The 109,206-nt window shown below is 70.0% G+C and carries 109 protein-coding genes and 2 tRNA genes (1 of these 111 cut by a window edge); 54 read left to right on the forward strand and 57 right to left on the reverse strand.

Going from position 1 to position 109,206, the window contains the following annotated elements; genetic code table 11:
* The first annotated feature begins 167 nt into the window (after positions 1 to 167).
* The gene (locus H565_RS0110745) at positions 168 to 1,187 is read left to right on the forward strand and encodes an aldo/keto reductase (RefSeq protein WP_027461034.1); all 1,020 of its coding nucleotides are present in this window, start codon (positions 168 to 170) and stop codon (positions 1,185 to 1,187) included.
* A 61-nt stretch (positions 1,188 to 1,248) separates the two neighbouring features.
* On the opposite strand, the gene H565_RS0110750 is transcribed toward H565_RS0110745, so the two are convergent.
* Positions 1,249 to 2,544, reverse strand: a complete 1,296-nt coding sequence (locus tag H565_RS0110750; RefSeq protein ID WP_027461035.1) for a replication-associated recombination protein A — start codon at positions 2,542 to 2,544, stop codon at positions 1,249 to 1,251.
* 56 nt (positions 2,545 to 2,600) lie between these two features.
* On the opposite strand from H565_RS0110750, the gene H565_RS0110755 reads away from it, so the two are divergent.
* A complete protein-coding gene (locus H565_RS0110755; RefSeq protein WP_027461036.1) occupies positions 2,601 to 3,785 on the forward strand; it encodes a hypothetical protein in 1,185 nt (394 codons plus the stop codon).
* Between the two features lies 1 nt (position 3,786).
* Positions 3,787 to 4,053 (forward strand): hypothetical protein, encoded by a 267-nt coding sequence (locus H565_RS0110760; protein ID WP_027461037.1) that lies wholly within the window; start codon positions 3,787 to 3,789, stop codon positions 4,051 to 4,053.
* 13 nt (positions 4,054 to 4,066) lie between these two features.
* Here the strand turns inward: H565_RS0110760 and H565_RS0110765 are convergent, their stop codons facing one another.
* A complete protein-coding gene (locus tag H565_RS0110765) occupies positions 4,067 to 5,500 on the reverse strand; it encodes a phytoene desaturase family protein (protein WP_027461038.1) in 1,434 nt (477 codons plus the stop codon).
* Positions 5,501 to 5,562: 62 nt separating this feature from the next.
* Here H565_RS0110765 and H565_RS15150 point away from each other — a divergent pair, with 62 nt between their 5' ends.
* The gene (locus H565_RS15150; protein WP_051363557.1) at positions 5,563 to 6,921 is read left to right on the forward strand and encodes a lasso peptide biosynthesis B2 protein; all 1,359 of its coding nucleotides are present in this window, start codon (positions 5,563 to 5,565) and stop codon (positions 6,919 to 6,921) included.
* Here H565_RS15150 and H565_RS16465 read toward each other — a convergent pair.
* From H565_RS16465 to H565_RS16630, 13 genes are all read right to left on the reverse strand, one after another.
* Positions 6,821 to 7,753, reverse strand: a complete 933-nt coding sequence (locus tag H565_RS16465) for a hypothetical protein (protein WP_157469000.1) — start codon at positions 7,751 to 7,753, stop codon at positions 6,821 to 6,823. The two genes, H565_RS15150 and H565_RS16465, sit on opposite strands and share 101 nt — an antisense overlap.
* On the reverse strand, positions 7,750 to 8,025 hold the full coding sequence (locus tag H565_RS0110775) for a PqqD family protein (protein ID WP_034409276.1): 276 nt from the start codon (positions 8,023 to 8,025) through the stop codon (positions 7,750 to 7,752). Before H565_RS0110775 ends, H565_RS16465 begins: the two co-directional genes overlap by 4 nt.
* 190 nt (positions 8,026 to 8,215) lie before the next feature.
* Positions 8,216 to 9,496: a DUF4139 domain-containing protein gene (locus H565_RS0110780; RefSeq protein ID WP_027461040.1), complete on the reverse strand. Its 1,281-nt coding sequence runs from the start codon at positions 9,494 to 9,496 to the stop codon at positions 8,216 to 8,218.
* A 129-nt stretch (positions 9,497 to 9,625) separates the two neighbouring features.
* Complete coding sequence (locus H565_RS0110785) at positions 9,626 to 10,681, reverse strand: ABC transporter ATP-binding protein (RefSeq protein ID WP_281170900.1); 1,056 nt, start codon at positions 10,679 to 10,681, stop codon at positions 9,626 to 9,628.
* Positions 10,678 to 11,724 carry an ABC transporter ATP-binding protein gene (locus H565_RS0110790; RefSeq protein ID WP_027461042.1) on the reverse strand — a complete coding sequence of 349 codons (1,047 nt, stop codon included), beginning with the start codon at positions 11,722 to 11,724 and terminating at the stop codon, positions 10,678 to 10,680. Before H565_RS0110790 ends, H565_RS0110785 begins: the two co-directional genes overlap by 4 nt.
* Positions 11,725 to 11,853: 129 nt before the next feature.
* Complete coding sequence (locus H565_RS0110795) at positions 11,854 to 12,990, reverse strand: ABC transporter permease (protein ID WP_027461043.1); 1,137 nt, start codon at positions 12,988 to 12,990, stop codon at positions 11,854 to 11,856.
* Positions 12,991 to 13,005: 15 nt separating this feature from the next.
* Complete coding sequence (locus H565_RS0110800; RefSeq protein ID WP_027461044.1) at positions 13,006 to 13,986, reverse strand: ABC transporter permease; 981 nt, start codon at positions 13,984 to 13,986, stop codon at positions 13,006 to 13,008.
* 80 nt (positions 13,987 to 14,066) lie between these two features.
* Positions 14,067 to 15,833, reverse strand: coding sequence for an ABC transporter substrate-binding protein (locus H565_RS0110805; RefSeq protein WP_027461045.1), 1,767 nt, complete (start codon positions 15,831 to 15,833; stop codon positions 14,067 to 14,069).
* 350 nt (positions 15,834 to 16,183) lie between these two features.
* On the reverse strand, positions 16,184 to 16,408 hold the full coding sequence (gene secG / locus H565_RS0110810) for a preprotein translocase subunit SecG (RefSeq protein WP_027461046.1): 225 nt from the start codon (positions 16,406 to 16,408) through the stop codon (positions 16,184 to 16,186).
* Between the two features lie 44 nt (positions 16,409 to 16,452).
* Positions 16,453 to 16,535: transfer RNA gene (locus tag H565_RS0110815), tRNA-Leu, on the reverse strand.
* A 37-nt stretch (positions 16,536 to 16,572) separates the two neighbouring features.
* Complete coding sequence (gene purD, locus H565_RS0110820; RefSeq protein WP_027461047.1) at positions 16,573 to 17,844, reverse strand: phosphoribosylamine--glycine ligase; 1,272 nt, start codon at positions 17,842 to 17,844, stop codon at positions 16,573 to 16,575.
* Positions 17,844 to 18,794: an MBL fold metallo-hydrolase gene (locus H565_RS0110825; protein ID WP_051363558.1), complete on the reverse strand. Its 951-nt coding sequence runs from the start codon at positions 18,792 to 18,794 to the stop codon at positions 17,844 to 17,846. The genes purD and H565_RS0110825 overlap by 1 nt, the downstream gene beginning before the upstream one ends.
* A complete protein-coding gene (locus tag H565_RS16630; RefSeq protein ID WP_162832508.1) occupies positions 18,791 to 18,964 on the reverse strand; it encodes a hypothetical protein in 174 nt (57 codons plus the stop codon). The genes H565_RS0110825 and H565_RS16630 overlap by 4 nt, the downstream gene beginning before the upstream one ends.
* Positions 18,965 to 19,153: 189 nt before the next feature.
* Between H565_RS16630 and H565_RS0110835 the strand changes: the two genes are divergently transcribed.
* A complete protein-coding gene (locus H565_RS0110835) occupies positions 19,154 to 19,951 on the forward strand; it encodes a substrate-binding periplasmic protein (protein WP_084542963.1) in 798 nt (265 codons plus the stop codon).
* 93 nt (positions 19,952 to 20,044) lie between these two features.
* Here H565_RS0110835 and H565_RS0110840 read toward each other — a convergent pair whose 3' ends face one another.
* From H565_RS0110840 to H565_RS0110855, 4 genes are read right to left on the reverse strand one after another with little or no spacing between them, the layout of a single operon-like run.
* Positions 20,045 to 20,386: an RNHCP domain-containing protein gene (locus H565_RS0110840; RefSeq protein ID WP_027461050.1), complete on the reverse strand. Its 342-nt coding sequence runs from the start codon at positions 20,384 to 20,386 to the stop codon at positions 20,045 to 20,047.
* Positions 20,383 to 20,805 carry a hypothetical protein gene (locus H565_RS0110845; protein WP_051363559.1) on the reverse strand — a complete coding sequence of 141 codons (423 nt, stop codon included), beginning with the start codon at positions 20,803 to 20,805 and terminating at the stop codon, positions 20,383 to 20,385. The genes H565_RS0110840 and H565_RS0110845 overlap by 4 nt, the downstream gene beginning before the upstream one ends.
* Positions 20,806 to 20,850: 45 nt before the next feature.
* On the reverse strand, positions 20,851 to 21,654 hold the full coding sequence (locus tag H565_RS0110850; RefSeq protein WP_027461052.1) for a hypothetical protein: 804 nt from the start codon (positions 21,652 to 21,654) through the stop codon (positions 20,851 to 20,853).
* Positions 21,651 to 22,178 (reverse strand): gamma carbonic anhydrase family protein, encoded by a 528-nt coding sequence (locus H565_RS0110855; RefSeq protein ID WP_027461053.1) that lies wholly within the window; start codon positions 22,176 to 22,178, stop codon positions 21,651 to 21,653. The genes H565_RS0110850 and H565_RS0110855 overlap by 4 nt, the downstream gene beginning before the upstream one ends.
* Positions 22,179 to 22,421: 243 nt before the next feature.
* Between H565_RS0110855 and H565_RS0110860 the strand changes: the two genes are divergently transcribed.
* The 4 genes from H565_RS0110860 to H565_RS0110875 all read left to right on the forward strand — a co-directional run bounded on the left by H565_RS0110860 (position 22,422) and on the right by H565_RS0110875 (position 26,256).
* Positions 22,422 to 22,679 carry a cold-shock protein gene (locus H565_RS0110860; RefSeq protein WP_027461054.1) on the forward strand — a complete coding sequence of 86 codons (258 nt, stop codon included), beginning with the start codon at positions 22,422 to 22,424 and terminating at the stop codon, positions 22,677 to 22,679.
* Positions 22,680 to 22,850: 171 nt separating this feature from the next.
* Positions 22,851 to 23,738 carry an EamA family transporter gene (locus H565_RS0110865; RefSeq protein WP_027461055.1) on the forward strand — a complete coding sequence of 296 codons (888 nt, stop codon included), beginning with the start codon at positions 22,851 to 22,853 and terminating at the stop codon, positions 23,736 to 23,738.
* 30 nt (positions 23,739 to 23,768) lie between these two features.
* On the forward strand, positions 23,769 to 24,560 hold the full coding sequence (locus H565_RS0110870; protein WP_027461056.1) for a histidinol-phosphatase HisJ family protein: 792 nt from the start codon (positions 23,769 to 23,771) through the stop codon (positions 24,558 to 24,560).
* Complete coding sequence (locus tag H565_RS0110875; protein WP_027461057.1) at positions 24,553 to 26,256, forward strand: DNA polymerase/3'-5' exonuclease PolX; 1,704 nt, start codon at positions 24,553 to 24,555, stop codon at positions 26,254 to 26,256. Before H565_RS0110870 ends, H565_RS0110875 begins: the two co-directional genes overlap by 8 nt.
* A gap of 96 nt (positions 26,257 to 26,352) precedes the next feature.
* Here H565_RS0110875 and H565_RS0110880 read toward each other — a convergent pair whose 3' ends face one another.
* The 3 genes from H565_RS0110880 to H565_RS0110890 are packed head-to-tail and all read right to left on the reverse strand — an operon-like array spanning position 26,353 to position 28,393.
* Entirely contained in the window at positions 26,353 to 27,201 is an 849-nt protein-coding gene (locus H565_RS0110880) for a cytochrome c oxidase assembly protein (protein ID WP_245576211.1), read from the reverse strand.
* On the reverse strand, positions 27,198 to 27,863 hold the full coding sequence (locus H565_RS0110885) for an SCO family protein (RefSeq protein ID WP_027461059.1): 666 nt from the start codon (positions 27,861 to 27,863) through the stop codon (positions 27,198 to 27,200). The genes H565_RS0110880 and H565_RS0110885 overlap by 4 nt, the downstream gene beginning before the upstream one ends.
* A 38-nt stretch (positions 27,864 to 27,901) precedes the next feature.
* On the reverse strand, positions 27,902 to 28,393 hold the full coding sequence (locus H565_RS0110890; protein WP_027461060.1) for a copper chaperone PCu(A)C: 492 nt from the start codon (positions 28,391 to 28,393) through the stop codon (positions 27,902 to 27,904).
* A 101-nt stretch (positions 28,394 to 28,494) separates the two neighbouring features.
* On the opposite strand from H565_RS0110890, the gene H565_RS0110895 reads away from it, so the two are divergent.
* Positions 28,495 to 29,490: a LacI family DNA-binding transcriptional regulator gene (locus tag H565_RS0110895; RefSeq protein WP_027461061.1), complete on the forward strand. Its 996-nt coding sequence runs from the start codon at positions 28,495 to 28,497 to the stop codon at positions 29,488 to 29,490.
* Between the two features lie 12 nt (positions 29,491 to 29,502).
* Here H565_RS0110895 and H565_RS15155 read toward each other — a convergent pair whose 3' ends face one another.
* The 10 genes from H565_RS15155 to H565_RS15810 form a co-directional block, all read right to left on the reverse strand.
* Positions 29,503 to 30,348, reverse strand: a complete 846-nt coding sequence (locus H565_RS15155; RefSeq protein ID WP_157469003.1) for a GGDEF domain-containing protein — start codon at positions 30,346 to 30,348, stop codon at positions 29,503 to 29,505.
* Positions 30,349 to 30,744: 396 nt separating this feature from the next.
* The gene (locus H565_RS15160; RefSeq protein WP_051363561.1) at positions 30,745 to 31,404 is read right to left on the reverse strand and encodes a thymidine kinase; all 660 of its coding nucleotides are present in this window, start codon (positions 31,402 to 31,404) and stop codon (positions 30,745 to 30,747) included.
* A 116-nt stretch (positions 31,405 to 31,520) separates the two neighbouring features.
* The gene (rpmE, locus tag H565_RS0110910) at positions 31,521 to 31,739 is read right to left on the reverse strand and encodes a 50S ribosomal protein L31 (protein WP_027461062.1); all 219 of its coding nucleotides are present in this window, start codon (positions 31,737 to 31,739) and stop codon (positions 31,521 to 31,523) included.
* Between the two features lie 56 nt (positions 31,740 to 31,795).
* Positions 31,796 to 32,962 (reverse strand): amidohydrolase family protein, encoded by a 1,167-nt coding sequence (locus tag H565_RS0110915; protein WP_027461063.1) that lies wholly within the window; start codon positions 32,960 to 32,962, stop codon positions 31,796 to 31,798.
* A gap of 29 nt (positions 32,963 to 32,991) precedes the next feature.
* Entirely contained in the window at positions 32,992 to 33,729 is a 738-nt protein-coding gene (locus H565_RS0110920; protein ID WP_027461064.1) for a sporulation protein, read from the reverse strand.
* 39 nt (positions 33,730 to 33,768) lie between these two features.
* On the reverse strand, positions 33,769 to 34,533 hold the full coding sequence (ppgK, locus tag H565_RS0110925) for a polyphosphate--glucose phosphotransferase (RefSeq protein ID WP_027461065.1): 765 nt from the start codon (positions 34,531 to 34,533) through the stop codon (positions 33,769 to 33,771).
* A 263-nt stretch (positions 34,534 to 34,796) separates the two neighbouring features.
* Entirely contained in the window at positions 34,797 to 36,335 is a 1,539-nt protein-coding gene (locus H565_RS0110930; protein ID WP_027461066.1) for a sensor domain-containing diguanylate cyclase, read from the reverse strand.
* Between the two features lie 118 nt (positions 36,336 to 36,453).
* A complete protein-coding gene (gene rplT, locus H565_RS0110935; RefSeq protein ID WP_027461067.1) occupies positions 36,454 to 36,813 on the reverse strand; it encodes a 50S ribosomal protein L20 in 360 nt (119 codons plus the stop codon).
* A gap of 3 nt (positions 36,814 to 36,816) precedes the next feature.
* Complete coding sequence (gene rpmI / locus H565_RS0110940; protein WP_027461068.1) at positions 36,817 to 37,020, reverse strand: 50S ribosomal protein L35; 204 nt, start codon at positions 37,018 to 37,020, stop codon at positions 36,817 to 36,819.
* A 170-nt stretch (positions 37,021 to 37,190) separates the two neighbouring features.
* A complete protein-coding gene (locus H565_RS15810; RefSeq protein WP_051363562.1) occupies positions 37,191 to 37,778 on the reverse strand; it encodes an ISAs1 family transposase in 588 nt (195 codons plus the stop codon).
* A gap of 62 nt (positions 37,779 to 37,840) precedes the next feature.
* Here H565_RS15810 and H565_RS16470 point away from each other — a divergent pair, with 62 nt between their 5' ends.
* From H565_RS16470 to hrpB, 5 genes are all read left to right on the forward strand, one after another.
* Complete coding sequence (locus H565_RS16470) at positions 37,841 to 38,029, forward strand: hypothetical protein (protein ID WP_027461069.1); 189 nt, start codon at positions 37,841 to 37,843, stop codon at positions 38,027 to 38,029.
* Between the two features lie 26 nt (positions 38,030 to 38,055).
* Positions 38,056 to 41,556 carry an ExeM/NucH family extracellular endonuclease gene (locus H565_RS0110955; RefSeq protein ID WP_027461070.1) on the forward strand — a complete coding sequence of 1,167 codons (3,501 nt, stop codon included), beginning with the start codon at positions 38,056 to 38,058 and terminating at the stop codon, positions 41,554 to 41,556.
* Positions 41,557 to 41,656: 100 nt separating this feature from the next.
* Positions 41,657 to 42,349 (forward strand): SDR family oxidoreductase, encoded by a 693-nt coding sequence (locus H565_RS0110960; protein WP_027461071.1) that lies wholly within the window; start codon positions 41,657 to 41,659, stop codon positions 42,347 to 42,349.
* On the forward strand, positions 42,349 to 43,311 hold the full coding sequence (locus tag H565_RS0110965) for an NAD(P)/FAD-dependent oxidoreductase (protein ID WP_027461072.1): 963 nt from the start codon (positions 42,349 to 42,351) through the stop codon (positions 43,309 to 43,311). Before H565_RS0110960 ends, H565_RS0110965 begins: the two co-directional genes overlap by 1 nt.
* Positions 43,308 to 45,785, forward strand: coding sequence for an ATP-dependent helicase HrpB (gene hrpB / locus H565_RS0110970; protein WP_027461073.1), 2,478 nt, complete (start codon positions 43,308 to 43,310; stop codon positions 45,783 to 45,785). Before H565_RS0110965 ends, hrpB begins: the two co-directional genes overlap by 4 nt.
* 95 nt (positions 45,786 to 45,880) lie before the next feature.
* On the opposite strand, the gene H565_RS16475 is transcribed toward hrpB, so the two are convergent.
* From H565_RS16475 to H565_RS0110985, 4 genes are all read right to left on the reverse strand, one after another.
* Positions 45,881 to 46,045: a hypothetical protein gene (locus tag H565_RS16475; protein WP_157469005.1), complete on the reverse strand. Its 165-nt coding sequence runs from the start codon at positions 46,043 to 46,045 to the stop codon at positions 45,881 to 45,883.
* Positions 46,042 to 46,647, reverse strand: coding sequence for a single-stranded DNA-binding protein DdrA (ddrA, locus tag H565_RS0110975; protein ID WP_027461074.1), 606 nt, complete (start codon positions 46,645 to 46,647; stop codon positions 46,042 to 46,044). Before ddrA ends, H565_RS16475 begins: the two co-directional genes overlap by 4 nt.
* 118 nt (positions 46,648 to 46,765) lie before the next feature.
* A complete protein-coding gene (locus H565_RS0110980) occupies positions 46,766 to 48,331 on the reverse strand; it encodes a S8 family peptidase (RefSeq protein WP_027461075.1) in 1,566 nt (521 codons plus the stop codon).
* A gap of 360 nt (positions 48,332 to 48,691) precedes the next feature.
* Entirely contained in the window at positions 48,692 to 49,702 is a 1,011-nt protein-coding gene (locus H565_RS0110985; protein WP_034409283.1) for a peptidylprolyl isomerase, read from the reverse strand.
* A 64-nt stretch (positions 49,703 to 49,766) separates the two neighbouring features.
* On the opposite strand from H565_RS0110985, the gene H565_RS0110990 reads away from it, so the two are divergent.
* The 7 genes from H565_RS0110990 (at position 49,767) to H565_RS0111020 (ending at position 57,110) form a co-directional block, all read left to right on the forward strand.
* The gene (locus H565_RS0110990) at positions 49,767 to 50,834 is read left to right on the forward strand and encodes a lipid II:glycine glycyltransferase FemX (protein WP_027461077.1); all 1,068 of its coding nucleotides are present in this window, start codon (positions 49,767 to 49,769) and stop codon (positions 50,832 to 50,834) included.
* 111 nt (positions 50,835 to 50,945) lie between these two features.
* A complete protein-coding gene (locus tag H565_RS0110995; RefSeq protein ID WP_027461078.1) occupies positions 50,946 to 52,085 on the forward strand; it encodes an acyl-CoA dehydrogenase family protein in 1,140 nt (379 codons plus the stop codon).
* A 374-nt stretch (positions 52,086 to 52,459) separates the two neighbouring features.
* Positions 52,460 to 53,617, forward strand: a complete 1,158-nt coding sequence (locus H565_RS0111000) for an ABC transporter substrate-binding protein (protein ID WP_027461079.1) — start codon at positions 52,460 to 52,462, stop codon at positions 53,615 to 53,617.
* Between the two features lie 83 nt (positions 53,618 to 53,700).
* Positions 53,701 to 54,675 carry a branched-chain amino acid ABC transporter permease gene (locus tag H565_RS0111005; protein WP_027461080.1) on the forward strand — a complete coding sequence of 325 codons (975 nt, stop codon included), beginning with the start codon at positions 53,701 to 53,703 and terminating at the stop codon, positions 54,673 to 54,675.
* Position 54,676: 1 nt separating this feature from the next.
* Entirely contained in the window at positions 54,677 to 55,624 is a 948-nt protein-coding gene (locus H565_RS0111010) for a branched-chain amino acid ABC transporter permease (RefSeq protein WP_027461081.1), read from the forward strand.
* On the forward strand, positions 55,621 to 56,400 hold the full coding sequence (locus H565_RS0111015) for an ABC transporter ATP-binding protein (protein WP_157469008.1): 780 nt from the start codon (positions 55,621 to 55,623) through the stop codon (positions 56,398 to 56,400). The genes H565_RS0111010 and H565_RS0111015 overlap by 4 nt, the downstream gene beginning before the upstream one ends.
* Positions 56,397 to 57,110, forward strand: a complete 714-nt coding sequence (locus H565_RS0111020) for an ABC transporter ATP-binding protein (protein ID WP_027461083.1) — start codon at positions 56,397 to 56,399, stop codon at positions 57,108 to 57,110. The genes H565_RS0111015 and H565_RS0111020 overlap by 4 nt, the downstream gene beginning before the upstream one ends.
* 1 nt (position 57,111) lies before the next feature.
* Here H565_RS0111020 and H565_RS0111025 read toward each other — a convergent pair whose 3' ends face one another.
* Genes H565_RS0111025 through H565_RS15170 form a run of 3 tightly spaced genes read right to left on the reverse strand, consistent with a single transcriptional unit; the run spans position 57,112 to position 59,589 of the window.
* Entirely contained in the window at positions 57,112 to 58,002 is an 891-nt protein-coding gene (locus H565_RS0111025; protein WP_027461084.1) for a D-2-hydroxyacid dehydrogenase, read from the reverse strand.
* Complete coding sequence (locus tag H565_RS0111030) at positions 57,983 to 58,537, reverse strand: GNAT family N-acetyltransferase (RefSeq protein ID WP_027461085.1); 555 nt, start codon at positions 58,535 to 58,537, stop codon at positions 57,983 to 57,985. The genes H565_RS0111025 and H565_RS0111030 overlap by 20 nt, the downstream gene beginning before the upstream one ends.
* Positions 58,538 to 58,557: 20 nt before the next feature.
* Positions 58,558 to 59,589, reverse strand: a complete 1,032-nt coding sequence (locus H565_RS15170) for a 3'(2'),5'-bisphosphate nucleotidase CysQ (protein ID WP_034409287.1) — start codon at positions 59,587 to 59,589, stop codon at positions 58,558 to 58,560.
* A 244-nt stretch (positions 59,590 to 59,833) separates the two neighbouring features.
* Between H565_RS15170 and aspS the strand changes: the two genes are divergently transcribed.
* A complete protein-coding gene (gene aspS, locus H565_RS0111040; protein WP_034409289.1) occupies positions 59,834 to 61,132 on the forward strand; it encodes an aspartate--tRNA(Asn) ligase in 1,299 nt (432 codons plus the stop codon).
* Between the two features lie 43 nt (positions 61,133 to 61,175).
* Positions 61,176 to 62,432, forward strand: coding sequence for a MalY/PatB family protein (locus H565_RS0111045; protein WP_027461087.1), 1,257 nt, complete (start codon positions 61,176 to 61,178; stop codon positions 62,430 to 62,432).
* Between the two features lie 124 nt (positions 62,433 to 62,556).
* On the opposite strand, the gene hisG is transcribed toward H565_RS0111045, so the two are convergent.
* Together hisG and hisZ are read right to left on the reverse strand one after the other, a co-directional pair.
* The gene (hisG, locus tag H565_RS0111050) at positions 62,557 to 63,237 is read right to left on the reverse strand and encodes an ATP phosphoribosyltransferase (protein WP_027461088.1); all 681 of its coding nucleotides are present in this window, start codon (positions 63,235 to 63,237) and stop codon (positions 62,557 to 62,559) included.
* A complete protein-coding gene (gene hisZ, locus H565_RS0111055; RefSeq protein WP_051363578.1) occupies positions 63,234 to 64,376 on the reverse strand; it encodes an ATP phosphoribosyltransferase regulatory subunit in 1,143 nt (380 codons plus the stop codon). Before hisZ ends, hisG begins: the two co-directional genes overlap by 4 nt.
* Before the next feature lie 75 nt (positions 64,377 to 64,451).
* On the opposite strand from hisZ, the gene H565_RS0111060 reads away from it, so the two are divergent.
* A complete protein-coding gene (locus H565_RS0111060) occupies positions 64,452 to 64,856 on the forward strand; it encodes a hypothetical protein (protein ID WP_027461090.1) in 405 nt (134 codons plus the stop codon).
* A 20-nt stretch (positions 64,857 to 64,876) separates the two neighbouring features.
* Here H565_RS0111060 and H565_RS0111065 read toward each other — a convergent pair whose 3' ends face one another.
* The gene (locus H565_RS0111065; RefSeq protein ID WP_245576212.1) at positions 64,877 to 65,290 is read right to left on the reverse strand and encodes a hypothetical protein; all 414 of its coding nucleotides are present in this window, start codon (positions 65,288 to 65,290) and stop codon (positions 64,877 to 64,879) included.
* Between the two features lie 142 nt (positions 65,291 to 65,432).
* On the opposite strand from H565_RS0111065, the gene H565_RS0111070 reads away from it, so the two are divergent.
* The 5 genes from H565_RS0111070 (at position 65,433) to H565_RS0111090 (ending at position 68,191) form a co-directional block, all read left to right on the forward strand.
* Positions 65,433 to 65,975 carry a hypothetical protein gene (locus tag H565_RS0111070; protein ID WP_342663805.1) on the forward strand — a complete coding sequence of 181 codons (543 nt, stop codon included), beginning with the start codon at positions 65,433 to 65,435 and terminating at the stop codon, positions 65,973 to 65,975.
* Entirely contained in the window at positions 65,972 to 66,619 is a 648-nt protein-coding gene (locus H565_RS15175; RefSeq protein WP_034409294.1) for a ComF family protein, read from the forward strand. The genes H565_RS0111070 and H565_RS15175 overlap by 4 nt, the downstream gene beginning before the upstream one ends.
* 148 nt (positions 66,620 to 66,767) lie before the next feature.
* The gene (locus tag H565_RS16635; protein ID WP_169726676.1) at positions 66,768 to 66,935 is read left to right on the forward strand and encodes a hypothetical protein; all 168 of its coding nucleotides are present in this window, start codon (positions 66,768 to 66,770) and stop codon (positions 66,933 to 66,935) included.
* A gap of 49 nt (positions 66,936 to 66,984) precedes the next feature.
* Positions 66,985 to 67,491: a hypothetical protein gene (locus H565_RS0111085; RefSeq protein WP_027461093.1), complete on the forward strand. Its 507-nt coding sequence runs from the start codon at positions 66,985 to 66,987 to the stop codon at positions 67,489 to 67,491.
* 7 nt (positions 67,492 to 67,498) lie between these two features.
* Entirely contained in the window at positions 67,499 to 68,191 is a 693-nt protein-coding gene (locus H565_RS0111090) for a DUF2259 domain-containing protein (protein WP_027461094.1), read from the forward strand.
* Here H565_RS0111090 and H565_RS0111095 read toward each other — a convergent pair.
* The 3 genes from H565_RS0111095 to H565_RS0111105 form a co-directional block, all read right to left on the reverse strand.
* Positions 68,188 to 69,903, reverse strand: a complete 1,716-nt coding sequence (locus tag H565_RS0111095; RefSeq protein ID WP_051363563.1) for a VOC family protein — start codon at positions 69,901 to 69,903, stop codon at positions 68,188 to 68,190. The genes H565_RS0111090 and H565_RS0111095 overlap by 4 nt on opposite strands.
* Before the next feature lie 74 nt (positions 69,904 to 69,977).
* Positions 69,978 to 70,457, reverse strand: coding sequence for a MarR family winged helix-turn-helix transcriptional regulator (locus tag H565_RS0111100; RefSeq protein WP_027461096.1), 480 nt, complete (start codon positions 70,455 to 70,457; stop codon positions 69,978 to 69,980).
* 52 nt (positions 70,458 to 70,509) lie between these two features.
* Entirely contained in the window at positions 70,510 to 71,778 is a 1,269-nt protein-coding gene (locus H565_RS0111105) for an aspartate aminotransferase type Ic (RefSeq protein WP_027461097.1), read from the reverse strand.
* Positions 71,779 to 71,939: 161 nt separating this feature from the next.
* Between H565_RS0111105 and H565_RS0111110 the strand changes: the two genes are divergently transcribed.
* Positions 71,940 to 72,497, forward strand: a complete 558-nt coding sequence (locus H565_RS0111110) for a LabA-like NYN domain-containing protein (protein WP_027461098.1) — start codon at positions 71,940 to 71,942, stop codon at positions 72,495 to 72,497.
* A gap of 1 nt (position 72,498) precedes the next feature.
* Positions 72,499 to 73,572: a tRNA preQ1(34) S-adenosylmethionine ribosyltransferase-isomerase QueA gene (gene queA, locus H565_RS0111115; protein ID WP_027461099.1), complete on the forward strand. Its 1,074-nt coding sequence runs from the start codon at positions 72,499 to 72,501 to the stop codon at positions 73,570 to 73,572.
* 71 nt (positions 73,573 to 73,643) lie between these two features.
* Here queA and H565_RS0111120 read toward each other — a convergent pair whose 3' ends face one another.
* Positions 73,644 to 74,606: a GNAT family N-acetyltransferase gene (locus tag H565_RS0111120; RefSeq protein ID WP_051363564.1), complete on the reverse strand. Its 963-nt coding sequence runs from the start codon at positions 74,604 to 74,606 to the stop codon at positions 73,644 to 73,646.
* 86 nt (positions 74,607 to 74,692) lie between these two features.
* Here H565_RS0111120 and H565_RS0111125 point away from each other — a divergent pair, with 86 nt between their 5' ends.
* The 3 genes from H565_RS0111125 to H565_RS0111135 all read left to right on the forward strand — a co-directional run bounded on the left by H565_RS0111125 (position 74,693) and on the right by H565_RS0111135 (position 81,203).
* A complete protein-coding gene (locus H565_RS0111125; protein WP_027461101.1) occupies positions 74,693 to 76,768 on the forward strand; it encodes a M3 family metallopeptidase in 2,076 nt (691 codons plus the stop codon).
* A gap of 501 nt (positions 76,769 to 77,269) precedes the next feature.
* Positions 77,270 to 80,266 carry an AfsR/SARP family transcriptional regulator gene (locus H565_RS0111130; RefSeq protein ID WP_027461102.1) on the forward strand — a complete coding sequence of 999 codons (2,997 nt, stop codon included), beginning with the start codon at positions 77,270 to 77,272 and terminating at the stop codon, positions 80,264 to 80,266.
* A 169-nt stretch (positions 80,267 to 80,435) separates the two neighbouring features.
* The gene (locus H565_RS0111135) at positions 80,436 to 81,203 is read left to right on the forward strand and encodes a 3-hydroxybutyrate dehydrogenase (RefSeq protein ID WP_027461103.1); all 768 of its coding nucleotides are present in this window, start codon (positions 80,436 to 80,438) and stop codon (positions 81,201 to 81,203) included.
* A gap of 4 nt (positions 81,204 to 81,207) precedes the next feature.
* Here the strand turns inward: H565_RS0111135 and H565_RS0111140 are convergent, their stop codons facing one another.
* Entirely contained in the window at positions 81,208 to 81,693 is a 486-nt protein-coding gene (locus tag H565_RS0111140; protein WP_034409362.1) for a CAP domain-containing protein, read from the reverse strand.
* Between the two features lie 140 nt (positions 81,694 to 81,833).
* On the opposite strand from H565_RS0111140, the gene H565_RS0111145 reads away from it, so the two are divergent.
* The 5 genes from H565_RS0111145 to H565_RS0111165 all read left to right on the forward strand — a co-directional run bounded on the left by H565_RS0111145 (position 81,834) and on the right by H565_RS0111165 (position 86,467).
* The gene (locus H565_RS0111145) at positions 81,834 to 82,841 is read left to right on the forward strand and encodes an ABC transporter ATP-binding protein (protein WP_027461105.1); all 1,008 of its coding nucleotides are present in this window, start codon (positions 81,834 to 81,836) and stop codon (positions 82,839 to 82,841) included.
* Positions 82,834 to 83,637 carry an ABC transporter permease gene (locus tag H565_RS0111150; protein ID WP_027461106.1) on the forward strand — a complete coding sequence of 268 codons (804 nt, stop codon included), beginning with the start codon at positions 82,834 to 82,836 and terminating at the stop codon, positions 83,635 to 83,637. The genes H565_RS0111145 and H565_RS0111150 overlap by 8 nt, the downstream gene beginning before the upstream one ends.
* Positions 83,638 to 83,755: 118 nt before the next feature.
* The gene (locus tag H565_RS0111155; RefSeq protein ID WP_027461107.1) at positions 83,756 to 84,544 is read left to right on the forward strand and encodes an ABC transporter permease; all 789 of its coding nucleotides are present in this window, start codon (positions 83,756 to 83,758) and stop codon (positions 84,542 to 84,544) included.
* Positions 84,545 to 84,664: 120 nt separating this feature from the next.
* Positions 84,665 to 85,363: a hypothetical protein gene (locus tag H565_RS0111160; protein WP_027461108.1), complete on the forward strand. Its 699-nt coding sequence runs from the start codon at positions 84,665 to 84,667 to the stop codon at positions 85,361 to 85,363.
* Positions 85,364 to 85,372: 9 nt separating this feature from the next.
* Positions 85,373 to 86,467: an NADH:flavin oxidoreductase/NADH oxidase gene (locus H565_RS0111165; protein WP_027461109.1), complete on the forward strand. Its 1,095-nt coding sequence runs from the start codon at positions 85,373 to 85,375 to the stop codon at positions 86,465 to 86,467.
* 101 nt (positions 86,468 to 86,568) lie between these two features.
* On the opposite strand, the gene H565_RS0111170 is transcribed toward H565_RS0111165, so the two are convergent.
* Entirely contained in the window at positions 86,569 to 87,240 is a 672-nt protein-coding gene (locus tag H565_RS0111170; protein ID WP_027461110.1) for an ABC transporter ATP-binding protein, read from the reverse strand.
* Positions 87,241 to 87,415: 175 nt separating this feature from the next.
* Here H565_RS0111170 and H565_RS0111175 point away from each other — a divergent pair, with 175 nt between their 5' ends.
* Positions 87,416 to 88,048 carry a Crp/Fnr family transcriptional regulator gene (locus tag H565_RS0111175; protein ID WP_245576213.1) on the forward strand — a complete coding sequence of 211 codons (633 nt, stop codon included), beginning with the start codon at positions 87,416 to 87,418 and terminating at the stop codon, positions 88,046 to 88,048.
* A 9-nt stretch (positions 88,049 to 88,057) separates the two neighbouring features.
* Here H565_RS0111175 and H565_RS0111180 read toward each other — a convergent pair whose 3' ends face one another.
* Positions 88,058 to 89,248 carry a class I SAM-dependent rRNA methyltransferase gene (locus tag H565_RS0111180; protein ID WP_027461112.1) on the reverse strand — a complete coding sequence of 397 codons (1,191 nt, stop codon included), beginning with the start codon at positions 89,246 to 89,248 and terminating at the stop codon, positions 88,058 to 88,060.
* 49 nt (positions 89,249 to 89,297) lie between these two features.
* Between H565_RS0111180 and H565_RS0111185 the strand changes: the two genes are divergently transcribed.
* A complete protein-coding gene (locus H565_RS0111185; protein ID WP_027461113.1) occupies positions 89,298 to 90,053 on the forward strand; it encodes an alpha/beta hydrolase in 756 nt (251 codons plus the stop codon).
* Positions 90,054 to 90,075: 22 nt separating this feature from the next.
* On the opposite strand, the gene H565_RS0111190 is transcribed toward H565_RS0111185, so the two are convergent.
* From H565_RS0111190 to H565_RS0111210, 5 genes are all read right to left on the reverse strand, one after another.
* Positions 90,076 to 90,816 carry an ABC transporter ATP-binding protein gene (locus tag H565_RS0111190; RefSeq protein ID WP_051363565.1) on the reverse strand — a complete coding sequence of 247 codons (741 nt, stop codon included), beginning with the start codon at positions 90,814 to 90,816 and terminating at the stop codon, positions 90,076 to 90,078.
* Between the two features lie 85 nt (positions 90,817 to 90,901).
* On the reverse strand, positions 90,902 to 91,684 hold the full coding sequence (locus H565_RS0111195; RefSeq protein WP_245576214.1) for an ABC transporter ATP-binding protein: 783 nt from the start codon (positions 91,682 to 91,684) through the stop codon (positions 90,902 to 90,904).
* Entirely contained in the window at positions 91,681 to 92,673 is a 993-nt protein-coding gene (locus tag H565_RS0111200) for a branched-chain amino acid ABC transporter permease (protein WP_245576215.1), read from the reverse strand. The genes H565_RS0111195 and H565_RS0111200 overlap by 4 nt, the downstream gene beginning before the upstream one ends.
* Positions 92,670 to 93,530, reverse strand: a complete 861-nt coding sequence (locus tag H565_RS0111205; RefSeq protein WP_027461117.1) for a branched-chain amino acid ABC transporter permease — start codon at positions 93,528 to 93,530, stop codon at positions 92,670 to 92,672. Before H565_RS0111205 ends, H565_RS0111200 begins: the two co-directional genes overlap by 4 nt.
* 128 nt (positions 93,531 to 93,658) lie before the next feature.
* Complete coding sequence (locus H565_RS0111210; RefSeq protein WP_027461118.1) at positions 93,659 to 94,819, reverse strand: ABC transporter substrate-binding protein; 1,161 nt, start codon at positions 94,817 to 94,819, stop codon at positions 93,659 to 93,661.
* Between the two features lie 94 nt (positions 94,820 to 94,913).
* Here H565_RS0111210 and H565_RS0111215 point away from each other — a divergent pair, with 94 nt between their 5' ends.
* The 4 genes from H565_RS0111215 (at position 94,914) to H565_RS15180 (ending at position 98,183) form a co-directional block, all read left to right on the forward strand.
* Complete coding sequence (locus H565_RS0111215) at positions 94,914 to 96,002, forward strand: alpha/beta fold hydrolase (RefSeq protein WP_027461119.1); 1,089 nt, start codon at positions 94,914 to 94,916, stop codon at positions 96,000 to 96,002.
* Positions 95,995 to 96,708 (forward strand): alpha/beta fold hydrolase, encoded by a 714-nt coding sequence (locus tag H565_RS0111220; protein ID WP_027461120.1) that lies wholly within the window; start codon positions 95,995 to 95,997, stop codon positions 96,706 to 96,708. Before H565_RS0111215 ends, H565_RS0111220 begins: the two co-directional genes overlap by 8 nt.
* Positions 96,709 to 96,725: 17 nt before the next feature.
* Positions 96,726 to 97,421 carry a CoA transferase subunit A gene (locus H565_RS0111225; RefSeq protein ID WP_027461121.1) on the forward strand — a complete coding sequence of 232 codons (696 nt, stop codon included), beginning with the start codon at positions 96,726 to 96,728 and terminating at the stop codon, positions 97,419 to 97,421.
* A gap of 99 nt (positions 97,422 to 97,520) precedes the next feature.
* Complete coding sequence (locus H565_RS15180) at positions 97,521 to 98,183, forward strand: CoA transferase subunit B (RefSeq protein ID WP_051363566.1); 663 nt, start codon at positions 97,521 to 97,523, stop codon at positions 98,181 to 98,183.
* On the opposite strand, the gene H565_RS0111235 is transcribed toward H565_RS15180, so the two are convergent.
* Positions 98,167 to 98,589, reverse strand: coding sequence for an EamA family transporter (locus H565_RS0111235; RefSeq protein WP_027461122.1), 423 nt, complete (start codon positions 98,587 to 98,589; stop codon positions 98,167 to 98,169). The genes H565_RS15180 and H565_RS0111235 overlap by 17 nt on opposite strands.
* Positions 98,590 to 98,664: 75 nt before the next feature.
* On the opposite strand from H565_RS0111235, the gene H565_RS0111240 reads away from it, so the two are divergent.
* The 5 genes from H565_RS0111240 (at position 98,665) to H565_RS0111260 (ending at position 104,270) form a co-directional block, all read left to right on the forward strand.
* Positions 98,665 to 100,341, forward strand: coding sequence for an acyl-CoA carboxylase subunit beta (locus H565_RS0111240; RefSeq protein ID WP_027461123.1), 1,677 nt, complete (start codon positions 98,665 to 98,667; stop codon positions 100,339 to 100,341).
* A 155-nt stretch (positions 100,342 to 100,496) separates the two neighbouring features.
* Positions 100,497 to 101,708 (forward strand): acyl-CoA dehydrogenase family protein, encoded by a 1,212-nt coding sequence (locus H565_RS0111245; protein ID WP_027461124.1) that lies wholly within the window; start codon positions 100,497 to 100,499, stop codon positions 101,706 to 101,708.
* A 471-nt stretch (positions 101,709 to 102,179) separates the two neighbouring features.
* Entirely contained in the window at positions 102,180 to 102,743 is a 564-nt protein-coding gene (hpf, locus tag H565_RS0111250) for a ribosome hibernation-promoting factor, HPF/YfiA family (RefSeq protein WP_027461125.1), read from the forward strand.
* Between the two features lie 88 nt (positions 102,744 to 102,831).
* Entirely contained in the window at positions 102,832 to 103,896 is a 1,065-nt protein-coding gene (locus tag H565_RS0111255) for a butyrate kinase (RefSeq protein ID WP_027461126.1), read from the forward strand.
* Complete coding sequence (locus H565_RS0111260; protein ID WP_027461127.1) at positions 103,896 to 104,270, forward strand: hypothetical protein; 375 nt, start codon at positions 103,896 to 103,898, stop codon at positions 104,268 to 104,270. Before H565_RS0111255 ends, H565_RS0111260 begins: the two co-directional genes overlap by 1 nt.
* Positions 104,271 to 104,357: 87 nt before the next feature.
* On the opposite strand, the gene H565_RS0111265 is transcribed toward H565_RS0111260, so the two are convergent.
* A tRNA-Met gene (locus H565_RS0111265) sits at positions 104,358 to 104,434 on the reverse strand.
* Between the two features lie 140 nt (positions 104,435 to 104,574).
* Between H565_RS0111265 and fni the strand changes: the two genes are divergently transcribed.
* Positions 104,575 to 105,597, forward strand: a complete 1,023-nt coding sequence (fni, locus tag H565_RS0111270; protein WP_027461128.1) for a type 2 isopentenyl-diphosphate Delta-isomerase — start codon at positions 104,575 to 104,577, stop codon at positions 105,595 to 105,597.
* 56 nt (positions 105,598 to 105,653) lie between these two features.
* On the opposite strand, the gene alr is transcribed toward fni, so the two are convergent.
* Positions 105,654 to 106,712, reverse strand: coding sequence for an alanine racemase (alr, locus tag H565_RS0111275; protein WP_027461129.1), 1,059 nt, complete (start codon positions 106,710 to 106,712; stop codon positions 105,654 to 105,656).
* Positions 106,713 to 106,827: 115 nt separating this feature from the next.
* Between alr and H565_RS0111280 the strand changes: the two genes are divergently transcribed.
* Both H565_RS0111280 and H565_RS0111285 read left to right on the forward strand, forming a co-directional pair.
* Positions 106,828 to 108,783 (forward strand): hypothetical protein, encoded by a 1,956-nt coding sequence (locus H565_RS0111280; protein WP_027461130.1) that lies wholly within the window; start codon positions 106,828 to 106,830, stop codon positions 108,781 to 108,783.
* 85 nt (positions 108,784 to 108,868) lie between these two features.
* Positions 108,869 to 109,206, forward strand: partial view of a hypothetical protein gene (locus tag H565_RS0111285; RefSeq protein ID WP_027461131.1) — the 5' portion only. It continues 118 nt past the right edge of the window; only the first 338 of its 456 coding nucleotides appear in the window; the start codon lies at positions 108,869 to 108,871; its stop codon lies beyond the right edge, outside the window.

Raw genomic sequence — 109,206 nt, forward strand, 5'->3', positions numbered from 1 at the left:
GCGCTGTCCAGTTTTGGACCCGTGCTCGGTGGGGGTGTTCCGAAAAACAGCGATGGGGAGGCACTTCCAGCTTTGCGCGAACCCCCCCAGGTTTTCATGGTCACGGGGGGTTCGCGCTGACAGGGTGTCAGGGGAGGTGTCCGGGCGGAGGGCGTTAGCCTGTGGCCATGACCACCTACCGCAAGCTCGGTCGCAGCGGCCTGCACCTCTTTCCCCTGGGTCTCGGCTCTATGCAGTTTGGCTGGAGCGCCGACGAGGGCGCGTCCTTTGCGCTGATGGACGCCTACCGGGAGGCGGGCGGCAACTTTATCGACACGGCAGACATCTACAGCAACTGGGTGCCTGGCAATCCCGGCGGGGTGTCCGAGGAAATCGTGGGGCGCTGGCTGAAGTCGCGCGGGGGCCGAGATGACATGGTCATCGCGACCAAGGTGCGCGGGCCGATGGGCGAGGGGGGGCGCGAGGGGCGGGAGAGCATCCACCAGCGCGAGGGCCTCTCTCGCCGCTGGATTCTGCGGGCCTGCGAGGACAGCCTGCGGCGGCTGGGGGTGGACCACATCGACCTCTACCAAGCGCACTGGGTAGACAATCAGACGCCGATTGAGGAAACGCTGGAGGCTTTGACCGAACTGGTGCGGCGCGGGTACGTGCGCTACATCGGGGCCTCGAACTACTCGGCGTGGCGGCTGATGCAGGCGCTGTGGACGAGCGACAAAAAGGGCCTGGAGAGCTTCGTCAGCCTTCAGCCCGAATACAGCCTGCTCTCGCCCACGCGGGCCAACTTCGAGCGCGAGCTTGCGCGGGTGTGTGTGGAGTACGGCCTGGGCGTCTTGCCCTGGAGTCCGCTGGGGGGCGGGATGCTGACCGGGAAATACAAGCGGGGCGGCCCCCTCCCCGACAGCGTGCGGGCCGAGGGCAACGCGCGGGGCCGCTTCAGCGACCGCAACTTCGACATCGTGGAGACGCTGGAGACGGTCGCCGCACGGCACGGGGCCAGGCCCGCGCAGGTGGCCCTCGCGTGGCTGCTCGCCCAGCCCGGCGTGACCGCACCCATCATCGGAGCGAACAGCGTGGCGCAACTGACCGACCTGCTGGGCACGCTCGACCTCACCCTGACCCCCGACGACCTCGCCGAGCTGAGCCGCGTGAGCGACTGGGAGCGGGCGCGGACGGAACTGGAGCGGTAAGGACCCCTCACCCCCTGGCTTCGCCAGGCCCCTCTCCCCAGGAGAGAGGGGTTTTTTGCGTTCAAGCCTCCGCGTCCGGTATCGCTTCTGCCTCCCCATGCGCCTCTCGCAGCTTGCGCCAGCGCTCGGCGACCCGCGCTTCCCAGCCCTCTCCGGTCGGGGCGTAAAGGCCCAGCCGCACGCCGCCGGGCAGGTAGTCCTGGGCGAAGCTGCCCTGGGGGTCGTCGAAGTAGTAGGCGTAGCCCTGGCCGTACCCCTGCCCCCGCATCAGCGCGGTGGGAGCATTGCGCAGGTGCAGGGGCACGGGGAGGTTCTCGCCCTCCCGGACGGCCTTCAGCGCGTTCTTCCAAGCCACATAGACCGAGTTGCTCTTGGGGGCCAGCGCGAGGTACACGACCGCCTGCGCGAGGGCGAGGTCACCTTCGGGGCTGCCCAGGAACTGGGCCGTGTCGCGGGCCGCGACCGCCAGCCGCAGCGCCTGCGGGTCCGCGAGGCCAATGTCCTCGGCGGCCATCCGCACGATGCGCCGGGCGACATACAGGGGGTCCGCCCCGCCCTCCACGAGGCGGGCCAGCCAGTACATGGAGGCGTCCACGTGCGACCCCCGCACCGACTTGTGCAGGGCCGACATCAGGTTGTAGAAGTCCTCGCCGCCCTTGTCCATGGCGGGGAGGTGGCGGCCAAAGGCCTCTGTCACGGCGTCGGGGGTGACCGGGTCGGCCAGGGTCGCGGCGACCTCCAGGGTGCTCAGCGCTCGCCGGGCGTCCCCGTCCGCGAGCCGGGCGAGCAGGTCGAGGGCGTCGGGCTGGGCCGTCACCCCCGGCAGCCCGCGGGGGTCCGCGAGCGCCCGTTCGAGTAGCCCGCGCAGGTCCTCCGGCGAGAGCGGCTCCAGCACCAGCGTCCGCGCCCGCGACCGCAGGGCCGGATTGACCTCGAAGGAGGGGTTTTCGGTGGTGGCCCCCACCAGCGTCAGCAACCCCGACTCGACGTGGGGCAGCAGGGCGTCTTGCTGGGCTTTGTTGAAGCGGTGAATCTCGTCCAGAAAGAGAACCGTGCGCTGGCCCCCGCTCCGCCGCCGCTCGGCCTCCGCGACGGCCCCCCGCACGTCGGCGACCCCCGCCGACACCGCCGAGAGCGGGATGAAGTGCGCCCCCATCTCGCCCGCCAGGAGCCGCGCCAGGGTGGTCTTGCCCACGCCGGGCGGCCCCCACAGCAGCAGCGACCCCAGCCGCCCGGAGGCCAGCAGCCGGGTCAGGGGCTTTCCCGGTCCCAGCAGGTGCGTTTGCCCCACGACCTCCGCGAGCGAGCGCGGGCGCAGGCGCTCGGCCAGGGGCGCGGGGGGGTCAAAGAGGGTCATGCGCCGAGGATAGCGGGGGGGGGGAGGGGGGAAGCCGCCTGCCCTATCCTGCCCCCATGCCCGCCCCCGACCCCGCCGAACGCTATATCCGCCTCGCCCACGCCATCGACGCGCACGCGCCAGGTTTCATCGACGGCTACGGCGGCCCCGCCGAGTGGGCCGACCGCACCTGGCGCGACCCCGCCGAGCTGCACGCAGAAGCGCTGGCCCTGCAAGGCGAGGTGGGGGGGGTGGAGGACGCCGCCCGGCGCGACTTCCTGACCGTGCAGGTGCGGGCGATGGTCACGCTGACCCGGCTGCTGGGGGGCGAAACGCTGCCCTACGCCGAGGAGGTGCGCGGCCTCTACGACATCGACCCCGTGCGGGCGGACGAATCGGAACTGGACGCCGCCCTGCGGAGCCTGGATGCGGCGCTGCCCGGCAGCGGCACCCTGGAGGAGAGGGAAGAAGCCCTGCGCTCGCGGGTGGCCCTGCCCGTGGGGGACATCCTGCGGGTGGCCGAGCCTCTCCTCGCGGCCCTGCGCGAGCGCACCCGCGAGCGCTTCGGGCTGCCGCAGGGCGAGGGCTTCTCGGTCGGGCTGGTGCAGGACAAGCCCTGGAGCGGCTACAACTGGCCGCTGGGCAACCTGCAAAGCCGTATCGACCTCAACACCGACCTCCCCGTGCTTCTGCCCGCCCTGCCTGACCTCCTCGCCCACGAGGGCTACCCCGGCCACCACACCGAGCACGCGACCAAGGAAGCGCGGCTGGTGCGGGAGAAGGGTTGGCGAGAACACTCCATCCAGCTCATCAACGCGCCCGAATGCGTGGTGTCCGAGGGCATCGCGGTGAACGCGCTGCGGGCGCTGATGGACCGGGAGGAGGTCGAAGCCTGGCTGACGGGAGAACTGGCCCCCCTCGCGGGCCTCGACCCCGACGACGTGCGGGCTTTTCTCGCGGCAGGCCGCGCCCGCGAGGGGCTGAAGGGCGTCAGCGGCACGGCGGCGCTGATGCTGCACGCGGACGGACGCCCGCAGGCCGAGGTCCTCGACTTCATCCGCCACTACGCCCCCGCGAGCGAGGCCCGCGCCCGCCAGACCCTGCGCTTCATCTCGCAGCCCCAGTTCCGGGCTTACATCTTCACCTACGGGGTGGGCGGCGACCTGGTGCGGGGATGGATGGAACGGGAAGGCGCGGACGGCTTCGCTCGCCTCTTGCGCGAGCCGCTCACGCCGGGGCACCTGCGGGGGGAGGTGGCCTGAGATGGACTTCGCCGACCTCGTCGCCCGCGAGGGGTTTCCCGCCGGAACCCAGGTGACCGTTCTGGCCGAACCGGGCGGACGCGTTTTGCGGGCCACGCAACCCGGTCGCGGCTTCGAGCTGCTGCTGACCGACGAGGCCGTGCAGATGTACGGCGAGGGACCGACCCTGGCGCTGGTGCTGGGCAGGCTGCGCGAGGTGGCGGAAGCCGGATTGCCCCCGCTGGAGCCGGGGCAGAGCTGCGTGCGGCAGACCTTTGTGGGGGATTGAAAGCGAGAAAGGTTTAGCTGGGCGTCCGTCCGAACACGTCCCCCAACGCCGCCTGCGCCGCCCAATACCCGCTCATCCCGTGGATGCCGCCGCCGGGCGGGGTCGCGCTGGAGCAGAGGTACACGCCGGGCACGGGGGTGCGGTAGGGGGTGGGGGTGGGCACCGGGCGGGCGAGGAGGCCCCAGAGGTCGCCCCGGCCCCCGTTCACGTCCCCACCCCGAAAGACCGGGCTGAGGGCTTCGAGCGCCCGCGCATTCGTCACCCGCCGCCCCAGCACGAGGTCGCGGAAGCCGGGGGCCGCCCGCTCAAGCTGCGCCTCGATGACATCGGCGTAGGTGTCCGGCGTGCCCGGCGGCACGTGCGCGTAGGCCCAGAAGGTGTGGCCCCCGGCGGGTGCCCGCGTGGGGTCAAAGAGGGTGTGCTGGGCGGCCAGCACGTAGGGGCGCTCTGGGGCCACCCCCCGCGCCACCGCTGCTTCCGCCCGCGCCACCGCCTCCAGCCCGCCGCCGAGGTGCACGGTGCCCGCCCGCCCCAGGGCCGGGTCACGCCAGGGGACGGGGCTGCTCAGGGCATAGTCCAGCTTGAGCAGGCCGGGGCCGTAGCGGTAGCGCGTCAGCCAGGCCCGGTAACCCGGCGTCACCCGGCCCTCCAGCAGCCGCAGGAGCACGGCGGGGCTGGAATCCACCAGCACGGCGCGGGCGGGGGGGAGGTCGCGCCACGAACGCACCTCTACGCCCGTCTCGACCTCGCCCCCCAGGAAGCGCAGGTAGCCGACGAGGGCGTTCGTCAGGGCCTGCGCCCCCCCGCGCGGAAAGGGCCAGCTCACCCCATGGGCGAGTGTGCCCAGCACCAGCGCCGCCGCCCCCGTGCCCGGCGCGCCGAGCGGCAGGTTGGCGTGCGCGGCCAGCCCCGCCCAGGCCGCCCGCGCTTCCGGCGTTCGCAGCAGGGCCGCCGCCCACGTCGCCGGGGGCAGCCCCCGCAGCCCGAACCGGGCGAGCAGGAGGGGATGCCGGGGCGGGCGGGGAAGGGGCCGCAACACGTCGCCGAGCAGGGCCTCTAGCCCCCCCACCAGCGGCCCGAAGAGTGCCCGCCACGCCGCCCCGTCCCGCCCGAAGCTCCGCGCCGTGGCCTCCAGGTCGCGCTCCACGACCACGCCCGTGCCGTCTTCCAGCACCTGGGCGTAGGGGGCGTCCGGCTGCGCCCACCGGAGGCCGAAGGCGTGCAGCGGCCACTCCCGAAAGGCGGGCGAGGCAAAACCGAGCGGGTGAATCGCGCTGCCCACATCGTGGAGGAAGCCGGGCAGGGTCAGCTCCGCGCTGCTCAGGCCCCCGCCGGGCGCGGGGCGGCGCTCCAGCACCCGTACCCGCAGCCCGGCGCGGGCGAGGGTGATGGCGGCGCTCAGGCCATTGGGACCAGCGCCGACGACGACGGCATCGAGGGGGGGCACCCGGTTACTGTGACACGGGCGGACGGCCTGGATGCCCGGTCCCCCTGCGCTACCCTGCCGCCATGTCCCTCCCCGACGTGCTGCGCCGCGCCCTCGTCACCGACCCGCCGGAGGTGAGCGCCCCCGACCTGCCCGCGCTGACAGCGGCGGGGCTGGCGGGCGAGGTGCGCTCGCGGCTGCCGGAGGACCACCCCCTGCGCGGGGCACTGCGGGGCGGGCACCTCGCGCTGGGGGCGCGGCACGCGGCGATTCGCGCCGAGCTGCGGCCCCTGCTCGCGGCCTGGGCGCGGGAGGGCCTGGGAGCGGTGCTTTTCAAGGGCTTCGCGCTCGCGGAGTTCGTATACGACACCCCCGGCGAGCGCTTCTACGGGGATGTGGACGTGCTGCTGCCCGAAGACCCGGCGGTGCTGACCCGCGCCGTCCACGTCGCCCTCGCGCTGGGCTGGCGCAGCGACGGCTTTCACGCGCTGCCGGAGCGCTGGACCCATGAGGCCGCGCACCTCTACAGCCCCAGCGGGGCGGTGCGGCTGGACGTGCACCGCCGGGTCGTGGCGGGGGACCCGGCGCTCACTCGTCCCCTGACCCGTGCGGTCTGGGCGGCGAGCCGTCCCCACGACTGGGCGGGGATTCCTGTGCGGCAGCTCGCCCCGGCGGACGCGCTCATCGTGGGCCTCGCCCTCCACCGCCTGTGGGGGGACCTGGGCCGCCTCAAACCCGCCGACTATGCGGACGCGCGGCGGCTGCTGGCCCTGTTCGGGGGGGACGTGGCCGCGCTGGACGCCCGCGCCCGCGAGCTGGGGGTCGCCGCGACCTGGGCGGCGTTCCGGGAGGGCTGCTGGCCGCCGGAGGGTCGCCTGCGGCTGGGGGAGGCCCCCGCCGGGCTGCGGGCCGCCCTGCGCCGGGACGGGCTGCGGCCCCGGCGGGCGCTGTGGCAGGCCCGGCTGACCCTGCTGCGCCGCCGCGCCCGCTGGCTGCCCCGGCTGCTGCCGGACGCGCTCGCGGCCCTGCTCGCGGTCCGCGCCGGGGGCGACCCGCGCCGCCCGCTCGCCCGCTGGACGCCCGCCGCCCCCGCCCCGGTCCGCCTGCCGCTGGGCACCCTGGAGGACGTGGTCGGGGCCGCCGCCTGGCTGACCCGGCTGCTCTACCCCCGGTCGTGGCGGGGGGCGTGCGTGCCCCGCGCGTACGCGACCTACCGGGCGCTGCGGCGGCGGGGGCACCCGGTGGTCTTCATCAGCGGGGTGGCCCGCGGGGGGGGCGGGGTGCACGGTCACGCCTGGGTCGAGGATGACCGGGGGGGGTTTGACGCTTTCGGCGAGCCGCTTAACCGCCTGCGCTTTCAGGAGGTGTTTCGCTTTCCAGCAGGTCCGGAGCCATGGGCGTCAGCACCTCCTGCGCCCGCTCCAGCACGTCCTCCCGCGTGACCCCCCGCACGGGCAGGCGGGGCAGCAGCGCCGCAACCCCCGCCCCTCCCCGCGCCCGCCCCAGGGCGCTGAGGGGCACTCCGGTCGCCTCCCACAGCGCCCGCACCCGCTCTGGGCCGCTCGGCGGGTCGGGGAGGCCGAAGACCAGCAGCCCCGTGAGGGTCACCTCCCGCCCCGGCTGGGGCAGGGGCAGCCGCAGCTTGCCGTGCGCGTCGTGGCCCTCGGCGCGGGCGAGCCACCCCGGAGCAAAGCGCCGCACCCCCGCCTCATGAGCGCGCAGCCAGCGGTCGGCCCCCACCGCCCGCCCCGCCTGCGGCCAGATCCAGACCTGGTCCTCGGCGACCACCGCGCCCCCCGCCGCCGCCCAGCGCAGGGCCGCCGTGCTCTTGCCCGTGCCGCTCGGCCCGCTGAGCGCGACGCCCCGCCCCCCGTCCCCGTCTCCCAGCAGCGCCGCATGCAGCGCCAGCCACCCGCCCGCCCGGTGCGCCTCCGCGAGGGCGAGCGTCCAGGCGGCCTCGCTGGCCGCGCCGCCGTCCCCCCGCACCGTGATGGCCGCGCCCCCCTCCCACACCCGCAGGTAGAGGTGCTCCCCCAGCCAGACCTCGTTGCCCCGGACGCTCACGGCGAGGCCAACCGGCCCGGCGGGGGAGTCCGGGGCACCCCCAGGCGGCGCGGGAAGCGTGCCCCCGCGCAAGGTGAGGCGGCGGCGCACCGGGCCGGGGGCCGTCACCTCCCAGCGTTCGCGCAGCGCCGCCACGACCGCCGGGGCCAGGCCCTCCGCGACGACCGCCGCGTCGAGGCTGACCCAGGTCTCCGGGTCCCCGGCGCTCATCCCGTTCGGCAGTTCCGGACGAGGCCGCGGGCCTCCAGCTCTGCGAGCAGCGTGCGGAGGTCTTCCCTGGCGCGGGCCTCGTCCACGTCGTAAGCGGCGGTGACGGCCCCGGTGAGGTGAGCCAGGTCGCCCGGCAGCGCCCGCCACGCGGCACTTCCCGCGCCCGTCACGCTGTACATCTCGCCCCGCCGGGGGTCGAGCAAGACGAGTTCGTCGCTCAGGTCGGTGACGAGCACGTCGGGGTGCGCTTCCCAGCAATCCTTGAGGGTCATCTCGCTCAGGCTAGCGCGGGCAAGCGGGGGCACCCACGCGGGGGAACGGCTGTTTAAAATCTGACAGAAACCCCCTATCTTTCTCTCACCTTAGCAAAAACAACTTCCAGCTTTGCGCGAACCCCCCCAGGTTTTCATGGTCACGGGGGGTTCGCGCTGACAGGGTGTCAGGACGGGGGGCGCAGGAGGGCTAGCTGTTGTCCACGACCACCGTAAAGCTGCGCGTCGCCTTGCCCCCGGCGGGCACATCCACCCGCAGTTCGGCGCGGGCTTGGTTTTGGCGGGCGGGGGCCGAGTCAATCACGATGCGGCGGCCCCCCACCACCTCGGTGACCTCGGCGCGAACGGGGCGGTCCTTGCTGCTCTCGAAGGTGTAGGTGACTCGGTAGGTGGTCTTGACTGGGTTGCCCTGGGCATTGCGCTCGCTGCTCACGGTCTGCACGGCCCGCATGTAGCGCACATCGGGGTCATTGCCCAGGCTGAACTCGATTTGGGCACCCGCCGCCGTTTCGGGGATGCTCGTCTGCCCCACCAGGCGGCCTTCCTCGCGCACGGTGACCAGGCCGCCGGGCAGCCGCTCGTCGGCCTTCAGGCGGTAGAAGCGGCTCAGGGTACCCGACGTATTCTGCGGGGTGAAGTAGGTGTTCAGGCCTGCGTAGCGCTCGAAGCCCGTCAGCTTGGGCGTCAGGAAGGGCAGGGTCACCACGCTGTTGGCGGGCAGGGTAAAGGGCGCAGAGAGGGCGTAGCGGTACAGGCCGCGCAGCTCACCCTGGGAGTTGATGGTGGGGGCGGCTGCCGTCGTCTCCACATCGGCGGCCTGGTTGCGGAGGGCCGCTCCGGGAAAGGGGACCGGTTGCCCACGCACCTCCACATCCCCCGCATACAGCTCGGCCGTCTTCACATCGTAGGCGAGGTCGGTGCCGTTGCGGATGTCGGCCAGCGCCGAGAGTTGAGCGCCCTGGCTGCTCGCCCGCAGCGTGTAGCGCGGTGCCCAGGTCACCCCCCGCGTCAGGTAGGCCAGCGTGCCTGCGCCCGCCCCCGGCAGCGTAAAGGTCAGCGTCTGCGTGGGCGAGAGGGGGTTGACCGGCGGTGCCACGTCGAAGCTGAGGTCCTCGTAGCGGGCGGTCAGGTAGCGCCCCTGCGCGTCGCGCACCAGCAGGTCGCGCGCCCGGATCAGGGTGACGGGCTGGGTGGCCTCACCTGGCCGTTTGAGAAAGACGGTCTTGCCCTCCAGCGAGGCCAGCCAGTTGGGTTCCTGCCGCTGCACCGCCGAGGTGAAGGGCAGGCCGTCGAGGTCAAGGGTGCCCGGAATCAGGCCTGCCCAGGCCGCTTCGGGCAGCGTGACCGTCAGCGTGCCTCCCGTCGCCCGCACCGGCTCGCGCACCTCCGCGAAGCTGGGGTAGATGCGGAGGTCCGCCGCCGAAGCTGTGCCCAAGGCTGCCACGAGTGCCGCTGTCAGAAGCTGTTTCATGAGAGCAGCTTGGCGGGTGGGGGCTGATGAAGGGTGAGAAAGCGGCCAGCCACCAGCCACCAGCCAAAAAAAGCCCCAGCAGGGGCTGAGGCTTCTAGGGCTGAAAGCTGACGCCTGAGAGCTGACCGCTTACAAAATGTCGTCCCGGATGCACGCCTTGAAGTGCCCCGGTCCCACCTCGCGCAGCTCCGGCACCACTTTGGCGCAGTCGTCGATGGCGTAGCGGCAGCGCGTCCGGAAGACGCAGCCGCTGGGGGGGTTGATGGGGCTGGGGATGTCGCCCTCCAGGATGATGCGCTGGCGCTTGACGGTGGGGTCGGGCACGGGGGCCGCCGAGAGCAGCGCCTCGGTGTAGGGGTGCTTGGGGTTGGTGTTCAGCTCGCGGCTGGGCGCGATTTCCATCACGCGGCCCAGGTACATCACGATGATGCGGTCGCAGATGTACTCCACCACCGCGAGGTCGTGCGCGATGAACAGCACCGTCAGACCCAGTTCTTCCTGGAGGTCTTGCAGCAGGTTGACGACCTGCGCCTGAATGGACACGTCGAGCGCCGACACCGGCTCGTCAGCGACGATGAAGCTGGGGTTGACTGCCAGGGCACGCGCAATGCCGATGCGCTGGCGCTGCCCGCCAGAGAACTCGTGGGGGTAGCGGCGCATGTGTTCGGGGCGCAGACCCACCTTCGAGAGCAGTTCGGCGATGCGCTCCAGCCGCTCCTTGCCAGGGTGCAGGTTGTGAATCTGCATCGCCTCGCCGATGATGTCCGCCACCGTCATGCGTGGGTTGAGCGACGCAAAGGGGTCCTGGAAGATGATTTGCATCTCCCGGCGGTAGTCGCGCATCTGGGCCTTGGAGAGGCGGGTGATGTCGGTGCCGTTGAAGATGACCTGCCCGCCCGTCGGCTCGATGAGGCGCAGGATGGCGCGTCCGGCGGTCGTCTTGCCCGACCCCGACTCGCCCACCAGCCCGACCACCTCGCCGCGCCCCAGCTTAAAGGACACGTCGTTGACGGCTTTAACATTGCCCACCACCCGCGAGAACAACCCGCCGCGGATGGGGAAGTACTTCTGGAGGTTGTTGACCTCCAGCAGCGTCTCAGCGGTCTGGGGGGCAGCGGCCACGGCAGGTGTCTGGGCGGCCACGGACACGTCACCGGGGTCGGTCGTGATTACCGTGCGGGTCATGCGTTCACCTCATGCTGGGCCTGCTCGAACTCCTGCCAGCGGATGCAGCGGGAGACGTGGCCGCCGCCCGTATCAAAGAGGGGCGGCACCGCCTCGCTGCACGCCTCGATGGCAAACTTGCAGCGCGGCTCGAAGGGGCAACCGGGGGGCAGTTGCAGTGGGTTGGGCACGTTGCCCGGAATCGCCTCCAGCCGCTGCTTGGGCTGGCCCGGCACGTGCGCGGCGTCCCCGGCACGCGGAATCGAGTTCAGCAGCCCCATGGTGTAGGGGTGGCGCGGCGCCTTGAAAATCTCGACGACATCCCCTTCCTCGACGACGCGCCCGCCATACATGACGACCACGCGGTCGGCCATCTCCGCAACCACGCCGAGGTTGTGGGTGATAAAGAGGATGCTCATGCCGATTTCCTGCTGGAGCTTGCGCATCAGGTCCAGAATCTGCGCCTGAATGGTCACGTCGAGCGCGGTGGTCGGCTCGTCGGCAATCAGGAGGGCCGGGTTGCACGAGAGGGCCATCGCAATCATGACCCGCTGGCGCATCCCGCCCGACATCTGGTGAGGATACTCATGCACGCGCTTTTCGGGAGCCGGAATGCCCACCAGCCGCAGCATCTCGGTGGCCACCTCCAGCGCCTCGCGCTTGCTCTTGCCCTGGTGCAGCATGACCGCCTCGCCAATCTGGTCCCCGACGGTGTACACCGGGTTGAGGCTGGTCATCGGCTCCTGAAAAATCATCGAGATGTCGTTGCCGCGAATGCGGCGCATTTCGGCTTCCGGCAGGGTGACGAGGTTCTTCTGGACCCCGTCCTTGCCCGTAAACAGGATTTCGCCGCCTTCAATCTTGCCGGGCGGCATCGGAATCAGGCGCATGATGCTGAGGCTGGTCACGCTCTTGCCCGACCCGGATTCCCCCACCACCGCGAGGGTCTCGCCCTTTTTGATGTGGAAGGTCACCCCGTCCACACTCTTCACAACACCGTCGTCGGTGTGGAAGTACGTTTGTAGGCCGTTGACGGCCAGCAGAACCTCACCCTGATGGGTCATTTTTCCTCCATCTCCTGCGCTGCGTTGCGGAACACGCCCCTTATCATACAGGTATCCCCGCCAAAAGTTCGCGCCGTCCCAGCCTCACGGGGGACGGCGCTGTCAGAAGTCTTACAGGGCCGGAAGAGCTTACGACCGCTTGCGCGGGTCAAAGGCGTCGCGCAGCCCGTCACCCAGAAGCTGGAAGGCCATCACCGTAAACACGATGAAAAAGCCCGGAATCAGCACCCAGGGCCGCTGGGTGATGCTGGAAAAGCCGCCCTCCTGCGCCTGGGCGAGCAGGCTGCCCCACGACACGTACGGCTCGACCGCCCCGATGCCCAGGAAGCTCAGGCCCGACTCGCCCAGAATGGCCCCCGGAATGCCCAGGCTCAGGCCCACAATGACGTACGTGGTCATGGTGGGCAGCATGTGGCGCACCATGATGCGGCCACTCCCTGCCCCCAGCGCGTGCGCCGCCGACACGAAGTCCTGCTCACGCACACTCAGCAGTTGCCCACGGGTCACGCGGGCGAGGCCACCCCAACTGATAAAGGCCAGGATGCCCAGAATCATGTACAGCGCAAAGATGGGGTTGATGTCCTGCGGGAACACCGAGCGCAGCAGAATCAGCAGGAACAGCCCCGGAATGGCAGCCAGCACCTCGACCAGACGCATGATGAGGGTATCCACGACGCCCCCAAAGAAGGCCGCCATCGCCCCCATCATCAGCCCGATAACCGTAGAAATCAGCACCGCCCCCACGCCGATGGTCAGCGAAATCTGCGAGGCGTACATGATGCGGGTAAAGAGGTCACGCCCCAGCGCCTCGCCGCCCATCAGGTACACCTTGCACTCAGGGTTCTCTTGCCCAGTGCCGTACAGGTGGATGTTCCCCGGAATCAGCCCCAGAATTCGGTACTCATCGCCGCGCACCCCAAAGTAAATCGGGCAGCGGGTGGTGGTCGGGCGGTACTCGTTGACAAACGTCTCCAGGTTGAGCTGTTGGGTGTACTTGTACACAAAGGGCCGGGTGAAGGCCCCCGTTTCCGGGTCACGGAACTGAATCGGGGTGGGCGGATGGAAGCGGGTGATGTTGGTCGTCGAATAGGTCGACAGCCCGTCTGGGGCCAGGAACGGCGCAAAAATCGCCATCAGATACAGCAGGATGAGGAACGTCCCGCCGATTTGGGCGAGGCGGTTCTTGCGAAACTGGGTCCAGGCCACCGCGAGCTGAGACTGGCCGCGGGCACGGGGAGCCTTGGTCGTAGGAGAAGTCGTGGTCATGACAGAAAGGACTCCTCAGGCCACCTTCACGCGTGGGTCAACCACGGCGAGGAGCAGGTCGCTGATGGCGTTGCCGATAATCAGCAAGACGGTGGTGATGACCGTAAAGCCCGCCACCAGGTACAGGTCCTGGGTGTTCAGGGCTGCCAGCAGCATGGGCGTCACGCCGGGGTAGGCGAACACCACCTCCATGAACCCAGCCCCGCTGATGGCCGCCGGGAGCAGCCCGCCGATGCCCGCCACGATGGGCAGGATTCCATTGCGGAAGGTGTGCTTCCAAATCACACTGCGTTCGCTGACGCCCTTGGCGCGCGCGGTCCGCACATAGTCCGAACGCATCACCTCCAGCATCTGCCCCCGAATCACGCGGGTTAGGCCCGCCGCATCCGAAATCGCCAGCACGGTCGCCGGGATAATCAGGTGCTTGAGGATGTCGAGCACCTTCCCCAGTCCTGATAGCTCCTCGTAGTTGTTGCTCGTCATCCCGCCGATGGGCACGTCCAGCCCGGTCGCGTTGCGAATCTGCAAAATGAAGTAAATCACGATCAGCGCGAGGAAGAAGCTCGGAAAGCCCAGGAGAAAGTACAGCACCACGTTGATGGACTTGTCGCCCAGCGAGTTCTGCCGCACGGCCCCATACACCCCCACCGGAATGGCAATGGCATAAAAGAGCACGGTGCTCAGCAGCACCAGCCACAGCGAGTTCTTTACGCGGGGCCAAATCACATCAAGCACAGGCTGCTGGTACTGAAAGGACAATCCGAAATCGCCCCGCAGCATGTTGCCCATCCAGCGGAAGTACTGTTCCCAGACGGGCCGGTCGAGACCGAAGTTGCGCGAGAGGATTTCGATTTGTTCGGGGCTGATGTTGGGGTTCAGTTTGGCGGGGGTCAGAAAATCGCCGGGGGCGAGCGAAATCACGAAAAAGATCAGCACGCTGGCGATGAGAAGCGTCGGAATGGACTGGACCAGCCGCCGCAGGAGAAATGGAATCATGAAGCGCTCCTGAGAGTTCACGCGAGTGGGGGGCAGCCCGCACCTGCGAGCCACCCCTCCGGAAACGTGCGGGCGGAAGGTTACTTGATGAAGGTCAGGGCGAGAGCACGGTTGCCGTAGTAGGCATCCATCATGTTGCGGGGGTACTCGCCGCCAAGACGCTCGTTGAAGGTCACGTGGTAGTTGCCACCGACGAGGTAAATCACCGGCTGGAGTTCGCCCTCGGCCTTCAGGAGCTGCGCTCCGACGGCGCGGCGCTTGGCGTCATCGAGAGTCGCGTCACCCTGGTAGTACAGCTTGGTCATCAGGCTTTCTTGCGAGGTGAGGCAGGCGCCGTTGGTGGGGTTGTTGTAGGAGTGCAGGTTGCCGCCGCAGGGCACCACGTTGGTGCCGAAGGGCCAGACATTGCTGCCACCCGACAGCCCCAGCAGGATGGCGTCGAAGGGACGGTTCTCGCCCTTGGCGGTGAGCTGGCCGACGAGGTTGTTGAAGTCGATGGGGGTGAAGTTGACCTTCACGCCGACCTTCTTGGCCTCGTCCGCGAAGATGCGGCCCAGCTGCTCGCGGACGGTGTTGCCCGCGTTGGTGGAGAGGTTGAACTCCAGCACCTTGCCGCTGCCGTCGACGAGCCAGCCCTGGGCGTTCTTCTTGGTAAAGCCCATCTGACGCAGCAGGTTGGAAGCCGCCTGGAGGTTGTAGGTGTAGCGGGGCGCCCCCGCCGCGATGCCCGCCGCGAGCTGCTGGCGGAAGATGGGGTACACGCTGAAGTAGGTTTCGGTGCCCAGGCCGCCCAGGGCGAGGTCCACCATCGCCTTGCGGTTGGCGATGTGGCTCATGGCGCGGCGGAAGCGCACGTCACGGAAGAGCTTCTGCTTGAAGGGGTCGCCCGCCTTGTTCCAGTTAAAGACGATCCACTGGCTGGTGGCCTGGGGGCTGACGTTGGGAATCAGCGTGGCCTTGAGGCTGCCGCCGTCGATGGCCCGCTTGATTTGGGCGAGGTCGTCGGCGTTGCGGGGGCCGAAGGTGTCAATCTGCCCGGCGAGGTACGCGGCCAAGCCAGCGTTCTGGTCAGCCACAATGCGGTAGGAGAGGTTGTTCAGGTAGGGCAGCGACTGACCGCGGCTGTCCTTGTTCCACTCGCCCCAGAACTCGTTCTTCTTGAAGACGGCCCGCTCACCGGCGCGGTAGGAGTCCAGGACCCACATGCCGGGCGAGACAATCTGGCTGGCGGGGGTGCCCAGCGTCCACATCTTCTTGATGGCTTCAGCGCCGCCCTCGCGGTACGCCTTGCCGAACACGTGATCAGGCCAGGGCGCGTAGCTCATGATGCCGTAGGCGCTCGCGCTGACCTGCGGGAAGTCAAACTGGAGGGTGTAGTTGTCGATCTTGCGGACCGTGATGGGCTTGCCCGCGAGACGGAAGGAGTCGAAGGAGTTGCTGCCGACCTTGTCGTCGGTGTGGATGCGGTAGGTGCTGATCCAGTCGTCGGCGGTGATGGGCTGGCCGTCGCTGAACTTCATGCCCTGGCGAATCTTGACGACAAAGCGGCGGCCACCGTTGCTGACCACGGGCTTGGACTCCGCCATGTAGGGGATGAACTCGTCGTTGCGGGGGTCCTGGATAAAGAGGCCCGCGCCGTCGTCCATCGTACCGGGGATGCTGGTGGCTTCGGCGGAGGTAAAAGGGTTGAAGGTCTTGAAGTCCGAGATGGTGAAGGTGCGGAACTCGCCGCCGCGCTTGTTGGCGGTGTTCTGCTCGGCGGTCCAGGCGGCGGGCCAGACGAAGGGAGCAGCCGAGGCGGCAGAACCGGCGGTCAGGGCGAGCGCGACAAACAGGGCTTTCTTCATGCGGTGCCTCCTGAAGGGGAGCTACTTCTGGAAATCTGGATATGTGAAACGGTGCCCGGCCTACCACCGGAGCAGCGGTCCAACTAAGCCATTTGAGGGATTCCAGCGCGGCTACTCTACCGACAAGGTTTGCTCAAGGTCAAGCCCCTTATGCCCAACGATGAATGCCTAGTCACAGGCCATTCATGGCCTGGTCAGCGATTGTCACCAAGTGAACGTTCGACCAGGACGTCAAAAAACGCCGCCAGGACAAAAGAGGGAGAGTAATCCACCCAGCAAGCCCCCCGTCACAGGTGAATAAAAAGAGCCGCCTATGCACTCAGGCGACTCATCTACAGGTCAGGGAGGGGTCAGCGCGAGACGACATTAATCAACAGGGCCAGCAGCATAAAGAGGCCCCCCAAGACACTGGTGACCCGCACCAAGCCCCCCTCAACGCCGCGACCCCCCAGCAGCGAGCCACCCGACGCCATGCTCGCCGATAATCCGGCCTGCTTGGGCACCTGGAGCAGCACGAAAAACACCAGCCCCACCGCAACCAGGGCAAACAGGATGATAAACAGAGTCAGAATCATGGGGCGGCCTCGTTGGAAAAGCGGCGAGAAGAACAGAACAACAGTGGTGCCGATGAGGGGACTCGAACCCCTACGGTTGCCCGTCCGATTTTGAGTCGGATGCGTCTACCAATTCCGCCACATCGGCCTAAGGCCCCCAGGGGGGTGGTGGGCCAGCCGGGATGCTAGCGCGTGGCGGCACCGGGGCGCAATCCCACCGGGGTGGCCAGGCCCAGCCGGAACCCCAGGTCGCGCCGCAGTTGGGCACCCGGAAACTCTACCCGGTCGGCGAGGGCGTAGGCGCGGCCCAGGGCAGCCTCCAGGGTGGGGGCCGTGGCCGTGACCGCCAGGACGCGCCCGCCCGCGCTGACCAGCCGCCCGCCCATCAGGGCCGTGCCCGCGTGGTAGACGGCCTCACCGGGGCCGGGGTCGGGCAACGACAGGGGGATGCCGAGCTGCGGCGAGGCCGGGTAACCGGGGGCCGCCAGGATGACCACTGCGCTGGCCCCGTCCCGGAAGTGCACCTGCGCCGGGTCGAGCTGACCCTGCGCCGCGTCGGAGGCGTGCTGGGCGAGGTCGGAGGCCAAAAGGGGCAGCACCGCCTCGGCTTCCGGGTCCCCGAAGCGCACATTGAACTCGACCACCCGCGGCCCCTGCGGGGTGAGCATCAGCCCGGCGTACAGCACCCCGCAAAAGGGCAACCCCTCGGCCCGCAAGCCCGCCAGGGTGCGCTCGATAATCTCGCGGCGAATGAAGGCCAGCTCCGCTTCTCCCAGCGGGAAGGGACACACCACCCCCATGCCGCCCGTCATGGGACCCGTATCCCCCTCGCCAATCGTCTTGTGGTCTTGGCTGGGGGGGGTTAGGGCGTAGCGCTCGCCGTCAGTCAGGGCGAGGACGCTGACCTCCTGCCCGGTCATGAACTCTTCAATGACGGCCTGTGCCCCCGGCTGCGAGAAGATATCCCGCAGGGCCGCTTCCGCTTCCGCATGGCTTTGGGCCACGGTGACCCCCTTGCCCGCCCGCAGGCCCGCATCCTTGACGACGACTGGGAGGGACTGCCCCTGCGCGTAGGCCACGGCCTCACTCAATTTGGAAAAGGCGCGGTAGGCGGCGGTGGGGATGCCGTGGCGAGCCATAAAGGCCTTGCTCCAGGCCTTGTCGCTCTCGAGCCGGGCCGCCGCCCGCGTGGGGCCAAAGGCGAGCACCCCCCGCTCGCGGCAAGCGTCGACCAGCCCCGCGCTGAGGTAGGCTTCTGGCCCCACGAGCACCAGGTCAGCCCCCTCGCGCACGGCGAGGGCCGCGAGCGAACCAGGGTCCTGGGGGCTGTCGAGCTGCCGCGCCAGGGCCGCCATGCCGGGATTGCCGGGGGTACACAGCACCTCGTGGCCGTGCCGAGCGCAGGCCTCTGCGATGGCGTGCTCGCGCCCGCCGCCCCCCACGACGAGGACGCGCATCAGTTCGCCCCCCCCGCCCCCACGCCCCGCAGGGCCACCCGCGACCAGTAGCGGGCCAGGCCCTGCACGCCCATCCAGGGGGGCGACGCGAAGCCGAAGCGCTCTGGCAAGCCGGGAACTTCGGCCTCCAGCTCGGCGAAGAGGGTACCGGTAAAGCCCTCCGTGATGTCCGCGAGGTCTTCGCCCGCCTCCAGTCCCCGGCGCACGAGGTCCGCGTCGCGCTCTAGGGTGGCGAGGAGACCGTCCCAGTGGGCCGCCTCCTGCGGGAAGGTCCCGAAGTGGGCCAGGGCCAGGGTGCGGGCGTCGCGCCCGCGCAACTGCTCTATGCTCTGCCGCCACGCCGGAAGGTCGATGTCGGGGGGTGGGGTGGGGGCGCGGGGGGTCTGGCGGGCGTCGAGGCGAATGCCGCCCACGTCCCCGACAAAGAGGTCGTCGCCAAGGTGATAGGCGAGGTGGTGCACCGCGTGGCCGGGGGTCGCCAGAGCTTCTCCCTCCAGGTGGCCCAGGCGCAACCCCTCGCCGCCGGAGAGGACCGTCAGGCGCTCCGGGTCGACCGGGCGCAGTTCGCCCCACAGCCGCTCCATCTGGTCGCCGTAAATCTGCGCCGCACTCGCCAGCAACCGGGCGGGCCGAACAAGGTGCGCGGCCCCGCGCTCGTGGACATAGGCGCGGGCACGGGGCAAGCGCTCCAGCAGGGCACCCGCCGCGCCCGCGTGGTCGAGGTGGATGTGCGTCAGCAGCAGGTGGCGCACGTCGGAGAGGGCCGCGCCGCGCTCCGAGAGGCCCGCCTCCAGCGCCTCCAGCGTGCTGCCCGGCCCCACGTCCACCAGCGCGAGGCCGTCGCCGGTATCCAGGGCATAGACGGCAATCACGCCGGGCTGGTCCTGAAAGTGCAGGTCCAGCACCCAGCCATGAGCGGGACCGAGGCCCGCCGCCGCTGGGCCGCTCATGCTTGCCCCGTCAGGCGAGCGCCCGCGAGCACCGCCGCCGCGAGGTACTGCACGGCAGCAATCCCCCGAATCACCCGCACGTTGGCCGCCGTTCGCAGCGGCCCCAGCGAAAGCGCCAGGATGAAGGACGCGCTGAGCACGATAAATGCCACCACCAGCCACAAAGCCATGGGGCGAGTGTAATACGGCTTTCCACCCCGCAGCCGAGACCAGGCCGTCAGAGTTCTGAGAGAGGCCTTTCTTTAGGTTGCCTTCACGTGACGTTCCCCTGGCTCCTGCGGGGAGACGAACGCCACCCCCCTGCCCTGACCTTCCCACGAACCGCCCCTGCGCGGTGGTTTCCCCAAAAGGACATGCCCATGCCTCACCTGCCCCTCTTTCTCGCCCGACGTTCCCGACCCGCCCTTCTGGCGGCCCTCTTCCTCGCGGGGGGCGGCCTGAGCGCCGCCGAAGCCCGCACCCTCGCGCAGATTCAGCAAAGCGGCGTGCTGCGGGTCGCCACGCCCGGCGACCTCCCCCCCTTTGCTATGACGGACGGTTCGCGCTTTAGCGGCTACGAGATTGAACTGCTGCAAGCGGTCGCCGCCACGCTGGGACTCAAGGTCGAGGTGCAGCGGGTCGCGGCGGACGGCCTTATCAAGGCCCTGCAAGACGACCGGGCCGATGTCGCCCTCGGTGCCCTGGGCGTGACGAGCACTCGCGAGCACAAAGTGGACTTTACGGTTCCCACCGCCTGCGCGGGCGTGTCGGTGGCGTCGCTGAATCCGGCCCTCCAGAAGCACACCGACCTCGCGGGCAAGAAAATCGGCGTGGGCGCGGGGTCCATCATGCATTCCTACGTGCAAAAGCTGCCCTTCGAAAAACAGGTGCAGGTCTACAAGTCCACCGGAGACGTCCTGCTCGCGGTCCTGAGCAAGGCGGTTGACGCAACCTTCGCCTACACCGTGATGGAACCCGCCATCAAGCGCACCTATCCCAAGGTCAAGGTCTACTTCGGGCCGGAACTGTGGAGCGTGCCCATCGGCTTTATGGTGCGGGAAGACAACGACTCCACCCGCCTCGCCCTGAATACAGCGCTTCAGAACTATTTCGCCACCAACAGCTACGCTTTCTTATCGGCCAAGCACTTTGGCAAGGACGTGCGGTGTAAGGGGTAAAGCGGCCAGTTTCCAGCTGCCAGCCACCCAAGCTTCAGCAAGTGCTGGGGCTTTCTGTGCTGGCAGCTGGCGGCTGGTCGCTAACGGCTTTCTTTACTCCCGCCCCCGGCGGCTGAGGGCCACGAGGGCGTCCCAGGAGTCGGGCTGCGCGGGGTCGTCGAGGGCGGCTTTGTTGCGGCCCTCGTGCCCGCAGCGGCGGCAGCGGTGCAGGATGACCCAGCCCTTTTTGCCGCTGTATTCGACCCCCACGGGTTCCATCTCGCCGCCGCAATCGCTGGCGCGGTCGCCGGGAAGCACGTCGACATGGCGCGAATGCAGGCACTGGGGGCAGTGGTTGCGAACCGAACCGTTTTGCAGGGGCTGCACCTGCGCCCCGCAGTGCAGGCACACGAAAGCGTTGTTGGTGCCCTGCACGGTAAAGCGGCGTCCGCTCATCGCAGCCCCCGCACTGCCCAGCGCGAATCGAGAAACGCCCGGATGCTCGGCACCGCGACCAAGCACAGCCCTAGCACCATAAACCCCAGGCCCGCCGCACTGATGACCCAACCCTGCCAGTGGCTCACCCCCGCGAGCATCCCCACGATGAAGACCAGCAGCCCCGAAAACACGCTGAAGCCCACCGTGAGCCGCCACGCCCACACGCTGCCGCGCCACACCTGCCACAGCAGCACGGCGGTCGCGAGGGCGTAGGCGAGGTTGCGAAAGAGGTGGTCTGTCTGGCCCTGAAGAAGCCGCCCGAAAAAAGGCGTCGTCGCCAGCATAAAGAGGCCCGCCAGCACCGCCAGCGTCGCCGTTCGGCCCGCCGCGAGGGCCAGGTCAGAAGAAGAGAGGGAAGGTCGGGAAGGCCGGGTCACGCCCGTATTCCAGCACAGGCGCGGCGGGAGAGACCGGGCCGAACGTCACTCGCCGCGCACCAGCCCCTCGGCCACAAAGGCCCGCAGCAGGGGTTCGAGGTCGTGCAGGGCGAGGTCGCCGTGCAGGGCGTGCTCAGCGGGAGTCAGGCCGCCGTGCAGCGCCCGCAAGAAGCCCAGCCCCAACTCTCCGTGCCGCTGCCGAAAGGCGGGGTGCACGTCGGTGATGGGGTGCAGGGCGTCGCGGCCCCGCAGGGTAAGGGCATAGGGGTGGTGCGCCCAGCCGGCCAGACTGCGCGGCAGCATCAGCGTCTGGGGCCGCAGCGGGGCAGGAAAGGCCCCTTCGTAGGGCAGGGAGACGGGCAGGGTCGCGACCGCCGCCCCCCGCGCATAGAAGGTGGCCCCCGCCGCACAGACGTGCAGCCCAGTAAAGTCGCCCGTCACGTCCACCCTCCAGGCGCGGCTGCCCACCCCGCTCAGGGCGTGCGCGAGGGCCGGAGCCAGGGGATGGGCGCTCAGGACCGCGCCCTGCTCGTAGAGGGCCAGCAGGTCGCCGAGCGCCCCCTCCCCCACCGCGCTGACCGACGCCGCCGTCACCGCCCGGCCCTCGTACAGCAGCACGGCGGCGTGCTGGTCGCCAAGTTGCGCGTGCAGGTAGCCGTACCACCCCTGGTCGTGGAAGTGGCGCAGCAGCGCGTGCAGGTCGCAAAAGGGCAGGCTCAGACCCGTGTGGGTGGGCGGCGAGTGGGGCAGGAAGCGCGCCAGAAAGGGCGCGGCCCCCGGAAACATCGGGGTGAGTTCGGGCACGACCTCCTGCGGACCGCCCGGCGGAAGCTCGCCGGGGGCGCTCACCGCTCACCTCCGGCGGGGGGCACGAGGCGGCGGGCGTCGCGGCGGTAGCGGGCGGCCTGCGCCACGTAGCGGGCGGCGTTGCCGGGCGGCGCTGCGGCACGCACCACGCGGGCGGGGACCCCGGCAGCCAACATGCCGTCGGGCACGGCCTGGCCCTCGCGCAGCACGGCTCCCGCCGCCAGCACCGCGCCGCGCCCCAGCCGAGAGCCGCTGAGCATCACCGCGCCCATCCCGACCAGGCTTCCAGCCTCGCAGGTGGCCCCATGCACAACCGCCCGGTGGCCCACCGTCACGTCCTCCTCCAGGCGGCAAGGGTGGCCCTCGTCGGTGTGCAGGACCGCCCCATCCTGCACGTTGCAGCGCGGCCCGATGAAGATAGGCTCGATGTCGCCCCGCGCCACCACTCCGAACCACACGCTGGCCTCCTCGCCCACCGACACGGCCCCCGTGAGGTCCGCGCTGGGAGCCACAAACGCGCTGGGATGCAAGTCGGGGACGAGGTCGGCGAGGGCATAGAGCGGCATGAGACCTCCGGGAGGGGGAGCGAGCGGGGAGGGGCGAAAAGGAGCGCAGCGGGGAGGGCACCCGTAGCGCAGAACTGGACCGAGTATAGGGGCCAGAGCGCGAGGAACGTTCATGCATCTTGGCCTCTTCCCGGAGCCGGGCCGTGCGATAATCGCCATGTCTTCCCCACTTCCCCTGCACTGCCGGCAGCTGCCCAGAGGGCCGCTCGCCTGGGTGAGGTCGGTGAAGATGCAAGGAGTGTTATGGCTCAAGGTCGTGTGAAGTGGTTTAACGTGGAGAAGGGCTACGGCTTTATCGAGCACCCCGGCAACCCCGACGTGTTCGTGCATTACAGCGCCATCCAGAGCAGCGGCTTTCGCAAGCTCAACGAGGGGGATGAGGTCGAGTTCGAGGTTGAAGCCGGGCAGGGGGGCAAGGGGCCACAGGCCAAGAACGTCGTGGTCACCAACGCCGCGCCCGCACCCATGGGCGGTCGGGGCAGCTACGGCGACCGCTGGTAAAACGGCTGGTCAGCGGCCCTCACGCCGCCCCTGACCGAAAGAGCCGCCGGAGCACCCCCGCCTGGGGCCAGCAAAGAAACCCGCAGAGGAACTTGGTGGGGACTGACCAGCCGTCGGTCCCCACTTGTCGTCTCGGCGTAAACTCCGGCGGTGCCCCCCGCGTCCTCTCCCCTGCCCGCCCGCAGCTTGGGGCTGGCCCTGCTGATTACCTGCATCTGGGGCGTGAACTTCGTGGTCATCAAGTGGTCGGTCGCGGACGCCCCGCCCCTGCTCGTTGCGGCCCTGCGCTTTGCGGCGGCGGCGGTTCCGGCGGTGCTGTTCGTGGGGCGGCCCCAGGTCCCGGCCCGATTGCTGTGGGGCTACGGCCTCGCGGTGGGGGTGGTGCAGTTCGGGCTGCTGTACCTCGCCGTACAGCTCGGCATGAGCGCAGGCATCGCGTCGCTGCTGATGCAGACGCAGGCTTTTTTTACAGCGCTGCTCGCGGCCCGCTTTCTGGGCGAGCGGGTCACGCCGCCGCAACTGCTGGGGATGGCGCTCGCCTTTGGCGGCATGGCGGTCATCGGCCTGGCCGCGGGCGGGGACGTGACCCCGGTCGGGCTGGGGCTGACGCTGGTCGCGGCGCTGGGATGGGCGGTCAGCAACCTGCTCGTGCGGGCGGCGGGCGGAGCCAACATGTTCGCGCTGGTGGTCTGGAGCAGCCTCATTGCGCCGCTGCCGCTCGCGGGGCTGGCCGTGCTGACGGAGGGCTGGGACGCAGTCGCGCACGCGCTGAGGGCGGCGGGGCCAGCGTTCTGGGCGGCCATCTTGTTCATGGGGCTGGGCAACACGGTGCTCGGCTTCGGCGTCTGGAGCCTGCTGATTCAGCGGCACGGGGCGGCCCGCATCGCGCCCCTCTCGCTGCTGGTGCCCGTCTTTGGAATGGGAGCGAGTGCTGCTTTTTACCGCGAAGCCTTTCCCGCCCTCAAGCTGCTGGGGGCCGGGCTGGTGCTCGCGGGGCTGGCGCTGCACGTCCTGGGGGGCCGGGCCAGAGCGCGGCAAGCGGCAGGTGCGGTGCGGTAAGGCCGCCGCGCAGCGCGTACCCTGTGCCCCATGAGCCTTCCCCCTGGCCTCTCCGACTCTCACACGCACACGCCGCTGTGCAAGCACGCGACCGGACACCCCCGCGAGTACGCGCAAGCGGCGCTGGACGCGGGCCTCGCCGGGCTGTGCTTTACCGACCACATCCCCATGCCCGCCTGGTACGACGCGCCTTGGCGGATGCGGCTGGACCAACTGGCCGAATACGTGGACACCGTGCGCGAGGTGCAAGCCGAGTTTGCCGGACGGCTCGACGTGCGGCTGGGGCTGGAGGCCGACTTTCACCCCGGTACCGAGCGCTTTGTCGAGCGGATTCTCGCTGAGCACGACTGGGACTACGTGATTGGCAGCGTGCATTACCTCGGTGCATGGGGCTTTGACAATCCGGAGTTCGCTGCCGAGTACGACGAGCGCGACCTGGGGCAGCTCTACCGCCATTACGGGGCGCTGGTGGAGGGGGCGGCGCGGACGGGCCTGTTCGATTCCATCGGACACCTCGACCTTCCTAAAAAGTTCGGGCACCGCGCCCCCGACGACTCGGCCCTGCTGCGGGCGCTCGACGTGGTGGCGGGGCTGGGGCTGGCCCTGGACTTCAACACGGCGGGCTGGCGCAAGCCCGTCGCAGAGGCCTACCCCTCGCCCCAGCTCACGCGGGAGGCCACCACACGGGGCATCCCCTTTGTGCTGGGGTCAGACGCGCACGCGCCGGGTGAGGTCGGCTTTCGCTTTGGGGACGCGCTCGCGCAGGTCACGGCGGCGGGCGGGCGGGTCGTCACCTTTGCGGGGAGGCAAGCCCGTGGCTGAGGTCACCCGCAAGGCGCTGGTGTCGGCCCTCAAGAGCACCGCCGACCTCCTCGACGTGCTGGGCGAGGAGCCGTTCCGGGCGCAAGCGTACCGGAGCGCAGCCCGTAGCCTGGAGGCACTGGAGACAGACATCCCCACGCTGGTCGCTTCGGGCTTTGCAGGCGTGCCCAAGGTGGGCAAGGGCATCGCCGCCGAGCTGCTTGCCTATGCCCAGGGCGGGCGCTTCGGGCCGCTGGAGGACGCCGCCTCGCAGGTGCCCGCCGGGGTGCTGGGCCTCTTTCAGGTGCGCGGGCTGGGGCCGAAGAAAATCCGGGCGCTGTGGGACGCCGGAATAGACTCGCTGGAGGGACTGCGCGAGGCCGCCCGCGACGGAAGGGTCGCGGCCCTGAAGGGCTTCGGGGCCAAGAGTGCCGGAACCATCCTGGAGGCGGTGGAGTTCGCGCTGGGGGCGCAAGACCGCCAGCACCTCTCGACCGGGAGGGCGGTGGTCGAAGGGCTGCTGGCCCAGCTCGGCGGCCTCGACCCCCGCCCCGCCGGGGACGTGCGCCGGGGGCTGGAGACGGTGCGCACGTCCCGCGTGACGGTGACGGGCACGGCGGACGACGTGCGGGCACGGCTGGGGGGCGCGGTGGAGGATCTCGCCCCGCTGGAGGGCCAGCCCCTGCTCGCGGGCCGGGTGGATGGGGTGCCCGTCGAAATCGGCTACGCCCCCGCCGAGGCCCGCGGAGCGCTCGACCTGCTGTGTGGTGGGAGCGCCCCCTACCGCGAAGCCCTGCAGGCCGAGGCCAAAGCCAGGGGCTTCGACCTCAGCGGGCGGGGGTTGCGGCGCGGCGAGACCCTCCTCTCCACCCCCACCGAGGCCGACGTGACCCGCGAACTCGGTCTCCCCCTGCGCCCCGCCGAATACCGCGAGCCGGAACACGACGGGGTGTGGGAGACATTGCCCCCACCTGAGCAACTCGTGACGGTAGCGGACATTCGGGGCATGCTGCACACCCACTCCGTCTGGTCGGACGGGGCGGCGACCCTGTCGGAGATGGTCGCGGCGGCGCGGGCACGGGGCGGGGCGGGGGCCTACCTCGGCACCGGGGACCACTCGCGGGCGGCGAGCTACGCCAACGGCCTGAGCCTGGAGCGGCTGCGGGCCTACGTGCAGGAAATCCGGGCGCTTCAGGGGGAGGGCTTCCCCATCCTCGCCGGGGCCGAGGTGGACATCCTGCCGGACGGCTCGCTGGACTACCCCGACGAGGACTTGCTGACCCTCGACTACGTGGTCGCGAGCGTCCACAGCCACTTCACCCTGGACCCCGCCCGACAGACCGAGCGGCTGGTGCGGGCGGCCTCACACCCCCTCGTCACCATCCTGGGCCACCCCACCGGACGGCTGCTGCTGCGGCGGCCCGGCTACGCGCTGGACCTTAGCGCGGTGCTGGAGGCCTGCGCCGTTCACGGCACGGTCGTCGAAATCAACGCCAACCCTTACCGCCTCGACCTCGACTGGCGCGACGCGCTGCGCTGGCGCGGGCGGCTCACCTTCGCCGTGAACACGGACGCCCACGTGCCCGGCGGCCTGGCCGACCTCCGCTACGGGGTGACTGCCGCACGCAAGGCGGGCCTGACGCCGGGGCAGGTCGTGAACACGCTCTCGCGGGAGGAGTTTTTGGAGTTTGTGCGGCGGCAGCGAGCGGGGCGGTAGGACTTGGGGCGGCCAGCGGCCAGCCCACCGCCACCCCAGCTTTCGCCGAGGCTTTTTGGAGGTGCTGGCGGCTGGCCACTGGCCGCTGGTTGCTCTCTAATCCCCCACCGCCGGGGGCGTTCCCCCCTGTTCGCCGTCGGCAAGCTTAATCAGCCACATGAGCAGTTGCACGAGGGCCAGGGCGAGGGCGGGGAGGCCCGCCAGCATCATGATCCAGCCGCTGATTTGCTGGTTTTGCAGGGGGCTGAGGTCCCACAGGCACAGCGCCCCCACGTAGGGCATGTACAGCACCTGGCGCGAGTACAGCCACACGCTGGCGACCGCCATCATCGGGAAGGCGGCGAGCAGGCCGAACCAGCCCCGCGAGCCGATGTGGGCGGGCTGCACCGTGGGCAGGGGCCGCAGGATGACGCCCCAGACCATCAGCCCGCTGAGCAGGTACAGCAGGGGCAGCAGCGCGGCGGCGGTGTTCGTGACCACCGAGGCGTTGAAGCCCGCTGGAATGTTCCAAAAGATGATGACCGCCGTCCACACCGCCAGCGCAACCCAAGGGTCGAGCAGCACCCCCAGCAGCTTCCCCAAGGGCTGGCGCGGGTCAAGCTGGAGGCCGCGGGGCAGCGACAGCACGAGCAGGGGGGGCACCGCCTCGGCCAGCACCATCAGCCGGGCCATGTAGAGGGCCATGCTGTTGAGGGTCCAGTTGGTTGCCGCCGACTGGGTCGCGAACATCAACAGCACGGCACCGAGAACAAAGAGCACGGGCTTCCACCACGGCCAGCGCGCGCGGCCCCCAGCGGTGCGGCGAGCGCGGGCGTAGTGCCAGAAGTACAGCGCCGACACCGCCAGCACAGGCAGCCAGACCAGGGGGTCAAAGCGCAGGGCCAACAGCTCGGAGAGGCCGGGACTCAGGTCGGCGGGGGCCAGGGTCATGGAAAGCAAGGTCATAGGCGCGGGTTCTCCAAAACATAGGTGAGGTCACGCTTGACCCGTTCGACAGCGGGGAGTTGGGTGTAGTCCCACAGTACCCGCAGCTTGCCGCCCGCATCCACCAGATAGATGGCGGTGGTGTGGTTCACCTGATAGTCCTGGGGACCTTTGAGGTCGACCTTCTGGTACCCCGCCCCGTAAGAACGGGCCACCTCCGAGAGGGCGGGTTCGGGGATGCGGATGCCCTGCGCTTTGCCGAAGTACTCGACGTAAGCCTTGAGGCGCTCCGGAGTGTCGCGCTCTGGGTCCACACTCACCAGGACGACGTCGAGTTTTTGGCGCTCTTCCTCGGACAGGGCCTGCCGAACGCGCTCGATGTAGGCCAGGGTCAGCGGGCAGATGTTCGGGCAGTGAGTAAAGCCGAAAAAGATGGCGGTGGCGCGGCCCGTCGCGCCAGGGGTAAAGGTCCAGGGACGACCGTCCTGGTCGGTGCCCCGAAACGCGGGGGCCGGAATGGGCGGCGTATAGGCCGTGCCGTAGAAGGGAAAGGGGCTTTGGACGCGGGCGTAGACCCATGCTCCCCCCAGCACCAGCGCCACCGCGAGGAGCGCCAGCCCCGCCGAGAGGTACCAGGGCCGCGGGCGCGGGCCAGGGGGCACAGAGCGGGATTCATCCGACATGGTTTAACCTCAGTGTTCTTGCGGCGGGGTCCTACAGCTCAGGGTTTTTGGACCGGGGCGCGCACGGTAAGGGTCTGGCCGTCCGCCGTCACCAGCGTCAGGGTGAGGCGCTCGCCGACCCGGAGGGGACGCTTGAGGCCCATCAGCATCAGGTGGTCGCCGCCGGGCTTGAGAACCAGCTCGCCACGGGCGGGGACGGTGAGAGACTTCACGGTCACCATGCCCATGCGCCCCTGCGCGTCGTGATGCATGGTCATCAGCTCGTTGCGGGCGGCCACGTCACTGCGGAAAGCCGTCAAGACGATGGGCTTGGACCCCAGGTTTCGCAAGACCATCCCCGCACTGGTCTCGGTGGCGGTGGGGGGCACGGCCATCACGCGGGCTTCGCGGACCACCAGCGGCAGGCGGACCGCCGACACCGTCGTCTGAGCAGTCTGGGGTGCGGGACGGCTGGCTGAGCTGGCGGTTGCCGAAACGGGCAGCAAGACCGAGGCGAGGGCCAAAGCGCCGAGCAAAGGACCGAAGTTCATGGCTGGAGTCTAGAAGGGCGCATCCGGCGCTTTGTCCCACGGAAAGAAGCCCTGCCCTTGCCGAAACCACGCCGCAGCAGCTGCGCTATGGTGGGCATGACGTGACGCGCAAACCCACGATTCAGGATGTGGCCCGCCGGGCTGGGGTGGGGGTCGGCACCGTGTCGCGGGTGCTGAACAACCATCCGTCGGTGCGCGGCGTCACCCGCGAGGGCGTGCTGCGGGCCATCGCCGACCTCGACTACACGCCCAACCCGCACGCCCGGCGCATCGCGGGCGGCAAGAGCTACACCATCAGCGTGCTGCTGCCTGTCGTGACCACCGAGTTTTATGTGCGGCTGCTCGACGGCTTAGAGAGCGCCTTTCAGGCCGCCCGCTACGACGTGGCGATTTTTCCGTTGCTCGACCGCTCGCGGCTAGAGCGCTACCTGGGGTCACACACGCTGGCGTACCAGGCCGATGGGCTGGTCATGGCCACCTACAACCTCACCTCGCTGCTTGCCGAGCGGCGGGTTCGCACCGGGCAACCCACCGTGCTCGTCGATGCCTACGCCGAGGGGGTGGACTGCGCCTACATGGACAACGTGACGGGCGGTCGCCTCGCCGGAGAGTACGCGGCGACCCTGCCGGGCGAGCTGTACGCGATTTGGGTGGAGACGGAACTCGACCAGCTCTTTACCACCCGCGTCTTTGAGGACCGCCGCAATGGGTTTCTCGCCGCGCTGGGAAGAGGTGGGCGGACCCTGCGCGGCGAGTACACCGCCAGCTTTGACTCCCTCGCGGCCCGTACGGTCGCGAGCACACTGCTTGACGAAGCCGCCCTGCCCTGCACGGTGTTCGCTTCTGCTGACCTGCTGGCCGGGGCGCTGCTCGACGAGGCGGGGGCGCGGGGCCTGAAGGTGGGCGAGGACGTGCGGGTCATCGGCTTCGACGACCAGCCCTGGGCGGCGGCCCGGAACCTCACCACCCTGCACCAGCCCGTCGAGGCGATGGGCTTTGAAGCGGCGGGGCTGCTGCTGGGGCGGCTCGGCGGCTACCGGGGGCCAGCCCGCGCCCGGCGCTTCGAACCCCGGCTGGTCGTGCGCGGCTCGGCGTAACCGGGGGCGCGGCTAGAGTGGGGACGCAGGCTCGGCGTGCTGCACCCCGTCGCGGCCCCGCAGCTTGGCCGCGTACATGGCGGCGTCGGCGCGGGCCACCACCTGCCCTGGCGGCTCGCCCGGCGCGGAGGTCGCCACCCCAAACGAGGCGGTGACGCCCTGCACCCCGTCCACCCGTTCCTGAGCCAGGCGCGTGCGCAGCGAGGTCAGCAGGGTATGCAACGCCTCCAGTTCCAGCGGGGGCAGAATCAGCATGAACTCCTCGCCGCCCCAGCGGGCCGCGACCCCGCCGCGGGGCAGCAGCTCCCGCAAGAGCCGGGCGGTCATCTGAAGGACCCGGTCGCCCACCGCGTGCCCGTGGGTGTCGTTGACGGCCTTGAAGTGGTCGAGGTCGAACACCACCAACGTAAAGGGCTGTCCGGCCTCCGCGAGCGCCGCCAGCCGCTCTTCCCCAGCTCGGCGATTGGCGAGGCCCGTGAGGGGGTCTTGCCGCGCTGCCTGCCGCGCCGCGAGCAGTTGTCCGCGCTGCGCCCCAAAGGTGGCCTGCATCAGAATCATGATGAGGCCAACCAACTGAAACTGAATCACGGCGGCAGCGAGGTCCATGCTGCGGGCTTCGGGTCCCCAAAAGAGGCGGTAGAGGCAGACCCCCAGCGCCAGCAAATATGTCACCGCCGACCAGCGCAGCGCCTCGCGGGGGGCGAACAGCAAAAACGCCCCGGCATACAGCACTGGAAACCAGTAGGTGCTTTCGCTCAGCAGCGAGAGGTGCCCGCCCCCGCTGCCGGGCCAGGGCCACAAGCCCACCAGGAAATAAACCGTCAGCGCCAGCAACTCTATGCGGGCTGCCGGAATCAAGCTCAGCCAGCCCCCCCCGCACCGCCACCAGCAGCCCCAGCAGCAGCGCCGCGAGCAGTGGCAGCGCCACCAGGTCGCGGGGGTGCGGGGCGGGCCACTGCAAGGCCAGGGTGCCCAAGCAGGCCAGCGCCCCCACTCCCGCGAGTTGGCCAAACATTCGCCGCTGTGTCCGTGCTGTCTCGTCCCTGTCCAGCGGATGGGCAGAGTCAGAACCCGCTTCAATCATCTCAGCCCCCCGGAAGCCAGCGATGTCGGCAAGTGGATGAGGCAGCCTCACCCACTCCACATTTTGCAACTCGTAGCCCCTGGCCGTTGATGGAATCCGTTCTTCCTCATTTATTTTCGTTGTGCCCGGCTTGAATCTCCTTCCTGAAGGATTCAATCGGGGAGACCGTATCAGAGCTGCCCTACCGGTCGCTCCTCTCCAGCGGACGCCAGGGTGCGGGGGGGCCGCACCGCATGGTGCACTCGGCAGCGGGCTTCGTAGGTTTCCTGGGCACCGACGAGCAAGACCGGGTCGTCGTAGCGAGCGGGCTGCCCCGCAATCAGGCGCTGCGAGCGGGTGGCCGGAGCGCCGCACACCGTGCAGATGGCCGTGAGCTTTTCGACGCTCTCGGCGCGGGCGAGGAGGTCCGGCATGCAGCCGAACGGCTCGGCTCGGAAATCGAGGTCCAGGCCCGCCAGAATCACCCGGACCCCCCGGTCCGCGAGGTCGAGCACCAGCGGCCCCAGCTCCGGCCCAAAGAACTGCGCCTCGTCGATGCCCACCACATCGGGCAGGGTGAGGCCGGGGTCAGCAAGCAGGGTCCCCTCGCCGAGCAGGTGCGCCCGAATCGCCGCTGCGCCGGGCACCGCGACCGCCTCCAGGCTGCGGCCCGCGTGGCTGGCGACGTGCGCCGCGTGGTAGCGGTCGTCGAGCGCGGGCTTAAAGACCGCCACCCGCTGCCGGGCAATCACCGCCCGCGTCACCCGCCGGATGAGTTCTTCGCTCTTGCCGCTGAACATCGGCCCGACGATGACTTCGAGGTGGCCGCCGTGGTAGGGGGACTTCAGCACGGGGGGATTATCGCAGAGGGGCGGCGCAGGGGGGGACCCACCTGACGAGAACCCCCCCAGGGCGGCCTGGAGGGGTTTTCGCTGCTCGTTTTGCTTGGCCCCCTTCGGGGCGGCAGTCACTTCTTCTTGGTGCGGTAGCTGTCGCCGAAGCGCTTGTTGAACTTGTCCACACGGCCCTCGGTGTCGACGAAGCGCTCCTCGCCGGTCCAGAAGGGGTGAGCGCCGCTCCAGACGTCCACGTGAATCTCCGGACGGGTGCTGAGGGTTTCCATGACGACCTTGCCCTGGTAGATGATTTTGCAGGGAACAGCCTTGGGGTGGATGTCTTGCTTCATAATGGCCTCCTCCGCCACGTCGGTGTGCGTGACGGCAACCCTAAGAGTTTAGCATGTCACCAGACGAACCGCTCGTCCCAGGGGTCCCCGCGCCGCAGCACCTGGGGGCGCGTGCCCGTGACCCGGTGCCCGCCCTTGACGGCGGCCCGCACGAGCAGGCGGGGGTCCAGGGCAGGGTACAGCGCGCGGGCAAAGGCCACCTCGCCCCGCACATCGAGGCTGCCGCCGCTGGCGACCGAATCGGTGCCCAGCGCGACCTCCACCCCCGCCGCCGCGAACGCCGCCCAGGGAAAGGCACCGCACTCCAGATGTGCGTTCGAGCGCGGACAGCTCACGACCGCGCAGCCCGCCGCCGCCACCCGCGCGATGTCCTCTGGAGTCACGTTCACCATATGGACCAGGGCAGGCCGCGCCCGCAGCACGCCCAGTTCGTCGAGGTAGCGCACCGGAGTGAGGTCCGGTTCTGGCCCGCGCCCGATCACCTCCGCAAAGGTGGCCGGGTACAGGGCCGCCGGGCGGTGCTCCCACAGCGGGCCGCCGCCCGTGCGGAAGAGTTCGGCCTCGGCGGGGTGCTCCGCGACGTGAATCTGGAGGGGCAGGCCCTCGCCCGCCGCGTACTCGGTCACCCGGCGCATCAGGCGGTGACTGACGGTGAAAGGCGTGTGCGGACTGAGGCCCACCCGCAAGCCGCCGGGCCGTTCCAGCCGCCGCCAGCGCTCTATCCGCTCCCGCACCCCCGCAAAGATGGCGTCCGCCCGTTCGGGAAAGGTGCCCAACACCTCGAAGTACAGCACCCCGGTCAGGTCCTCACGGGGCAACAGGGCGTCCATCACGTCCCCCGCCCACACGATGTCGCCCACCGCGCCCGTGCCCAGCCGGGCGAGTTCGGCGGCCCCCGCGAGCGCCCCCGCCACCCCACGCCGCCGCTGCTGCGCGATGACGACCTCCGGCAGCCAGCGGAAGTAGGGCAGCGCCTGAAAGTCGTAGGCGCTCATGTCGAGGTGGGTGTGCGCATTGACGGGCGGCGGCGCGATGACGGCCCCGGCGCGGCGCTCGCGGGCGTGCGGAAAGCTGGCCCGGAGGGTCGCCAGGTCCCCAGTGGCGGCCACCACGCCCCCCGACACGACCACCCCGCCCGGCGCGTACCCCCCCCCGATGCCCGTGTACAGGACGTCAGCGGTGAGGAGTTCGGGCAGCCAGGAGTCAGCGGGCATGGGGCGCATTCTGCCGCGCCCCTCCCGACTTGTGCCACCTACGCCAGCGCCTGCACCCGCGCTCCCAGCTCGCGGGCCACCGCGTCCGGCCCCCCGGCGAGGAGATGGGCAGGCAAGTGCCAACGGCCCCGCTGCTCAAACTCGGAGGTAAAGAGGCTGGCGAGGCCCGTCGCCTGGCGGTCCACCTCCAGCAGCACGTCGAGGCCGCCGCCGGAGGCCGGGAACATGACCATCTCCAGCTCATTGATGCGGGATTGCCCGTAGGGAGGCCGGAAACTCAGTTCCTGCACGATGCGTCCGTGGTGATACTCGACCTCGCTTCCGGCGAGCGAGAAGCCCAGGCGGCCAGCGGCCTCTATCAGGGTCTCCATCTCGCGGCTAGGCAGAATCTGGAGCTGGTCGCTGTCGCCGGGGTCGGCGGCCCCCGCGATGTCCGCATCGGTGACGAGCCAGACCGCCGTGCCGCGCAGGGTCAGCGGGGTGCCCGTGGGCACCGGAAGCTCGAAGGGAAACTCCCGCCGCTCGCCGGGTTGGAGGGTGAAGCCCGGCACCACCGGCTGCGAGAAGAGGGTGTGGGTGACGTAAGCGTCATCCTTTTTATAGCGAGTCGCCAGGCCGAGGTTGAGGCGCTCAATCCTCTGCTCGACGCTCCCGCCCTCCACGACCACCACGCCGCGCACGCTCTCGCCGACCCGCACCGCCGGGTTCTGGACTCGCGCATCCACCCGCGCCCCGCCAACGCCGACCGCCGCCATCATCCGTTTCAGAAATCCCATACAGGTCACCGTACGGGGGAACTGCTCGCCGGGTTGCCGTCAGCGCCCGGAGCGCGACCGCTCGGCGGCGAGGAGCGCGGCCCCTACGATGCCCGCCTCGTTTTGGAGGGCGGCGGGCACGAGCGGGGTGCGGGCGAGCTTGACGTGCTCCTGCCACTTGTCGGCCTTTTTGCTCAGGCCCCCGCCGATGATAAAGAGGTCGGGGGAAAACAGCGCCTCGACGTGGCGCAGGTAGGTCGAGGCCCGCTTGGCCCATCCCTTCCAGTTCAGGTCATCCCGCTCGCGGGCGCGGTCGGAGGCCCAGCTCTCGGCGTGCTTGTCGCCCTTGAGCCACAGGTGCCCCAGCTCGGTGTTGGGCACCAGCACCCCGCTGTGCAGCAGGGCGCTGCCGATGCCCGTGCCAAAGGTCAGGACCATGACCAGGCCCGGCACGTCCCGCCCGGCCCCGAACCGCACCTCGGCGACCCCCGCCGCGTCCGCATCGTTGACGAGAAAGACGTCGCGCCCAGTCGCCTCCGTGAACAGGGCGTCGGCGTCCAGGCCTATCCAAGAGTCGTCCACATTGGCCGCGCTGAGGGTCTTGCCGTGCAGGACGATGCCGGGAAAGGTGACCCCGATTGGCCCCTTCTCTTCCTGTCCGAAGTGCCGCACCAGCTCGGCGACGACCTCCTGCACGTCCTCCGGGCGGGCACCCGCAGGGGTGGGGATGCGGTGCCGCTCGGCCACGAGTTGCCCGGTCCGCGTGTCCACGGGTGCGCCCTTGATGCCGCTGCCGCCGATGTCGATGCCGAGGATCACGCTCATGGGCCACAGCCTATAGGACGCGGCGGAGGGAAGGGCGGCCAGCGGCCAGCAGCCAGCCATCAGCTCTAGGGAGTGACCACGTTTGATGCGGACTCCGGTTGAACAATGGAGCGGGCAGCCTCTCCCACCAGGGGGAGAGGTTTTTTACGCTCTAAACGCTCCTTGTCCGGCGCGACCTCTTGGAAAGCTGCAAAAGCGTCTGCACCATTGATGAGCTGGCAGCTGGCAGCTGGCGGCTAACCGCTGAGAGCTGCCCCCTTCCCTCACCGGGCGGAGGGTTGGCCTTGCCTGGCCCGCTGGCGGCGGCGCTTGGCCCGGTACATGCGCTCGTCGGCGAGGGACAGCAGCGCCGCGCCGCCCTGCGCCTCGGCTCCCCCCACCAGCCCCACGCTGGCCCCCAACGGCTGGGTGGTGAGCTGGCGGGCCGCGAGCACGGCAATATCGACATGTTCGAGCAGCTCGTCTTCGGAGAGGTCCGCAAACAGCACGACGAACTCGTCGCCGCCGTAGCGGTAGACCTCGGCGGGCGGGGGCAGTTCGCCGCGCAGGGCCGCCGCAAAGACGCGCAGCACCTGGTCGCCCTGGGCGTGGCCTTCGCGGTCATTGACCCCCTTGAAGCCGTCGAGGTCAATGAGGGCCAGCCCGAACGTCCCGCCCGCCCCCTGCCGCGAGGCGAGCGCTTCCTCCAGCGCGAGGCGATTGCCCGCCCCGGTGAGGGGGTCTTGGCGGGCGGCGCGGCCCTGGTCGTCGAGCAGCGTGCGGCGGGTGAGGGCCGCCCGGACGCTGCGGCCCGCCGCGTCGAGCAGGGCACGGTCAGTGCTCCGCCAAGCGGCCCGCGGCCCCCGCTCGGCCCGCACCACCACCAGCACGAAGGTGGTCTCCCCGAACTGGCCGAGGGGCACCCACGCGGCGGCCCGTAGCCCGGCGGCGACCGCCTCCGGCAGGGCGGCGGGGTGCGCGGCGTAGTCGTCGAGGTGGGTGACTGCCGTACTCTCCCGCAGGAGGCGGGTCAGGCCCCCCGGCAGGTGCGGCAGACGCTCGGCAAAAGCGAGGAGCGCCGGGCTGAGGTCCGGGCGGTGGTGCGCGACCTGAATGGCGAGGTCTTCGCCGCGCAGCGAGACCAACCCTGTCCAGTCGGCATCCACGGCCTCGCCCACCAACGCAGCGGCGGCGAGGGTGGCTTCCTGCGGGCTGAGGGGCAGCTCCAGCAGCTCGTTGACGGCCTCCAGCACGCGGGCATGGGCCACCTGCTGCTGAAGGTCGTTGAGTTCCCGCCGCTGCCAGTCGACCTGCGCCGACAACTCGCGGTGATGCCGCCGCAGCTCTAGCTCGTCCATCACCAGGGCGGCGAAGTCTTGCAGGGTGGCCCGCTCCTCGCGGGCGAGGTCGCGGGGGCGCGTGTCGGTGATGCACAGGGTGCCGATGCAGTAGCCGCGGGGCGTCACCAGCGGGGCACCCGCATACAGGCGAATGGGCAGGTCGCCCTCCCACACCATCGGGTTGTCACGGAAGCGCGGGTCGCGGGACGCGTCCGGGATGACCAGCACTTCCTCGCCGAGGATGGTCCAGGCACACAAGGAGTGTTTGCGGGAGGCGGTGGTGTCCTGGAGGCCGACGCAGGACTTGCCCCATTGCCGGTCTTGGTCCACGAAGTTGATGACGGCCACGGGCACCCGCAGGGCGCGGGCCGCGAGCCGGGTGAGGCGGTCGAAGCTCGCTTCCGGGGCCGTGTCGAGAATCTGGTAACGCGCCAGCTCCAGCAAACGCTCGTATTCGTGGTCGGGCAACGGCGCAGCGGTCATCGTGCGTCAGAATATCCGCCGCACTCTTGCGCCTTTCTTTCCGGGCAGCGCAGCGGTCCGTGCCCATAAAAAACCGCCCCCACGCGGGAGGCGGCTCATTCGTTCAGCCGAGGGGGGGTTACCCGTTGCGGGCACCCTTGGCGGCGTCCACCAACGAGCGGAAGGCTTCCGGCTCGCGAGCGGCGAGGTCGGCGAGCACCTTGCGGTTGAGGTCTACCCCGGCCCGCTTCAGGCCGTTCATGAAGGTGGAGTAGTTCATGCCGTGCAACCGGGCACCCGCGTTGATGCGCTGAATCCACAGGCGGCGGAAGTCGCGCTTCTTGTTGCGACGGTCGCGGTACTCGTAGGTCGCGGCGTTCAGCAGCGTCTGGAAGGCGTTGCGGTACTGCTTGGAGCGGCTGCCCCAGAAGCCCTTGGCCCGCTTGAGCACCTTCTTGTGGCGGCGGCGGCGGACGGTTCCGGTCTTGACGCGCGGCATGGTTTATTTCCTCCCCGCAATGAGGCCGAGCTTCATCCGCGCCCATTCGCTCTTGGCGAGGACAAAGCCCTTGCCCTTGCCGCGAATCTCGTCGCCGCTCTTGCCGGTGTTCTGGTGGCGCTTGCCACTCTTGAACGCCATGACCTTGCCGGTGGCCGTGACCTTCACCCGGCGGGTCATGCTCTTTTTGGTCTTCATCTTGGGCATGTCTGCTCTCCTTAGTCCGGTCGCGCCCGCTTGGGTGGGGCTTCCGTCTGGGGTGCGGGCCGTCTCCTTCGGGAAACTGTTGGTCGCCCTGCCCCACTTGACCAAGTGGAAACTATACGCGGGGGGCGGGGGCGGCGGCAAGGGGTCAAGCGGGCCGGCAGGCTTTTATCTCAACTCGGTTGAGGGCTGAGGAGACGGAGGGCAGCCAGGGGGTTGAGGCGGAGCTGGCGAACAAGTGCGGTGACGTGACGCGTCTGTGAGGACAGCAGGGCCAGGACCACGCCATTGAGGACAGCGCGTCCTTGAGCACCTTTGCGCAGACGGCATCGGTCCTCGTGAAGGACAGTGTCGCGACGATGGTGCGAGCGGTTTTCGATCCCCCAATGACCCCGCCAATAGTCCTCCGCTTCCTGAGCCGTCAGCAGCCTGCTGCTGACGGCATAGCGGACTTCTCTCGTCTGAGTGCCGTTTCGGCGGGTGATGCGGTGTTCGCGGCGGATCAGCGTCTTTACTTCGGGAAGGGCTTGAGAGATAGCTTCGGGAATGTCCGTGATGACTTCGGTACGCCGCTCCCACACCTCTCCACTACGGTGTTCCACGTCCGTGACGCCGTTCTGGACGGGGTAGCTGAAGGCCAGCACGGCCCACTCCTTCAGCTCCTTGACGTTGTTTTTGAGGGGAACAAGGTAAGCTCCGCCTGCCTCAATCACCTGTGTGGTGAAGCCACGATCGGTGTACGCGGCGTCCAAGGTCAGCAACCAGTGTTCACCAAAAAAAAAAACCTGTCCGGCCCGCCGGAGGTGGGGGCCAGAGGAGACCCATGCAGACACCCCCCCCCCCCCCCGCCCCCTCCGAGCGGGCCGCCCCCGCTGCGGCGCGTGCCCCCTACCTTCCCCCCCGTGTACAGGACCTCGGTCCCTGGCAGGCGGTGACCCTGGCCTATTCCGTGCCCGGCGGCCCCGGCGGGCTGCTCAACCCCGGCGGCTCGGCGAACTCCGGCCCCTTCTGACGCCCCTCCCCCTCCCAGGAGACCCCATGACCCCATCCTCCCGAACCCTACCCAAGCGCCTGCTGCTCGCGGGCTTGCTCGCCCTGGCCGCCTGCGGTCAGGCCCCCCAGACCAGCCTGCCGAGCGCGCCCGCCGCGGGGGCGGCCCCCGCCCGCACGCCCGTGCGCAGCCTGGGCCTCTTCGAACTCAGCGTGACGGGCGCGACGACCGCCAACCCCACCGCGACCGTGCGGCCCGCCGCGGGCCTGAGCGCCCAGGCGAGCGAGGTGCCGGGCCTCTCCTTCGAGCCGCTCTCCTTCGGCACCTTTACCGACGAGAAAAACGGGATGCGTTACCTGCGGGCCACCTTCCGGTTGACGAACGGCTCCGGGCAGGCCCTCTCTGACCTCGCCCTGGTGCCCATCGACACCGAGGGCCAGAACGCCACCGTGGGCGCGACGCCCTTTCGGGACGTGCGCTACTTCGACGGCTCGGACGCCTCCGAGCGGGCGCAGGCCCTGCGGGTGGACACCCCCCGCCGCCTGAACTCGGCGACCGGGGCGGTCGAGCCGGACCCCGACGCCACCCCCCTCGTCGGCAACCTCAACACCGGGGACGCGCAGGTTCCCGTTCCCGCCGGGCAGCAGCTCGCCGCGGTCGCCCACGAGGGCTGGCAAGCAGGTGCGGTCCCGGCGGGCGGCAGCCGGGTCGTGACCTTTGCCACCCGCATTCCGCTGTCGGGCACCCCGGCCCGTGACCCCTTCGCCTTCCGCATCGTCTTCACGGCGCTCGACAACCCCGGCCAGAATGCGGCCCCCCTGACGAATATCGCTGCCGTACAGGGAGCGACGCCGAGCGGAGACGCGGCCAGCCCGCTCGCCGGACAGACGGTGACCGTCGAGGGGGTGGTGACTGCGGTCACCCCCGGCCTGAGCGGCTTTTTCCTCCAGGAAGAGGGCCTCGATGCCGACGGCGACGGGGCGACGAGCGACGGCATCTTCGTGTTCTGCGGCAGCACCTGCCCCAGCCTGAGCGCGGGCGACCGGGTGCGGGTGACCGCCCAGGTGACCGAGTTCCGGCGCAGCTACACCTTCAACCGGGGTCAGCCCTCCGAGGAGACGGTAACGGCCCCCTTCACCCTGACCCAGCTCACGAACCCGGCGGTCACCGTGCTCGCGCAGGGCTACGCGCTGCCCGCCCCCGTGACGGTCGCGCCCAACCTGCCCCTCGCCGAGCGCGAGCGCCTGGAGGGGATGCGGGTCACCACGACGGGCGTGGTCACCAACAACTTTCCGCTGGGCCGCTTCGGGAGCGTGGACCTCGCCGCCGAGCGCATCGCCAACTTCACCCAGGTGAACGCCCCCAGCCAGGCCGCCTACGCCGCTTTCCTGGCCGACCTGCCCAACCGGACCCTGCGGGTCGACGACGGGAGCACCGCCCAGAACCCAGCCTCCGTCTTCGGGCGGGACGGGCAGCCGCTGGGCGCGGCGAACACCCTGCGCGGAGGCGACACCGGCACCGTGACGGGCGTGCTGCACTACGACCACGACGGCTTCGGGGACCGCAGCGGCAGCGCCTTTGTCTACCGGGTGCAGGCCGAGTCGGCCCTCTTCCAGGCGACCAACCCCCGCACGGACGCCCCCGCCGCAGTGGGCGGCACCCTCAGGGTCGGCTCGATGAACGTCCTGAACTACTTCACCACCCTGGTAAGCAGCAATACGGGCTGCACGCCCAACGGCACGAGCAGCAGCTCGCGCGGGGCGAACACCTGCACCGAGTTCGAGCGCCAGCGGGCCAAGATTGTTGCGGCCATCACCAAGCTGGACCCGGCGGTCCTGGGCCTGCTGGAGATGCAAAACGACTTCGACCGGGGGGCGAACAGCTCGGTGGCCAACCTCGTCGCGGCGCTGAATGCGGCGACGGCCCCGAATACCTACGCCTATGTCAACCCCGGCGCGAAGGTCGGTTCGGACGCCATCTCGGTCGCCATGATTTACCAGCCCGCCCGCGTGACGCCCGTGGGGCAGCTCGCCATCCTCGATGCGAGCAAGGACGCCCGCTACATCGACACCTGCAACCGCCCGACCTGGGCGCAGACCTTCCAGGCCAATGACAACGGCGGGCGCTTCACAGCGGTCATGGCGCACCTCAAGAGCAAGGGCAGCCCCTGCTCCGCCCTGAACGACGCCGACCGGGGCGACGGCCAGGGCAACGCCTACCTCGCCCGCGAGCGGGCCACCGCCGCGCTGGTGGACTGGCTGGCGACCAACCCCACCGGGATTGCCGAAGACGACCGCCTCATCATGGGCGACCTCAACGCCTACGCCCAGGAGACGGCGGTGCAAAACCTCGTCGCGGGCGGCTACGCCAACCTGTTCCCGAACACGGCCTACTCGTACCAGTTTGACGGGCAGTGGGGCAGCCTCGACCACGCCCTCGCGAGCAGCAGCCTGCGCGGGCAGGTCACCGGGCAGACCAAGTGGCACATCAACGCCGACGAGCCGACGGTGCTGGACTACAACGTCGAGTTCAAGAGCGCGGCGCAGCAGGTCAGCCTCTACGCCCCCGACCCCTTCCGCTCCAGCGACCACGACCCCGTACTCGTGGGCCTGAACCTGACCGCCCAGACCCCGGTCGCGCCCCCCACCCCGGTCGCCAGTGTCTCGCTGACTCCGGAAACGGCGGCCCTGACCGCCACGGTGGGCGGCCCCAGCGTCTCCCAGAGCTTCACGGCGACGGGCACGAACACCACTGGCCCCCTGACGGTGACGGTGACCCCGCAGCCGGGCGCTCCGACTACTGGCGCTCCAACTGTCAGCGCCCCGGCGACCGTCACGAGCGGCGCGGCCTTTAACGTCACCGTGTCGGCCCCGGCGGGCACCGCGCCCGGCACCTACACCTACGAGGTGAAGGCGGAAGGCAGCGGCGCGAGCGATACGAGCACGCTCACGGTGACGGTACAGGGGGCGGCTTCCGGCCCGTCCAACCTGGTCATCAGCCAGGTGTATGGGGGTGGCAACGTGGCGGGCGCGGCCTACCAGTCCGATTTCGTCGAACTCTTTAACCCCACCGCCGCCCCAGTCAACCTCGCGGGCCTGAGCGTGCAGTACGCCAGCGCGACGGGCACGGGGAACTTCGCCAAGGCTGCCGACCTGACCGGGACCCTCCAGCCGGGGCAGTACTACCTCGTCCGCCTCGCGACCGGAACGGCGGGGAACGCCCCGCTGCCCGCCCCCGACGCCAGCGGCACGACCAACATGAGCGGCACGGCGGGCAAGGTCATCCTGGCGAACACCACGGCGGCGCTCGCCTGCAACGGCGGCAGCACCCCCTGCACCCCCGCGCAGCAGGCGCAAATCATCGACCTCGTCGGGTACGGGAGCGCCAACTTCTATGAGGGGTCGGCCCCCGCGCCCGCGCCCAGCGCTGCCGACAGCATCTTCCGCAAGCTGAACGGCTGCCAGGACACCAACCAGAACGGCCAGGACTTTGCGGCGGGTGCGGCGGCCCCGCGGAACAGCGCTTCTCCCCTGAACGTCTGCAACTGAACCCCCTCCCCTTCCCTCGCCCCCTCCCTGCTGCGGAGGGGTTTCTCCTTCTTGCTTTCGCCGCAGCGTTCTCCCCACTCCGTGCGTTAGCCTCTTCCCCATGACCTCTTCCCCCCGCCCCGTCACCCTAGTGACCGGCGCGACAGGCGGCATCGGCACGGCGCTGGCCCGCGCCTTGGCACAGACGCATGACCTCATCCTGCACGGACGGGGGGGCGAGCGGCTGGAGGCGTTGTGCGCGGAGCTGGGTGCCCTGCCCCTGGCCCTCGACCTCACCCGCCCGGACACCTTTGCCCCGGCGCTCTCTGCCCTGGGCCGAGTGACGAACGTGGTGCACAACGCGGGAGTGGTGGAGCTGGGGGCGGTGGCCGAGCAGGAGCACGCCACCTGGACCCACACCCTCGCCGTGAACGTGGTTGCCCCCGCCGAGCTGACCCGGTGGCTGCTGCCCCGCGTGCGGGAGGAGCGCGGCGCGGTGGTCTTCGTCAACAGCGGGGCGGGCCTGCGGGCCAATCCCGGCTGGGCGAGCTACGCCGCGAGCAAGTTCGCGCTGCGGGCGCTCGCGGACGCCCTGCGGGAGGAAGAGGCCCCTCACGGCGTGCGCGTCTGCACCGTCTATCCGGGCCGCACCGCGACGCCCATGCAACAGTCGGTGCGGGCACAGGAGGGCGGCGCGTACCAGCCGGACGCCTACCTCACCCCGGAAACGGTGGCGGCGACCCTCCGCTTCGTGCTGGAGGCCCCACGTGACGCGGTGCTCACCGACGTGACCGTCCGGCCAGGGGTCCGCTAGTGGAGCGCTACGACGCCGTGATCGTGGGGGCGGGCGCAGCGGGCCTCAATGCCGCGCTGGTGCTGGGCGGCTCCCGGCGCGAGGTGCTGCTGCTTGACGGCGGCCCCACCCGCAACGCCGCGGCGCGGGCGGCCCACGGGGTCTTCACGCGGGACGGGGCCGCGCCCACGCAGCTCAAGAGCCTTGGGCTGGCCGACCTCGCCCCCTACCCAGTCACGGTGCGGCCCGGCGTGGCCCGTGAGGTGAGGCCCTGGGACGGCGGCTTCGCCCTGCGGCACGACGGTGGCTGGGCTTTCGCCCGGCGGCTGCTCCTCGTGACTGGGGTGCGCGACGTGCTGCCGGGCGTGCCGGGCCTGCGCGAGCGCTGGGGCCGCACCGTTCACCACTGTCCCTACTGCGACGGTTGGCCGAGCCGCGAGTCGGCCCTGGGCGTGCTCGGCTCCCATCAGGAGGGCCATCACCTCGCCCTGAGCGTGCGGGCGTGGTCTGACCGGGTCGTGCTGCTGACGAACGGCCCCGACGAACTCACGAACGAGCAGCGGGAGGACCTGCGGCGGGTGGGAGTTCCGGTGGTCTCCACCCCAATCCGGCGGCTGGAGGGAAAGGACACCGTGCGGGTGCGCTTCCGGGATGGCGAGCGCCTGACGCTGGACGCCCTTTTCCTGAACCCCACCCAGGTGCAGCGCAGCCACCTGCCCGCGTCTCTCGGCTGCGCGATGAATGCCAAGAGTCGCGTCGTGGTCAACGAGCACGGCATGACCAGCGTGCGCGGGGTGTGGGCCGCCGGGGACATGACGGGTGCCCCGCAGTACGTCATGAGTGCCGCCGCGAGCGGCATGCTCGCCGCCATCTCGCTCAATACCACCCTGATTCACGAGGACGTGCGCCGAGCGGGGGCCGCCTTTCACAAGTCGCCCGGCGAGCCGCAGTCACCCCCGCCGAGCGGAGGCGAGGCGTCGTGACCCGGCCCGACCTCCCCGTCTTCGAGGTGCTCCCGGAACTGCGGGCGGCGCTTGCAGCTCACCCGCTCGTCTTGCTGCAAGCCCCGCCCGGCGCGGGCAAGAGTACGGGATTGCCGCTCGCGCTGCTGGAGGAACCCTGGCTCGCGGGGCAGGGGGTGGTGCTGCTCCAGCCCCGGCGGGCGGCGGTGCGGGGGGTGGCGGCCCGGCTCGCCCAGACGCTGGGCGAGGAGGTCGGCGGGACAGTCGGCTCCCGCGTGCGCTTCGAGTCGCGGGTGTCCGCCCGCACCCGCATCGAGGTCGTGACCGAAGGGATTCTCACCCGCCGCTTGCAACGAGACCCCGAACTGAGCGGGGTGGGGCTGGTCCTCCTCGACGAGTTTCACGAACGCTCGCTCGACGCCGACCTCGCCCTCGCCCTGCTGCGCGACGTGCAGGGTGCCCTGCGGGACGACCTGCGGGTGCTCGTCATGTCGGCCACCCTCGACCCCGCCCTCCCGGAGCGGCTGGGAGCACCCCTCGTTCGCAGCGCGGGGCGGGCCTACCCGGTGGAGGTGCAGTTCCTCCCGGCGGACCCGGCGGGGCGAGTGGAGGACGCCGTCGCGCGAGCGGTGCGGGAAGCTCTGGCCGTTCACCCGACCGGGGACGTGCTCGCTTTTCTTCCCGGCGTGCGCGAGATTCGGGGGGCGATGTCGGCGCTGTCCGGCGCAGACGCCCTCGTGCTGCCCCTTTTCGGAGACCTTCCCCTGGCCGAGCAGCGCCGGGCCATCCTCCCCGACCCCCAGGGGCGGCGGCGGGTGGTCCTGGCGACCTCCATCGCCGAGACGTCCCTCACCCTGGAGGGCGTGACCATCGTGGTGGATGGGGGCCTGAGCCGCACCCAGGCCTTTGACCCCCGCACGGGCCTGACCCGCATGGTGACCACCCGCGTCACCCGTGATGGGGCCGAGCAGCGGGCCGGGCGGGCGGGCCGCACCGCTCCCGGCGTGGCCTACCGCCTCTGGAGCGAGCGCACCCACGCGGCGCTGCCCCAGCGCCGCCTCCCCGAAGTGCTGGAAGCCGACCTCGCGCCCCTCACCCTCGAACTCGCCGGGTGGGGTGCCCCCGACCCTGCGGCGCTCGCCTGGCTCGACGCCCCGCCCGCACCCCGCGTGGAGGCCGCCCGCGGGGTGCTGCGCGAGCTGGGAGCGCTGGACGCCGCGGGCCGCATCACCCCGCAGGGCCGGGCGCTCTTGGAGCTGCCCACCCACCCCCGCCTCGCGCACCTGCTGCACGGTGGGCAGGCGCTGGGCCTGGGGTCACTCGCCGCCGACGTGGCTGCGCTGCTGGAGGAACGCGACCCGCTCGGCGCCGGGGCGGGGGCTGACCTGACGGACCGGGTGGCGGCGCTGCGGGCCTGGCGGCGGGGCGAGCGGGGCGGGGGAGAGGTGAGCGTCCTGGAGCGGGCCGAGCGCCTCTCGCGGCAGTGGCGGCGCGAGCTGGGGGTGCGCCCGGACGACTCGCCGCCGGACGGCCCCTCCGTGGGACAGCTCGTCGCCCTCGCCTACCCGGAGCGGGCAGCGCTGGCGCGGGCGGGCGGTGGGGGCCGCTTTCTCCTCGCGGGGGGGCAGGGGGCGCGGCTGCCGGAGGGGGACGCGCTGGCCGCAGCGCCTGCCCTCGCGGTGGCTCACCTCGACGCGGGGACCGGGGAGGGCCGCATCCACCTCGCCGCCCCCCTCGACCCCGCCGCGCTGGACGCCCGCGCCGAGTGGCAGGACACCGTGCGCTGGGATACCCGCAGCGGGGCGCTGGTCGCCGCTCGCGAGCGCCGGGTGGGGGCCTTGGTCTTGGAATCACGCCCCCTGGAGGGGCTGCCGCCCGGAGAGCGGGTCGCTGCCCTCGCCGGGGCCATCCGCAGCGAAGGGCTGCATCTCCTGACCTTTTCCCCGGAGGCCGAGCAGCTCCGCGCCCGCGCCCAGTCCTTGCGGCAGTGGCGTCCGGACGAGGGTTGGCCCGACCTCTCGGACTCCGGCTTGCTGGCGACACTGGAGGAGTGGCTCGGCCCCCACCTCACGGGCGTCCGCACCCGCGAGGAGCTGGAGCGGGTGAACCTCGTCCCCGCCCTGCAAGCTCGGCTGCCCTGGCCGCTGCCCGCTCGCCTCGACGAGCTGGCCCCCACCCACCTCTCCGTTCCCAGCGGCTCCCGCGTGCGCCTGACCTACCACCCGGATGGGTCGCCGCCCATCCTCGCCGTGAAGTTGCAGGAGCTGTTCGGCCTCGCCGAGACGCCGACCGTGGACGGGGGCCGCCGTCCCGTGCGGCTGCATCTGCTCTCGCCCGCCGGACGCCCGGTGCAGGTCACCCAGGACCTGCGCTCGTTTTGGAACAGCAGTTACTTCGAGGTGCGCCGCGAGCTGCGGGGCCGCTATCCCAAGCACCCCTGGCCGGACGACCCTTGGAGCCATGTGCCGACGCGGGCGACGAAAAAGCGCCTGTAGCGTTTGGCCCGTCGCTTGTGGCTCGTGGCTGGTGGAACAAAGAAAAAGAAGGAGGGGGAGACGTGAGTGACCGTCTCCCCCCTCCCTCTCCAGGCTCACAACAGTTGCGCGAGTGCTCCTCCCAGCAGCGTCAGACCCATCACGCCTAGCATGGCGGCGGCGACGTGCCGGGGCGGGGCGGGGGCCAGCTCCCGCGCGGGGGGGGGCGAGATGGCTCGCCGCGGGCGGTGGGCGGTGCCTCCCCGCGCCATCCCGGTCATGCGGCCCGCCCGTGTCCGCCCGCGGGGGCGGCGTGCAGGCTGCCGAGGGCGGCTTTGAGGTGCTTATAGACCTCGCGCTGAAGCTCCAGGTCTTCGGGGAGTTCGTACTTGAGCTGCTCCATCGCCTGCACGAGGTGCGCTCCGCCGGGGCTGCGCTCGTGGTCGGGCCGCGCCCATTCGGGCAGCTCCGGGGTGACGGCGGGTTCGCGCCGCTGGTCGTTCCAGTCGACCCACTGCTTGGGCAGGTCATAGAGGTAGCGCCCAATCCCAAACTGCACCGCGCAGCGTTTCAGGGCGTCCGAGGCGGCGGCCTTGAGGGTGGCGTACTCGCCTTCCCCCGCTTCGCCGATGTCCTCGCGGGTCACGCCCAGCACCGTCAGGCGGCCCTTGACGGCGGGGTGAGGAGCGCCCGAAATGACTTCCAGTTCAAAGCTCCAGCCATCCGGGCAAATCGCGTCGAGGCGGTCTTGGACGGCGCGGGCATCCACGTACGCGAGCAGCAGAGCGCGGGTGCGCTCCTTGTTAAAAGCTTGCGGCTTCCAGCTCACCAGATGAGCGGGAAACGGAGCCTGGAGTCGTTTCTGAACATCGCTCAACTTCATGCGTTTAGTTTATAACGTAACACCATTACGGTCAAGACAGAATGGTTTGGTATCGGCGGGGTCAAATACGAAAAAACCCCGGCGGGAGCCGGGGCTTCGGGGAGGAGGTCGGGGCGGATTACTTCGTTTCGGTCAGGCTGTAAGAGCCGCTGCCGGAGTAGGCGTAGACCTCCCAGCGGTAGGTGCCCTGAGACGCTGCGTAGGTGATGCTCTCGCTGCTGCTTGCGCCCTCGCTCGCGGCCACGTCGGCCCAGGCGCTGCCATTCCACTTCTGGAGGTAGAGGTCAAAGTCGGTGCCCGCTGGCCCGCTGAGGGTGGCCTTGAGGGTGCCGCCCGCGTACGAGAAGCCGCTTGTGCCCGGTTTATAGGAGCTGGTGCGGCTGCTCACGCTGCCCGTGTAGGTCGTGGTGGTGCCCGTCGAGGGAGGCGGCGTGGTCGCGCCGCTGCCGACGTACAGCAAGCGGTTGGGGCTGCCCGTCATCGCGTTCGTCACCTTGCCGGTGGTGGCATTCCCCAGCAGGGCGTTCGTGACGGCGCTGTTGGTGGTGTTGCCGCCCGCGATGAGGAGGGCAATCGCCCCGGCGACGTGCGGAGTCGCCATCGAGGTGCCACTGATGGTGTTCGTGGCGGTCGTCGAGCCAATCCAGGTCGAGGTGATGTTGCTGCCCGGCGCAAAGATGTCCAGGCACGAGCCGTAGTTGCTGAAGCTGGAACGGGCGTCCGTGTTGGTGGTGCTGCCCACCGTAATCGCGCTCGCAGCGCTCGCGGGTGACACGTTGCAGGCGTTCTGGTTCTCGTTGCCCGCCGCGACCGCCATAATCAGGTTCTTGCTTGCAGCGCTGTTCACGGCGTCGTTGACGGCCTGGCTAAAGCCTCCGCCCAAGCTCATGTTGGCGACCGCCGCCCCGCTGCCCTTGTTGCTCACGGCCCAGTTCACGCCCGCAATGACCCCGGAGTTCGTGCCAGAGCCGTCGCAGCCCAGCACCTTCACGGCCACGAGCTGCACGCCCTTAGCGACCCCCCAGGTGGCGCTGCCCACCGTGCCCGCCACGTGGGTGCCGTGGCCCTGACAGTCCGAGTTGTTGCCGTCCCCGGTGGTGTTGGTGCCCCACACCGCCCGGCCCCCGAAGTTGGTATGCGCGGTGTTGATGCCCGTGTCGATGATGTAGGCCTTCACGCCGCTCGCGGTCGAGTTGTAGACGTAGTTGCCGTCCATCGGCAGGTCACGCTCGTCGATGCGGTCCAGGCCCCAGGTCGCGCCCGTCTGGGTCGCGCTCATGCGCATCACGCCGTCTTGCTCGATGTACTTCACCCGTGGGTCGGCCCGCAGCGCCTGAAGGTTCTGGGGGCTGAGGCGGGCCGCAAAGCCCTCGATGGTCTGCGAATACAGGTGCTGAATGGTGATGCCCTGGGGGTCGAGGTTCAGCGCCCGAATGAGGCCGCCCGCGTCCTGCGCGCCCAGGTTGCTCGGTGCCGCGCCCTCGCTAAAGACCACGATGTACTGCCCGGCGATGGCCTCCGGGTTGTCAGTCCCCAGCAGGGGGGCCAGCGTCCGCGTGGGGCGCGGCGCTGAGGAGGCGTCCGCCGCAGGTGCGGCGGGGAGCTGGGAGGTCGGGGTCTGGCTGCCGCAGGAAGCGAGCAGCAGGGCGAGACCGAGCAGGCTGAGCAGGGGGCGTGCGGTCATAAATTTCCTCCAGGCAATAGGGTCAAAGGGCCTCCGGCGTCACCGGAGGGCAGAACGAACTTTTCCGACGTCATGGATGTAGCACAGCTCTTGAACTCTTCTTCATGCAAACATCTAGACAAGACGCTAAAATGCCGTCACTTTTTCCGATTGAAAAGTAAAAACCCCAAAAATATTTAGAAAGACAAGTTAAGAGGCTGTTTATCTTCCAAATATTCTGGGAGCGAGAGCGCTGGTTCTCACCCATGACCCATCTGTGAGCTAGCCCCCACACAGGTGTGATGGCGTGGGTGCTCTCCTACCCCCACAACGAACCATGGGGACGTCAAGGAGCGTCCCCATGGTCGCAGCGGCGTGATTTTAGCGGCTGGTAGGCGGAGTCGGGAGGGCCGCCGGAGTGGTCGTGATGGGGATGCGGGCGAGCTGCGAGTCGAGGTACTTTTGGGCGGCGTCGCGGGCGAGCTGTTCGCGGATGAGGGGGGCGACCTCGGCGAGGGGCGCGAGGCCCGCCGGCGTGCGGCGGGTCACGACGAGGACATGCCAGCCGTATTCGGACTGCACGAGCTGGGGCTGGTTCAGGGGGGCGGCGAAGGAGGTGCGGTCAAACGGCTCGACCGTCTCGCCGGGTTCAATGCAGCCGAGGTCGCCGCCCTCGGCGGCGCTGCCGGGGTCCTGGCTCTTTTGCCGAGCGATGGCCGCAAAGTCGCCGCCCGCTGCGAGGTCACGCAAGATGGCCTGGCCCTCCGCCTGACTGGGCACGAGGATGTGCCGCACGCACGCCTGAGCGGGGCGGGTAAAGGCCGAGCGGTTGAGGTTGTAGAAGCTGGACACCAGGGCGTCCCCGAAGGTCAGGCGCCCCTTAATCCCTTCCAGGTAGGCATCGACGACCAGTTCGCGCTCGATGTCGGCCCGCAGCTCGGCCTCGCTCGCAAAGCCGTTCGCCGCCAGCGCCTCCCGGTAGGCAGCGTCGGTGTCGAAGCTCTCGCGGGTTTCGGCAAGCTGGGCGTCGACCTGCGCCGCCGTGACCGCCGTGCCCCGGCGGGCGAGCTGATACACGGCCCGGTCGCGGGCGTACTGGGTCAGGAACCCGCTCCGCGCCCCGGCAAACTGCGCCAGCGCGTCTTCCGAATAGGGAATCCCCTGCGCGTTGAGCACCCGCGCGACTGCCAGCCGGAAGGCCCGCTCGTACTCGCCGAGGGTGATGACTTCGCTGCCCACCCGCGCCACCACCGCCTGAGGGTTGGCTGCCGCGGGGGCGGGCGCAGCCTGGGTTGGGGAAGCCGGAGCGGTCGGGGTGCTCGGCGTGCCCGTGCTTTGGGCCAGGGCCGCGCCACTCAGCAGCAGCGCGAGCGTGAGGAAGCTCTTTTGCATCTGTCCACTGTAGCGCGCTTGGGGGCCGCCGCCCTCAGAACCCCCGCTGCTACAATCCCCCCCGATGCGCCTGACCCTCGTGCCAGCCCCCGACCCCCGCGTGTACGACGACGCCGTTCGTTCGCTGCCCATCACCAGTCCCCTCCAGGGCTGGGGCTACGGCGAGGCGCGGCGCACGCTGGGGCAGGAGCCGTTGCGCTTCTTGATTCGGGGGCCGGGCGGACAGACGGTGGGGGCGCTGCAACTGCTGCGCAAGCGGCTGGTGCCCGGCTTCTCGACCCTCTACGCCCCGCGCGGCCCGGCCCTAGAGTCGCTCGACCTGCTCCCCGCCGTCGCGGAGGCAGTGCGCCGGGTCGCTCGCCCTGGCGACGCCCTGCTCAAGATTGAGCCGCCCCAGCCCGTCCCCGCCGATGGCCGCGAGGTGGTGCCCTCCGACTACGGTCCTTTTCGCCGCGCCGAAACCGAGCAGCCCGAACACACCATCGTCGCGGACCTCACCCGCTCCGAAGACGACCTCTTCGCGGGGTTGCACTCCATGGCCCGGCGCAACGTCCGCACTGCCCAGAAGCTCGGCGTGGTGGCGGGCCGAGACGACGATTTCGAGGCCTTTTGGGAGATTTTTACCGCCACGAACGAGCGGGCGCAGCTTGGTGCCTTTCCCCGCGCCTACTACGAGACGATGCTGCGCGAGGGCAATGCCTACGGCGGCGAGGCTTACCTCGTGCTCTCGCGCTCCGAGGGGCGGGCGCTCGCGGGCGGCTTGTTCCTGGCGATGGGGGGCACGACCGCCTACCTCTTCGGCGGCAGCGTGCGCGACGACCGGCTGCGCGAGGACGGCACCCCTTACAAGGACGCCAAGGCCCCCGACGCCTTTTACTGGAACGCCATGCTGGACGCCAAGCGCCGGGGCTACACGCTCTTTGACTTCTGGGGCATTCCGCGCGTGCTCGACGAGAGCAAGCATTCCTACGGCGTCTTCAAGATGAAGCTGAAGTTTTCGGAGATGCGGGTGTGGTACCCCGCCTATGACCTCAGCCTCAACCCCGCCGCGCCCGCCATCGTGAGGGCGCTGCGCTGGCGCAAGACGCGCAACAACCTCAGGAAGCGGGGCAGCGCGGACGACGTGCTGTAAGGGCGTGTGGCCTGTGGCTGGCGGCGTGTGGAGTGAGGGGCACAGGCCAACCGCGCCCCTCCCCGCTCGTGTTACCTTGAACCGAGTTCAAAACCCCCCCCAGGAGCCGCCATGATTGACTTTTCCCTCACTGACGAACAGAAGCAGCTTCAGCAACTCGCCCGCGACTTCGCCCGCAAGGAAATCATCCCGGTGGCCGCCGAGTACGACCAGAAGGAAGAACTGCCCTGGCCCGTGGTGGAAAAGGCCTTTGAGGTTGGCCTGCTCAATGTCGCCATTCCGGAGCACGCGGGCGGCTTGGGCCTGGGCATGGTCGACGAGTGCCTCATTGGGGAAGAGCTGGCCTACGGCTGCATGGGCATCTACACGGTGCTGATGGCCTCCGAGCTGGGCATCACGCCCATCCTGGTGGGCGGCACCGAGGAGCAGCAAAAGCGCTTCCTGACCCCCATGACCGAGAAGCCCAGCCTCGCGGCCTTTGCCCTCAGCGAACCCAACAACGGCTCGGACGCCGCCGGGATGCACACCACCGCCGTGCTCGACGGTGACGAGTGGGTCATCAACGGCACCAAGATGTGGATTTCAAACGGCGGCGTGGCCGACCTCACGGTCGTCTTTGCCACCACCGACCGCCAGGGCGGGCACCGGGCGACCGTCGCGCTCGTCGTCCCGAAGGACACGCCCGGCCTGTCCTACAACAAAATCAAGCACAAGCTGGGGCAGCGGGCTTCCCTGACGAGTGAGCTGGTGTTCGAGAACGTGCGTGTGCCGCGCGCGAACCAGCTCGGCGGCCTGGGCGACGGCTTTAAAATCGCCATGAAGACGCTCGACAAGACCCGCATCCCGGTCGCGGCGGGGTCGGTGGGCATCGCCCGGCGAGCGCTCGACGAATCGGTGAAATACGCCAAGGAGCGCGAGGCCTTTGGCAAGCCGATTGCCCAGTTCCAGGCCATCCAGTTCAAGCTTGCCCAGATGGCGATGGGCATCGAGACGGGCCGCCTGATGTACCTCAAGGCCGCGTGGCTGGTCGACCAGAACCTGCCCCACGGCATGGAAAGTGCCATCGCCAAGGCCTATTGCTCGGACATGGCCTTTGACGCCGCGAACGAGGCGATTCAGGTGCACGGCGGCTACGGCTACGTGGGCGAGTACCCGGTCGAGAAGCTGCTGCGCGACGTGAAGCTCAACCAGATTTACGAGGGCACCAACGAGATTCAGCGGGTGGTCATCAGCCGGAATCTGCTGAAGTAAGAAGTGATACAGCAAGGCCCCTGGCGTTCGCGCTGGGGGCCTGTTGGTTGGAGGGCAGTGTGGGGCAGAAGACCGGCTCGCTCCATCAAGGCGAGCCACCGACGGGCACCGTTGCGGTCACTATGGGCTTTCCCTCGCAGCGAAACCAGCGCTGCGGCAGGTCGAGGGCAGGAAGCCCGACTTCCGGCCATTCAACCCTGCTCTCCCGCTCCCCACCACGTACCGCGCCAGCGCTCAGCTTGACTTCCTCCGCGTCCGCCCCAATAGTGAACCAATCCAGAACTCAGAAAGGCAGGGTGTTCCAGGTGGGAACGCTCCGGGACAGGCAGGCCCTCGACATGTCTCCACCGTCAGCCACAGAAGGAGGATTGCCTATGCAGCGAGTCGTTTTAACCGTTCTGTTGGGAGTGCTGACCGCCGCCCACGCCCAGAGGGTGCAGGCTCCTATCCCCATCGGGATTGCGGTCGCGCAGACGAGCAACACCGCTCTATTGGGGCAAGAGCAGGTCATCGGGGCGCGTATGGCCGAGAAGTACATCAACGCCCGCGGTGGCATCAACGGCACGCCCATCCGCCTGATTTTCCAGGACGCGGCTGGGGACGAGAACACGGCCATCAACGCCTTCCAGAACCTGATTACCAAGTCGGGGGTGGTGGGCATCGTGGGGCCGACGCTCTCGCAGCAGGCTTTTGCTGCCGACCCCATCGCCGAGCGGGCCAGGGTGCCGGTGCTGGGGCCGAGCAACACCGCCAAGGGCATTCCGCAGATCGGCGCATTCATCGCGCGGGTGTCGGCTCCGGTCGCAGTGGTCGCCCCCAACGCGATTCGCACGGCCCTGCGGCTCGACCCCAAGATAAAACGCGTTGCCGTGCTGTATGCGCAAAACGACGCCTTCTCGGTCAGCGAGACAGGAACCTTCCAGGAAACGGCCAAGGCCCAGGGGCTGGACGTGGTGACCGTACAGAAGTTCCTGACCACCGACACGGACTTCACCACCCAGGTGACCGCCACCCTGAACGCCAACGCTGACCTGGTGATTGTCTCTGGATTGGCGGCTGACGGTGGCAACCTGGTCAAGCAACTGCGGCAACTGGGCTATAAGGGCCTGATCGTGGGCGGCAACGGCCTGAACACCTCCAACATCTTCCCGGTGTGCCAGCAGTACTGCGATGGCGTGATTATCGCGCAGGCCTACAGCCCCGCGCAGGCCAGCGCCGCCAATCAGGTCTTTGTCCGCGATTACCGCGCTCAGTACAAGAAAGACCCACCGCAGTTCGCGGCCCAGGCCTACGCTGCCGTGCAGGTCATGGCCGACGCCCTGAGGGTGATCGACCGCCGCAAGAAGCTCACCAGCTGGGAACTGCCCGCCCTGCGCGTCGAGCTGAATAAGCAGATTCTCGCCGGGAAATACAACACTCCCCTCGGCGAATTGCGCTTCGACAAGGACGGCGAGATTATCCAGAAGCAGTTCTATGTCGCTCAGATCAAGATGAAAGACGCCAAAAATGGCTCGTTTGTCTTCCTGAGATAGGCCTTCAGCCGTCAGCTTTCAGCCTGAACGACGCTGATGGCTGAAGGCTGACCGCTGAAGCTCGACCGCGCCCTGGAGGTCACATGGAGCTGAGCCAACTCGTCCAGAACCTGCTCAACGGTCTCGCCATCGGCAGCGTGTACGCCATCTTCGCGCTGGGCTACACGCTGGTGTTTTCCATTCTGGGCATCATCAACTTCGCGCACGGGGCCGTCTTCACCCTGGGCGCTTACTTCACCTACACCCTGGTGGTCGGGCAATTCGAGAACAACGGGCTGCTGCGGGGCGTCAACCTCTTTCCGCAGGGGTCCCCCTTCGCGGGCAGTCCCTGGACCTTTGCGCTGGCGACCCTCATCGGGGCGGTGGTCGCCGGGCTGATCGCGGTCCTGATTGAGCGCCTGGCTTTTCGGCCCATGCGGGCGCGGGGGGCCGAACCGCTGCTGGCGCTGGTGAGCAGCCTGGGCGTGGCGCTGGTGATCGTGAACCTGATTCAACTGCTGGTGGGGGCCGAAATCTACAACTTCCCGGCGAACGCCTATGGGGAGGTGCGCCCCGCCCTGAGTTTCCAGCTAGGCGAGCGGGTCGTCATCATCCGCACGGTGCAGCTCATCATCTTCGCGGTCAGCCTGGTCATGCTGGCCGTGCTGGGCTACGTGATCGGGCGCACGCGGGTCGGCAAGGCGCTGCGGGCGGTGGCCGAGAGTCCGGGTACGGCCAGCCTGCTGGGCATCAGCGTGGACCGCTTCATTCTCATCACGTTCTTCCTGTCGGGCGTGCTGGGCGGGCTGGCGGGCACGCTAGTGGGCACCGCGTTCGGAGTGGCGGGGCCGTATTTCGGGGTGACCTATGGCCTCAAGGGGCTGGCGGTCATCGTGCTGGGGGGCCTGGGCAGCATTCCGGGGGCAGTGGTGGGCGGGCTGGTGATTGGTTTGGCCGAGGCCTTCGTGCCCGGCGACTACAGCGCCTACAAGGACGCGGTGGCCTTTGCGCTGCTGTTCGCGATTCTCCTGGTGCGCCCGCAGGGGTTGCTGGGCCGCACCCAGATTCAAAAGGTCTGAGATGGCGGACTTTCTCGCGCAGTACGGCTTTCTCATCGTCACGCTGGTGCAGGCGGGGCTGCTGGGCCTGAGCCTGTACTTTCCCCTTCAGGCCGGGCAGCTCAGCCTCGCCAGTCCCGGCTTCTACGCGGTGGGCGGGTATGTGGCCGCCATCCTGCTCACCAACCCGGCCTATGCAGGGCTGCGCGAGACGCTGGGGCAGGGCGTCTTTCCGCTGACCTGGCTGGCAGCCGCGCTGCTCTGCGGGGTGCTGGGGCTGGTGGTGGGGGTGCCCGCCCTGCGGCTGCGCGGCATCTACCTGGCCCTGGCGACCATCGCCTTTGTCGAGATTCTGCGGGTGGTGAGCCTCAACCTGGAGGTGACCGGGGGGGCAGTGGGCATCTTCGGGATTCCGCAGGCGTTTGGCTTCGGGGAGCGCTGGCAGTACATCTTCTTGTTCGGGCCGCTGCTCGTGCTCACCCTGCTGTTCGCCCGGCAGCTCGAACGCTCGCGGGTAGGGCGGGCGTTCCGGGCCATCCGCGAGGACGAACTCGCCGCCGACGCGATGGGCGTGCCGCCGACCCGCTACAAGGTGCTCGCCTTCGTGATCGGGGCGGTGCTGGCGGGGGTGGTGGGGGCGATGAGTGCGCCCTTTCTCAACACCTGGAACGCCCGGCAGGGGTCCTTTGACGCGTCCATCGCCATTCTGGCCTTTGTGCTGATTGGCGGGTCGCGCAACATCTGGGGGCCGGTGGTGGGCGGGGCACTGCTCACGGCCATCCCTGAGCTGCTGCGCTTTCTGGCCGACTGGCGGCTGGTCATCAACGGGCTGGTGCTGGTGGTGGCGAGCCTGTATCTGCCGCAGGGCATCGTGGGGGCGCTGGAGCGCTGGCGGCGCAGGCCCCCGCCCCGGCGTCCGGTGCCTGCGCCCAGTCCGGCAGAGCTGCGCGGGGGGAGGAGAACCCCGTGAATGCCCCTCCAGTGCAGGCGACGACCGTCCTGGAGGCGCGGGGGCTGACCCGGCGCTTTGGCGGTCTGGTGGCCGTGAATGACGTGAGCTTCAGCGTACGGGAGGGCGAGATTTTCGGCCTGATCGGGCCGAACGGGGCGGGCAAGACCACCCTCTTCAACCTGATGACGGGCCTTACCCCGCCGAGCGCGGGCACCCTGAGCTACCGGGGCACGCGGGTGACCGGCCTCGCACCGCACCGGGTCGCGGCGCTGGGCCTAAGCCGCACCTTTCAGAATATCCGGCTTTTCCGTGCGCTCTCGGCGCTGGAGAACGTCAAGATCGCCCAGCACGTCCGTACCGGGGCGGGGCTGTGGGCGGGCGTCTTCGGGACGGCGCGGGCCGAGGAAGCGCGGGTCGAAGAACGGGCCTGGGCGCTGCTCGACCTGGTGGGGCTGGCGGACCGGGCGGGCGAACTGGCCGCCAACTTCAGCTACGGCGACCAACGCCGACTCGAAATCGCTCGTGCACTGGCCACCGAGCCGCGCGTGCTGCTGCTCGACGAACCCGCTGCGGGCATGAACACCGCCGAGAAAGCGGCGCTGACCTCCTTCATCCGCGAGGTGCGGGACCGCTTCGACCTGACCGTGCTGGTGATCGAGCATCACGTGCCGCTGGTAATGAACCTCTGCGACCGGGTGGCCGTGCTCAACTTCGGGGAGCTGATCGCGGTAGGCGACCCGGCGAGCGTGCAGCGAGACCCCAAAGTCATCGAAGCCTACCTGGGGGGAGAATGACGCCGCTGCTCGACATTGAGAACCTCACCGTCCACTACGGCGCGATTCAGGCTGTCCGGAACCTCAGCTTGCAGGTGGAGGAGGGCGAGGTCGTGACCCTGATCGGCGCGAATGGGGCGGGTAAGACCACCACCCTGCGGGCCGTCTCCCGCTTGGTGCGACCGCGAGGGGGGCGCATTCTCTTCGCGGGCCGGGACATCACCCGTGCCGCTCCCGATGAGGTGGTGCGGTTGGGCATCGCCCAAAGTCCCGAAGGACGGCAAGTGCTCGCCCGCCAGAGCGTGCAGGACAACCTGGAACTGGGGGCCTACACCCGGCGGGACCGGGCCAGCGTGCGCCGCGACATCGCGGAGATGTACGGGCGCTTTCCCCGGCTGGGCGAGCGGCGCGGGCAACTCGCGGGCACCCTGTCGGGCGGCGAACAGCAGATGCTTGCCATTGCCCGCGCCCTGATGAGCCGCCCCCGCTTGCTGCTGCTCGACGAGCCGTCGCTGGGACTGGCCCCCCTCATCGTGCGCGAGATCTTCGACATCATCGCCCAGCTCAACGCGCAGGGGGTGACCATCCTGCTTGTCGAGCAAAACGCCCGCCTCGCCATGGGGCGCAGCCACCGCACCTACGTGCTGGAGGCCGGGCAGATGACCTTTCACGGCCAGAGCGCTGCCCTGCTCACCGACGAGCGCGTCTTGCAGGCGTACCTGGGAGGGTAGGTCAGTACCCCCGCCCCTCCGCGACCCGTCCCCCCGGTTCTCGCCCCGCCGCCAGTTCTTCCAGAAAGGCCCGCGTGTACTCGGCCCCCCGCGCCGTGAGGTCGGCGGTCGTGCTGGCGACGTGCGGCGTGAGAATCACGTTCTCCCGCGCCCACAGCGGGTGCCCCGGCGGGAGGGGTTCGGGGTCGGTCACGTCGAGGACCGCGCCGCCGAGGTGCCCGGACTCCAGGGCAGCCAGCAGCGCGGGGGTGTCCACCAGGGGGCCGCGCCCCCCGTTGCTCAGCCACGCGCCGGGCTTCAGGCGGGCCAGCACGTCCGCGTTCACGATGCCTCGCGTCTGCGGCGTGTCGGGCAGCAACAGCACCAGCCAGTCGGCCCCCGCCAGCGCCGCGTCCCGCTCGGCGGGCGGGGTGGCCGAGCGCAGCCCGGTGACCCGCGCCCCGTGGGGGGCCAGCAGCTCGGCCAGCCGCCGCCCGATGTGGCCGTAGCCCCACACGACCACGCTCGCACCCTCCAGCGTGCCCAGGTCGCGCCGGGGCTGCCAGCGTTCCCCGCGCTGCTGGTCGCGGAAGCGGTGCAGGCCCCGCGCCGCCGCGAGCATCCCCGCGAGGGTGTGCACGGCTACGGCGCGGGCGTGCAGGGGGCTGGCGTTGTACAGGGCGACGCCGGGCGGCAGCTCGCCCTGCACGTGGTCGATGCCTGCCGTGAGCGTGAGCACCCAGCGCAGGCCGGGCTGGGCGAAGAGGTGGGAGCGTGTTTCGGCGTTCGCGCCCCACAGCACCACGCCCTCGGCCTCGCCGTCCGGCACTTCTCCATTGCGGTAGGGGAGAGGGGTCACGCCCTCCACGGTCAGCGCCCGGAACTCCGGCAGGTCAGGCATCAGCACGCGCATCCAGCCACTCTCCTCTCGTGATTTCCATATGAACGTCGGTGTGGTCGTCTGCCTGGGTGCGGCCCACCTCGCGGAAGCCGCAGGCGGCAAAGGCCCGCTGTGCCCGGCGGTTGTGCCCGAAGGTGGTCAGCCGCACCCGCGTGAGCGGTACCTCCCGCCCCTCAAAGGCCCAGGCGAGCAGCGCCCTGATCGCCTCGCGCCCGTAGCCCTGGCCCCACAGGGGGCGCAGGCCAATCATCACCCCCAGGGTGCCGATGCGGGCCGGGAGGGGCGGCGGCGGGTGGAGGTCGTACAGCTCGGCGCTGCCGATGAGCCGCCCCGCCTCGTCCAGCACCCCGAAGCCCGCCCGCTCGCCGGTCGCTTCCTCCTCCAGCATGATGCGCCGGAAGAGCCACTCCGGAAGCCGGATGGGTTTGGCCCCGTTCCAGTCGGCGAGTTCGCGGTCGCGGAAGAAGCGGTAGAGGGTCGCCCATTCCTCCGGCCCCAGGTCGGGCAGGGGCCTCAGGGTGACCCGGCCCCAGCGCGGGGCGGGCACCGGAGGGGCAGCGTCCCCGCTCAGCGCGGCCCTCCCTCCAGCGCGGGCAGGAGGGTCCCCAGCGCCCGCGTCACGTCACGCGAAAGACGGCCCAGGTGAAAGGCGTCTCCTGAAGCCCGTTCCACCACGCCGCCCACCCCTACCACGAGGAGGGCCAGCACCCGCCCGCCCCCATGCCGGATGCAGACGCCGTCCCTGCCCCGCAGCGCGGCCCGGTCCTCCGGCGCGAGGGTCGCCCAGGCGGGGTCCTCCGGGGTCAGACCGAGGTGCGCGGTGGGGAGGCCCCGCTTCTCCAGCTCGCCCGCCAGCCAGGTCAACGCGTCTGGCCGCCCGCCGAGGATGCCCTGCTCCAGGTGGGGCCGGGGGGCGTTGTAGCGAATCGCTCGCCCGTCGCGCCGCCGTAGGTCGCCGCCCAGCGCCCGCAGCAGGGCGTGCCCACCCGCCAGGTCCCACTCGGAACGCGGACTCATGGAAAAGGTCACGTCGGCCTCGCCCCCCGCGATGCGGGCCAGCTTGAGGGCGATGGAGCCGCTGGGGGCCATGCCGGGGAGGTCGTGCGCGTGCAGCTCGCGCTGGAACTCGGTGTCCGAGACGCTGACGACATACTCGCCCCGGTCGCTGAACCCGGTCGTCTCGCCGTTCCGCGTGACCCCCAGGCCCACGGCTCCGGCGAACAGCTCGTCCGTCGCGGGCGCATACACCACCCCCAGCACCGGCTCGCCGCCCACCGCCAGGCCGATGCTGACGGCGTAGTCGGGGCTGCCGGACGCGAACTCCTTCGTGCCGTCGATGGGGTCCACTATCCACACCCGCTCGCGCCTCAGCCGGGCCGGGTCGTCGGCGGCTTCCTCGCTCAGGAGGCCGTCCCCCGGAAAGGCCGAGCGCAGCCCCGCCAAAATCAGGTCGGAGGCCTCGTGGTCGGCGGCGGTGACGAGGTCGTCGGCCCCCGTCTTGGGCTGGGCGGTGACCCCCCGCCCCAGGTGCGCGAGCAGCCGCGCTCCGGCCTCCCGCGCGAGGTGCGCCGCGACATCAAGTTCTCGTTCCAGGGTCACGCCTCCGAAGATACCCCCCCGGCCCTGCCTAGTTCCCCCGCGTTGACGCCCCAGGGTGCGCCCGTTACACTTCCCGGCATGAGTGCGGCCCGCGTCACCCCCGTGAACGTGAATGACGACCCCCGGTAGGGGACGTCTTGCCGCCGCATCGCCGCGCCCCCGACCTCCCCTTGCCGGAGTCGGGGGCTTTCCCTTTCCCCCTTTTCCCCTTTCGCCGAGCCAGCCCACAGCCAGGAGGCCCCCCATGACCCCAGTCCCCGTCTCAGCTCTGCCCCGCACCCTGACCTCGGCCCTGCCTGCCCACGCCGGAGAGACCGTCCGGTTGCAAGGCTTCCTGCACGCCCGCCGCGACCTGGGGGGCGTGCAGTTTTTGGTGCTGCGCGACCGCGCCGGAACCGTGCAGTGCGTGGGGAGCGGGCTGGAGCTGCCCCTCCCCGAAAGCAGCATCGAGGTGGTGGGCCGCGTGGCCGCTCACCCCAAGGCCCCCGGCGGCTTTGAGGTGCAGGTCGAATCCTTCCGGGTGCTCACCCCCGCCGCCGAGCCGCCCCCGGTCGAGATTCCCAAGCTCGAATGGCACGTGAACCCCGAAACGCTGCTCGACTACCGGGTCGTGACCGTGCGCGGCCTGCGCGAGCGGGCGGTCCTGAAGGTGCAGGCCGAACTCGTCGCCGCTTTCCGCGAGCACCTGAGGGCCGAGGGCTTTACCGAAATCAGCACGCCCAAAATCGTCTCGGCGGGGGCGGAGGGGGGCGCGAACCTCTTTCCCCTCGACTACTTCGGGCACCCGGCCTACCTCGCGCAGAGTCCGCAGCTCTACAAGCAGATTTTGGTCGGCGTCTTCGAGCGCGTCTTTGAGGTCGCGCCCGTCTACCGCGCCGAGGAGCACGCGACCTCCCGCCACCTCAACGAGTACCTCTCGCTGGACGTCGAACTCGGCTTTATCGAGTCCGAGGAGGACGTGATGGACGTCGAAACCCGCCTGCTCGCGGCCATCATGGAGCGGCTGCGCGAGCACGCGGCCCCCGAACTCGCCCTGCTGGGGGCCACGCTGCCGCAGGTGCCCGCCCGCATCCCGCGCATCCCCCTCCTGGACGCCCGGCGGCTCGTCGAGGAGCGGTACGGCCACCCGGTGGGCGGCAAGGACCTCGACCCGGAGGCCGAGCGACTCCTCTCGCAGCACTACGCCGACGTCGAGGGGAGTGAGTTCGTCTTCGTGACGAAGTACCCCCGCGCGGCCCGGCCCTTTTACGCCTACCCGGAGGAGGGGGGCCTCACGCGGGGCTTTGACCTGCTCTTCCGCGGCATCGAAATCACGTCGGGCGGGCAGCGCATCCACGAGTACCCCATGCTGATGGAGTCCATCGCCGCCTACCGCCTCAACCCGGAGGCGCTCGCGGGCTACGCCGAGGTCTTCAAGTACGGGATGCCCCCCCACGGCGGCTTTGCCATTGGGGCCGAGCGCCTCACCGCCCGGCTGCTGGGGCTGGGCAACGTGCGCTTTGCGCGGGCGTTTCCGCGCGACCGCCACCGACTGACGCCCTGAAGGCCTGGGCGGGTGGGGCCGGAGAGCAGCGTATCCTCCTCTCATGACCCACCCGGATCCCTCCCCGGCGGACACCCCCGAACTGGCCCCCCAGCCGCCCGCCGCTTCCGCCTACAGCTCCCTCGACCCCGCCGCGCTGCGCCACCCCGACAGCCTGAAGTGGACCCACTACCCAGAGGACGTGCTGCCGCTGTGGGTCGCCGACATGGATTTTCCGGTCGCGCCCGCCATCGTGGAGGCCTTGCAAGAGCGCCTAGGGCGGGGGTTGGGCTACGGCCAACTCTTCGGGGACGAGCGGCTCATCGCCGCCCTCCAGGACAAGATCGCGGGGTATGGCCTGGGGGAGCTGCCGCGTGAGGGCTTCTCCTTCACGCCGGGGGTGGTGCCCGGCATCTACGCGGCGGTCGCGGCCCTGAGTGCGCCGGGCGAACCGGTCCTGACCATGACGCCGATTTACTACCCCTTTCACCAGGCGGTGACGAACCAGGGCCGCCGGGTGGCCGCCGCGCCCCTGCGCGAGCCGGAGGGGCCGGGGGGGCGCTGGAACATCGACTGGAACGCGCTGGAGGCCGCCGCCCCCGGCTGTCGCCTGCTGCTGCTGTGCCACCCCCACAACCCCAGCGGGCGCGTCTGGGACAAAGAAGAGCTGGCGCGGCTGCGCGACTTCGTGCTCCGCCACGACCTGCACGTCATGTCCGACGAGCTGCACGCCGACCTGCGGCTCTCCGACGTGCCCTTCGAGTCCTTTGCCGCCGACCCCCGCGTTCAGGGCCGCACGGTCACGCTGACGGGGCCGGCCAAGGCCTACAACACGGCGGGCCTGGGCATCGGCGTGATGGTGGGCCATGACCCCGAACTGGTGAAACGGGTGCGCGGGGCGGCGGGCGGCTTGATGGGCCACCCCTCTACCCTGAGCGTGGCTGCGTGGCGGGCGGCGCTGGCGGGGGCGGGGCCGTGGCTGCGCGACACGGTCGCCTACCTGCGCGGCAACCGCGACGTGATGGCCGCTTTCGTGGAGGCGCGGTTGCCCTGGGCGCGGTTCTCCCTGCCGGAGGCGACCTACCTGGGCTGGCTGGACCTGCGGGCACACCCCCGCGCCGCCGAGATGCAGGAGTTCCTGCTCACGGAGGCCAAGGTCGCCGTGCAGGGCGGCCCCCTCTTCGCGCCGGAGGGGGAAGCGGAGCGCTATCAGGGCTTCGTGCGGGTCAACTTCGCCACGAGCCGCCCCCTCCTCCTCGGGGCGCTGGAGCGAATGACGGCGGCGCTGGAGCGGGAGGCCCCGGCAGCCGTAGGACCGTGAGGTTTGGACCGCTGGCCGCCCTTTGTCGGTAGAGCGCGGCGGGCAAGGTCTGTTCAGCTCCTCCCCCTTGAGGGGGGAGGTCGGGAGGGGGTAAGCGGCCCCGGCGTCCCCGAACGCGCGGTTCTCAATCCCGCCTGTCGGCCTGGCCGAACGGTCCGTTCTCCTGCTGACCCTCCGCCACCAACTCGCGCAGCCGCTCGATGAGGGGCCGCAAGCGCCCCCGCCGCAGCTTGAGGGCGGCGCGGTTGACGACCAGCCGGGCCGAGGAGTGAAAGAGGACGTCGCGTTCCTCTAACCCGTTGGCCCGCAGGGTGCCGCCCGTCTGCACGAGGTCCACCACCGCGTCGGCGAGGCCCGTCAGCGCGGCGAGTTCGATGTTGCCCGACAGCTTGACGACCTCGGCGGGAATCCCCTGCGCGGCGAGGTAGGCGCGGGCCGAGCGGGGGTACTTGGTAGCGACCTGGTAGACGGGGCCGCTCGCCCCCACCTCGCGGATGTACGAGAGGCGGCAGGCCGCAAAGCGCAGGTCGACCGGCTCGAACACCGCCCGCCCCGACTCGACGAGCACGTCCTTGCCGACGATGCCGAAGTCGGCGACGCCGAGGTCGACGTACACGGGCACGTCCTGATTGCGCAGCTCCAGCACCGTCAGCCCCGGAAACTCGTGCCGCAGCGCCCGCGAGGGGCCGGGCAGCGCGAGCGGCAACCCCGCCCGTGCGAGGAGCGCCGCCCCCTCAGTCAGGATGCGGCCCTTGGGGAGGGCGAGGGTGAGGTGCTCTGGGCCGCGGGCGGAAGCCGGGGTCATGCGGCCCCCTCCCCGTCGCGCAGGGTCTGGCCCTGCGCCCAGCGGCGAATGCCCCGCGCCCGGCAGTAGGCGAGCAGCTCGGCCCGGTCCTCCGTCCAGGCGAGTTCGGCGGTCAGCCCCAGCGAGCGGGCGTGCTCGGCTCCCGCCCGGTCGAGGGCGAGCACCACCTCCGGTTCGGGGGGAAGGCCCCGCGCCGCCACCTCGGTCAGGCGCTCCAGCCCCACCGCAAAGCCCGCCCCCGGCAACCCACCGAGGTCGTAGCGCCCCCCGCCCAGCAGCGGCTGACTCAGCCCCGGCGCGTAGGCCCGGAAGGTCAGCCCGGTGTAGTACCCGTAGCGGCGGCTCGCGCCGAGGTCAAAGAGCAGGTCTTCTCCGGCGAGCGCCGCCACCGCCTCCAGGTGCGCCACCGCCGCCCGCGCCCGCTCGCCCCGCGCGAGGCCGCCCGCCTGCGCGAGCACCTCTGGCCCGCCGTAGAGGTCGGTGAGCTGATGCAGGGTGCGGGTGACCCCGGCCTCCAGCCCGTGCCGGGCGGCGAGGAGGTCCACGTCCGCGCCGCTCTTGCGGTCGATGGCTCCATGCAGCGCTTCTCTGGCGGCGGGCGCGAGGCCCGCGTCCTCCAGCACGGCATCTACAAATCCGGGATAGCCCACCTCCAGCACGGCGGGCACGCCCACCACCTCCAGCGCCCGCTGCCCCAGCGCGAGCAGCTCGGCGTCGGCCTGCGGGGTCGCCACGCCAATCAGCTCTACGCCGACCTGGGCAAACTCGCGCAGCCGCCCCAGCTCGCTCGTCAGCGCCCGCAGCCACAGCCGCCCGCCGTATTGGAGCCGCAGCGGAAATGGCCCCCCGGCAAAGTGCGAGCGCACCAGCCGGCCTATCGCCGTTGTGAACTCGCCCCGCAGGGCCAGCACCTCGCCGCCCACGTCGATGAGCTTAAAGGCGCGGGCATCTTGCGGATGCCGGGGGTCGGCAAACTCCAACGCGGGCACGTCCACCCCCCGGTAGCCCCAGGCCGCGAACTCGGCGGCCAGCCGCCCGCGCAGATGCTCGCGCTGCGCCCACTCTGGCGGCAGCACGTCGCGGGTGCCTTCGGGAACAGCGGGACCGGGGAGGCGGGAGGAAAGACTCACGGGCGGTATTAAAGCATTCGCGGGGAGCGGCGGCGGCTGGAGGTCGGGACGCTCAGGCCCCCGCAGGCCCGCTACCCTATCCCCATGACCCGCCCCCCGACCTCCAGCCGCACCGACAAAGGTGTGCGCGGCTTTGACCTCGACCTGCACGTCACCTTTGCCCAGGCTCTGCCCCGTGAGCAGGCCCTTGCCGTGCTCGCCGCCGCCGAGGGCTTCACGGTGGAACTGTACGCTCCCCACGACCAGCCCGCCGCTCCGGTGCCGTCGGCCCGCCTGACGGGGCCACTGCGCGACCCGGAGACGCTGCGGGCCGTCCTGGTGGCCTGGCTGCACGCGGAGGCCCGCAGTGTGGAAGGCGGCCTGCGCGGCTACCTGCGCTCGGCGTCCGGACAGACCGACTGGATGCCCTGGCGACGCACCGCCGTCCTGCCCCGCGCCGGGGCCGAGCGGGTGCTTTTCGAGGAGGGCGTGAGGTACGTGCTGGAATAGTGAAGTCGTGGGGCCTGCCCTCAGGCGCTGAGCGGCAGCACCAGCGCCCGCGCCTTGAGGGTCCCGCTCGCTTCCTGGTGCAGGACAAAGACATTGAGCCGCACGTCAGGCCGCAGCAGGTAGGGGAGCAGGGAGGTGTCGAGCGTTCGCAGCGCCCGCTCGCCGTGGGCTTCGGGGTCGGTCGCGGGCAGGCCGCGCAAGACCAGCACCGCCCGCTCTCCGCTGCGGCTGCGCCACAGGTCCGCCTGGCCTAAGCGGTCAATGCCGTGGTGGTCGCGGTACTCGAAGGGGTGGGCCTGCCTGACAAGCTGCATCGAAATCACACTCCAGAAAAGCAAGAGGGCCGAAAAAGAGGCCAGAGAAAAGCGGAGGAGGAGGGAAGAGACGTCGCCACGTGGGGGCACGCGGCGGGCGGCGGCTGGCCAGGAGGCCACGGCGCGGGGGTACCCCCCCAGGGTACCGAGCGGGGCGGGGGCGGGCGAGTGGCCTTTGTCCCGCCGCGCGGCTGCCCCAGGTCTGCGTGGCTCGCGGCCTGGCTCACGGTCGGGTGGGGGAAGGGCGCGGCACAATGGCGCGGTGACCCTCCCCCACCACGCAAAGGGCGGCGTGCCGGAGATGCTGCGCGAGTATCAGGGCTATGTGCTCGCGCATCGTCTGCGCCGGGCGGTGGGGGGGCGGCTGGCCCCAGCGGGCGAGGTGCTCAGTCTGGCCGGGTACGCGGCGCGGCGCATCGAGCGCCAGGACCTTGCCCGGCGGCTGGTGCGCGGCGAGCTGCCGCCGGGGGGCATGGGACGGCTCGACGCCCTCTCGAACGAGCTGATGTTCGGCTTTTGGCTCAATCCGGCGGAAGTGGCGGCCTTTTTGCGCGGGGCGCTGCGGCAGGGCGGCCATCCGGCGCTGAGCGACCCCCGCGCCTTTGCCGACCTCCTGACCTCTGCAGAGCGCGAGCGACTGGGCGAGGCGGGGGTGCGGCTGGTGTGTGCCCACCACCTGAGTTGCCTGAGCCTGGCTGCCCCCATGCTCGACCCCGACGCGCTCGCGGGGGTCTGGGCGCGGGTGGAGGCGACCACGCCGCCCCTGTTCGTGGACGAACTCGCCCAGGCGGGGCGAGCGGGATGAGTGCGCTGGGCGACCTCCTGCGGGCGCTGCTGCCCCGCCCCTGTCCCGGCTGCGGCGCGCAACTGGGCCGCGAGCGCGGGCTGTGCTCGGCGTGCTGCGGGGGCCTGACTCCCCGTGTGGAACAGCACTCGCCCCTCTCGCCCCAGCCCGTGCCTCACCTCGTCTCGCTGGGGGGGTACCGGGGGGTCACCCGCCGGGCTGTGCGGGCGCTGAAGTTCGGTGGAGCGCGGGACCTCGCGGCGGTGTTGGGGGAGCGGCTGGCGGCGGGGGTACCGCCACAGTGGGGGGTGCGGGCGGTTGTCCCGGTGCCGCTGCATCCCTCCCGCGAGCGTGAGCGGGGCTTTAACCAGGCCGCGCTGCTCGCGCAGGCGGTGGCCGCCGAGCTGGGCGTCCCCTGCGTGCCCGCCCTGCGCCGCACCCGCGCCACCGCGCAGCAGGCCCGGCAGCACGGAGCTGAGCGCCTGCGCAATGTCGCCGGAGCCTTCGAGGCAGAGGCGGGGTGGCGGTCCCCCGCTGGGGCGCTCCTGCTCGTTGATGACGTGTTGACCACCGGGGCGACCCTGGGGGCCTGCCGGGACGCCCTGGCCGCGGCGGGGGCCGGGCGGGTCTATGTCGCGGTGGTCGCTCACGGCGCGGGGGTCTGATGGAGGCTTGCTCGGCTGCGCAACTTGGAAAATCCGCTCGGATGATTCCCCAGCATTATCGCAAGTTGGTCTGGGGGAGGCGGCCCGCTGAGGGGCAGTTCAAGGTACACCTCACCTGCTCCCCGTCCCCGCCGCCTACGGTAGAGGCATGACCCGCAACACCGACCCGCAGGACGGCAGCCACTCCAACGACGGCAAAGGCCAGGGCAAGCGCAACTCCGGTGGTAACAAGGGCAGTGCCAACGACAAAAACGGCGCTGGCCGCCGCAACGGGAGCGAGAGCGGCGGCGGCAAGACGAATAAAAAGGATTCCTGAGCTTTGCCCCTGGAGATTGGTCCTCACCTGGCCCCCTTACCCTGGGGGCATGAAGCGTACCCTCCTGCTCTCGCTTGCCGCCAGCCTGCCCGTCACGGCGGCGGGCCAGGCGCTGAAAGTTCTCGATGACAAGCGCCTGCCCTTTAGCCTTCAGCTTCCCGCCGACTGGTACGGCTTTCAGGCCGCCGACGGGGCGCAGGGCGTCAGCGTGGTGTCGGCCCAAAAGCCCCCCGCGACCCTGATGCGCTTTCTTTTTCTGGGCAAGGGTGGCAAAAACGCCGACCTCGGCACCGAGTTTCGCAACTTCGAGGCGGGCGTGAAAGCGACGGGCGGCACGCTGCGGCTGATTGGGGGCAAGAACAGCGCGTATGGCGGCGTGCGTGGCGCAGAGCGCGTCTACGCCCTGAAGCATGCTGAGGGCGAACTGCGCATGCGGGTGTGGTTCGGCAACGGCGCGAAGAACCTCTACTCCTTCCAGGTCACGGACAGCGCCGCCCGCTTTGCGAAGAGTGACGCTCTCTTCAAGCGGGTGCTGGGCACCGTGCGCTTCCGGTGAGGGCCGCGTGCGCCGCCTGCTTCTGAGCCTGGCGCTCGCCCTGCTGGGGGACGCGGAGGCGGGGAACCGCCTGGACGTGGAGCGGGTCGCCTTTTCCCCAGACGGCACCCGCGCCCTCGTCGTGGAGGCCGGGACCCTGGACGGCAGCGGCTTCGGGGCCGCCCGGCTGTGGGTCCTGAGCACGACCACAGGAGCGGTGCTGCGCCGCGCCCAAGCCCAGGCCGAAGCCCCCGACCCTGCCCCGATTGTGTCGCGGCTGCTGCGGCAGGAAGCGGGCGTGCTGCGGCAACACGCCCTGAATCCGGCGCGGGCAGCCCAGCCCGTCTATGCCCGGACCTTCCCGGTGATGGCCCCGGTCTGGGCCGAGGGCACGGGGGCGGGCACCACCCTGATTCGCCCCGTGCGGCTGTGGACGGTCCCGGTGCCCGTGGCCCTGCGCGTGCAGCCACTCGCGTCGAGCTGCCGCTGGCGCGACCTGCTCCCGCCCGGCGAAGGCCCCACCGGATTCACCCTCACCGTGCGCGACCAGGTCATTCACAGTGACCGGGTGCTGCCGCCAGAGCGCGAGTGCGCTGCCCGCTACGCCCTCGACCGCGTGTACGTGCAGGGCAACCGTGCGGTCTTTGTGGTGCGGGCTTACACGCCGGGCTTCGAGGGACCGAATGCGGAGGTGGTGCCGGTCGCGGCGCGGCTGCGCTAGCGGCGCTCGACCCGCTCCAGCAGTGCCCGCACCGCGTTCAGCTCGTCCCCGTTCACGCTGTGGCCCAGGCCGGGATATACCCGGTCGTCGACCGCCGCCCCGCGCGAGCGCAGGTGCGCGGCGCTCTCCTGAAAGCGGGAGAGGGGAATGTGAGCGTCGTCGGGGGCCACGCCCATGAAGACGGGGAGGCCCGCGAGGTCACCCCCCCGGTCCAGCGTAATGAGGCCGCCGCTGAGCGCGAACACGCCCCCCAGGGGCCGCCCGGTGCGGCTGGCGTACTCCAGCGCGAGGCAGGCCCCCTGCGAGAAGCCGCCCAGCACCACCCGCTGCGGCGGAATGCCCCGGCGCTCCAGCTCGGTCAGCACCGCGTCCACTGTCGCGAGCGCCCGGTCGAGGGAGGGCTGGTTTTGTTCGACCGGAGCCAGGAAAGAGCGGGGGTACCAGGAGTTCCCCGGCGCTTGCAGCGCGAGGTAAGCGTAGGCGCTGAGGCCGAGTTCATCCGCGAGCGAGAGGATGCCGGGGGCCGTGCCGCCCCGCCCGTGCAGCAGCACCGCCGCGACCCGCGCTTCGCTGGGGGGCCGCCCGGCGGTATACACCTCCACCCCCGCTTCCGGGGCGCTGGCGGGTGCGGCGGCCCCCAGGTCGCGGGATACGGGATTGCCACTCGCTTCGCTCGGTGGATTCTCTGGAATCCCCGCAATGGGGAATGACCCCAACGCCGTGCCGTACTCGCGGTTCACGATGCGGGGCAGCTGCGCCTCGATGCTCGCCCGCTGCTCCTCGAACTGCGCGGGCAACCGCAGGTGCCGCCCCAGTTCCTCCATCCCCTCGTCGGTAGTAAAGCCCGGTCCGTCGGTGGCCAGTTCGAACAGCACGCCTCCCCGCTCGCGGAAGTACACCGAGCGGAAGTACTGGCGGTCTTGCACGGGCGTGGGGCGGTAGCCCGCCGCGCTGAGGCTCCGGCGGAAGGCTTCTTGCTCGGCGTCGTCCCTGAGGCGCAGGGCGACGTGATGAATGCTGCCCGTGCCGAAGCGGCCCCGCGGCTGGCCGGGCCGCTCCACCACGTCTACAGATTGGCCCGCAGATTGGCCCGCCCCGTCGCCCGCTGCCCGGAAGCGGGTGCGCGTGCCCTCGGTGCCGGGTTCGCTGCCTTCCTCGGCAAAGCCCAGATGCCCCACCAGCAGTTCGCGCACCGTCTGGGCGTCCTGCACCCAAGCCGTCACCGAGTGGAAGCCGCGCAGCTCGTGCTCGGCGGGCACCGGGCTGCCCGGCCAGCGCTGAGCCTCGCCGCCCTCCCCGAAGACCAGCTCGACCCAGGTGCCGTCGGGGTCCTCCACCGTCAGGACCGGCTGCCCGAAGCGCTCACTCCAGGTCGGCGCGAAGCCGTGCTCGCGCAACCGGGCCTCCCAGTACCCTTCGCTGCCGTGTGGGGCGAGATAAGCGGTGGCGACCACCTCGCCGTTGCCCCGCACCCCCCTTTTCGCCCCCGGCCAGGGAAAGTGGGTCATGACCGTGCCCGGCTGCCCGGTCCGGTCGCCGTAGTAGAGGTGGAGGGTGCCGGGGTCGTCGAAGTTGACCGTCACCTTGACCAGCTGTTGCCCCAGCGTTTGCGAGTAAAAGTCGATGTTGCGCTGCGGGTCTTGGGCCATCGCCGTGACGTGGTGCAGGCCCCGCAGCGGGCGGGTGCCGGGAAGGGGGGAGGGGAGCGTCATGCCCCCAATATAGTTCAATGTCAAACCATTTGGATTTGAACCGGAGAGGCTCCTTCCTCCGGGTGGGGCAGGATTCAGGCGGGGTCCGGGGCGGTGGGGGCAGCGTGCGTCAGCGAGCGCCCCAGCTTGCGCGAGAGGGCCGCAAGCTGGGCGAGTTCGTCGGCGCTGAGGGCCGCAAAGACCTCGCGGACCGCGCGCACATGTTCCGGCAGCACCCGCTCGATGAGGGCCTCACCCGCCGGGGTCAAAAAGACGTTGCTGACCCGGCGGTCGTGGGGGTCGCGCTCGCGCCGCACCAAGCCGCCGCGCTCCAGGTTGTCAATGACGAGGGTGAGGTTGCCGCTGGAGCGCAGAATCTTCCCCGCGAGCTGGCGCTGGCTCAGCGGTCCCAGGTGGTAGAGGGCCTCCAAGACGCCGAACTGGCTGACCGTCAGGCCGTGCGCCGCCAGGTGCCGGTGCGCCGCGCCCTCCACGGCGTGCGCGGCCCGCCACAGCTTGATGTAGGCGTTGAGCGCGGCGCGGTCTTCAGGGCTTCCGGCATAACGGGTGGGCATTGCCCCGCTATGGTGGCCCGGCGCGGGGAAGAGCGCAAGGGCGGAGTGAGGGTCAGCCCCGCGCTTCCTCGGTCGCCAGCCGGATGCACGCCGCCAGTCCCTGCATGGCGAGGCGGACTTCCTCTAGGGGAGGGCGGGTGGGGGCGAGGCGCAGGTTGCGCCCGGTGGGGTCGACCCCACCCGGATAGGTCGCCCCGGCGGGGGTGAGGCTCAGGCCCGCCGCGTTCGCCAGCTCGACCACCCGCGCCGCGACGGGTTCGGCGGTATCCAGGCTGATGAAGTACCCCCCCCGCGGCAAGCGCCAGGTCGCGTACTCGCTGTCCTCTCCGAGTTCGGCCCGCAGCACCTCGTCGACGGCGCGGAACTTGGGCGCAATGAGGCGGGCGTGGTCGCGCAGCAGCCCCTCTAGCCCGCCGGGATAGCCCTCCAGGAACTTGACGTGCCGCGCTTGCTCGACCTTGTTGGGGCCGATGCTTTGGGCACCCAGGTATTCGGACAGCCAGCGCACATTGTCCTCGCTGCTGCCGACAAAGCCCAGCCCGGCCCCCGCAAAGGTGATTTTGGAGGTCGAGGAAAAGACAAAGGCGCGGTCGGGGTGCCCGGCGTCGCGGGCCAGGGCGACGAGGTTGACGGGGTCGTCGTGCTCGCCGGGGTCGGCACAGAAGTGGTGGCCGCGGTAGGCGTCGTCGGCGAAGAGGGTGAAGTCGGGGGCCGCCGCTCGCAGCGACACCAGCCGCCTCGCCTTTTCTGGGCTAAGGCTCTCGCCGCCGGGGTTGGAGTAGGTCGGCACGAACAGCAGGCCCTTGACCGCCGGGTCCCCTGCGGCCAGCCGCTCGGCGGCTTCCACATCGGGGCCGTCTGCCTGCATGGGCACGGGCAGCAGCTCGAAGCCCAGCTTTTCAAGCAGCAGGAAGTGGCGGTCGTAGCCGGGCACGGTCACGATCATCTTGGGCCGCTCATGTATCCAGCCCCCCCGCGACCCCCGGACCCCGTGCAGCAGCGCAAAGGTCAGCACCAGCCCTTGCAGCTCCAGGCTGGAGTTGTTCCACACCAGGACGTTTTCGGCCTTGAGGTCGAGGTACCGCGCAAACAGCGCCCGCGCCGAGGGCAACCCCGCGACGCCGCCGGGGTAGTTGCGCAGGTCGAGGCCGTCCATCCGGTAGTCGTCCTCTCCCAAAACGCTCAGCAAGCCGTTGGAGAGGTCAAAGTCGGCATCCGACGGCTGGCCACGCTGCATGTTGAGGGTCAGGCCCCGCGCCCGGAAGGACTCGTAGGCTTCGCGGGCCGCGCCCAGCGCCGGGGAGGTGGCTTCTTTCGTCATGGCTCCACGTTACCCGCCCGGCACCGGGGAGGGGAGGGGGCTGCTTAGGAGGGGGGAAGATGCCCTATCCTGCGGCGGCTCGCCCGCACGGGCGTGTCCTATCCTGGCCTCGCCCCTTGGCCCCATCTCTTTTTTCAGCGTTGCCCAACAGGAGATTTCCAATGCAGTACGTCGTGACTCGCCCCCGCGTGGGCGTCTTTATCGATACCCAAAACCTCTACCACTCGGCCCGCGACCTCCTGGAGCGCACGGTCAACTTTGAAACGGTCCTGCGCGAGGCGGTCGCCGGGCGCGAACTCATTCACGCGATTTCGTACACGGTGGAGCGCGAGGGAGAGGCGACCGCGCGGCCCTTTATCTACAAGCTCTCGGCGCTGGGGTACAAGGTGCGCCGCATGAACCTCACCCTGCACCACGTCGCCCCCGATGGCCGGGCCATCTACGAAGGCAACTGGGATATGGGCATCGTGGCCGACATGGTGCGGCTGATGGACCATCTCGACGTGGTGGTGCTCGGCAGCGGCGACGGCGACTTCACCGACATCGTGGAGGTCTTGCAGGAGCGGGGCAAGCGGGTTGAAGTCATCGCCTTTCGCGAGCACACCGCCCAGCGGCTGATTGACGCCGCCGACCGCTTTACCCACCTCCCCGACCTGGAGGGCGCGCTCATGCCCGCCCGCCCGAAAAACGGCGCGAGGTCGGGTGGGGAAGAGGCCTGAGATGCCGCCCGACCCCGACGCTGTTCTCGCCCGGCTGCACTTCGAGTTGCCGCCGGAGCGCATCGCCCAAACGGGGGCCGAGCCGCGCGACGCTTCTCGGCTGATGGTGGTCGGCGAACAGATTGAACACCACATCTTCCGCGAACTCCCGGACCTCCTGCGGCCCGGCGACCTCCTCGTCTTCAACGAGAGCCGGGTGATTCCGGCCCGCGTGATGGCCCGCAAGCCCGTCGTGGAAGGCGGAGGCGGCGGCCAAATCGAAGTGTTGCTGCTGCGCGAGGAAGCGTTGCCGGAGCTGGGGCCGAACGTCTGGTCGGCGTACCTCAAGCCCGCCAAACGCGCCGGAAACGAGCTGTGGCTGGGCCAGCCGGGGGGAGCACAGCACCGCGCCGAGGTCGTCGGCGTGCTGGAGGACGGGGCGCGGCTGCTGCGCTTTGAGCACGACATCAAGCCCCACCTGGACGACATCGGGCGGCTGCCGCTCCCGCCCTACATCGCAGCGGGCGACTCGGACGAGACCTGGCGCGAGCGCTACCAGACCGTCTACGCCCGCGAGCCGGGCAGCGTGGCCGCGCCCACGGCGGGCCTACACTTCACGCCGGAGTTGCTCGCGCGGCTGGAAGCGCGGGGGGTGGGGCGCGTGGCCCTCACCCTCCACGTCGGGGCGGGCACCTTCAAGCCCATCACCGGACCCGTCGCCGAGCACGTCATGCACGCGGAGCGCTACACCATCCCAGAGCCGACGGCGGACGCCATCAACCGGGCCAAAGCCGAGGGTCGCCGCGTGGTCGCGGTGGGCACCACCACCGTCCGCGCCCTGGAGAGCAGCGCCAGGGAGGACGGCACCGTCTACCCTGGCGAGGGCGACACCCGCATCTTCATCACGCCGGGCACGCGGGTGCGGGTGCCCGACCTCCTGGTGACCAACCTGCACCTCCCCGGCTCGACACTGCTGCTGCTGGTCGCCGCCTTTGCCGGAGAGGAGCGCATCCGGGCGGCGTATGACGCGGCGCTCGCGGGGGAGTACAGGTTTTATTCGCTGGGAGACGCGATGCTGCTGGAGAAGGGCTGGTAGTTTGTGGCGTGTGGCTTGTAGAGGTTTCGCGGAAGCCTTAGCCCCTGCTTCCCCCTTCTACATGCCACGCGCTACCCGCCACAAGCCCGCGTCAGCGTCACCGTCGCCGCCTCCCGCACGAAGCCCAGCCGCTCGTTGATGGCGAGCATGGGGCGGTTGACCGGGTGGTTGCTCGTGCGCGAGTGAGTGTAGCCCCGGCTCAATGCCGCCCGCGCCGCCGCGAGCTTGAGGGCCAGCCCCAGCCCGTGCCCGCGCCACGCGGGGAGGACTCCGGTCAGGCCGTTGTGCAGGGTGCCGGGCCGGGCGGGGAGAGGTTGGGCCAGTTGGCTGGTGCCCACCCATTCGCCACTGGGGGCAACGGCCACGAACAGGCCCTCACGCTCGATGCCGTTTCCGAACCGCCGTTGCCACACCTCGAAGGGCCAGGGTTCAATGCGCCGGGTGCTGGGCACATCCGCCAGCAGCGCAATGGTCAGCTCGTAGTAGCGCCGCTGCTGCGCCTCGTCCCAGGGGCCGAGGTCGGTCAGGGGGAGGAGGCGGAACCCGGCCTCGCGCACCCGCGCCTCCTCGTCGGCAAAGGCCGTGAAGTCCAGCGCTCGCAGGTCGAGGGTGGAGGGCCACATCCGGTCGTGCTCCTGCCAGCCCCGCGCGAGCAGGAAGGGGAGGTCGGGGGTGTCTTCCTTCACGCGGGTGACGGCGGTGTGCGCTCCGGCCACTGTGACGGTCTCCAGTCCCTCAGCCCACAGCGCCTCCCGCACCGCGTCGTCCGGGCGCAGGGTGTGGACGACGAGTTGCAGCCAGCCCTCGAAGCTGTCCATGCGGGGCAGTTCGGTCTCCAGAGCGCCCACGACCTCCCCGTCCGCCCATCCCAGGCGCCGGGTGTGGTGCTCGCCGGGGGCACGGGCCGCGTCGAGGCGGTGCAGGTCGGCGGCAGAGACGGGCGCGTCGGGGGTCGCGGCATTGACGGCGGCGGCGAAAGCTTCTGCGTCGGCAGGCTGGAAGGTGAGGTGAATGGATGTGGCGGCGCGTTCCATAGGGCAGAACAGCACAGGGCGCGGGTGGCCGGACATCCGCCGTTTGGCGCAGTGCCCGCCCCGTCAGCCTCTCTATACTCGCCTCCATGACCCAAGCGCCGCCTGCACCCGTTCAGAGCGACAATCCGCTGCTGAATATCGGCTTCCGCATTCCCTTCGACCAGATTCGTCCCGAACACGCCGAGAGCGCCGTGGACACCCTGCTCGCGCAGACGCAGGAGCGGGTCGAGCACCTCGCCCGCGCAGGCGAGCGGGCTTACGCCGACTTCATGGACGACCTCGACCGGCTCACCGAGCAGCTCGACACCGTGCGCGTGATTGTGAGCCATCTCGACAGCGTGGTCTCCATCCCCGAATGGCAGGAAGCCAAGCGGGCCATCCTGCCCAAGGTGACCGAGTTCTACACCAGCCTCAGCTTGCATCCGGGGCTGTGGGCGGCGCTAAAGGGCTTCGCGGAAACGGAAGCGGGGCGGAGCCTCGACCCCGTGCGGGCGCGGCACCTCAAGCTCACCCTCGACGAGTTCCGCCGCCAGGGGGCCGACCTGCCGGAGGCGCAAAAGGCCCGCTTGCTGGAGGTCAACACCCGCCTCGCGCAGGTCACGAACGACTTCGCCAAGAATGTCCTCGACGCGACCGCCGCCTTTGAGCTGTACGTGCCGACCGAGCGGCTGGCCGGGGTGCCGGAGCGCGTGCAAGAAGCGACCCGCCTCGACGCCGAGAAGCACGGCCAGCAGGGCCACCGCCTGACCCTGCACCTGCCCACCCTGGAACCCATCCTGACCTACGCCGACGACCGCGAGTTGCGCCGAGAGCTGTGGCTGGCGCAGAACGCGGTGGGCACCGGGGAGGGGCGCGATAACCGCCCCCTCGTGGGCGAGATTCTGCGGCTGCGCCGGGAGCAGGCCCGGCTGCTGGGCTTCCGTGACTTTGCCGACTACGTGCTCGAAGACCGCATGGCGGGGAGCGGCGAGCGGGCGCTGGCCTTTGAACGCGACCTCGAAGCCCGCGTCCGGCCCTTTTTTGAGCGCGAAAATGCCGAGCTGGACGCCTTTTACCGCGAGCAAGCGGGAGGGGACGCTCCCCCCCTGGAAGCCTGGGACGTGGCCTACTGGGCCGAAAAGCAGCGGCAAGCCAAGTACGCCTTTGACGAAGAAGCGCTGCGGCCCTACTTCGCGATGGACCAGGTGCTCGCGGGCCTTTTTGAACTTTGCCGCCGCGTTTTCGGCATCACGGTGACCGAAGCCGAGGCCCCCGGCTGGCACCCGGAGGTGCGCTACTACGACATTCACGATGAGGCAGGCACCCATCTCGCTTCCTTTTACACCGACTGGTTCCCCCGCGATACCAAGCGGGCGGGTGCTTGGATGAACGCTTTCTTGACGGGCGGCCCCCGCGACAGTGTTGATGAGAAGGGGGGCTTCGAGCCGCACCTGGGCCTGATGTGCGGCAACATGACCCCGCCTTCCGGCGACCGCCCCGCGCTGCTGTCGGTGCGCGAGGTCGAGACGGTCTTCCACGAGTTCGGGCACCTGCTGCACCACGCCCTGTCGAACGTGGAAGTTCGCAGCCTCAGCGGCACCCGCGTCGCCTGGGACTTCGTGGAGCTGCCCTCGCAACTCATGGAAAACTGGGTGCTGGAGCGCGAAGCTCTCGACCTCTTCGCTCGGCACTATCAGACGGGCGAGCGCCTGCCTGACGACCTGTTCGAGAAGCTGGTCGCCGCCCGCAACTACCGCGCCGCGAACGCCACCATGCGCCAGCTCTCCTTTGGCACGGTGGACCTGGAGCTGCACGTCACCTTTGACCCGGACGCGCCGGGGGCCGACCCGATTGCCTTTGCCCGCGACATCATGGCCCGCTTTTACCCCTACGCGCTCCCAGAGGATTACGCCCGCATCGCGCAGTTCGGGCACCTGTTCTCCAGTCCGGTCGGGTACGGGGCGGGGTACTACTCGTACAAGTGGGCCGAAGTGCTCGACGCCGACGCCTTTAGCCGCTTTGCGCGAGAAGGCATTTTCAACCGCGAAACGGGGCGCTCGTACGTGGACACGATTCTGAGCAAGGGCAACAGCAAGGACGCCGCCGAGCTGTACCGCGATTTCATGGGGCGGGACCCGGACGCCGAGGCGCTGCTGCGGCGCAGTGGGTTGGTCGAGGCGTAAACGCTGCTTTGGCTTCGGGCCTCTGCCTTCGGGTGGGGGCCGATTTTTTGGAGCAGTGTTTCTTGATTGCGGTTGGCCCCCACCCCCAGCCCCTCCCCCCAGACTCGTAGAGCTGCGAAGCAGAGGGGGCAGGGGAGCAGCGCTGCGCTGGGCAAAGGTCGTCTCCCCCTGTTCTGACTCTGTCTGCCCCGTCCCCGTTTCCCCCTCCACGCCCTGCTTCGCCCCATTGGAAGGCCTCGGCGCTGCCGCGCCGAACAGCTCGTCTGCCTGGAAAGTGGACTCGCAAGGCGAGAACGTTGAGATCGGCTGACACAGGAAAAAGACGGCTTTTGCGATGGCCATGCGGTGCCACTCCCTCCCTCCTTGTGGGGGACTTGCAAAGCTGCGCAGCAGAGGGTTGGGGAGGGGGGTGGCAAGCGCAGCTTGCCCTTCCTGGTAGCTACCGCTTCCCGCCCAAAGCTCCCCCTCTCCGCCCTGCCCCCCATGCCCTACCATCTCCCCGTGACCCTGGACTGGCGCGAACATGCCTCGGCGCGGCGGGCGCGGCCCCCGCAGGTGCGCGGGGCGGTGGCGCGGCCCCGGCTGCTTTCGCTGCTGACCTCGGCGCGGGTGCTCGCGGTGGTGGCCCCGGCGGGGTACGGCAAGACGACGGCACTGGCGGCGCACCTGCCAGAGCTGGGAAGGGTGGCGTGGCTGACGCTGGACGTCGACGACGCCGACCCGCAGGTCTTCGTGGCGGGGCTGGCGGTGGCGGTGACGGGGCTGCCGGGCGGCGAGGGGCCGGGGGCGCTGCTGGACGCGGGGGCGACGCCCCGCCGGGTGGCCGCGCGGGTGGCCGACGTGCTGGACGCGGCGGGGGCGCTGCTGGTCCTCGACGAGGCCGGGCACCTCGCCGGACCGCTGGCGGGAGACGTGCTGCGCGAGTTGCTGGGGGGGCGGGTGGCGCTGCTCTCGCGGCTGCCGCTGGAGCATCCGGCCCTGACCCGGTTGGAGGCGGAGGGCGAACTGCGCCGCCTCAGCGCCCCCGACCTCGCCTTTACCCCGCAGGAACTCGGAGCGCTGCTCGCCGCGCAGGGGGTCGGTGCAAGCGCGGAGGAGGTGCGGCTGGCGCACACCCTCACCGAAGGCTGGCCCATCGCCGCCCGCTTTCTGGCGCAGGCAGCGGCGCAGGGGCGGGTGCCCCTCTCGGCGCTGGCAGAACTGGACGGCGGCGAAGCGCCCCTCGCGACCCTCTTTACCTACCTCGCGCAGGAGGTGCTGGGGCCGCTGGACCCCTCGCTGCGGGCGCTGCTCACGCGGGGCAGCGTGTTCGAAGAACTCTCGCCAGACCTGCTGGAAGCCGTGCTGGACGTGCCGGGGGCCGCCACCCTGCTGGGGGCGCTGGAGCGCGGCGGCACCTTCCTGACCCGCACGGGCGAGACGTACCGGGCGCATCCCTTACTCCGGGCACACCTGCGCGGGCTGCTCTCGCCCGGCGAGGCGCGGGAGGTCGCAGCGCGGGGGGCCGAGTACTTCGAGCGCACCGGGCGGCCCCGGCGAGCGCTGGCGGCTCACCTTCAAGCGGGAAATGCGGCGCGGGCAGCGGAGCTGCTCGCCCACTTCGGCGGGCGCTGGCTGGAGGGGGGGCGGGTTACGCTGGTGGCCCGCAGCTTGACGCGGTTGCCGCCGGAAGCCTGGACGCCCGCCCTGCATGCCCTTCTGGGCGACGCCCGGCGGCTCTCTTCCCGCTACGGGGAGGCGCTGGCTGCCTACGCGCAGGCGGACCCCCTCGCGCGGGCGCTGGGAGAAGCGCAGGTGGCGCTGGACACCGTGCAGCCTGAGCATGCTTGGGGGGCACTGGACACGGCGGCGGCCCTCGCCGGGGATGACGAGACGCGGGCGCGGGTGGCCCGGATGCGGGCGGAAAACCACCTCAACGCGGGCGACCTCGCGCGAGCGCTGGAGCTGGCCCCGGCGCTGGCGCGAGGGGCGCGGTATGCCCTGCGCTCCGGCGACCTCTCGCGGGCGCTGGAGCTGGCGCTGGAGGCCGCGCGGGGTGAGGCGGGCGGGGCACGCGCCGCGCAGAACCACCGCGAGGGGCTGCTGCTCGCCAGCTTCCTGCACGCCGCGCTGGGCGAGCCGGGAGAGGCCGCCCGCCGCGCCCGCGAAGGGCTGGCGGAAGGCGAGCGCTTGGAGAGCCGCTTCGTGCAGTCGCTCGCGCAGGCCCGGCTGGGGCACGCCGAGGCCATCGCCGGGGGGGAGGACGCGGCGCGGGCCGCGTATACGGCGGCGCTCGCCCTCGCGCAGGACGTGGTGCCCCGCTTGCAGGTCGAACCCCGCCTGGGCCTCGCGTACCTGGAGGGCCGCGCCGGGAACGTGGCCGAGGCGGCGGCACACGAGGCGGCGGCCCTCGCGGCGGTGGGAGGCGACCACTACGTGGCGGGGCTGACCCGGCTCGTTGCGGCGCTGGGGCGGTGGCAGGGCGGCGACGCGGCAGGAGCGCGGCCCGGCCTGGAGACAGCCCACGCGACCTTTGCCGCTTGCGGCGACCGCTTCGGGTCGGGGGCGGCGGCGCTCGCCCTCTACGCGGCGACCGGGGAGGGTGCCCCAGCAGCGGCGGACGCGGTCGCCGCGTTCCCCTTCCTGCTCACCCGGCGCTCGCTGGTGTCCCCGTTGCCGGGGCGGGCGGCCCGCGCCCGGCTGCTCGCCCGGCTGGGGGCGGCGTCCCCGGAGCGGCAAAACGAGTTGCGCCCCGTGGCGCGGGCGCTGGGGTACCCCGACCTGCCCAGTCCGGACGCGCTGCCCGGCGTGGACGTGCGGGTGCACGTGCTGGGGCGGGTGGCGGTCACCCGCGACCGCCACCCCGCCCGCGAGTGGGGCCGCGCCCGCGCCCGCGACCTGCTCGCGCTGCTGGCGGTGTCGCCCGGTGGCCTGCCCCGCGAGGCCGCGCAAGAAGCCCTCTTTCCCGACGCGGACCCGCAGGTGGGCGAGCGCAACTTCCGGGTGACCCTGCACGCGCTGGGGCAGGTGCTCGAAGAGGGCGTGACGAGCGGCACCTTCCTGGAGCGCGGCGACTGGCTGCGGCTTCTTTCCAGTCCTGACCTGACGGTCGACCTGCACGAGGCGCAGGCCTGGCTGGACGCTTCCCCCGGCACGCCTGGCCGTGCGGGGGCGCTCCTCGCCCTGCCCGGCGAACTCGCCCCCTGCGACCTCGACCCGGTGCAGGCCGAAGCCGAATGCTACGCCGCCCGCTTGCCGGAGGCCCTGGGCGAGGAGGCCGAAGCCGCGCTGCGGGCCGCCCACCCCGACCTCGCCGCCCGGCTCGCGGAGCGGGCGCTGGCCCTCGACCCGGCCTTTGAACCCGCCGCCCGTGCGCTGATGCGGGCCTGGCACGCCCGCGCCCACCCCGCCGCCATCGCCCGCACCTACGCGGCCCTGGCGGCGGCCCTGGCCGAGCTGGGCCTGACGCCCCTGCCGGAGACGGCGGCCCTGTACCGAGCGCTGACGGGAAGCCGGTAGAGGAGAGCTATCAGCCATCAGCTTTCAGCTTTTAGCGGTCAGCTCTGAGCGTGTGTTTGGAAAGAGGTTTGGCCGACAGCCTCGCAGAGCTGATAGCTGAAAGCTGACTGCTGACGGCTGATAGCTCCCCTGCAACGCCCCCGTGACGCCCTCCCCCTACACTTCCCCCATGACCCCTCAAGACTCCCGCGCCGCCCTCGTTACGGGCGGCACCAGCGGCATCGGCTTCGCCATCGCCCGGCGGCTTCAGTCGGATGGCTTGCGCGTGGCGGTCCTCGACCTCGACCGCCCGCCGGCCCGCGAGGTGGCGCGGGAACATGACCTGACCTTTATCGGGGCCGACCTCTCGCGCCGGGCCGACTGCCGCCGCGCGGTGGACGAGACGGTCTCGGCGCTCGGTGGGCTGGACGTGCTGGTCAACAACGCGGGCTTTCAGCACATCGACCCCATCCCCGACTTTCCCGAAGACACCTGGGACACCATGCTCCACGTGATGCTGACCGCGCCCTTCTTGCTCAGCAAGTACGCCTGGGGGTACCTCACGCGTTCCGGGCAGGGGCGCATCGTGAACGTGGCCTCGATTCATGGGCACGTCGCCAGCCCCTTCAAGAGTGCCTACATCAGCGCCAAGCACGGCCTGATTGGGTTCACGCGCACGGCGGCGCTGGAGGCGGGCGAGGTGGGCCTCACCGTGAACGCCATTTGCCCCGGCTACGTCCGCACGCCGCTGGTCGAGGGCCAGATTGCGGACCAGGCCCGGACCCGTGGCCTCAGCCCCGCAGAGGTCGAGCAGAAGGTGATGCTGGAACCCGCCGCCATCAAGCGGCTGCTGGAGCCGGAGGACGTGGCCGCCCTCGCGAGCTACGTCGTCAGCCCCGCCGCGTGGGGGATGACGGGGGCGGTCCTCGACCTCGACCTGGGCTGGACGGCGCGGTAAGCCGCTACTGCGGCTCGCTGCTGAGCACGACCACATAGGCCGTGCCCCGCGCCCCCTGAACGACCGCTGCCCCCGCGTGGGTGTAGCGGGGGTCGGTCAGAATCGCGCAGTGCAGCGGCGAGGCGAGCCACCAGCTCAGCGCCCCTTGCGGGTTCGTCCCCATGTAGATGATTTCGGTTACGCTGACCGCCCGTACGCCGACGCTGGCCGCCCGGACGCGCGGCGTGGTGCCCCCCGCGCCCACATGCGTGACCCCGGCCCGGCTGCTCATATGCGCCGCTTGGTTCCTTGCGGCAAGGGCGTGGGCCGCGCTGACCGTCAGCGCAGCCGCAGTGGGCCGCCGCCCGCTCGCCGGACAGGTCACCCCCTGCGCCCGCGCCGCATTCAGCCCGGCGAGAACCTGCGCTTCGGCGGGCGACTGTGCTGCTGCTGGAAAGGAAGCCAGCGCCGCGAGTAGACCCGCCGCCACCGTGAGCCAGCCACGAAGCATGATGGGCGGCAGCATAGAGGGCGGCGGCGATACGAGAAGTGAAGTGGGGGGCAGACGGGGCGGGGGCGGGGATGGTAGGGGCGGCTAGGTGCTTTGCCGCATGCTCGCGGGCCGGGCCAGCGCGTACCCTGAGGTCACCTATGACCACACTCCCCCCGGACGCCGCCGTACACGTCCGTGACCTGCGCAAGAGCTATACCATCCACGAGAAGGAGCCGGGCTTTCTGGGCAGCCTCCGCGCCTTCGTGCGCCGCCAGTCCCGCGAGGTGGAGGCCGTGCGCGGCGTGTCCTTTGACCTCGCGCCGGGCGAGGTGGTGGGCTTTCTGGGGCCGAACGGGGCGGGCAAGACGACCACCCTCAAGATGCTGTCGGGGCTGCTGCATCCCAGCGGGGGGGAAGTGCGTGTGGCCGGATTCGAGCCGAGACGCCGCCAGAGCGAGTTCCTGCGCCGCATCACGCTGGTGATGGGGCAAAAGCAGCAGCTTATCTGGGACCTCCCAGCTCTCGATTCCTTTCTCGTCAATCAGGCCATCTACGAGATTCCCGACCCACAGTACCGCGCCACCATGCACGAGTTCACCGAGGTGCTGGGGCTTTCAGGCATCCTCAAAAAACAGGTTCGCAAGCTCTCCCTGGGCGAGCGGATGAAGTGCGAACTCGCCGCCGCGCTGCTGCACCGGCCTCAGGTCCTCTTTTTGGACGAACCCACCATCGGCCTGGACGTGAACATGCAGGAATCGGTGCGGGCCTTTATCCGCGACTACAACGAGCGCTACGGGGCCACCGTCATCCTGACGAGTCACTACATGGCCGACGTGACGGCACTCGCCCGGCGCATCCTCGTCATCGACCGGGGCCAGCTCGTCTTTGACGGCGACCTCGCCCGGTTGGTCGAGCGGGCGGGCGGGGGCAAGACAGTGCGGCTGCAACTGCGCCGCCCGGTCACCGCCGCCGCCCTCGCCGCCTACGGCGAAGGCGTGAAGGTGGACGGCCTGAGCGCCGAACTCACTGTTCCCCGCGCGGAAGTCAGCTCCCGCGCCGCCCGCCTGCTGGCCGACCTCGACGTGGCTGACCTGACGGTGGAAGACCCGCCCATCGAAGCGGTGATGGCCGAGCTGTTCGGGGGGAAGGAGGCTGTGCGTGGGTAGCCTGTGGCGCAAGCTCCGTATCCTCTTGTCCACCCGCTTTGCCGAGATGGTGGAATACCGCGCCGAGGTCGTCATCTGGATGCTGTCGGGGACCCTCTCGCTCGTGATGATGCTGGTGTGGATGGCGCAGGCGGCGGCGGCCCCAGACGGGCGCGTGGGTGGGTATGCGCCCGCTGAGTTCGCTTCCTACTTTCTGGGCGTGTGGCTGACCGGACAACTGATGGTGGTCTGGGTGGCCTGGGAACTCGACGTGCAGGTGCGGCAGGGCACCCTCTCGCCCAAGCTGCTGCGTCCCCTCGACCCCCTGTGGGAGCACTACGCCGCGCACGTCGCCGAGCGGGTGGTGCGCTTTCCGGCGCTGCTGGGGCTAATGCTGCTCTTTGCGTGGCTGTCGGGGGCGAGCTTCAGCACCGACCCCCTCCATTACGTCGCGGCGCTGGGGCTGGCAGCGTTGGGCTTCAGCGCCCGCTTCCTGTGGGAGTACTGCTTGGGGCTGCTCGCCTTTTGGACTGAATCGAGCACCAGCTTTCAGGAGGTGGTGTGGCTGCTGTACGCCGCGCTGGGCGGCATGTTTGCGCCGCTCGCCTTCTATCCGGGGTGGGTGCAGAACATCGCCGTGTGGACTCCCTTTCCTTATATGCTGGGCCTCCCGGCGCAACTGCTGGCGGGCAAGGCGTCCCTGGCCGACGCGGGGCGCGGGGCCATCGTGCTGGGCACGTGGCTGGTCGTGTTCTGGTTCGTGCGGCTGGCCGTGTGGCGGCTGGGGCTGCGCAAGTACGGGGCGGTGGGGGCGTGAGGTGGGAAGTGGTGAGTGGTCCGTGGTTAGTGGCTCGGCTGCCTCTTGTTCTCCACTCCCCACTCCCCACTGCCCACTTCCCGCGCCAGACTCGCAGAGCCGCGCAGCGGAGGGGCAAGTGACCCGCTACCTCCGCCTCCTGCGCCTCTTTACCGGAGCCACCCTCTCGGCGCAGCTCGAATACCGGGCCAACTTCCTGGGAGCGGTCCTCGCCAGCCTGGGGGAGGTGGGGGTGGCCCTCCTCGGCATTGGGGTGCTGTTTGGGCAGCCGGGGACGGACACGGTGGGCGGGTGGACCTTTCATCAGGCGCTGCTGGTGACGGGCTTTTTCATGCTCACCGAGGGCGTCATCAGCGTCTTTATCCAGCCCAACATGAGCAAGATTGCCGAAGCGGTCCGCACCGGCAGCATGGATTTCACCCTGCTCAAGCCGCTGGACGCGCAGTTCGGAGTGAGCACCCGGCACCTCAATGTGCTGCGGGCGGGAGACCTCTTGATTGGGCTGGGGTTGATTGCCTACGCCGCCTCGCATCTGACGGTGACCCTGGGCGGCTTCGCGGGGGCGGCGGTGCTTTACCTCTCGGCGGTGGTCATCGTGTACTGCATCTGGCTGGCGCTCTCGACAACGGCCTTTTGGTTCGTGAAGACGCAGAACGCCTCCGAGCTGTTTAACGGGGTGTTCGGGGCGGCCCGCTTTCCGGTCACGGCCTTTCCGGTGCCCATTCGGGCACTGCTGACCTTCGTGGTCCCTGTCGCCTTGATCACGACCGTGCCCGCGCAGGCGCTGACGGGCACGCTGACGCCCGCGCTGGCGCTGGCCTCGCCGCTGGTGGCCGCCGCCGCCTTCGTGCTCACGCGCCTCTTTTGGCTGAAAGCCGTGGCGAGCTACACGAGTGCGAGCAGCTGAGGAACTTGCGGTGAGGCGAAGCCGAACCCGAGCGGAGCGAGAAACAAAAGACAGCGCCTCGCGGAGATGGAAGAACAGACGGTGTCCTGTCCGGCTGTTCTGGAATCGGAGGGGAGCGTTGTGAAGATGGACCGCTGGGCCGCCGCTTTCGCCCAAGCAGGGCTGACCCCGCCGTGCTCGCTGGCAGGGGTGCGGGCCGCCCTCCCCGACGTGCAGGAAACCGAGCTGCGCCGGGCCGTGTGGACCGCCCTGGGGCAGCCCCGACCCCGGTCGCGCAAGCTCTCGCCCCCAGCCCGCGCCCGCCTCGCGCACCTTGCCGAGTTGCGCGACGTGTTCTCGCCCACCGACGCCTTGCGGCTGGGGGCGGAACTGGCGAGCGAACCCGGTCTGGCGACGGACCTCCTCACCGTGCGGCCCTGGCTGGACCCGGACACCCCGGCCCGCGAGGTGCTCAGCGCCGTCTTGTGCGGCGAGTGGTCGGGCCTCCTCGCCCTGTTGGGAGAACATGGCCCCTGGGTGTACGCGGCGACGGTGGCCGACCTCCAGGCCCTCGCCCGCTTGAATGGCGAACTGGTCGTGGCGGCTTCTCAGGCCGATGAGGAAGCCGTTCTGAATGCGGCGCTGGCGTCCGGACGCACCTTTCCCGCGCTGCTCGCCCGGCTGGAGGCAACCGACTATCGCCGCCCGGCTCCGGGTCCCGCCCCCCCCCTCGCCGCGCTGGAAACTGCTTTCTGGCAGGAAGCCGGGAGGGGGGCGCGGGCCGCCTACGAGCGCTGGCGGGCGCGGCGGCATGAGGGGTCGTCCTCCCCGCCGCGCTAGATTTTCCCCATGACGACGCCCCCCGCCGACGCCCCCGCTTCCCTGCTGTTCACGCCCCTGAAGCTCCGCAGCCTGACCCTGAACAACCGCGTCGTCGTCTCGCCCATGTGCATGTACTCCGCCCAAAATGGGATGGCCAACGACTTTCACCTCACGCATCTAGGGCAGTTCGCCCTGGGTGGGGCCGGGCTGATTCTGACCGAGGCGACTGCCGTTTCGCCGGAGGGCCGCATCAGCCCGGAGGACCTCGGCCTGTGGACGGACGAGCAGATTGTGCCGCTGGGCCATATCACCGATTTCGTGCACCGCCACGGCTCCTTGATAGGCGTGCAGCTCGCGCACGCGGGGCGCAAGGCGAGCACCTACGCGCCCTGGCGGGGTCGGGGGCAGGTGGCGCCGGAAGCGGGCGGCTGGGGGGTCATCGGGCCGGGCGGCGAGCGTTTCCACGAGACGTATCCGGTGCCTACGGCCATGACCGGGGACGACATTCGCCGGGTGGTCGCCGACTTTGCGGCGGCGGCGCGGCGGGCGCTCGTGGCGGGCTTTGACGCCGTGGAACTCCACGCAGCGCACGGCTACCTGCTGCACCAGTTCCTCTCGCCACTCTCGAACACCCGCACCGACGAGTACGGCGGCTCCTTTGAGAACCGCACCCGCCTGCTGCTGGAGGTCGTCCGGGCGGTGCGCTCGGCGTGGCCGATGCACCTGCCCCTCTTTGTGCGCGTGAGTGCGACCGATTGGGCGGACGGGGGCTGGGACCTTGACCAGACGGTGGGGCTTGCCTCCCGGCTGCGCTACGAGGGTGTGGACGTGCTCGATGTGAGCAGCGGCGGCCTGACCACCGCTCAGCGCATCACGCCGGGGCCGCTCTATCAGGTGCCCTTTGCCGCCCGCGTCCGCGCTGAGGTGCCCGACCTCCTCACGATGGCGGTCGGGATGATCGAGACCCCCCAGCAGGCCGAAGGCATCCTCCAAAACGGCGACGCCGACCTCGTGGCGCTGGGCCGCCCCTTCCTGCGTGACCCCCACTGGCCGCAGCGGGCTGCCCACGCTCTGGGCGCGGCGCTGCCCCTCCCCGACATGTACGCGCGGGCGGGGTGGTAGGGGGCGTGTGGCGCGTGGCCCGGAGCACGTAGAAGGAAGGTGGGAGACGTTCATCGCGTCTCCCACCCCTTTTTCTTTCTCCACAAGCGACCGGTCACACCCTACACGCCGATGCGCCCATCCAGCAGGTGCAGCGACCGGTCCGCCCGCGCCGCTTGCCGCTCGTCGTGGGTCACGAGGAGCACGCCCGCTCCTTGCTCCCGCGCCAGGCCCAGGAGGAGTTCGGCCACCCGGTCGGCATTCGCCCGGTCGAGGCTCCCGGTCGGCTCGTCGGCCAACACGACCGCGGGGCGGGTCACGAGGGCACGGGCCACGGCCACCCGCTGCCGCTCGCCCCCCGACAGCACGCCGGGCAGGTCGCGCTCGCGCCCCAACAGGCCCACCCGCTCCAGCAGCGCCCGCGCTTCGCCCCCCCCCTCGCCCCGCAGCAGCGCGGGCACCCGCACGTTGTCCAGCACGCTGAGGTCTTCCAGCAGGTAGTGGTGCTGAAAGACCAGCCCTATTCGCCCGGCTCGCCGCCGCGCCCGCGTCTGGGTGTCGAGCAGGTCGACCCGCTCGCCGGCCCACCACACCTCTCCACCCTGCGGGGTGTCCAGCCCGCCCAGCAGGTGCAGCAGGGTGCTTTTGCCGCTGCCCGATGGCCCGGAGACGGCCACCACCTCTCCCGGCTCCACTGCCAGCGAGACGCCGTGCAACACGGGGTGCCCGCCGAAACCGTGCCGGACCTCGCGGGCTTCGAGCGCGGGGGGGCCGGGAAGAGCGGTGTTCGTCATGGGCGGCACTGTAGCGTAGGGGAAAGCGCGGCCCCCGCCCCCTGCCGCTCTTCGTGGAGGTGTACCCCGTCCCGGAAAGGCGGGGGCGTGGGCGCATGCTCTAGCATGAACCGAGATGCGCGGCTTGAACGAGTTGAGGGGTTCGCCACTTTTCCGTGGTGTGCCGGAAGAGGCGGTGCGTGAGGCTGCTGGCATCGTCACCCCGCGCCTGTTTGACCGGGGAGAGCTGATTGTCGAGCAAGATGCTCAGGGCGAGGCGCTGCACCTCATCACCCGTGGGGTGGTGCGGGTCAGCCGCGTCGGGGTGGGGGGGCGCGAACGGGTGCTGGGGGACCTCTACGCGCCGAGCGTGGTTGGCGAAACGGCGGTGCTCGCGCGCCAGGAGCGCAGCGCTTCCGTGCGGGCGCTGGGCGAGGTCCACACCCTGATGCTCTACCGCGACCATTTCGAGGTGATTTTGCGCCGTCATCCCGGCGTGCTGTGGAACCTCGCCGCGATGCTGGCCCACCGCGTCACCCTCCTTAACGACGAACTGATTGCCTTTGGGATGAACACCGAAGTGGCCCTTGCCCATGTGTTCAGCCGTCTTTATGCCGTGCGGGTAGAAGCCGGTGTGCCGCGCCCGGAGGTGCTGCCGCTCTCGACCCCTGACATCATGGCCCGCGCCAGCAGCAGTCGCGAGACGGTCATGCGCGTCCTCAAGCGCATGGAGGAACAGGGCCTGCTGAAATCGGATGCCCAGAGCGTGACCCTCCTGAACCCGGCGGCGCTCGACCAGGTGTTGCTGGAGGCGGCGGATGCAGACTGAGGGTTCCCCCTACGCCTCCTTCCGGAGCAGCACGCTTTTGAGATAGAGGCTTTCGGGCACGCTGAGAAGGTGGGGATGGTCGGCGGGCTGATAGGTCATCGCGACAACCTCCGCCCCGCACCCGGCCTCGCCCGCCGCGACCCGCGCCGCGTCGAGCAGGTCGTCCACCCGGATGTAGTGGGCGCAGGTGCTCACCAAGAGGTGGCCGCCGGGCCGCAGCATCCGCAGGGCGCGGGCCGCGCCCTCGGTGAAGATGCGCTTGGCGCGGGGCACGTCCTCCTTGCGCTTGGCGAGGGTGGGGGGGTCCAGCACCGCTGCCCCGAAGGTCCGCCCCTCGTGCTCCAGAGCGGTCAGCGTCTCGATGGCGTCCCCCCAGCGCACGCCGACCCTCAGGCCGTTCTCGCGGGCCTCGCGCTCCAGCACCCCCAGCGCGGCCTGGTCCTTGTCGATGGCGACGGGATTGGCCCCCGCCCGCGCCGCGTGCAGGCTGAAGCCCCCGGTATATGAATACACGTCCAGAAAACCTTCGCCGGGGCTTGCGAGCAAACGCATCAGCCGCCGGTTGTCGCGCTGGTCAAGAAAAAAGCCCGTCTTCTGCGCATCGAAGGGGGAGAAATGCAGGGTGAGGTCGTCTTCGAAAAAGGTCACGCGCTCCGGGACTTCGCCCCACAGCACGCCCGTGCGCAACTCCAGCCCCTCGCGGCGGCGCTCGCCCGTGTCGCTGCGCTCGAAGGCGGAAGTTGCGCCCGTCTCCTCGCGCAGCGCCCGCACAATCAGGTCGCGGTGCCGCTCGACCCCGGCGTTGCGAAACTGCACGCTCAGCACGTCCCCGAACTGGTCGGCCACCACGCCGGGCAGCCCGTCGGCCTCGGCATGCAGGACGCGCTGGGCGTTCGTCCCGGTGACGCGCCCCTCGCGCCGCGCCAGCGCCGCCCGCACCCGTAAACGGTAGAACTTCAGGTCAATCGTCTCGCCGGGCGTCCAGGTCAGCAGCCGCAGCGGGGTCGCCCCCTGGGGGTTGAAGTAGCCGCGCCCCACCCAGGCCCCGTCCGGTGCCCGCACGTCCACGACCTCGCCCGGCTCTAGGCCCGGCCCCACCTGGGCGATATCCCCCGTGTGCCCGAACGGGTAACGGCCCGCAATCCGCCGCACCGCCCCCGGCTTCAGGGTCACACTTGCCAACCTGCTCGCCTTCGTCATGGGTGCAGGCTAGCAGGGGGGGCCGTCCGCTTCTGCCATCATCACCCGCATGGAACAGTTCGCGCAGTGGGTGGTGGGCGGTCAGCGGGTTTACGGGATGCTGCACCTGCCCCAGGAACAGGGCCTGGGCGCAGAAAGGCCGTCGCTGGGCTGGCCGAGCGTGGTCATGCTGCACGGCTTTACCGGCAACCGCGCCGGGGACCACCGCCTCTTGCCGCTCTTCTCGCGGTATCTCGCGGCGCGGGGGGTGGCGTCCTTGCGCTTCGACTTTCGGGGCAGCGGCGAGTCGGAGGGCGACTTCTCGGAAATGACGGTCGCCCGCGAGGTGGAGGACACCGAAGCCGCTTTTCAGTATGTCCGCGCCCTCCCGATGCTCGACCCCGAACGGGTGATGCTGCTGGGCTTTTCTATGGGCGGATTGGTCGCGGCCCTCGCCGCCGAGCGGGTGCGGCCCCACCGCCTCGCCCTGTGGGCACCCGCGCTGCCAGAACTGTGGCTGGGCTTCCTGCGCGGCGGGTACGCCCCTCCGGTCGTTCACGATTACGGGGGCTGGCCGCTGGGCCGCGAGTTCCTGCTGGAGATGCCCCGGCTGAGGCCCCTGGAAGCCGCCGCTCGCTGGGGCGGGGTGGCCCGCGTCTTCCACGGCGACGCCGATGCGGTCTGTCCGCCCGCGTTTGGGGTGCGTTACGCTGGGGCGCTCGGCGGCGACGCGGTAGCGATTCCCGGTGCCAATCACACCTTCGACTCGCTGGAAGCGGTGGACATGCTGTACCGGGAGACGGGGCGGTTTTTGCTGGGGGGGTGAGGGGTTCCTTTCACCGAGTGCCCTACAGCGCCAGATACGCCTCCCTCACCGCCGGGTCTGCCAGCAGCTCTGCCCCGCTTCCCTCCTTCACGACCTGCCCGTTTTCCAGCACGTAGGCCCGGTGCGCGAGCTTGAGGCTGAGGCCCACGTTCTGCTCGACCAGCAGCACGGTGACGCCCTGCTCGTTGACGGCCCTCAGCGCCCCGAACACCGTCTGGGTCATCAGCGGTGAGAGGCCCAGGCTGGGTTCGTCCACCACCAGCACCGAGGGGCGGCCCATCAGCGCCCGGCCCACCGCGACCATCTGCTGCTCGCCGCCCGAAAGCGTTCCGGCGAGCTGCCCTGCCCGCTCCGCGAGGCGCGGAAACAGCTCGTAGACGGAGCTGAGGGTTTGCGCCTGCATCGCCCGCGCTTCGGGCCGCATGGCCGCGCCGAGTTCGAGGTTCTCGCGCACGGTCATCAGGCCGAACAGTTCGCGGCCTTCGGGCACGTGCCCCAGCCCCAGGCCCACGATGTGTGCGGGTGCGGCGCGGGTGATGTCCTGGCCGCCGAGCCGGATGCGCCCCGCCGAGGGCCTCACCACCCCGCTGACCGCCCGCAGCGTGGTCGTTTTGCCTGCCCCGTTGGCCCCAATCATGGCGACAAACTCGCCGGGGGCAACCCGCAGGTTCACGTCCCACAGCACCTGCACCTTGCCGTAGCCCGCAGCCAAGTTCTCGATGACGAGTTCCTGGCCCTGGATGCGGCCTGCCGCCGGATTCATCTGTGTCGCGGTCACGAGGATGCCCCTCCGTTCCTGCTCGCCCCGCTCGGAAAAACCGGAGAAACCCGCTTTTTCGAAAGTCTGTTCATGCGTGCAGCCCCTCTTCGGTGCCCAGGTACGCCGCGACCACCTGCGGGTTGGCGGTGACCTCGTGGTAGGTGCCTTCCGCAATGACCTGCCCCTGGTCCATCACGACCACCCGGTCGGCCAGGTCGCGCACCACCGGCATGATGTGCTCGATAAACAGCACGCTGACGCCGCTGTCGCGCACGCTCCGCACCAGCTCCACGGCCTCCTGCGCTTCCCCTGGCCGCAGCCCCGCCATCACCTCGTCGAGCAGCAGCACCCGCGGCCCGGTGGCCAGCGCACGGGCGACCTCCAACCGCTTGTCTTGCAGCAGGGTCAGCTCGTGGGCCTCCTTGTCGGCGTGGGCAGCGAGGCCGGTGCGCTCCAGCAGGTCGTAGGCCCGCTCGCGCGCCTGCGCGAGGCTCACGCCGGGCTTGCCGAACAAAGCCCCCACGGTCACGTTCTCGTGCACGGTCATCTCCGGAAAGGGCCGCACGATTTGAAAGGCCCGCCCCAGCCCCGCGTGGCACCGCGCCTCCATCGGCTCGGCGGTCACGTCGCGCCCCAGCAGGTGCAGTCGCCCCGAACTGGGCCGATACACCCCCGACAGCAGATTGAGCAGCGTCGTCTTGCCCGCCCCGTTCGGCCCGATGACCGCCAGAATCTCGCCGTCATACTGGCTAAAACTGACGTTCTGCACGGCGAGCAGGCCCCCGAAGCGCTTGCTCAGGCCCTCCGCCCACAGCACCACGTCTCTCTGGCTGGCTGCTGGAAGCTGGCTGCTGGCCGCCATGACTGTCATACGTCCCCCCCTCGCTTGCCCCGCCGCAGCAGCCCCATCAGCCCACGCGGCAGCCACAGGATGCTCAGCATCAGCACCAGCCCGTACACGACGAGGTAGCCGTTTTTGATGGCGTTGTGCAGGACTTCCTCGGCCACCCGCAGCACCGTCGCCCCCAGGATGGGTCCCAGGGTGGTGTACAGCCCCCCGAAGATGGAGGTCGTCAACGGCGCGATAGAGTTGGCAAGGCTAAAGGTCTCCAGCGGGTTGATGAAAAAGGTCTTGCCCGCGTACAGCACCCCGCCCAGCGCGGCCAGGACCGACGAGATGAAAAAGGCCAGCAGCTTGTATTTGACGACGCTGACGCCCAGCACCCGCGCCGTTTCCTCGCCCTGCCGAATAGCGGCAAAAGCGTGGTGCAGCCGCGAGCGCCGGATGGCCAGGCTGACGAGCGCGGTCAGCAGCAGGATGCCGAACGCGAGAAAGTACTGCGCCCGCGCATTTCCGCCCAGCAGCGCCGGAACGAGCAGCCCGTTTGCGCCCCCCGCCGCCCCTTCGGGCAAGTTCTGGATGATTGTCCGCACGACTTCCGTAAAGGCGAGCGTGGCGATGGCAAAGTACATCCCGCTCAGGCGCATCGTGACCGCCCCCAGCACCAGCGAAATCAGCCCGGCGAGAAGGGCGGCGGCGGGCATCGCCAGAAACCAGGGCATCACCTTGCCCAGCAGCGCGAAGCCGTAGGCCCCCAGCCCGTAAAAGGCGGCGTGCGCGAGAGAAACCTGTCCACTCCGCGCCAGGATGTCCCACGACAGCGCCAGCACCCCGGCCACCAGCGTGAAAAAGGCAATCTGCATGAGGTACTCGGCCCGCTCGCCCAGCGGCAGGAACGGAAAGGCCAGCGCCAGCAGGAAAAAGAGGCCCAGCGGCAGCAGCGACCGCAGGGGCACGTCGGGGCGGCGGACCACGGCGCGGCTCCCGTCCAGCGCCCGGCCTTCCATACGCCGCGTCACCGCGCCCCCCGGTACGAGCGGTAGACCAGCGTCACGAAGATGAGCAGGAAGAACACCGCGTCGCTCCAGCCGCCGCCCCCCGGCACATAGGTCTGCACGAGCGCTTCCGACACGCCGAGCACCACCGACGCCCACAGCACGCCCGTCAGGTTGCCCAGCCCCGCCATCACGATGATGGCAAAGGCCTTGAGGGCGAAAACCAACCCCACCGTGGGCGAGGCAAAGAGCAGCGTCGCGACGAGCACGCCCGCCACCGCCGCAAGGGCGCAGCTCAGCCCAAAGGCGAGCAGGTAGACCCGGTCCACGTCGATGCCGATGAGTTGCGACCCCCGGCGATTTTGCGCGACCGCCCGCATCTGGCGGCCCAGGGTGGTGCGGTACAGCACCCCGTACAGGGCCACCAGAATCAGGACCGCCAGCCCAAAGGCGACCGCCTTGGGGCCGCCCACGCTGAGTTCGCCCAGGGAAAGGCTGCTGCCCTGGTACGGGGTCGTGACCGTGCGGGTGTTGCCCCCCAGCCAAATCAGCGCGAGATTTTGCAGCAGGATACCCAGCCCAAAAGTCAGCAGCATTTGGTTGAGTTCGGGCGCGAGGAGCACGTGCCGAATGCTCACCCGGTAGGTCAGCGCCCCGACGCCAAAGACGGCGAGCGCGGCAAAGGGCAGCGACACCAAGGGGTCGACCCCCAGGAAGGTACTCAGCGCCCAGGCCAGAAACGCGCCTATCATCAAGAACTCGCCGTGGGCGAAGTTCACGATGCCCACCACCCCAACCGCGAGCGCCAGCCCCGACGCCACCAGGGCGTAGAGGCCGCTTTGCAGCAAGCCGTTGAGCAGGGTTTGAAAAAAGAGTTCCATGTAACAGAGGCTCCAGAAAAAGGGGGAGGGGGAGAGAGGAGGGCGGTCAGCCGCCAGCTTTCAGCTTCAGCCGGAGCTTGCGCTCGTGGCCTGACGGCTGAGAGCTGACAGCTAAAGGTGGCTCGCCCCTACTTTCCCCAGACCGTTGTCTTTTTGGCCGACTTCAGCGGAAAAACGGGTACGCGGTCGTCGCCAAGGTATTGAAAGCTCAGCCAGTTCCCGGCCTTGAAGCCCTGGTAGCGGGTCTTGTTGCTGGGGGTAAAGGTCAAGGTTCCAAATGGGGTGGGGGTGTTCGTCTTGGCGAGTTCGGCGGCCACTTTGTCCTTGTCGGTGCTGCCCGCCCGGTTGATGGCGGCGGCCAGCGTCTTGAGGTTCACGTACGCCAGCGGTGCGAAGTATTCCTCAGTCACGGTGCCGAACTTCTTGCGGTAGGCATTGACAAAAGCGCGGCTCTGGGCGTTGGGGCTGCTCGGCAGCCACAGGCTCAGGCCCGCCACATTCTCGGCGAGACGGTTTTTCTCGAAACCGACAGGCCAGGAGGGGGGTGTGCCGTAAATCAGGCCCACCTGCAAGTTCTGCTGCTTGATTTCAGTCACCAGCGGCAGGGCGTCGGTATCGTAGCCCACCCAATAGAAGATGTCGGGCCGAGCCGCCTTTGCCTTGGAAACGATGGGGCCGAAGTTGCCACTCCCGGTCTTGAACTTTTCGGTCATCACGACGTTAAAGCCCGCCTTCTTAAAGGCCGCCACCGTGTCGTTAATCCCCGCCGACCCGAAGGGGCCATCCTCGTAGGCGATGGCGATGTTGCGGGCCTTTTTGGTCACGCGCAGGTGCTTAAAGTAATCCAGGATGGCTTCGAAGTTGTAGTAGCTCCAGGGGTGGTAGTGAAAGAAGTACTTGTGGTCGGCAAAGGCGTCCTCGACGGGCACTGCCGCCGCGCCAATCCAGGCCATGAAGGTGCCGTACTGCTTGGCCGGCCCGCTCACCGCGATGGAGGTAGCGCTGCTGACCCCGCCCACCATGAACTCCACCTTGTCAACCGTCACCAGCTTGACAAACTCTGGCACCGCCTTGGCGGGCGAAGAGCCGTCATCGGCGAACTCGATTTCCAGGGGCTTGCCCAGCACCCCGCCCGCCTTGTTGATTTCCTCCAGCGCCAACAGGTAGCCGTTACGGGCCGCCTGCCCAGTGACGCTTCCCGCGCCCGACAGCGGCAGGAGTGCGCCGACTTTCACCGCGCCCGCGCCGGACAGCGCGAGCAGTACGCCCGTCAAAAGCATCTTGTTCATGTTCGGCTCGGAGTGTAGCCGGGGGGCATCACGCTCCCGTTACAGCCGGGGTGTGACCGCCCCGTAACGTGCCCCCCCTACCCTCGGAGGCGACATGCGACAGCGCGAGGAAGCAGCGGGCGGGAGTGGGGAGGGCGCGGCGTTCACGCTGGCTGTGAACGCCACGCTGGGAGGAGGAGTGGTCCCGGTGCGGCTCGGCGGGCGCACCTGGGGCCAGCTCACGGAGGCGCGGGACAATGCCGTCTTGGTCTGTCACTACTACACGGGGACCGCGCAGGTGGCAGGCCGAGCGCGGGACGGCACCCCCGGCTGGTGGGCTTCCCTCATCGGGCCGGGGCGAGCGGTGGACACGGGCCGCTACTTCGTGGTCGCCCTGAACACCCTGTCCAACGTGCAGGTGCGCGACCCGGCGGTCGTCACGACGGGGCCTGACACCCCGCATCCCGGCGGCGGGACCTGGGGCAAACGCTTTCCGACCTGGGATTTCGCTGACCTCCACGCCCTGCAACGGGAACTGCTGCGGCACTTTGGCCTGGAGCGCTGGCACGCGGTGATGGGTCCCAGCTTTGGGGGGATGCAGGCCTTGCAGTGGGCGGCCCGCACGCCGGAGCTGGCCCCCCGCGTAGCGGCGGTGGCGACCAGCCCCTGCGCGGGGCCAGTTCTGCGTGACGCCTTTGGGCCGCTGCTGCGCGACGTGGCCCCTACAGGCGGGCTGGAGGGGGCACTGCGGCTGATTTCCCTGTTTGGCATGGGAGCCGACGGGCTGGAGGCGGCCTTTCGGGAGGCGGACTTCGGAGCCTACCTGCGGGCGCGCGCGCAGGCGGCCAGCCTCGCCCACATCCTCGACATTGCGCGGGTGGTGGGAACGCATGACCTCGCGGAGGTGACCCCCTACCCCGAACTCTTTGCCCGCTGGCGGGGGGCGGGGTTGCGGCTCCTCACCGTGAACATCCGCGGCGACGGTTTTTTCCCCGCCCGCGAGATGCGGGCCTTTGCAGACGCGAGCCGGGCGGCGGGCGTGGCGCACACCCACTTCGAGTACAGCTCGGTGTGGGGGCACCTGGCCTGTGTCCAGGACACTGCGCCTTTCGCAGGGCTGCTGCGCGGGTTGCTGGAGGATACGCTTCCCGCTGCTGCCCCGCCCCCCGACCTCGCCGCGGCGGGCGAGGTGCCCCATGCCTGAGCGCACCCTCGTCGCCCTGCACGGCAACTTCGCTTCCTCCGCGTGGTGGGCTGACCTCCTCGCCGCCCCGCCCCAGGGCTGGCGCGTCCTCGCCCCCGACCTCCCCGGCTTTGCGGGCACGGCCTTTGCGGGCGAGGTGAGCATTCCCGCTTACGCCGACTGGCTGGAAGGTTGGCTGGCCGCGCAGGGGGCAGGTCACCCCGTGCTGCTGGGACACTCGCTGGGCGGGGCGGTCGCGCTGGAGGCGGTGGCCCGCCGACCGGAAGCCTACGCGGGCCTGGTCCTGGCGGCGTCGGCCCCGCTCTCTGGCCTGGTGACCCCCGAAGAGAATTACCCGGTGCTGGAGCTGCTCCGCGGCCATGAGCAACTGCGCGAGCTGAGCCTGGGCGCGCTCTTTCCATCTTGCCGCCCGGACAACTTCGCCACCCTGCTGGAGCACGCAGCTCAGATGGCCCCTGGCCACTACAGCGGCAACGCCCGCGCCCTGGCGAGCTGGAGCGTCGAGCCGGCGCGCCTCGCCGGGCTGCCCGCGCTCGTGCTGGGGGGCGAACTGGACCGTCTCATCACGCCAGAGCTGGTGCGGACGCAGGCGGCGGCGCTGGGCACGGCGGCGACCCTCCTGCCCGGCGTCGGCCACGGCTTTCCGCAGGAAGACCCCGCCACGTTCCGGACCCTGCTGCAAGAGTTTCTCAAGACCCTCTCCTGATTTACCCTGGAGCCGACATGAACAAGGTCTACCCAAGCGCCCGCGAGGCGCTGCAAGACATCGTGGCCGACGGTCTGACCGTCGCCGTGGGGGGCTTTGGCCTCTGCGGGATTCCCGAACAGCTCATCCTCGCCCTGCGCGACAGCGGGGTGAGGAATCTCACCGCCGTGAGCAACAACGCGGGCGTAGACGGCTGGGGCCTGGGGCTGCTGCTTCAGACCCGGCAGATTCGCAAGATGATTTCCTCCTACGTCGGCGAGAACAAGGAGTTCGAGCGCCAGTACCTCGCCGGCGAGCTGGAGCTGGAGTTCACCCCTCAGGGCACGCTCGCCGAGCGGATGCGGGCCGGGGGCGCGGGGATTCCCGGCTTCTACACCAAGACGGGCGTGGGCACAGTCGTCGCGGAGGGCAAGGAGCACAAGGACTTTGATGGCGAGACGTACATCCTGGAGCGCGGCATCCGGGCTGACCTCGCCCTCGTCAAGGCGTGGCGGGGCGACCGAGCCGGAAACCTCGTCTACCGCAAGACCGCCCAGAACTTTAATCCGCTGGCCGCCGCCTGTGGCCGGGTCACGGTGGCCGAGGTCGAGGAACTCGTCGAGGTCGGCGAACTCGACCCCGACGAGATTGACACCCCCGGCATCTACGTGCAGCGGGTGGTGCTCAACCCTCACCCAGAAAAACGCATCGAGCAGCGCACGGTGAGGCCATAGCCTTGAGCGCTCAGCCGCCCGCCTTTCCTAGCCCCTCTCTTTCTCAAGCGGACAGCTCAAAGCTTAAAGCTGTCCGCACCCAACTCCTCAAGGAGCCTCATGCCCTGGACCCGTGACGAAATGGCGGCCCGCGCCGCCCGCGAACTCAAAGACGGCTACTATGTGAACCTCGGTATCGGCCTGCCCACCTTGGTGGCCAACCACATCCCGGAGGGCGTCTCGGTGTGGCTCCAATCCGAAAATGGCCTCTTGGGGATTGGTCCTTTTCCCACCGAAGACGAAGTGGATCCCGACCTCATCAATGCGGGCAAACAGACGGTGACGGCCCTCCCCGGCGCGAGCTTTTTTTCCAGCGCCGAGAGCTTTGCCATGATTCGGGGCGGACACATCAACCTCGCCATCCTGGGGGCGATGCAGGTCAGCGAGAAGGGCGACCTCGCCAACTGGATGATTCCCGGCAAGATGGTCAAGGGGATGGGCGGCGCGATGGACCTCGTCGCGGGCGTGCAGCGCGTGGTCGTGCTCATGGAGCACGTCGCCAAGGGAGACGCCCACAAGATTCTGCCCGAATGCACCCTCCCGCTCACGGGCCAGGGGGTTGTCGACCGCATCATCACGGACCTCGGCGTGCTGGACGTGACCCCAGAGGGTCTCCAGCTCATCGAACTCGCCCCCGGCGTCACGCTCGAAGAGCTGCGGGCCAAGACGGGCGCTCCGGTGCGGGAAGAGCGCGGCGCGCAGGAGGCTACTTCCGGGCGATGACCAGCAGCCCGCCCACGATAAGGCTCGCCCCCAGCAGCATCCGGGGGGTGATGTGCTCGCGCAGCAGCAGCGCCGCGAGCGCCATGGCGACGACCACGCTGCCCTTGTCGATGAGGGCCACGGTCGCCACGTCCCCAACTTTGAGGGCCTTGTAGTAAAAAATCCACGAGAGCGAAGTGGTGACCCCCGACAGCCCCAGCCACAGCCAGTTTTTTTGGGTGAGCAGTCGCCACTCGGCGGCGGGCACAATGGAGAACGCAAACAGCACCACGAGCACGAACACAAAGAGGGTCCGCACGGTCAGCCCCAGCTCGCCGGAGATGCCGTCTAGCCCCACCTTGGCAATCACCGAGGTGAACCCCGCGAAGAACATCGAAATCAGGGCGAAGACGATCCACTGGGGCATGGAGCCAGTCTACCCAGTGGGAGCACCGGGTCCCCCCACCACTCCTAACGGGCGTTTGTTAGACTGCCGGGGCAGATGACCCCATCAGACACCCGCGCTCCGGCGCCGCCGTCGTCCACCCCACCGGGAGCCTGGGCCGAGGCCCTCGCCCGCCTCGCCGCCGATCAGCAGACGGTACGGGCGGGAGGTGGCCCCAAAGCGCAGCAGCGCCAGCACGAGAAAAACCGCCTGACCGCCCGCGAGCGCATCGCCCGGCTGATTGACGAGGGCACCCCCTTTGACGAGCTGATGACCTTTGCGGGCTGGGAGATGTACGAGGATGTGGGCGGCTGCCCCAGCGGGGGCACCGTCACCGGCATCGGCACCATCGCCGGTCGCCCGTGGATGATTGTTGCCAACGACGCCACCGTCAAGGCGGGGGCCTTTTTTCCCATCACCGCCAAAAAGGTCATCCGGGCGCAGACCATCGCCTTGGAAAATCACCTTCCTGTCGTCTATCTCGTGGACTCGGCAGGCGTATACCTGCCCATGCAAGACGAGATTTTCCCCGACCAAGACGACTTCGGGCGGGTGTTTTATCTCAATGCCCGCATGAGTGCGAAGGGCATTCCGCAGATTGCCGCGATTATGGGCAACTGTGTGGCGGGGGGCGCGTACCTGCCTGTCATGTGCGACACCTTGATTATGACCGAGGGGTCGGGCCTCTACCTTGCCGGACCCGCGCTTGTCAAGGCGGCCATCGGGCAGGTCGTGGATTCCGAGGAACTCGGCGGGGCCGACATGCACGCCTCGATTGCCGGAACGGTGGACTACAAGGAACCCGACGATGCCGCCGCCCTCGCCCGCATCCGCGCCCTGGCGGGCCTGTACGCACAGGGCGACCTCGCGCCCTTTGCTCGGCGGCGCAGGGAGGTGGTGCCCGCCCCAGCGCGCGACCTCACCGAGCTGGTGGGCTTTGACGGCGCTCAGACCTATGACGTCCGTCAGCTCATCACGGCCCTCGTCGACGGCGGCGAGTTTCACGAGTTCAAGCCCACCTACGGCGAGACCTTGGTGTGCGGCTTTGCGCGGGTGGGGGGGTTCCCCGTCGGCTTTGTCGCCAATCAGCGCACCGTCATCAAGAAAAAGCTCAAGTCGGGCGGCGAACCCGGCTTGCGCACCCGCATCGAGGTCGGCGGCGTGATTTACGGCGACTCGGCAGACAAGGCGGCCCGCTTCATCCTCGACGCGAACCAAGCGGGGGTGCCCCTCGTGTTCCTCTCGGACGTGACGGGCTTTATGGTGGGCCGCGACTCCGAGCAAGAAGGCATCATCCGCCGGGGCGCGAAGCTGGTCAATGCCGTCAGCAACAGCGTGGTGCCCAAAATCACCATCATCACGGGTGGCTCCTTTGGGGCCGGAAACTACGCGATGAACGGCAAGGCCTACGCGCCGCGCTTTCTCTTCGCCTGGCCCAGCGCCAAGTACGCCGTCATGAGCGGCAACGCGGCAGCCAAGACGCTGCTCGACATCCAGCTCGCGGCCCTCAAGCGTGCGGGCCACCAGCCCGACGACGAGGAGCTTCAGCGCCTCTACGACGAGGTCAAAGCCAAGTACGACGCCGAACTCGACCCCCGCTACGCCGCCGCCCGGTTGTGGGTGGACGAAATCATCGAGCCGAACGACACCCGCGACCGCCTCATTCGCGCTCTGGAAGCCTGCGCCCAGAATCCGGTGCAGGAGGAGTTTAAGGTGGGCGTATTCCAGGTATAGGGGCGCTCGTGCGCCCGCCGAAGGGGCAACAGGTCGCAGGGTCTCAGAAAGGCCCCGACCGCGCCTGACCCCCGTTCCCCACCTCCCATCAACGACGCCCCATCTCCTTTGACCCTGCGACCCTTAGACCTTAGACCTGCCGGAGGCCCCATCCCATGACCAGCACCCTCGACCGCACGGCTGCCGCCAGCAACCCCAACCTCGCCCCCCAGAACGACGAGCAGCGCACCATCCTCGCGGCCCTGAAGAGCTTCCTGAAGAACAAGGTCGAACCCGGTGCCGCCGAGCGCGACCAAAGCGGCGAGTTTCCCTTTGAGATTGTCCGCGAACTCGGCGAGATGGGCATCATGGGTGCCCAGACGCCGGAGGAATACGGCGGCGCGGGCCTGGACACCGCCACTTTCGCCATGATCATCGAGGAGATTGCGGCGGTCGACGGCTCTTTGTGCCTGACGGTCGCCTCGCACAACTCGCTGTGCCAGGGGCATATTCTGATTGCCGGAACCGAGGCGCAAAAACAGAAGTACCTGCCCGACCTCGCCTCCGCCAAGAAGCTGGGGGCCTGGGGCCTGACCGAACCCGGCAGCGGCAGCGACAGCGGAGGGATGCAGTCGCGGGCGACCGAGCAGCCCGACGGCTCTTGGATTCTGAACGGCTCTAAGAACTTCATCACCCAAGGCAGCGTGGGGGGCACCTATGTGGTGCTGGCCCGCACCGGCCCCGCCCGCCCCGGCAAGGGCAAGAACGACGGCATCTCGGCCTTCGTCTTTAACCGTGACGAGGTGCAGGGCTTTTCCATCGGGCGCAAGGAAGACAAACTGGGCCTGCGCTCCTCAGACACGGCGCAGCTCATCTTTGAGGACATTCACCTCCCCGCAGACGCTCTGCTCGGCGAGCGTGGCAACGCCTTCAAGGACGTGATGCGGGTGCTCGATGGCGGACGCGTGGGCATCGCCGCGATGGGCCTGGGCCTGGGCCGCGCCGCTTTTGAGTACGCCGCCCGCTACACGAACGAGCGTCAGCAGTTCGGCAAGCCCATCTCGCACAACCAGGACATCGCCTTCCGGCTGGCGGACCTCGACACCAAGCTCGAAGCGGCCCGCCTGCTCATCCGCAAGGCCGCCGACCTCAAGGATGCGGGGATGCCCTTTACCGTGCCCGTGGCCCGCGCCAAGCTGTTCGCCACGACCGTAGGCGTCGAGGCCTGCGACGAGGCGATTCAGATGCTGGGCGGCTACGGCTACATCAAGGAGTACCCCGTCGAGCGCTACTGGCGCGACAACCGCCTCACCCGCATCGGAGAAGGCACGGACGAGGTGCAACGCCTCGTCATCAGCCGCGACGTGCTGCGGCGCTTCGCGGAATAACGGCACCGTTCATCGGCCCCGGAACGTGACTGCTCCGGGGCCTCTTTGATGAGCTGCCGCGCCGTGCCCGGTGAAGTTTTCCGCAATGGGGGCATGGTAAGCGGGGGCGCATCTGTCCCCCGGCCTAGCCCCTAGACTCTGGGCATGAAGGGCCTGCGTGAATTCATCGACTGGTTGCGCGAGGCGCTGAGGGGAGCGCCGCAGCCCCAGCCCGTGCCCGTTCCGGTCCGCGTGCGCGACCGCCGCCACTGACTGTTTTGCATCCGCCTGCCAGTGCCCACTCCCAAACCGGGGTGGGCGCTTATCGGTGACGCCGCCCACCGAGCAGGCGGCTCACTCCCTCACCATATCCCACCCGGCGCGGGGCGGCTGTGTTCTCCTCGCCTGACGGGGGCAGGAGCACTGGCCTAGAGTGCGGGTACCCGAAAGGCCGCAGTCCCTTTCGGGGAATCCCGCAAGAGGAGACGAGCTATGCATATCTACCAGTTGTCTGGCCGGAACGTGGAGGTTACTGATGCGCTGCGCGAGTACGTTCAGGAAAAGCTGACGCGTCTCGACCGCTACAGTGACCAAATCACCGATGCCCGCGTGGTCCTGACGGTTCGTGACGTGCGGGATGCCGGACGGCGCAACCGCGTGGAAGTGCAACTCAATGTTCCCGGCGGCATCGTCCGCGCCGAGGAACACCACGCCGACATGTACGCGGCCATCGACCGCGCGAGCGACGTGCTGGAGCGTCAACTGCGTAAGTTCAAGACCCGCTATATGAGGCACCGCCAGGACGCTCCGCCCCAGCCTGAGCCGGGGCTGGCTGAGGCCGACGTGAATGCGGGCCTCGATGACGTGGCCGAGTTCCGCCCAGAGATTGTCCGCACCAAGCGCTTCGCCGTGCGGCCCATGAGTCCCGAAGATGCCGTCACCCAGATGGAAGCGCTGGGCCATGACTTCTACGTGTTCCGCAACATGGACACGGGCGGCTGCGGGGTGGTTTACCGCCGCCGCGACGGGCACTACGGCCTGATTGAGCCGAGCTGAGCGGGAGAGGGAAGGGGGCGGCTTTCCCCGCCCCTCCGGCGGGGCTTCTTTCTTGGCGGGCCGAGGCATCTGCTAGGCTATGGCGTTCATGATCGCGCACGTGGTCAATCCCGGAACTGGCAGCGTCAAGCTCGCGTGCGCGGCCATCTCACCAGGCGACAATCCCGCTCTGCCGGGACAGCTGCGCCTGAGCCTGGAGCGCTCGGAGATTCCCCTGCGCGCCGAGCCGGACCCTGCCGAGCTGCTGGCGGCCCTGCTGGAGGCCACGGCGAACTGGCCCGCTCCAGACGCGGTGGTGGGGCGCGGTGGCTGGCTGGGGGCGGTGGCGGCGGGCACCTACCGGGTCACCCCGTCGCTGGCCGCCTACGCCGCCGAGCCGGGCCGCGACGGATTGGGCGCGGTCCTGGCGCTGCGGCTGGGGCAGGCGCGGGGGGTCCCGGCCTACGTCGTGGACCCCCAGAGCGTCAACGAGCTGCTGCCGGAAGCCCGCGAGACGGGGGTCCCTGGCGTGACCCGCGAGGCCCGCTTCCACGCCCTGAATGCCCGTGCGGTGGCCCGCCGCGCCGCCTATGAGGTGGGGCTGCGGTTGCAAGACGCGCGGGTGGTCGTCGCGCACCTGGGGGCCACGACCAGCGTGACCGCCTTTGACCGTGGGCGGGCGGTGGACACCACGGGCAAGGGCGCGGGCGGCGGTCCCCTGGGGGCGCAGCAGGCCGGACCCCTGCCCGCCCCCGCCCTGCTGCGTTTGGCAGAAGGCCGCCCCACCCATGAGGTGCTCGCGCAGCTTGCGTCTGGCAGCGGCTTTTTGGCCCTGACGGGCAGCGCCAACCTGCGCGACCTCGAAGCCCGCGCCGAGGAGGACCCTGCGGTGCAGGCGGCGGCCTCGGTTCTCGTGCATCAGGTGTGCAAGGCGGTGGGCGAGCAGTGCGGGGCGCTCTCGGCCCGGCCCGACGCCTTGGCGCTGACGGGCGGGGTGGCCCGCTGGGAGGCGGTGGTTGACCGCATCGAGCGCCGCCTGAGCTGGATTGCACCCGTCATCGTGGTGCCCGGCGAACTCGAACTCGAAGCCCTGGCGGAGGGAGCGGGCCGGGTGCTGCTGGGCCTGGAGGCCCCCCGCGAGTGGACGCCCCCCTACGCCGAGGCCCCCACGTAATGCCCCGCCGCCGCTCGCCCCGCGTGGCCCCCGAACCCATCCGCGCCACGAGCATGTGGCGGGTGGACCAGGTGTTTTTGGCCCGCCGGGGCGGACGCATCGAGGTGACCTGCTCCTTGGTCAACGACCGGGGCGGCCTGCGCAACCTGCGGACCGTGGCCCCCACCGACGACCCCGAAGACGCCCTGCGGCACGCCGCCCGCTTTGTCGCCGGACAGGGCAACGTCCGCACCGCTCGGCAGGTCCGGGTGCGCTGGACCCGCGAGCAGACAACCACCCTGCAAGACGAACTCATCCGCGACCAGCTCCTCGAAGACGTCTTTGACGACGCGTTTGAGGAAACCTTGCAGGAGGTCCGCGACCGCATGCGCTAAGGCCGGGGGTGAGGCACGCCGAGCTGCCGCGTGCCGCTCCACGCTTCAAAAGGAAAAGCCCCCCACCCCGGTGGGGAGCTTTCATTTTGGTTGCAGGGACAGGATTTGAACCTGTGACCTCCGGGTTATGAGCCCGACGAGCTACCAGACTGCTCTACCCTGCGTCGCTGCGCCGCTGCTTGTGTGCCTCTCGGAACTGCCGTTCCTTTCGGCGCTCAGGAATACTAGCGCCAGGTCGGCACCCTGTCAACTCCTGTGGGCGGCCCGACCGTTCGCCCGCGGCCCCGGCGGGTAGGCTGGCGGGGTGACCGAAGACGGGGATATCCAGGGGCGCAAGCTGCGCCACCTCGACGCCTGCTTGCGCCCGGAAAGCCAGTACGCGGGGGTCGCCACGGGCCTGGCCGGGGTGCCCTGGCCTTACCGAGCGCTGCCAGAGCTGGACCTGGAGGGGGTAGACCTGAGCACCACCTTTTTGGGCCGTCCCCTCGCCGCGCCCGTGCTCATTGGCGCGATGACGGGGGGAGCGCAGCGGGCGGGCACCATCAACCGGAATCTGGCGCGGGCGGCCTCGCGGCTGGGGCTGGGGATGATGCTGGGGTCGCAGCGGGTGATGCTGGAGCGCCCGGAGGCGGCGAGCAGCTTTCAGGTGCGGGACGTCGCCCCCAGCATCCTCCTGATTGGCAATCTGGGAGCGGCGCAGTTTGGGCTGGGCTACGGGGCCGCCGAGGCGTTGCGGGCCGTGCGCGAGGTGGGGGCCGACGCCCTCGCCATCCACCTTAACCCCTTGCAGGAGGCGATGCAGGTGGGGGGCGATACCCGCTGGGCGGGGTTGGCGGCGCGGCTCGCAGAGGTGGTGCCGGAGCTTCCCTTTCCGGTCGTTCTCAAGGAGGTCGGGCACGGGCTGGACGCCGCCACCCTGCGGGCGCTGCGGGGGGCAGGCTTTGCCGCCTACGACGTCGCGGGGGCGGGGGGCACGAGCTGGGCGCGGGTCGAGCAGCTCGTGCGCTACGGGGAGGTGCGCTCGCCAGAGCTGTGCGAACTGGGGGTGCCCACCGCGCAGGCGCTGCGGGAAGCCCGGCAGGAGGTGCCCGGCACGCCCCTCATCGCGTCGGGCGGCATTCGCACGGGCCTCGACGCCGCCCGCGCCCTCGCGCTGGGGGCGCAGGTCGTGGCGGTGGCGCGGCCTCTGCTGGAGCCAGCGCTGGAGAGCGCCCCGGCGGTCGAGGCATGGTTGGCCCGCTTCATCGCTGAACTGCGGGTCGCCCTCTTCGTGGGGGGATACGCCAGCGTGGAGGCGGTGCGGGGGACAGCATTGCTGCAGGCTTGAGCTTTCAGCTTTTCCTGCCCACGAAAAGGTTCAAACGGGCCGCCGGACCTCGCCCCCTACGGCGCGGCCTGGCGCTCCACCCGTGGCCCCACCCCCGTGAGCAGCTCGTACTCGACCGTGCCGCCCCAGGCCGCCACCTCCGAGGCCGTGAGGTCACCCGGCCCCCAGACCTCGACCCAGTCGCCCACGCGGGTGGGCAGCCCGGTCACGTCCACCATCAGTTGGTCCATGCAGATGCGCCCCAGCACCGGGCGGCGCTCGCCCCTGACGAGGACCTCGGCCCGCCCGGTGGCGTTGCGGGGGTAGCCGTCCGCGTAGCCGACCCCGACGGTGGCGACGGTGGTGTCGCGCTCCGCTCGCCATAAGCCGCCGTAGCTCACAGTTTCGCCGGGGTAGACGGTGTGGAGGTGCGTGACCCGCGCCCGCAGGGTCATCACCGGGGTGAGCGGGGCGCGGCCTCGCAGGTGGGGGGGCGCGTAGCCGTAGGCGGCGAGGCCGGGGCGCGCCAACCCCAGCCCCGGCAGCGGCCCGAAGCTGAGCACCCCGCCCCCGTTCGCCGCGTGCGCGAGCACCGGGGGCAACGCGGCGAGCACGGCTCGGAAGCGGGCGAGTTGCTCGCGGGCAAAGGTCAGGTCCGGCTCGTCGGCGCTGGCGAAATGGGTATAGACGCCCTCCAGCAGGCCGCGCTCAGCGAGGCGGCGGCCAATGGGGACCGCGTCTTCGGGCCGCGCGCCCAGGCGGTTCATCCCGGTATCCACCTTGAGATGGGCGCGGGCGTGCGCGGGCAGGGCTTCGGCCTCCGCGAGCGAGGCGACGGGGAGCCGCACGCCGAGGTCGGCCAGGGGCCGCACCTCTTCCGGGGTGGGCGGGGTCAGCAGCAGCACGGGCTTGCCGAGGGCGAGGGCCGCGAGCGCCGTTGCCTCCTGGGGCAGCGCGACGGCAAAGCCCCAGAGGTCGGGGTGCCGGGCGGCCATCGCCGCGACCTCCGCCAACCCGTGCCCATACGCGTTCGCCTTGACGGGCAACAGCAGGGCCGCCCCTGCCCGTCGCGCCAGCGCCGTGAGGTTGCCCGCGAGGGCCGACTCGGAAATCAGGGCGACGGCGCGGGACTGCATCCGCGCATGCTAGAGCAGTTGCCCGCAGAAGGGCCAGGGCCGAGACAAAGCCGCCCCTGGGGCACAGCGCTCCTTTGAGCTTTTCGCCCCGCCCTCGCCCCTTTATTCTGCCCTCATGCCCCGTTTGCCCACGGCTGCCCTCCTGCTCTCCGCGCTTCTCCTGGCCGTGCCCGCCTCTGCCCAGACCCCTGCCGCGCCGAGTCCAAGTGGCGGCATCCTTCCGCTGGTGTCGGTGGGTGAGCGCTGGCCGCAGGCGCAGGAAACCTATGTCATTCGGGTCGCGCCGGGCGACGCCGGAAAACCGCTGGGTCTGGAAGTGTATAGCCCCGGCTTTAACCTCGCAGATTACGTGGATGGGCGGCGTGGCGCGGGGTACTTCGGGGACGAGCTGTACAAGAAAAACGAGCCGTTTGAAACCACCTTCACCCTGACCGGACCGGGTGGCACGGTCCTGGAGCGGCGCTACGGGACGGGCCGCGAGCACACCTGGGAGAGCCTCTATGCGGGGGGGCTGCCCGCCGGGACCTACACCCTGCGGGTGAGCAGCCGCGGCGACGGCAAGAACTCCTTCGCGCTGCGGGTGGCCGAGCCGTTTGCCCTGGAGACGAGCGACTTCTCGGTCAATGCCCGCGACACCGAGCAGACGCCGCTGCTGGCCGCTCGGCTCACCGTGCCGCCCGCCTGGGTAGGACAGACCCTCAGCGTGCTGAACTACGACATAGACGGCCCGCAGGAAGCCGAAACCTGGGTGGTGCAGCCCGGCGGGGCGCGGGTGAACCTCACCCCCAGCGGCAACGGGCAAACGGCGACCGACCGCTTTACGATTACGCCGGAGCTGGTGGGCGAGTGGCAGGTGTACCTGCGGGTGCTGCCCACCACTCGGCAGTATTCCAACGCGGTGCGCTACGGTTTCCGGGTAGGCAATCAGGCCATCACCGCCCGCGTGGGGGGCTTCGTGCCGCCAGCGGGGGCGCGGCTGGACAACCACCTGCTGGTAGAGATCGTGGACCCCCAGGGCCGGGCGATTCCGGGGGCGAGCTACACCCTGGTCGGCGAACGGGTGGTGCGTCCCAGCCTGCCGCCGGGATACCTCCCGCTGAGCGGCAGCGTCGTGCAGGGAACTGGCACCGTCGTCTCGCCGACCGAGATTCGCTACCAGCCGGGCCTGACCAGGGTGCGCTTCGTGGCCCGCCCCCCCGAAGGCCAGCTCGCGGTGGAAGCGGTCGCGGTGTACGGCGACCAGCGCTTTCCCCTGAGCGGCGTGGCCTTTGAGGTCGCCGGGCGGACGCTGACCGCTCCGGCCACCCTGCCCCTGGTCCCCGGCGAGTACGCGGTCAAGCCCGGAACCCTGCCCGGCAGCACCGTGGCCACACCTCCCCCCAGTCGGGTCGCGGACGGCGGCACGACGCGGGTCACGCTGGAATACCTCGTGCGGACCGAGCTGACGCTGGTGACCGCCCCCGACGTCCTGGGAGCCTGCGACGTGACCCAGCTCGCCGCGACCCTCAAGACCGACTTTCCGCAGCGGTTGCCTGCTCGCCTGACCCTGAATCTGCCGACCGGATGGGCCAGCGACTACCCGCTGGAGGTGCCCGGCGAGGTGGGGGCCGGGCAGCCGCTGCGCCTCAAGGTCCCGGTGCGGGTGTGCCGCACGGACGCGGCGGAGGCGGTCGCCGAGCCGTCCGGCCTGCGGGTGACCGGGCCGGTGCGCGTCCGCAATCCCGGTGGGGCCAATGTCACGCGCACCGTGCAGGGCGGAGGCCGGGCCACCCTCGCCAAGAGTGTGGAGGTGGCCCCCCAGGGCTACGCGGTCACCCTGACCCTCACGGTTGACCGCCCCCTGGAAAACCTGCGCCTGATTGACCCCCTGCCCGTCGCAGAGGGCAGCGCGGCGGCGGTGCGCGGGCCGCTCAGCGTGCAGGGTCCCAGCCTCGCTGGCGTGAGTGCTCGTGCCGAAGGCGACAGCATCCTGCTGACGCGGGTGTTGCCGGGCACCTACACGCTGACCTATACCCTCCTGACCGACCAACCCGCCGACGCCGTGGTCACCTCGCCGGACCTCGCTTGGTAAAAGGGGCGCGCTGGCGGCTGGCCGCTCTCCAGAGGCTTTCCCCCGCCTCACCCCAATGGCCCCCACTTTGGGTTAAGCTAGTCTCATGAAACGGGCGTGGGTGCTGGCTCCGGTCCTGGCGGCTTTGACCGCCTGCGGCACGCTGGGCACGCCCCCCGCCCCCACCACCGGGGACCTGTTGGGGGCACCCACGTTGCTGCAACTCGGCCCCCAGCGCCTGAAAGCAGAGGCCGTTGCGCAGCTTGGCGGCGGGGCGCTGCGGGTGCGTGTGCGGGTGCAGGGGCAGCGCGGGGCCGAAGCCCTGCCGCCCCTCGCCGTAACGAGCGTGTATGTGGTCACCCGCGAGGGCGTCTGGTCCGCTCCGGCGGCGCGGGCCAGCCGTCAGGGTTGCGGCGAGCTGCCTTGCTTGCAGACCAGCGGCAG

Source organism: Deinococcus murrayi DSM 11303, from assembly GCF_000482805.1.
Taxonomy (GTDB): domain Bacteria; phylum Deinococcota; class Deinococci; order Deinococcales; family Deinococcaceae; genus Deinococcus; species Deinococcus murrayi.

Excerpts from the sequence above, each read along its gene's own strand:
- H565_RS0111190 (WP_051363565.1), bottom strand. The coding sequence starts at position 90,816 with ATGAATCCGGCGGCAGGCCGCATCCAGGGCCAGGAACTCGTCATCGAG.
- H565_RS0110785 (WP_281170900.1), bottom strand. The coding sequence starts at position 10,681 with ATGACCCGCACGGTAATCACGACCGACCCCGGTGACGTGTCCGTGGCC.
- H565_RS0111145 (WP_027461105.1), top strand. The coding sequence starts at position 81,834 with ATGACCACACTCCCCCCGGACGCCGCCGTACACGTCCGTGACCTGCGC.
- H565_RS0111045 (WP_027461087.1), top strand. The coding sequence starts at position 61,176 with ATGACCCACCCGGATCCCTCCCCGGCGGACACCCCCGAACTGGCCCCC.
- H565_RS0110835 (WP_084542963.1), top strand. The coding sequence starts at position 19,154 with ATGCCTCACCTGCCCCTCTTTCTCGCCCGACGTTCCCGACCCGCCCTT.
- rplT (WP_027461067.1), bottom strand. The coding sequence starts at position 36,813 with ATGCCGCGCGTCAAGACCGGAACCGTCCGCCGCCGCCGCCACAAGAAG.
- H565_RS0111195 (WP_245576214.1), bottom strand. The coding sequence starts at position 91,684 with ATGACAGTCATGGCGGCCAGCAGCCAGCTTCCAGCAGCCAGCCAGAGA.
- H565_RS16475 (WP_157469005.1), bottom strand. The coding sequence starts at position 46,045 with ATGACCGGGATGGCGCGGGGAGGCACCGCCCACCGCCCGCGGCGAGCC.
- H565_RS16630 (WP_162832508.1), bottom strand. The coding sequence starts at position 18,964 with ATGGCTTTGTGGCTGGTGGTGGCATTTATCGTGCTCAGCGCGTCCTTC.
- H565_RS0111235 (WP_027461122.1), bottom strand. The coding sequence starts at position 98,589 with ATGCCCCAGTGGATCGTCTTCGCCCTGATTTCGATGTTCTTCGCGGGG.
- H565_RS15175 (WP_034409294.1), top strand. The coding sequence starts at position 65,972 with ATGAGTGCGCTGGGCGACCTCCTGCGGGCGCTGCTGCCCCGCCCCTGT.
- H565_RS0111125 (WP_027461101.1), top strand. The coding sequence starts at position 74,693 with ATGACCCAAGCGCCGCCTGCACCCGTTCAGAGCGACAATCCGCTGCTG.
- H565_RS0110755 (WP_027461036.1), top strand. The coding sequence starts at position 2,601 with ATGCCCGCCCCCGACCCCGCCGAACGCTATATCCGCCTCGCCCACGCC.
- H565_RS0111205 (WP_027461117.1), bottom strand. The coding sequence starts at position 93,530 with ATGGAACTCTTTTTTCAAACCCTGCTCAACGGCTTGCTGCAAAGCGGC.
- ddrA (WP_027461074.1), bottom strand. The coding sequence starts at position 46,647 with ATGAAGTTGAGCGATGTTCAGAAACGACTCCAGGCTCCGTTTCCCGCT.
- H565_RS0111005 (WP_027461080.1), top strand. The coding sequence starts at position 53,701 with ATGGAGCTGAGCCAACTCGTCCAGAACCTGCTCAACGGTCTCGCCATC.
- H565_RS0110745 (WP_027461034.1), top strand. The coding sequence starts at position 168 with ATGACCACCTACCGCAAGCTCGGTCGCAGCGGCCTGCACCTCTTTCCC.
- H565_RS0110800 (WP_027461044.1), bottom strand. The coding sequence starts at position 13,986 with ATGATTCCATTTCTCCTGCGGCGGCTGGTCCAGTCCATTCCGACGCTT.
- queA (WP_027461099.1), top strand. The coding sequence starts at position 72,499 with ATGCCGCCCGACCCCGACGCTGTTCTCGCCCGGCTGCACTTCGAGTTG.
- H565_RS0110780 (WP_027461040.1), bottom strand. The coding sequence starts at position 9,496 with ATGAAACAGCTTCTGACAGCGGCACTCGTGGCAGCCTTGGGCACAGCT.
- H565_RS0111240 (WP_027461123.1), top strand. The coding sequence starts at position 98,665 with ATGACCCCATCAGACACCCGCGCTCCGGCGCCGCCGTCGTCCACCCCA.
- H565_RS0110930 (WP_027461066.1), bottom strand. The coding sequence starts at position 36,335 with ATGACCGCTGCGCCGTTGCCCGACCACGAATACGAGCGTTTGCTGGAG.
- H565_RS0111110 (WP_027461098.1), top strand. The coding sequence starts at position 71,940 with ATGCAGTACGTCGTGACTCGCCCCCGCGTGGGCGTCTTTATCGATACC.
- H565_RS0111280 (WP_027461130.1), top strand. The coding sequence starts at position 106,828 with ATGCCCCGTTTGCCCACGGCTGCCCTCCTGCTCTCCGCGCTTCTCCTG.
- H565_RS0111105 (WP_027461097.1), bottom strand. The coding sequence starts at position 71,778 with ATGACGAAAGAAGCCACCTCCCCGGCGCTGGGCGCGGCCCGCGAAGCC.
- H565_RS0110795 (WP_027461043.1), bottom strand. The coding sequence starts at position 12,990 with ATGACCACGACTTCTCCTACGACCAAGGCTCCCCGTGCCCGCGGCCAG.
- H565_RS0110805 (WP_027461045.1), bottom strand. The coding sequence starts at position 15,833 with ATGAAGAAAGCCCTGTTTGTCGCGCTCGCCCTGACCGCCGGTTCTGCC.
- H565_RS16635 (WP_169726676.1), top strand. The coding sequence starts at position 66,768 with ATGACCCGCAACACCGACCCGCAGGACGGCAGCCACTCCAACGACGGC.
- H565_RS0111260 (WP_027461127.1), top strand. The coding sequence starts at position 103,896 with ATGCCCCGCCGCCGCTCGCCCCGCGTGGCCCCCGAACCCATCCGCGCC.
- H565_RS0111100 (WP_027461096.1), bottom strand. The coding sequence starts at position 70,457 with ATGCCCACCCGTTATGCCGGAAGCCCTGAAGACCGCGCCGCGCTCAAC.
- hisG (WP_027461088.1), bottom strand. The coding sequence starts at position 63,237 with ATGACCCCGGCTTCCGCCCGCGGCCCAGAGCACCTCACCCTCGCCCTC.
- H565_RS0111180 (WP_027461112.1), bottom strand. The coding sequence starts at position 89,248 with ATGACGAAGGCGAGCAGGTTGGCAAGTGTGACCCTGAAGCCGGGGGCG.
- H565_RS0110890 (WP_027461060.1), bottom strand. The coding sequence starts at position 28,393 with ATGAACTTCGGTCCTTTGCTCGGCGCTTTGGCCCTCGCCTCGGTCTTG.
- hpf (WP_027461125.1), top strand. The coding sequence starts at position 102,180 with ATGCATATCTACCAGTTGTCTGGCCGGAACGTGGAGGTTACTGATGCG.
- H565_RS0111245 (WP_027461124.1), top strand. The coding sequence starts at position 100,497 with ATGACCAGCACCCTCGACCGCACGGCTGCCGCCAGCAACCCCAACCTC.
- rpmI (WP_027461068.1), bottom strand. The coding sequence starts at position 37,020 with ATGCCCAAGATGAAGACCAAAAAGAGCATGACCCGCCGGGTGAAGGTC.
- H565_RS0111085 (WP_027461093.1), top strand. The coding sequence starts at position 66,985 with ATGAAGCGTACCCTCCTGCTCTCGCTTGCCGCCAGCCTGCCCGTCACG.
- H565_RS0111215 (WP_027461119.1), top strand. The coding sequence starts at position 94,914 with ATGCGACAGCGCGAGGAAGCAGCGGGCGGGAGTGGGGAGGGCGCGGCG.
- H565_RS0111220 (WP_027461120.1), top strand. The coding sequence starts at position 95,995 with ATGCCTGAGCGCACCCTCGTCGCCCTGCACGGCAACTTCGCTTCCTCC.
- H565_RS0111165 (WP_027461109.1), top strand. The coding sequence starts at position 85,373 with ATGACGACGCCCCCCGCCGACGCCCCCGCTTCCCTGCTGTTCACGCCC.
- H565_RS0111060 (WP_027461090.1), top strand. The coding sequence starts at position 64,452 with ATGACCCGCCCCCCGACCTCCAGCCGCACCGACAAAGGTGTGCGCGGC.
- secG (WP_027461046.1), bottom strand. The coding sequence starts at position 16,408 with ATGATTCTGACTCTGTTTATCATCCTGTTTGCCCTGGTTGCGGTGGGG.
- H565_RS0111140 (WP_034409362.1), bottom strand. The coding sequence starts at position 81,693 with ATGCTTCGTGGCTGGCTCACGGTGGCGGCGGGTCTACTCGCGGCGCTG.
- H565_RS0110870 (WP_027461056.1), top strand. The coding sequence starts at position 23,769 with ATGAGCCTTCCCCCTGGCCTCTCCGACTCTCACACGCACACGCCGCTG.
- H565_RS0110995 (WP_027461078.1), top strand. The coding sequence starts at position 50,946 with ATGATTGACTTTTCCCTCACTGACGAACAGAAGCAGCTTCAGCAACTC.
- H565_RS15180 (WP_051363566.1), top strand. The coding sequence starts at position 97,521 with ATGCCCTGGACCCGTGACGAAATGGCGGCCCGCGCCGCCCGCGAACTC.
- rpmE (WP_027461062.1), bottom strand. The coding sequence starts at position 31,739 with ATGAAGCAAGACATCCACCCCAAGGCTGTTCCCTGCAAAATCATCTAC.
- H565_RS0110960 (WP_027461071.1), top strand. The coding sequence starts at position 41,657 with ATGACCTCTTCCCCCCGCCCCGTCACCCTAGTGACCGGCGCGACAGGC.
- H565_RS0111120 (WP_051363564.1), bottom strand. The coding sequence starts at position 74,606 with ATGGAACGCGCCGCCACATCCATTCACCTCACCTTCCAGCCTGCCGAC.
- H565_RS15150 (WP_051363557.1), top strand. The coding sequence starts at position 5,563 with ATGTCCCTCCCCGACGTGCTGCGCCGCGCCCTCGTCACCGACCCGCCG.
- H565_RS0111135 (WP_027461103.1), top strand. The coding sequence starts at position 80,436 with ATGACCCCTCAAGACTCCCGCGCCGCCCTCGTTACGGGCGGCACCAGC.
- ppgK (WP_027461065.1), bottom strand. The coding sequence starts at position 34,533 with ATGAGCGTGATCCTCGGCATCGACATCGGCGGCAGCGGCATCAAGGGC.
- H565_RS0110880 (WP_245576211.1), bottom strand. The coding sequence starts at position 27,201 with ATGACCTTGCTTTCCATGACCCTGGCCCCCGCCGACCTGAGTCCCGGC.
- H565_RS0111095 (WP_051363563.1), bottom strand. The coding sequence starts at position 69,903 with ATGACGCTCCCCTCCCCCCTTCCCGGCACCCGCCCGCTGCGGGGCCTG.
- aspS (WP_034409289.1), top strand. The coding sequence starts at position 59,834 with ATGACCCCAGTCCCCGTCTCAGCTCTGCCCCGCACCCTGACCTCGGCC.
- H565_RS0111185 (WP_027461113.1), top strand. The coding sequence starts at position 89,298 with ATGGAACAGTTCGCGCAGTGGGTGGTGGGCGGTCAGCGGGTTTACGGG.
- H565_RS0110885 (WP_027461059.1), bottom strand. The coding sequence starts at position 27,863 with ATGTCGGATGAATCCCGCTCTGTGCCCCCTGGCCCGCGCCCGCGGCCC.
- H565_RS0110775 (WP_034409276.1), bottom strand. The coding sequence starts at position 8,025 with ATGACCCTCAAGGATTGCTGGGAAGCGCACCCCGACGTGCTCGTCACC.
- H565_RS0111010 (WP_027461081.1), top strand. The coding sequence starts at position 54,677 with ATGGCGGACTTTCTCGCGCAGTACGGCTTTCTCATCGTCACGCTGGTG.
- H565_RS0110860 (WP_027461054.1), top strand. The coding sequence starts at position 22,422 with ATGGCTCAAGGTCGTGTGAAGTGGTTTAACGTGGAGAAGGGCTACGGC.
- H565_RS0111025 (WP_027461084.1), bottom strand. The coding sequence starts at position 58,002 with ATGCGCGTGCTGATGCCTGACCTGCCGGAGTTCCGGGCGCTGACCGTG.
- H565_RS0111170 (WP_027461110.1), bottom strand. The coding sequence starts at position 87,240 with ATGACGAACACCGCTCTTCCCGGCCCCCCCGCGCTCGAAGCCCGCGAG.
- H565_RS0110790 (WP_027461042.1), bottom strand. The coding sequence starts at position 11,724 with ATGACCCATCAGGGTGAGGTTCTGCTGGCCGTCAACGGCCTACAAACG.
- H565_RS0110920 (WP_027461064.1), bottom strand. The coding sequence starts at position 33,729 with ATGGGATTTCTGAAACGGATGATGGCGGCGGTCGGCGTTGGCGGGGCG.
- H565_RS0111210 (WP_027461118.1), bottom strand. The coding sequence starts at position 94,819 with ATGAACAAGATGCTTTTGACGGGCGTACTGCTCGCGCTGTCCGGCGCG.
- H565_RS0111225 (WP_027461121.1), top strand. The coding sequence starts at position 96,726 with ATGAACAAGGTCTACCCAAGCGCCCGCGAGGCGCTGCAAGACATCGTG.
- purD (WP_027461047.1), bottom strand. The coding sequence starts at position 17,844 with ATGCGCGTCCTCGTCGTGGGGGGCGGCGGGCGCGAGCACGCCATCGCA.
- H565_RS16470 (WP_027461069.1), top strand. The coding sequence starts at position 37,841 with ATGCAGACACCCCCCCCCCCCCCCGCCCCCTCCGAGCGGGCCGCCCCC.
- alr (WP_027461129.1), bottom strand. The coding sequence starts at position 106,712 with ATGCAGTCCCGCGCCGTCGCCCTGATTTCCGAGTCGGCCCTCGCGGGC.
- H565_RS0111020 (WP_027461083.1), top strand. The coding sequence starts at position 56,397 with ATGACGCCGCTGCTCGACATTGAGAACCTCACCGTCCACTACGGCGCG.
- H565_RS0110990 (WP_027461077.1), top strand. The coding sequence starts at position 49,767 with ATGCGCCTGACCCTCGTGCCAGCCCCCGACCCCCGCGTGTACGACGAC.
- H565_RS16465 (WP_157469000.1), bottom strand. The coding sequence starts at position 7,753 with ATGAGCGCCGGGGACCCGGAGACCTGGGTCAGCCTCGACGCGGCGGTC.
- H565_RS0110980 (WP_027461075.1), bottom strand. The coding sequence starts at position 48,331 with ATGACCGCACGCCCCCTGCTCAGCCTGCTCGGTCTCGCCCTGCTGCTC.
- H565_RS0110760 (WP_027461037.1), top strand. The coding sequence starts at position 3,787 with ATGGACTTCGCCGACCTCGTCGCCCGCGAGGGGTTTCCCGCCGGAACC.
- H565_RS0110750 (WP_027461035.1), bottom strand. The coding sequence starts at position 2,544 with ATGACCCTCTTTGACCCCCCCGCGCCCCTGGCCGAGCGCCTGCGCCCG.
- H565_RS0111000 (WP_027461079.1), top strand. The coding sequence starts at position 52,460 with ATGCAGCGAGTCGTTTTAACCGTTCTGTTGGGAGTGCTGACCGCCGCC.
- H565_RS0110915 (WP_027461063.1), bottom strand. The coding sequence starts at position 32,962 with ATGCGCCCCATGCCCGCTGACTCCTGGCTGCCCGAACTCCTCACCGCT.
- H565_RS0110855 (WP_027461053.1), bottom strand. The coding sequence starts at position 22,178 with ATGCCGCTCTATGCCCTCGCCGACCTCGTCCCCGACTTGCATCCCAGC.
- H565_RS0110825 (WP_051363558.1), bottom strand. The coding sequence starts at position 18,794 with ATGAGCGGCCCAGCGGCGGCGGGCCTCGGTCCCGCTCATGGCTGGGTG.
- H565_RS0110955 (WP_027461070.1), top strand. The coding sequence starts at position 38,056 with ATGACCCCATCCTCCCGAACCCTACCCAAGCGCCTGCTGCTCGCGGGC.
- H565_RS0111255 (WP_027461126.1), top strand. The coding sequence starts at position 102,832 with ATGATCGCGCACGTGGTCAATCCCGGAACTGGCAGCGTCAAGCTCGCG.
- H565_RS0110840 (WP_027461050.1), bottom strand. The coding sequence starts at position 20,386 with ATGAGCGGACGCCGCTTTACCGTGCAGGGCACCAACAACGCTTTCGTG.
- H565_RS0110985 (WP_034409283.1), bottom strand. The coding sequence starts at position 49,702 with ATGCAAAAGAGCTTCCTCACGCTCGCGCTGCTGCTGAGTGGCGCGGCC.